Here is a 113,855-nt window from a genome sequence, read left to right as displayed (position 1 = left end):
CGTCCATCAAGGACACGTCTTGCAAGGTCACGCTCAAGGTGGCGGCGGGCGGCAGGGCGATGCGTTGCAGGTAGAACACTTCGCCATCGAGGCTGGCTTTGGGCGCGGGGCTCATAGTCTGGCAGGCTCCCAGCAGGGCGGTCAGGCCCAGGAGGATGATTTTTTTCATGGTGCAGCTCCTTGTCAACGGCGCCAGAAACACCCTGGCGCCTTGGTCACTCTAGTGTGTTTCTTCGGGTGCGACGGGCTTGTCTGCCGCCTCTTCACTGCGATGCAGGGCCACCTGGCGAATCGACAGGCGAATCTCCGCCGGCAACACGCGCTTGGCCGCGCCTTCCGCCAACTCACCCAGCAGGGGGTGATAGCTCAGCTTGCCGGCCTCGTCGCGGCGCAGCACATCTTGCTCCAGCAGGGTCTGGATAAAATGTCGGAAAAGGCTCTTGTCGAAGAACTCCGGGGCATTCAGGCCGTGCAGGATCGACAGGCGCTGGGCCATGACGGTGCACAGGTCTTCCAGTTCTTCGGCGCTGATGCTGTTCTGGCCGCTGTTGAGCAGCAGCGAGATCGCCATGTAGAAGCGTTGCAGGGTCTGGGCGATGCTCTTGGACAGCAGCGTCAACAGCACAAAGTGCCGTGAACTCGGGGCCGGGCGCAGGTACACCTCGTTTTCAAAACGCAGCAGGCCTTGTTCGACGAAGGCTTCCAGCCACTGGTCGACCACCACGTCCAGCTCGTCCAGGGGCCAGCGGATAAACAGCTCCGATTGCAGGTACGGGTAGAGCGCGCGGGTGTAGCGCAGGATCTGTTCGCGGCTCATCCGCGAGCTGCTCTGGAAGAAACTCGCCAGCAGCGCCGGCAGGGCGAAGATGTGCAGCACGTTGTTGCGGTAGTAGGTCATCAGGACGGCGTTCTGCTCGTCCAGATAAAGGATTTTGCCCAGCGCGTCACTCTGTTCCGACAGCAGGTCCATGTCCTTGACGTGCTTGATCAGCGCCAGGCCGTCACCTTCGGGCAGGGTGGTGTGGGGCGAGTAGGGCACCTTGCGCAGCAAGGCCAGGTACAGATCAAGCTGGCGTGCCATCGCTTGCTCGTCCAAAGCCAGGCGCGTGGTGGACAGCAGTGCCAGGGCCACCAGGTTCACCGGGTTGATCGCTGCGGCTTCGTTCAGGTGTTGCGCCACGCGCTCGCCGAGGCGGTTGGTGGTTTCGTTGAGCCAGGCCGGTTTGTAGTTCGGGCCCAGTTCCTGGGAGCGCCAGTCCGGCTGCTCGCTGTCGAGGAATTCAGCCAGCTTGATCGGTTCGCCGAAGTTCACGGCCACCTGGCCAAAGCGCTGCTTGAGGGCGCCGACCACTTTGAAAATATCGAAAATCGACTCTTTCTTCTTGCTCGCGCCGCGCAGTTCGCCGAGGTAAGTGCGGCCTTCCAGCACGCGTTCGTAGCCGATATACACCGGCACAAACACGATGGGCATGCGCGAGGAGCGCAGAAAGCTGCGCAGGGTAATCGCCAGCATCCCGGTCTTCGGTTGCAGCATGCGCCCGGTGCGTGAACGTCCGCCTTCGACGAAGTACTCCACCGGGAAACCCTTGGTGAACAGGGTGTGCAGGTATTCGTTGAACACCGAGGTGTACAGCGGGTTGCCCTTGAAGGTGCGGCGCATGAAAAACGCCCCGCCACGGCGCAGCAGGCTGCCGATCACCGGCATGTTCAGGTTGATCCCGGCGGCGATGTGCGGCGGGGTCAGGCCGTTCTTGAACAGCAGGTAGGACAGCAGCAGGTAGTCGATGTGGCTGCGATGGCACGGCACATAGATCACTTCGTAACCCTGGGCGACCTTTTGCACACCTTCGATGTTGTTGACCTTGATGCCGTCGTAAATCTTGTTCCAGAACCAGCTCAGCACCACTTCCAGGAAGCGGATGGCGGTGTAGGTGTAGTCCGAGGCGATCTCGTTGCCGTAGCGCAGGGCCTGGGCCTTGGCTTTTTCCGGAGAGATTTTCTCGCGTTCGGCTTCATCGAGAATCGCCTGGCGCACCAGCGGCATGTTGACCAGGCCTTTCACCAGGTTGCGCCGGTGGGACAGATCGGGGCCGATCACTGCGGTTTTCAGGTTGCGAAAGTGCACCCGCAGGATACGTTGGGCCATGCGCACGGTGCGTTCGTGGCCTTTATTGTGCTCGATCAATTCACGCAGGTTGATGGGCGCGGAGAATTGCACCCGGGTCTTGCGGCCCAGGATCAGGATGCTCAGCAGCCGGCGCAGGCGGCCGGTCACGGCCCAGCTGTCGGCGAACAACAGTTTCCACGGGCTGGATTCGCTGTCGGGCGACTGGCCCCAGAACACGCTGACTGGAATGATCTGTGCATTCTCTTCGGCGTGTTCGGTGAGTACGTCCACCAGGCGGGTCAGGGTGGGCGGTGCGCCACGCTTGTCCTGGCGGCCGAGCCAGTCTGGGTCGGGCGTCAGGTAGAAGAAGGCCGCAGGCTCCATCAACGGGCCAACCGATACTGGCAGCACCGGGCGCGGCAGGCCGGCCTTGGTACATTCGGTATCAACCACTGCCAATTCGGTGAGGGATGGGGATTGCAGGACGTAAAACACCGGACGACTGCGGTCGAGGTTCAGGGTAAGGGACGACTGGTTGATCGTCTCTGAGCGAACCCAGAGGTACAGCAGCCGGCGCAAGGTGCCAAATACCAGACGGCGAAACGGAGAGCGGGTCATACGGCTTCTGCTTTGAGTGGGAAAAACCGAGCAGATGCTCGGGCCGCTAGTGTGCCGTATTCACCGAAAATCGGCAAAAAAGCGGCGAAGTAATCTTGAGTTGAAGCTTTTTGAGCCTGTCTTATACTCGGCAGTTCAACTGCGACGACTCAACAATAAACGTACTTATAAAAAGCATGTGGGAGCAAAACAGATGGCAACGCGCGAAACCGGCAATGTGAAGTGGTTCAACGACGCCAAGGGCTACGGCTTTATCCAGCGGGAAGATGGCAAGGACGTGTTTGTGCACTACCGCGCCATTCGCGGTGAAGGGCATCGTTCATTGGCTGAAGGCCAGCAGGTGGAATACGCCGTGGTGACAGGCGAGAAGGGCTTGCAGGCTGAGGATGTGGTTGGGCTGTAACCCGGCAGGCACAACACACCTTTAAATCTGGGAACCCGGTCGAATGTGGGAGCCGGGCTTGCCCGCGATAGCATCGCCGCGGTTTGGCTGAATGACCGAGGTGGGCCCATCGCAGGCAAGCCAGCTCCCACATTTGATTGGGTTTGCACAGTGAGGCCTTGTCAGCCTGGCTTTATGCCGTTTTCCAGGTGATCTGCTCTTCACCGTCTTCGCTGATACGAATCCAGGTATCCGCGCTTTCTTCACCTTCTTCCTCAACCCAGCTGCCCGGGGCGCAACGCACTTCGACGTTCAGCGCGGCAAAGGCCGCCCGGGCGCAGGCGATGTCGTCTTCCCACGGAGTCTGGTCACTTTCCAGGTACAGGCTGTTCCATTTGCCTACGGCTTTCGGCAACCAGGTGACCGGCACGCTGCCGGCGGTGCACTTGTAGGTCTGGCCGCGCTGGACCCAGTCGGTGCACGGGCCCAGGGCGGCGCCCAACCAGGCGGCGATGGCCTTGTGGTCGACGTCGGCGTCCTTGAGGTAAATCTCGATATCAGGTTGGCGCATGGATGTTCCTCATTGCGGGATTTTGAAAATCCATTCGCGGATTCAGCGCAGGCCCCGAGAGGCCCACAAAATAATGGGTTATTGAAGCACGAAATAGTCGTAGCGCATCGACACAGTGACCAGCAGCGGTTCGGCGGCTTCGATCACCTGGGCCCGGCGCTCGGCACTGGCGCGCCAGCCGTGGGGCGTCATGGCCAGCAGGTTGGCGCGATCCTTGGGGTCGGCCAGGCTGAGCGTGAACTCCAGGGTTTCGCTGTGTTGCAGGCTCATGCCGTCCGGCACCAGTGCCAGGTGTTTGTCGTCGGTGTACTCGCGCACTTCGTCGTACAAACGCTCGCGCAGTTCCATCAGGTGGCCGCTGGTGGGGCCAACCTTCATCAAGCCGCCGCCCGGGCTGAGCAGGCGCTTGGCCTCCAGCCAGTCCAGCGGGCTGAAGACGCTGGCGAGGAACTGGCAGCTGGCATCGGCCAGTGGCACCCGGGCCATACTGGCGATCAGCCAGGTCACGGTGGGGTTGCGCTTGCAGGCGCGCTTGACCGCTTCCTTGGAAATATCCAGCGCATAGCCATCGGCGCGCAGCAGGGTATCGGCGATTTGCGCGGTGTAGTAACCCTCGCCACAACCGATGTCCAGCCAGCGCTGGGGTTTGCGCTCAGCGGCCAGTTCGGCCAGGCGCCTGGCCACCGGGGCGTAATGCCCGGCGTTGAGGAAGTCGCGGCGCGCTTCAACCATCGCCAGGTTGTCGCCCGGGTCGCGGCTGTTCTTGTGCTGCACCGGCAACAGGTTCAGGTAACCCTGGCGCGCGCGGTCGAAACGATGCCCGACCGGGCAGGCCACGCCGTTGTCCACGTCGTGGAGCGGTGCACTGCAAATGGGGCAAGCAAGCATCAGGCGAGCAACTTGATCAGGGTCTGGTAGTAGATTTCGGTCAACACATCGAGGTCGCTGGCGAGGATGCGCTCGTTGACCTGATGGATCGTCGCGTTGACCGGGCCCAGCTCCACAACCTGAGTGCCGAGGGTGGCAATGAAGCGCCCGTCGGAGGTGCCGCCGCTGGTGGACGCCTTGGTCTCGCGGCCGGTGACAGCCTTGATGCTGGCGGAAACGGCATCCAGCAACGCGCCCGGTTCGGTGAGGAACGGCAGGCCCGACAGCGCCCACTCCACATGCCAGTCCAGGCCATGCTTGTCGAGAATCGCCGCAACCCGCTGTTGCAGGCCTTCGACGGTGGACTCGGTGGAAAAGCGGAAGTTGAACACCGCCGTCAGGTCACCCGGAATCACGTTGGTGGCGCCGGTGCCGGAGTTGAGGTTGGAGATCTGGAAGCTGGTGGGCGGGAAGAAGGTGTTGCCATCGTCCCAGTGCTCGGCGGCCAGTTCGGCCAGGGCCGGTGCGGCCAGGTGGATCGGGTTCTTTGCCAGGTGCGGGTAGGCCACGTGGCCTTGCACGCCGCGCACGGTCAGGGTGGCGCCGAGGGAGCCGCGACGGCCATTCTTGACCACATCGCCCACCAGGGTGGTGCTCGACGGTTCGCCGACGATGCACCAGTCCAGGCGCTCCTTGCGGGCCGCCAGGCGTTCGATCACGGCTTTGGTGCCGTGGTGCGCCGGGCCTTCTTCATCGCTGGTGATCAGGAAAGCCACCGAACCCTTGTGGTCGGGGTAGTCGGTGACGAAGCGCTCGGAGGCGACCAGCATCGCCGCCAGGCTGCCTTTCATGTCTGCTGCGCCACGGCCGCAGAGCATGCCGTTTTCGTCGATCAACGCGTCGAACGGGTCGTTCTGCCAGGCCTTGACCGGGCCGGTCGGCACCACGTCGGTGTGGCCGGCGAAGCACAAGACCGGGCCTTCGTGTTTGCCATGGGTGGCCCAGAAGTTATCCACATCCTCGATGCGCATCGGCTCAAGCGCAAAACCGGCGTCGCCCAGGCGCTGCATCATCAGCTTCTGGCAATCGGCGTCGATTGGCGTCACCGACGGGCGACGGATCAGGTCGATAGCGAGTTGGAGGGTCGGCGAAAGGTCGGCGTGGGCCGTCATGTAAAAACTCCAGTGCAGGGCGCGCAAAATGGCCGTTATCTTATAGCAAAACGGCGGCCAGAGGCCGCCGTTTAGTGCATTGCGCAGGATTTTAAGCTGCGGTTACGGGCTCTTGCGCCGGCGCCGGTTTCGGCAGCGACGACAGGAACGCCATGATCAGCGCCGCCACATACGGCAGCGACTGCACCAGCAACATCACCACCCAGAAGCGCATGTCATTGCTCGGCAGGCCCTGCACAAGGTAAATCCCCAGTGCGGCGCCCCACAACAGCAGCATGATGAACATCTCTTCCCGGGCTTCGGAAATCGCGACCCAGAAGCCGTGGTTATCAGCGTTCTTCGGTGTACGAAAGAACGGAATGCTGGTGGTGAAGAAGCCGTACAGCACCGCCTTGGCGATGGTGTGGGACAACGCCAACCCGGCCAGCGCCGCGCAGAACGCATCTTTCAGGTTCACACCCACCGCACGACGGTAGAGGAAGATGATCTTGCCCACCTTGAACACGAACAACGCCAGGGGCGGGATCGCGAAAATCAGCAGCGGCGGGTCAACCCGCGTCGGCACGATAATCATCGCCGCGGACCACAACAGGGCGCCCACGGTGAAGAAGATGTTCATGCCGTCGGCCACCCACGGCAACCAGCCCGCGAGGAAGTGGTAGCGCTGGCCACGGGTCAGCTCGGTGTCCTTGCCGCGCAACAGGCTTGCGGTGTGACGCTTGATGATCTGAATCGCCCCATAGGCCCAGCGGAAACGCTGTTTCTTGAAGTCGATAAAGGTATCGGGCATCAGGCCCTTGCCGTAGCTGTCGTGGTAGTACGCCGCCGACAGGCCTTTTTCGAAGACCCGCAGGCCCAGTTCGGCGTCTTCGCAGATGCACCAGTCGGCCCAGCCCAGTTCTTCCAGGACCGAGCGACGGGTCATGGTCATGGTGCCGTGCTGGATGATCGCGTCACGGTCGTTGCGGGTGACCATGCCGATATGGAAGAAGCCTTTGTATTCTGCGTAGCAGAGCTTCTTGAAGGTGCTTTCGTTCTGGTCGCGATAATCCTGTGGCGACTGCACCACGGCAATTTTCGGGTCGGCGAAGTGCGGCACCATGTGCTTGAGCCAGTTCGGCGATACGCAGTAATCGGAGTCGATCACGGCGATGACTTCGGCATCCTTGGCGGTATGCGGGATCAGGTAGTTCAGCGCGCCGCCCTTGAAACCGGCCAGGGGCGAGACGTGGAAGAACTTGAAGCGCGGGCCCAGGGTTTCGCAGTAGTCGCGCACGGGCTCCCACACGGCCGGGTCCTTGGTGTTGTTGTCGATGATCAGGACTTCGTAGTCCGGATAGTCGAGGGCCGCCAAGGCGTCGAGGGTCTGTTTGACCATCTCCGGCGGCTCGTTGTAGCACGGCACATGGATCGAGACTTTCGGGCGGTAGTCCGAATCCCCTTCAACCGGCAGGAATTCACGCCGGCGTTTGTGGGTCCAGACCGCTTCCGCCAGTTCGTGGGCCTCGGTCAGCAACACGATAAACACGCCCAGGGCGCCTAGGGCCAGCAAAATGCCGACCGTCACGCTGAACCAGGTGCTGTATTGCTGGCTGTAGTCGTAACCAATCCACACCAGCACCGAACCGCACAGGAACGCGATGAAGGTCAGGAAGGTCCGGCCACGCTGGCGCAGGGCCGAGCCGTCGATCATCAGCAAGGTCAGGGACAGCAGTGCCAGCACGACCGAACCGATGGCCAGCACCCGCCATTGCGGAATCGCCACCACCGGCCCTTCAAAGTTGAATTTCTGCTGGCGTGCGGCGTTGAACACGCCCCAGTAGGCGCCGGCCGAGCCTTCATCGCTGACCTTCCACGGCTGATCGAAGGCCTCGATCACGAAGTAGTTGTAGCCCTGGCGATTGAGCTTGTTCACCAGTGTGCGCAGGTAAATCGCCTGGTCGGCCGGGGACGTTTCATTGCCACCGCGCATGCGACCGTTACTCGGCCAGCCAACCTCCGACAGCAGCAGCGGCTTTTTCGGGAACAGTTTCTTCAGGTCCCGGGCGCGGTCGAGTACGTACTGGCCGGCCTTGTCCATCGGAATAAATTCCCAGAACGGCAGGATGTGCGCGGCGATCAGGTCGACGTGCTTGGCCAGTTGCGGGTTCTTTTCCCAGATGTGCCATTGCTCCGAAGTCGTCACCGGCACTTTCACGGCCGCGCGCACCCGGTCCAGCAGCACGATCAGTGCTTCCGGGGTGATTTCCTCACGGAACAGCGCTTCGTTACCCACCACTACCCGCACGACGCTGCGGGAGCTGTTGGCGATTTCGATGGCACGCTGGATTTCACGCTCGTTGCGCTCCAGGTCCGGGCTGATCCAGATCCCCAGGGTCACCCGCAGGCCGAACTCTTCCGCCAGCTTGGGGATATCCCCCAGGGTGCCGTCGACCGAGTAGGTGCGGATGTTGTCCGTCAGCTTGCTCATGATCGCAAGGTCCTGACGCATTTGATCGTCAGTCGGATACTGGTCTTTCTGCGGGAACTGGCCTTGTTGGAACGGCGAGTAGGAAAAACCGGAGATCTGTTCAGGCCAGTTAGGGGCAGTGACCGGGCGGTTGATCAGCGCCCAGAAGCCGGTGAACAGCGCGGCAATTGCCAGCACCACCACCAGGTTGAGTCCAAATTTACGCGATGACATGGCTATTTCGGGTTCCAAAAGGTGTGGAACGAAAAGAGGTGTCGGCCTACGCCGAACGGCGCGCATCCTACACCGGCCTTTCACTGACCGTACAGCAAGCCGAGAAAAACCGGACATTGGGCAGCGAAAGTTGACCTAAGTTCTTTACTTGTAGCTGGATGCGTCGAACTTGTCGCGGCAACGCCCTATAATGCGCGCCGGTTTTTGGGGTAATGGTCATGAGTACAGAAGATCCACGGTTTGCCGGCGTCGCCCGCTTGTATGGCATTGAAGGCCTGGAGCGCCTGAAGGCGGCCCATGTGGCCATCGTCGGCGTGGGCGGTGTGGGCTCGTGGGCGGCGGAAGCCATCGCCCGCTGCGGCGTGGGCGAGATTTCGCTGTTTGACCTGGACGACGTTTGCGTCAGCAACAGCAATCGCCAGTTGCACGCGCTGGACAGCACCGTGGGCAAACCCAAGGTCGAGGTCATGGCCGAGCGCCTGAAGGGCATCAACCCCGACTGCACCGTGCATGCGGTGGCGGATTTCGTCACCCGCGAGACCATGGCCGAGTACATCACGCCCAACATCGATTGCGTGATCGACTGCATCGACAGCGTGAACGCCAAGGCGGCGCTGATTGCCTGGTGCAAGCGGCGCAAGATCCAGATCATCACCACCGGCGGCGCGGGCGGGCAGATCGACCCGACGCTGATTCAGGTGTGTGACTTGAACCGTACGTTCAATGACCCGCTGGCGTCGAAAGTGCGCTCCACGTTGCGCCGCGACTACGGCTTCTCCCGCACTGTGACCCGCCATTACAGCGTGCCCTGCGTGTTCTCCACCGAACAGCTGCGGTATCCGAAGCCGGACGGCAGCATCTGTTTGCAGAAGAGTTTTGTCGGGGATGGCGTGAAGCTGGACTGCGCCGGCGGGTTTGGCGCGGTGATGATGGTCACCGCGACCTTCGGTATGGTGGCGGCGACCAAGGCGGTGGACAAAATTGTGGCCGGCGTGCGCCGGCCTGCTGACAGAGTTCAGGCAACACCGATCTCTGCACCCTGAAAAGATCAAAATGTGGGAGCGAGCAAGTCCGCTCCCACATTTAGTTTTGTGTGAGGCTCAACTTCCGCATGCGCTGAAGCACTGCATTCAGACCATTGCTGCGTGACGGTGATAGCTGCCGCGACAGACCCAGTTGATTGAACCAGTCGGGCAAGTCGACCGCCTGCAACTCAGCGGCAGACAAACCGTTAACCCGTGCCAGCAACAACGCCACCAGCCCGCGAATCAGCCGTGCGTCGCTGCTCGCAGCAAACTGCCAGTGACCGTCCTGCAAGTGCCCCACCAGCCACACCAGGCTTTCACAGCCTTGCACCAGGTTGGCGTCGACCTTGTCTTCGCCCGGCAAGGCGGGCAGCCGCTCGCCCCATTGCATCAGCAGGCGGGCGCGTTGCTCCCAACTCCCGACCACCTGAAACGCCTGCAGCGCCACAACGGCCTCCGCCGGCAAGCTCATCGCAACATATCCAGGGCCTGATCCAGCGCTTCAAAAAAACGCTCCAGGTCATCGGAGTCGTTGTACAGCGCCAGCGACACCCGAATCGCCCCGGAGAGCCCCATCTGCTTGAGCAGCGGCATCGCGCAATGATGGCCGGCGCGTACGGCAATCCCTTGTTCAGTCAGCAAGTGGGCGAGGTCGGCGTTGTGCACGCCGTCCACCACAAAGCTGGCCAGGGCCACCTGTGGCAAACCCAGCAGCCGTATGCCCTTGCGTGCTTGCAAGCCACGCAACAGGTAGTCGTGCAAAGCGGCTTCGTGGGCCGTCACCGCGTGTTGATCCAGGGAACTCAGGTAATCCAGGGTCGCACCCAGGCCGATCACGCTGGCGATTGGCGGAGTCCCGGCTTCGAAGCCAAGGGGGGCGGGGCGGAAGCTGGCGCTTTGATAGTCAGCCAGTTGCACCATCTCGCCACCAAACTGCCAGTGGCGCAGGTGATGCAGGGCCTCAGTGCGGCCATACAGCACGCCAACGCCATCCGGCCCGTAGAGTTTATGGCTGGAAAACACGTAGAAGTCGCAGCCCAGTGCCTGCAGGTCATGGCGACCGTGGACGATGCCCTGGGCGCCATCCACCACCGTCAGTGCGCCGTGGGCCTTGGCCACCGCCAACAACTGCGGCAACGGCTGCCAGGCGCCGAGCACGTTGGACAGTTGGCTCACCGCCAGCAGCCGGGTACGCGGGCCGATCAATTCGGCGGCAGCTTGCAGGTCGATCAAGCCGTCATCGTTAAGTGGCAAAACCACCAGTTCCAGCCCGCGACGCTTGGCCAGTTGCTGCCACGGCAACAGGTTGGCGTGGTGCTCCAGGGCGCTGATGACAAGCTCGTCGCCCGGGTTGAATAAGTGCTCAAGGCCATAGGCCAGGAGGTTCAGCGCCGAAGTCGCGCCATGGGTGAAGATGATTTGCCCGTCGCCGCCGACATTCAGCCACTGTGCCACCTTGTTGCGGCTGTCCTCGAAGGCCTGGGTCGCGTGGGCGCCCGGCAAATGCTGGGCACGGTGCACATTGGCTGCGCCATTGGCGTAGTAATGGCTGATCGCGTCCAGCAGGGCTTGAGGTTTTTGCGTGGTGGCGGCGTTGTCCAGATAGGTCTGGTCTTGCCGTTGCAGGGTGGCGATGGCCGGAAAATCGGCGCGCCAGGGAGAGGGCACAAGCATGGTGATCAAGGCTCGTATAAACGACCCGCCCCCGTAAGGAGCGGGCCGTCAGTGGCATCGAGTCGCTGCTTAGTTGTGAGCGTGCAGCGCTGCGTTCAGTTCGATGGCCGATTTGTGGGTTTTGCATTCCACGGCACCGGTCTCGGAGTTGCGGCGGAACAGCAGGTCCGGTTGGCCGGCCAGCTCACGGGCCTTGACCACTTTAACCAGTTGGTTGGCCTCGTCCAGCAGCGCCACCTTGGTACCGGCAGTCACGTACAGGCCCGACTCAACGGTGTTGCGGTCGCCCAGCGGGATGCCGATACCGGCGTTGGCGCCGATCAGGCAGCCTTCGCCGACCTTGATCACGATGTTGCCGCCGCCCGACAGGGTGCCCATGGTGGAGCAACCGCCGCCCAAGTCCGAACCCTTGCCGACGAACACGCCAGCCGACACGCGGCCTTCGATCATGCCCGGGCCTTCGGTACCGGCGTTGAAGTTGACGAAACCTTCGTGCATCACGGTGGTGCCTTCGCCCACGTAGGCGCCCAGGCGGATACGTGCGGCATCAGCGATACGCACGCCACTCGGCACCACGTAGTCGGTCATTTTCGGGAACTTGTCCACCGAGAACACTTCCAGCAACTCGCCACGCAGGCGGGCTTCCAGTTGGCGCTCGGCCAGTTCGGCGATGTCGATCGCGCCCTGGCTGGTCCAGGCCACGTTCGGCAGCTGCGGGAACACACCGGCCAGGCTCAGGCCGTGCGGCTTGACCAGGCGATGGGACAGCAGGTGCAGCTTGAGGTACGCCTCAGGGGTGGAGGTCAGCGCGGCGTCTTCGGCCAGCAGCGTGGCGACCAGCGGGGTGTGGCTTTCGGCCAGGCGGCTCAACAGGGCGGCTTGGGCGGCGTCAACACCTTTGAGCGCGTCAGCCAGCTGCAGGGCCTGGGTGACGGTGAACGTAATGGCCTGGTTGCCTTCGGTGTAACCGAGGATCGGTGCGATGGCCGCGATGATTTCAGCCGAAGGGTTGAGCAGCGGTTGTGCGTAAAACACTTCCAGCCAAGCACCTTGGCGGTTCTGAGTGCCTACGCCGAAGCCCAGGCTGAACAGGGAATTGGACATGCTGTTACCTCTACAAAAATGGAGTGGGCTGGCCTACTTGAGGGCCGCCGAATAACTATCTGGCTTGAAGCCAATCAGGGTTTTGTCACCGAGATCAAGCACGGGGCGCTTGATCATCGAGGGTTGCGCGAGCATCAATTCAATGGCTTTCGCTTGGTCGAGATCGGCTTTGCGTTCGTCTTCGAGTTTGCGAAAGGTGGTGCCCGCACGGTTCAAAACCACCTGCCAACCGTGCTCGTTGCACCATTGGGTCAAGTGTTCGCGGTCGATACCGGCCGTCTTGTAGTCATGAAACTCATAGCTGACAGCGTGTTCATCGAGCCAGGTGCGCGCCTTTTTCATGGTGTCGCAGGCTTTGATGCCGAAAAGGTGCAACGTTTTGCTTGAAGCGGTCAAGGAATTGCCCCCCTTTGGGCTGACGGAGATGAAAGGCCACGGATTATGCCATGGCCAGCGGCTTTCGGCGCCGCTCGTCACAACTGCGTGTTGCTGCGTGCGACTTTTGTGCAAAGGCCATCGCGCAGCATAGGCGGCTAATATGGCACTTCAACGGCGAGTTGTTGCCTGATGTGTGTTGTTGCAAGTTGATTGTCTGGGAATCCCGCGTTATGCAAACCGCTTACACCGTACTTATCCTGCTGATGCTGGTCAGCGTTTCGCGTCTGGTCGGGCGTGTTATCCCACTGCCGTTACCCCTGGTGCAAATCGCCGCCGGGGCCTTGTTGGCCTGGCCGACCCTGGGGCTGCATGTGGCGCTCGACCCTGAGTTGTTTCTTTTCCTGTTCCTGCCACCACTGCTGTTCTCCGATGGCTGGCGCATGCCCAAGCGTGAACTGTGGCGCCTGCGCGGGCCGATTCTGACGCTGGCGGTGGGGCTGGTGCTGTTTACGGTGGTGGGCGCCGGCTACTTCATTCATTGGCTGTTGCCGAGTATTCCGTTGCCGGTGGCCTTCGCCCTGGCGGCCGTCTTGTCGCCGACAGATGCCGTGGCGGTGTCAGCCATATCCCAGAACCGCTTGCCCACGCCGTTGATGCACATGCTTCAGGGCGAGGCGTTGATGAATGACGCATCGGGCCTGGTGACGTTCAAATTCGCCCTGGCGGCGGCGCTGACCGGGGTGTTTTCCCTGGCTGATGCCAGCCTGACCTTTGTGCTCGTCGCCGTCGGTGGCCTGGCCATTGGTGTGGCCTTGAGCTGGCTGGTGGGCCGCCTCCGGTCCTGGATGATCGCCCGGGGCTGGGACGACCCGGCGACGCACGTGGTGTTCATGTTGCTGCTGCCGTTTGCCGCTTACGTGCTGGCGGAACGCCTTGGCGCATCGGGCATCTTGTCGGCGGTGGCTGCGGGCATGATGCAAAGCTGGCTCGACCTGCTGCCGCGCCAGACCAGCACCCGGCTGCTCAATCGCAGTGTGTGGTCGCTGCTGGAATTTGCGTTTAACGGGTTGATCTTCCTGCTGCTGGGCCTGCAACTGCCGGACATCATCAAGGCCGTGGTCAGCCACGAACCGACGCTGTGGCCGATGTTGCTGTACCGCTGCCTCGACGTGATCGCGATTTTCCTGGTGCTGGTGGTGTTGCGGTTTATCTGGGTGCAAAGCATCTGGCGCCTGTCGGGATTGCTCCGGCGCCTGCGTGGGAAAAGTGAACTTACGCTGGTACCGACGGCCCGTTCCTGCTGGCTGTTGACCGTGGGTGGCGTGCGAGGTGCGGTGACGTTGGCGGGTGTGATGTCGGTGCCGTTGCTGTTGGCGCCGGGCCAGGATTTTCCTCAGCGTGACCTGCTGATCTTCATCGCCGCCGGAGTGATCCTGCTGTCGCTGGTCGCCGCCTGTATCGCCTTGCCGTTGCTGCTGCGGGGCATTGAAAAGAGTCCGGACGACAAGCGCCGCAGCGAGGTGCGTGACGCCTGGAAGAAAACCGCTGAAGCGGCGATTCATGCCCTGGAGGCCGAAGAACCTGCGGAAGCGGCACCCCAGGATGCCGCTCAAGCGGCGTTGGCCACTGAGCTCAAGGCGCGGTTGATGTCGGAGTATCGTCATCAGCTGGAAGTGTTCAACGACTCTGCGGAAGCCCAGGCATTGGCGTTTCAGATGGATCAACTGGAGCGCAAGTTACGGCTCAAGGCCCTGCGGGCGCAGCGCCTGGAACTGTATAGCTTGAGTCGTCAGCACCAGATTGGTGATGACGTACTGCGGGAGGTATTGGCAGATCTGGACATGAGCGAGGCGAATCTGGGTCACGTCAAATGACACCGCGGTGCTTATTTGTGGCGAGGGAGCTTGCTCCCGCTGGGTGACGAAGTCGCCCCAACGCTGGCGACTCCATTCATCCAGGAAAACCGCATCAGCCGGTTTACGACTGCTGCGCAGCCGAGCGGGAGCAAGCTCCCTCGCCACCTATTTAGAGCAATTATTGATTGCGAGTGACGAAATCGCGAATCCGCTCGGCTGCTTCCACGCACTCAGCCAGCGGTGCAACCAGCGCCAGGCGCACACGCCCGGCGCCCGGATTGACGCCATCGACTTCCCGTGACAGGTACGAACCCGGCACTACGGTCACGTGTTCTTCCACGAACAAGTCGCGGCAAAAGGCGGCATCGTCGCCGTTCACGTTCGGCCACAGGTAGAAGCCACCGTCCGGCGCTTGCACATCCAGCACGGGCTTGAGAATGGCCAGCACGGCATCGAATTTCTCGCGGTACAGGTCACGGTTGGCCTGCACGTGGGCTTCGTCCTGCCAGGCGGCAATGCTCGCCAGCTGGGTTTGCACCGGCATCGCGCAGCCGTGGTAGGTGCGGTACAGCAGGAAGCCCTTGAGGATCTCGGCGTCACCGGCCACAAAACCCGAACGCAGGCCCGGCAGGTTGGAGCGCTTGGACAGGCTGTGGAACACCACGCAGCGCTTGAAGTCCTGGCGACCCAGTTCCACGCAGGCGCTGAGCAGGCCCGGCGGCGGGGTTTGTTCGTCGAAGTACAGCTCGCTGTAGCACTCGTCGGCGGCGATCACGAAGTCGTATTCGTCGGCCAGGGCGATCAGCTTTTTCAAAGTGTCGACGGGGATCAGTGCGCCGGTCGGGTTGCCGGGGGAGCACAGGAACAGGATCTGGCAGCGTTTCCAGATGTCCGGCGACACCGCGTCGAAATCCGGGTTGAAGCCGTTTTCATCCAGGCACGGCAGGTAGTGCGGTTTGGCCCCGGCGAGAAAGGCCGCGCCCTCGTAGATCTGGTAGAACGGGTTCGGGCTGACCACCAGCGCGTCGTCGCCACGGTTGACCACGGTCTGGGTGAAGGCGAACAGCGCTTCACGGGTGCCGTTCACCGGCAGGATGTTGCGCGCCGGGTCGAGCCAGCCCTTGGGCACGCTGAAACGGCGTTCGCACCAGGCACCAATCGCCTCACGCAGAGCGGGGATGCCCAGGGTAGTCGGGTACACCGCCATCTGGTCCAGGTTGTTGGCCAGCGCATCGGCAACGAACTGCGGGGATTTGTGCTTCGGCTCGCCGATGGACAGGGCGATCGGGCGTTTGTCCGGGTTCGGCGTGACGCTGCCCAGCAGGACGCGCAGTTTCTCGAACGGGTAGGGCTGCAGCTGGTTCAGGGCATTGTTCATCGGTGGATCTCGTTCAATTCATTGGAAGCTGAAAGTGGGCGGTCGGTCAGATGCTCAACCGTGACATCTCGACGCCCGTCTCCTGGTTGACGCTCAACTGCTGGACGATGGCTTCCTGCAAACGTCGGCACAGTTCAGGGTCGGAGAGCGGCTGGTTGTCGGCATCGGTAATAAAGAACACGTCTTCCACCCGTTCGCCCAGGGTCGCAATCTTGGCGTTCTGCAACGACAGGTCGAACTCCAGGAAGATCGTGCCGATCCGCGCCAACAGGCCCGGGCGGTCCGGCGCGCTGAGTTCCAGCACGGTCACCGGGCGCTGGGCGTCGTTGTGGATGGTCACCTCGGGGGCGAATGCAAAGTGCTTGAGCTGGCGCGGTACCCGGCGCTGGATGATGGTCGGGTAGTCGTCGGGATTGCGCAGGGCGTCGGTGAGGCCCTTGCGGATCTTTTTCACCCGCTCCGGGTTGTCACCGATGGACTCGCCTTCAGTGTCGAGCACGATGTAGGTGTCGAGTGTGAACTGGCTGCTGGAGGTGATCACCCGGGCGTCGTGAATGTTCAGGTTGAGCTGGTCCATCGCGGCCACGGTCACGGCGAAGAAGTCGTGCTGGTCCGGCGCGTAGATGAAAATCTGCGTGCCGCCCTCGAACTCGCGCTGGGTGGTTTCCTTGATCAGCACCAGTGGCCCGCCATCGGTCGGCTGCTGCAGGATCGCGTCGCTGTGCCAGGCCACGTCGCCGGCGGTGTGGCGCAGGAAATAGTCGTCCCCCAGTTGCGACCAGAGTTGCTCGACGTCATCCGGGTCGTTGCCGCCGCGCACCAGGATATCCAGGGCTGCGCTCTGGGTACGACGGATCTGCTCCTCTCGGTCCACCGGGTTCTCCAGGCCGCGACGCAGCGCGCGCTTGGTCTCGGTGTAGAGCTGGCGCAACAGGCTGGCACGCCAGGAGTTCCACAGCGTCGGGTTGGTGGCGTTGATGTCGGACACGGTGAGGACGTAGAGATAGTCGAGACGGGTTTCGTCGCCGACGATCTGTGCGAAATCGTGGATCACCTGCGGGTCGGACAAGTCCTTGCGCTGTGCGGTGGTGGACATCACCAGGTGGTTTTGCACCAGCCACACGATCAGGCGGCTGTCCCACAGCGGCAGTTGGTGGCGCTGGCAGAACGCCTCGGCGTCTACCGCACCAATTTCCGAGTGATCGCCGTGCCGGCCCTTGCCGATGTCGTGGTACAGGCCGGCCAGGTAAATCAGTTCGGGCTTGGGCAGGCGCGCCATGAGCTTACTGGCCAGCGGGAATTTCTCTGACACCTGGGTGTACTGCAACTTACGCAGGTGTTTGATCAGGTTCAGGGTGTGGGCGTCCACCGTATAGATGTGGAACAGGTCGTGCTGCATCTGCCCGACGATAAAGCCGAACTCCGGCAGGTAACGCCCCAGAATCCCGTAACGGTTCATGCGCCGCAGGTTGCGGTGGATGCCGATCTTGCACTTGAACAGCTCGATAAACAGGCTGGTGTTGCGAATGTCGTGGCGGAAATCGTCGTCGATCAGGTGACGGTTTTCCCGCAGCAAGCGAATGGTGTCGGCGCGCACGCCCTTGATTTCCGGCTGCTGGGCCATCAGCACGAAGATCTCCAGCATGGCGAACGGCGTGCGCTTGAACACGTTGTCGTTGCGTGCCTCGATGTAGCCATCGTGCAGCTGGAAGCGTGAGTTGATCGGCTGCGGTGGCGCTTCGTCTTCCGGGGCCAGGATCACTTCTTCGAAGTGCTGGATGATCAGGTCGCTGAGCTGGGCAATGCTCATCACCACGCGGTAGTACTGCTGCATGAAGCTTTCGATGCTGGTCTTCGCATCCTCGCCTTCAAACCCCAGCAAGGTGGCGATGGAGCGCTGGTGATCGAACAGCAGGCGGTCTTCGGAGCGCCCGGCCAGCATGTGCAACGCGTAGCGCACTTTCCACAGGAATTCCTGGGAGGAGGCCAGCAGGGCGTTTTCGCTCTCCACCAGAAAGCCTTCCCCGGCCAGGGCTCGCAGGTTCAGGGTGCCGTATTGGCGACGGGCAACCCACAGAATTGTCTGGATATCCCGCAGCCCGCCCGGGGAGCCTTTGACGTTGGGTTCCAGGTTGTATTCGGTGTCGTTGTACTTGTGGTGCCGGGCTTTCTGCTCGGCGCGCTTGGCCAGGAAGAAATCCTTGCTCGGCCACATGTGCGCGGTACTGGTGACCTCCAGCATGCGCTGGCGCAGGCGCTCGGGGCCGGCGATGGTGCGGCTTTCCATCAGGTTGGTGATCACCGTCAGGTCGGCGCGGGCTTCCTGGGCGCATTCGTCCACCGAGCGCACGCTTTGGCCGACTTCCAGGCCGATGTCCCACAGCAACGTCAGAAAACGCTCGATGGAATCGCGAAAGATCTCGTGGTCGGCGCTGTCGAGCAAAATCAGCAGGTCGATGTCGGAGTAGGGGTGCAGTTCGCCACGGCCGTAGCCGCCGACCGCCACCAGGGCGATATCGGCGTCTTCACTCCAGCTGAACTGTTCCCAGGCCTTTTGCAGGATATTGTCGACGAACCAGGCGCGGTCCTCGATCAGCCGGCGAATGTCCCGGCCGGTACGAAAGCGCGCGTCGAGCACTTCGCGGGCCTGACGGATGGCCTTCTTGAAGGCGGCAATGGGGCTGGCCTTCAGCGCCAGTTCCGCCTGGAACTGGCCACGGTCAAAGAGTTCGGGATCCACCTGGGGCATCGATCGGTTTTCCTTTCTATCTATGGGTCACAGCGTCGCAATCAGAAAACCGGTGCAAACATTACGCCGAAACGCGAGGAATCGTGTCATCGGCGCGCAGGGTGAAGATCTCGTAGCCGGTATCGGTCACCAGCAGGGTGTGTTCCCACTGTGCCGAGAGCTTGCGGTCCTTGGTGATGGCGGTCCAGCCGTCGCCCAGCACCTTGGTGTCGGCCTTGCCCTGGTTGATCATCGGCTCGATGGTGAAGGTCATGCCTGCCTTGAGCTCCATGCCGGTGCCGGCGCGGCCGTAGTGCAGGATTTGTGGCTCTTCGTGGAACACCTTGCCGATGCCGTGGCCGCAGAACTCACGGACCACCGAGAAGCCGTTCTTTTCGGCGTGCTTCTGGATGATTTCACCGATGTCGCCCAGGCGGCAGCCGGGTTTGACGATTTCGATGGCCTTGTACATGCATTCCTGGGTCACTTGCGACAGGCGCTCGGCCCATACCGGTACAGTGCCGACGTGGAACATACGGCTGGTGTCGCCGTGGTAGCCGTCCTTGATCACGGTGACGTCGATGTTCAGGGTGTCGCCGTCTTTCAGCGGCTTGTCGCCGGGTATCCCGTGGCACACCACGTGGTTGATCGAGGTGCAGATCGACTTGGGGAAGCCCTTGTAGTTCAGCGGCGCAGGGATGGCCTTTTGCACGTCGACAATATAGTCGTGGCAGATGCGGTCCAGCGCTTCGGTGGTGACGCCGGGCTTGACGTGTTCGGCAATCATTTCCAGCACGTCGGCAGCCAGTTTGCCGGCGACGCGCATGCCAGCGATGTCTTCGGCGGTTTTGAGGGTTACGGTCATACAGGCTCTCTCTAGCGCGACGCGCTGAAATCAATACGGTTTACGGGTGTGCGACAAAAGGTTGCAGAATTCGCACAAGCCCAAAAAACGCGATTCTAGCAGACGCAGGGGTGAAACCATGAGCGTCTGGCGATCGCTTCTGTCTATGAGGATGGGGGCATTCTGGCTCTATTCAAAGGCTTAGGCAAAAGCGACTGACGGCAAATGTGATTGCGGGTTTCGTTTTTGCAAGCTCTGTGGTATAAAATGCGCCGCTTTCCGGGGATACCCCGCAAAGCTTAAATCCACACACGTGTCGACACGATGACCTGGGTGCCGGAGGCGAATGCCGCTGGTTGGTCATTGGGATACGTGGAGGCCAAACCCGACTTATTAAGGAACTATCATGTCCCAAGTCAACATGCGCGATATGCTGAAGGCCGGTGTGCACTTCGGTCACCAGACCCGTTACTGGAACCCGAAAATGGGTAAATACATTTTCGGCGCGCGTAACAAGATCCACATCATCAACCTTGAAAAAACCCTGCCAATGTTCAACGAAGCTCTGACTTTCGTAGAGCGCCTGGCCCAGGGCAAAAACAAGATTCTGTTCGTCGGCACCAAGCGTTCCGCTGGCAAGATCGTTGCTGAAGAAGCAGCACGTTGCGGTTCGCCGTACGTCGATCACCGCTGGTTGGGCGGCATGCTGACCAACTTCAAAACCATCCGTGCTTCCATCAAGCGTCTGCGTGACCTTGAAGTGCAAGCCGAAGACGGTACTTTCGCCAAGCTGACCAAGAAAGAGGCGCTGATGCGCACTCGCGACCTGGAAAAGCTCGATCGTTCCCTGGGTGGTATCAAGGACATGGGCGGTCTGCCTGACGCACTGTTCGTTATCGACGTTGATCACGAGCGCATTGCGATCACCGAAGCCAACAAGCTGGGCATCCCGGTTATCGGCGTAGTCGATACCAACAGCAGCCCGGAAGGCGTTGACTACATCATCCCAGGCAACGATGACGCAATCCGCGCTATCCAGCTGTACATGGGTTCGATGGCTGACGCTGTAATCCGTGGCCGCAACCACGTTGCTGGCGGCACCGAGCAGTTCGTTGAAGAAGCTCCGGTAGCAGCAGCTGAGTAACTGACGCCTTGGCGTTGACTCAGTAAGCAAAAAGGGGGCTTGGCCCCCTTTTTGCCACCTCGAAAACCATTTGTCGGCAGCGCAGCTACAACATCTGTAACGTGCAGCGGCCTACAAGGTGGTTCGGGAAGAATTGATCGCCCGTTCAATCGGGTGGAATGGTTGAAAACCTATCCAAGAGGATTTTGAAAATGGCAGAGATTACTGCAGCGTTGGTTAAAGAACTGCGTGAGCGTACCGGCGAAGGCATGATGGATTGCAAAAAGGCCTTGACCAAGGCCGGCGGCGACATCGAAAAAGCCATTGATGACATGCGTGCTTCGGGCGCCATCAAGGCCGCCAAGAAAGCAGGCAACGTCGCTGCTGAAGGCGCTATCGCAATCAAGGAAGACGGCAAATCGGCCGTTATCCTGGAAGTTAACTCGCAGACCGACTTCCTGGCCCTGCAAGACGACTTCAAGAACTTCGTCGCTGCCAGCGTTGAAAAAGCATTCGCTGACAAGCTGACCGACGCCGCTCCGCTGATCGAAGCTCAAGAAGCTGATCGTCTGGTTCTGGTTGGTAAAGTAGGCGAGAACGTTAACATTCGTCGCCTGACCCGCGTTGAAGGTGATGTTGTGGGTGCTTACCTGCACGGCAACAAGATCGGTGTTGTGGTTGCCCTGAAAGGCGGCAACGTTGAACTGGCCAAAGACATCGCTATGCACGTAGCGGCCAGCAACCCTGAATTCCTGCTGCCATCGGAAGTTTCTGCTGAAGCCATCGAGCGCGAGAAAGCCGTGTTCCTGCAGCTGAACGAAGAAAAAATCAAAGGCAAGCCTGAAAACATCGTTGAAAACATGGTGAAAGGCCGTATCAGCAAGTTCCTGGCTGAGGCTTCCCTGGTTGAGCAGGCGTTCGTCAAGAACCCTGAAATCAAGGTTGGCGAGCTGGCCAAGAAAGCTGGCGCTGAAATCGTTTCCTTCACCTACTACAAAGTAGGCGACGGCATCGAGAAGCCGGTCGACAACTTCGCTGAAGAAGTTGCTGCCCAGCTGGCTGCCACCAAGAAGTAAGACGGTTTTTAACTGTCGCCCAAAAGAGGCTGCCCGCTTACGCGCGCAGCCTCTTTTCAAATGGGGTGATCAATTTTTATTGGTTTCCCTTTGGAACTGGCTTACAAAGCCGTGTTCCGATGGCGCTGTGACAGCGTCAAGCTAGAGTGAACGCAGGCCGTAAACGGCTTGCCAAGAATTTTCAAAAATACGCCGCAGGAGAGATTCGCAATGGCTCAGCAGGGCAGTGGTCATCAGGCTCGCTATAAACGCATTCTACTCAAGCTTAGCGGCGAGGCCCTGATGGGGTCGGAAGAGTTTGGGATCGATCCCAAAGTACTCGACCGCATGGCGCTGGAAGTCGGCCAACTGGTCGGTATCGGTGTTCAGGTCGGTCTGGTGATCGGCGGCGGCAACCTGTTCCGTGGCGCGGCACTCAGCGCTGCCGGCATGGATCGGGTGACAGGCGACCACATGGGCATGCTGGCCACTGTGATGAACGCCCTGGCGATGCGTGACGCCCTGGAGCGCGCCAACATCACCGCTATCGTCATGTCGGCTATTTCCATGGTCGGTGTAACGGATCACTATGATCGTCGCAAAGCCATGCGTCACCTGGATGCCAAAGAGGTAGTGATCTTTGCTGCCGGTACCGGCAACCCGTTCTTCACCACCGATTCGGCAGCGTGCCTGCGTGGTATCGAGATCAACGCGGACGTGGTACTGAAGGCCACCAAGGTTGACGGTGTTTACACTGCAGACCCATTCAAAGACCCGCATGCCGAGAAGTTCGATCATCTGACTTATGATGAAGTACTGGATCGCAAGCTGGGCGTGATGGACCTGACGGCTATTTGCTTGTGCCGCGACCACAAGATGCCGCTGCGCGTATTTAACATGAACAAGCCCGGCGCCCTGCTGAACATCGTACACGGCGGCGCGGAAGGGACTCTGATCGAGGAAATCGAACAATGATCAACGAAATCAAAAAAGACGCTCAAGAGCGCATGCAGAAATCCCTGGACTCTCTGAACCATGCATTTGGCCAGATTCGTACCGGCAAGGCTCACCCAAGCATTCTGGGCAGCGTGATGGTGCCGTACTACGGCGCTGATACCTCCATCACCCAAGTGGCCAACATCACTGTAAAAGACTCCCGTACCCTGCAAGTCGTGGCCTTTGAGCGCAACATGCTCGGTGCCGTCGACAAGGCCATCCAGAGCGCCGGCTTGAACCTCAACCCGACCAACCTGGGCGAGCTGCTGCTGATCTCCATGCCTGCCCTGACCGAAGAAACCCGTAAGGGCTTCACCAAGCAGGCGCGCAGCGCAGCTGAAGATGCGCGTGTTGCCGTGCGCAACATCCGTCGCGATGCCTTGGGTGACCTGAAGAAGCTGGTCAAGGACAAGGAAATCAGCGAAGACGAAGAGCGTCGTGCCGTCGCCGATATCGACAAGCTGACCAAAGATGCCGAGGCCCAGATCACCAAAGCCACGGAAGACAAAGAAAAGGACCTGATGGCCGTATAAAGGGTCAGGACGCCTTCATGGAAAAGACCAAGCAGACTGTGCCCTCCGTGGTGCCGCGCCATGTCGCGATCATCATGGACGGGAATAATCGCTGGGCGAAGAAGCGCTTTATGCCGGGTGTTGCCGGGCATAAAGCGGGTGTCGATGCTGTACGTGCCGTGATCGAGGTGTGTGCCGAGGCCAAGGTCGAAGTGTTGACCCTGTTCGCGTTCTCCAGTGAAAACTGGCAGCGCCCGGCCGAGGAAGTCAGTGCCTTGATGGACCTGTTCTTCAAGGCCCTGCGTCGTGAGGCCAAGCGCCTGAACGAGAACAACATCAGCCTGCGCATCATTGGTGACCGCTCGCGGTTCCATCCCGAGCTGCAGGCGGCGATGCGTGAGGCCGAGGCGATCACTGCCGGCAGCAACCGTTTTGTGCTGCAGATTGCAGCCAACTACGGTGGCCAGTGGGATATCGCCCAGGCTGCGCAGCGTCTGGCGCGGGAAGTACAGGCCGGTCATTTGCGTCCGGAAGACATCACGCCCGAGCTGTTGCAAACCTGTCTGGTGACCGGCGACCTGCCGTTGCCCGACCTGTGCATTCGTACCGGTGGCGACCACCGCATCAGCAACTTCCTGTTGTGGCAGTTGGCCTATACCGAATTGTACTTCTCCGACCTGTTCTGGCCGGACTTCAAACACGATGCCATGCGCAATGCGCTGGCCGATTTCGCTTCCCGTCAGCGTCGTTTCGGTAAAACGAGCGAGCAGATCGAAGCTGGAGCCCGGGTTTAATGCTTAAACAACGAATCATCACGGCGCTGATCCTGCTGCCCATTGCCCTGTGCGGGTTTTTCCTGCTTGAAGGGGCGAACTTCGCGCTGTTCATCGGCCTGGTCGTGACGCTGGGTGCCTGGGAATGGGCGCGACTGGCCGGTTTCGCCGCGCAGTTGCCGCGTGTGGTGTACGCCGCAGTTGTGGCGCTGTTGATGTTCCTGATGTACATCCTGCCGGACGTAGCGCCCTGGGTGTTGGGGGCGGCGGTGTTGTGGTGGGCGTTGGCGACCTATTTGGTGCTGACTTTTCCTGGCTCCAGCAGCCACTGGTCCAGTGTCGCCTGCAAGCTGGTGATCGGCCTTTTGATTCTGCTGCCCGCCTGGCAAGGGCTGGTCTACATCAAGCACATGCAGTTGGGTAACTGGCTGATCATGGCGGTGATGGTGCTGGTGTGGGGGGCCGATATCGGTGCCTACTTCTCCGGCCGTGCTTTCGGCAAGCGCAAGTTGGCGCCGGCTGTCAGTCCGGGCAAAAGCTGGGAGGGCGTGTATGGCGGCCTGGCATTGACCCTGGTGATTACCGTTGTGGTCGGCGTGGTGCGTGGCTGGACCGTCAAGGAAGTGCTCTTGTCCCTGGTGGGTGCGGCCGTGGTCGTGTTCATCTCGGTGATCGGTGACCTGACCGAAAGCATGTTCAAGCGCCAGGCCGGGATCAAGGACAGCAGTAACCTGCTGCCGGGTCACGGTGGCGTGCTCGACCGTATCGACAGCCTGACGGCTGCGATCCCGATCTTTGCCGTGCTGCTGTGGATGGCTGCCTCGTGAGCCGCCTGCAACAGGTCACCGTGCTGGGCGCTACCGGCTCGGTGGGGCTAAGCACCCTCGATGTCATTGGCCGTCATCCCGAGCGTTATCAAGTATTCGCATTGACCGGTTTCAGTCGCCTGAGCGAGCTGCTGGCATTGTGTGTGCGCCACGCTCCGCAATACGCAGTCGTGCCCGAAGCGGCAGCAGCACGTGGCTTGCAGGACGACCTGCGCGCTGCGGGCCTGGCGACCCGGGTGCTGGTGGGGGAGGAGGGGTTGTGCCAGGTGTCGGCTGACCCTGATGTCGACACCGTAGTCGCGGCAATTGTCGGCGCTGCCGGCTTGCGTCCGACCCTGGCCGCCGTTGATGCGGGCAAGAAGATTCTGCTGGCCAATAAAGAAGCCCTGGTAATGTCCGGTGCGCTCTTTATGCAGGCGGTGCGCAAGAGCGGCGCCGTGCTGTTGCCGCTGGACAGCGAACACAATGCGATTTTCCAGTGCATGCCCGGTGATTTTGCGCGTGGGTTGAGCCAGGTTGGGGTGCGTCGGATTCTGCTGACAGCCTCTGGCGGTCCGTTCCGGCAGACACCGCTGGCCGACCTGGAGCATGTTTCCCCTGATCAGGCGTGTGCGCATCCGAACTGGTCCATGGGTCGCAAGATCTCGGTGGACTCGGCGAGCATGATGAACAAGGGCCTGGAATTGATCGAGGCCTGCTGGCTGTTCGATGCCCGGCCGGATCAGGTCGAGGTGGTGATCCACCCGCAAAGTGTGATTCATTCCCTGGTGGATTACGTGGATGGCTCGGTGTTGGCCCAGTTGGGTAACCCGGACATGCGCACGCCGATCGCCAATGCCCTGGCCTGGCCGGAGCGAATTGACTCGGGTGTTGCGCCGCTGGATCTGTTTGCCATCGCCCGTCTGGATTTCGAAGCCCCCGACGAGCAGCGGTTTCCTTGCCTGCGCCTGGCGCGGCAGGCGGCAGAGGCGGGTAACAGCGCGCCGGCGATGCTGAATGCGGCGAACGAAGTGGCGGTGGCGGCGTTTCTTGAACGGCGCATCCGTTTTCCGCAGATCGCGAGTATCATCGAAGACGTTTTGAACCTTGAACCTGTGGTTGCCGTGAATGATCTGGGCGCGGTGTTCGAGGCGGATGCAAAGGCCCGGGCCTTGACCGGGCAATGGTTGAACCGCAATACGCGTTAGCCTTTGGGCGTGTTTTAGCCTTCAGGGACTGGATTGAGATGCGGAGAAATTAGATGAGTGCGCTCTACATGATTGTCGGCACCCTGGTTGCTCTGGGTGTGCTGGTTACCTTCCACGAGTTCGGCCATTTCTGGGTCGCGCGTCGTTGCGGCGTCAAGGTACTGCGCTTTTCCGTAGGCTTCGGAATGCCCTTGCTGCGCTGGCACGACCGTCGCGGCACCGAGTTTGTGATCGCGGCCATTCCGTTGGGTGGCTACGTCAAGATGCTCGATGAGCGCGAAGGCGAAGTGCCGGCTGATCAGTTGGATCAATCCTTTAATCGCAAGACCGTCCGTCAGCGCATTGCCATCGTCGCAGCGGGTCCGATCGCCAACTTTCTGTTGGCCATGGTGTTCTTCTGGGTCCTGGCCATGCTGGGCAGCCAGCAGGTGCGTCCGGTCATTGGTGCCGTCGAGCCGGACAGCATGGCGGCCAAGGCTGGCCTGACCGCCGGGCAGGAAATTGTTGCAGTTGATGGCGAGCCAACCACGGGGTGGGGCGCGGTCAATTTGCAGTTGGTGCGTCGTCTGGGTGAAAGCGGCATCGTGAAACTGGTGGTGCGTGAGCAGGACTCCACCGCTGAAACGCCGCGCGAGCTGACCCTGGACCACTGGCTGAAGGGCTCCGATGAGCCTGATCCGATCAAATCCCTGGGCATTCGTCCATGGCGCCCGGCCTTGCCGCCGGTACTGGCAGAGCTGGATCCGAAGGGGCCGGCCCAGGCCGCAKGTCTGAAAACCGGTGACCGCCTGCTGGCGCTTGATGGCCAGGCACTGAACGACTGGCAGCAAGTGGTCGACCTGGTGCGTGTACGCCCTGATACCAAAATTGTGCTGAAAGTCGAGCGCGATGGTGCTCAAATCGACGTCCCCGTAACCCTGGCCGTTCGCGGGGAAGCCAAGGCGGCCGGGGGTTACCTGGGCGCAGGGGTCAAAGGTGTCGAGTGGCCACCTTCGATGGTGCGAGAGGTCAGTTTCGGACCGGTGGCGGCAATTGGCGAGGGTGCGAGACGCACCTGGACCATGAGTGTGCTGACCCTCGATTCCCTCAAGAAAATGTTGTTCGGCGAGCTCTCGGTAAAAAACTTGAGTGGACCGATAACCATTGCTAAAGTGGCGGGCGCTTCTGCCCAGTCGGGCGTTGTAGATTTCCTGAATTTCCTGGCTTATCTGAGTATTAGTCTTGGGGTTCTGAATTTGTTGCCCATTCCAGTATTGGATGGGGGGCATCTGTTGTTTTATCTGGTCGAGTGGGCGCGTGGTCGCCCCTTGTCGGATCGGGTGCAGGGTTGGGGGATACAGATCGGTATCAGTTTGGTGGTCGGGGTGATGTTGTTAGCCCTGGTCAACGATCTGGGACGACTGTAACGCTTCGCTGAATTGCGAATCTGCCGCATTTTGCGGCAGTTTGTTTATTGCCAGTTGGAATAAGAAAGGACTTCATGAAACGTCTGCTGCTAACTGCGGTTCTCACCGTATTGATGATCGCCGAAGTTCACGCCGAGTCCTTCACCATCTCCGATATTCGCGTCAACGGCCTCCAGCGGGTTTCCGCGGGTAGCGTCTTTGGTGCCTTGCCGTTGAACGTCGGGGAACAGGCTGATGACCGTCGCCTGGTGGAATCCACTCGTGCGCTGTTCAAAACCGGGTTCTTTCAAGATATCCAACTGGGTCGTGAAGGCAACGTCCTCGTCATCACTGTCGTCGAGCGGCCTTCTGTCGCCAGTATCGAGATCGAAGGCAACAAGGCGATCTCTACTGAAGACTTGATGAAAGGTCTCAAGCAATCCGGCCTTGCCGAAGGCGAGATCTTCCAGCGTGCCACCCTTGAAGGCGTGCGTAACGAGCTGCAACGCCAGTACGTTGCCCAGGGTCGTTACTCGGCCACCGTCGAGACTGAAGTGGTCCCGCAGCCGCGTAACCGCGTTGGCCTGAAGGTCAATATCAATGAAGGTACCGTGGCGGCCATCCAGCACATCAACGTGGTGGGTAACACCAAGTTCGCTGATGACGACCTGATCGACCTGTTCGAACTCAAGACCACCAACTGGCTGTCGTTCTTCAAGAACGATGACAAGTACGCCCGCGAAAAACTGTCCGGTGACCTGGAGCGTCTGCGTTCCTACTACCTGGACCGTGGCTATATCAACATGGATATCGCTTCGACCCAGGTGTCCATCACCCCGGACAAGAAGCACGTCTATATCACTGTCAACGTCAACGAAGGCGAGAAGTACAAGGTTCGTGACGTCAAGCTCAGCGGTGACTTGAAAGTGCCTGAAGACCAGGTCAAGTCCCTGTTGCTGGTGCAGAAAGACCAGGTGTTCTCGCGCAAGCTGATGACCACCACGTCCGAGCTGATCACCCGTCGCCTGGGTAACGAAGGCTATACCTTCGCCAACGTCAACGGCGTACCGACCCCGCACGATGAAGACCACACCGTTGACATCACCTTCGTCGTCGATCCGGGCAAGCGTGCCTACGTGAACCGCATCAACTTCCGTGGCAACACCAAGTCTGCTGACGAAGTGCTGCGCCGTGAAATGCGTCAGATGGAAGGTGGCTGGGCGTCGACTTACCTGATCGACCAGTCCAAGGTTCGCCTTGAGCGTCTGGGCTTCTTCAAGGAAGTCAACGTCGAAACCCCGGCTGTACCGGGTGTGGATGACCAGGTTGACGTGAACTACGCCGTAGAAGAGCAGGCTTCCGGTTCGATTACCGCGAGTGTCGGTTTCGCCCAGAGTGCCGGTCTGATCCTCGGTGGCTCGATCACCCAGAACAACTTCCTCGGTACCGGTAACAAGGTTTCCATCGGCCTGACCCGAAGCGAATACCAGAGCCGCTATAACTTCGGTTATGTCGACCCCTACTGGACTGCTGACGGTGTGAGCCTGGGCTACAACGCCTTCTACCGCACAACCGACTACAAAGACCTCGACGTCGACGTTGCAAGCTATGCAATCGACAGCCTGGGTGTTGGCGCCAACATTGGTTACCCGATCAGTGAGACCTCGCGTCTGACCTTCGGCCTGACCGCGCAACAAGACAAGATCAAGACCGGTGTGTACACCGTGGATGAGATCTTCAACTTCGTGCGTAAAGAAGGTGACCAGTTCCTGAACTTCAAGGCTTCGGCCGGTTGGTCGGAATCGACCCTGAACAAAGGCGTACTGGCAACCCGTGGCCATTCCCAGAGCCTGACTCTGGAAGCAACCACGCCGGGCAGCGACCTGTCGTTCTTCAAGCTCGACTACCGTGGCCAGTTGTTCCAGCCATTGAGCGAAAACTACACCATGCGCCTGCACACCGAACTGGGTTACGGCGATGGTTATGGTTCGACCAGCGGCTTGCCGTTCTATGAGAACTACTATGCTGGTGGTTTCAACTCGGTACGTGGCTTCAAGGACAGCACCCTGGGTCCTCGTGGTACCCCAAGCCGTGGCGTGGGCGTGACCGGTAACCAAGGTACCGTGGCTGACTCGGACAACGACCCGCTGCCATTCGGTGGTAACGTTCTGATCCAGGGTGGTGCGGAGATCCTGTTCCCGCTGCCATTCGTGAAAGATCAGCGTTCCCTGCGTACTTCGGTCTTCTGGGATGTGGGTAACGTGTTCGACTCCAAGTGCGAACAGGTCACCAACCCCAATGGCTCGAAGTCCAACACGCAGTGCAACGACGTAAGTCTGAGCAACCTGGCAAGCTCTGTCGGTGTGGGTGTGACCTGGGTGACGGCGCTGGGCCCGTTGAGCTTTGCTCTGGCCATGCCGATCAAGAAACCGGATAACGCTGAAACCCAGATTTTCCAATTCTCCCTCGGCCAGACGTTCTAAGCGTCTGACCCAAGATAACGACAACGGATTCTGTAGGAGTACATCGTGCGTAAGTTGACTCAATTGGTTCTCCTGGCGACTGTCCTGGTAGCGACCCCGGCCTTTGCCGAAATGAAGATTGCTGTTCTGAACTATCAGATGGCCCTGCTGGAATCCGATGCGGCCAAGAAATATGCCGTGGATGCAGAGAAGAAGTTCGGTCCTCAACTGACCAAGCTCAAGACTCTGGAAAGCAGCGCCAAAGGTATCCAGGACCGTCTGGTAGCCGGTGGCGACAAGATGCAGCAAGGCGAGCGCGAGCGTCTGGAGCTTGAATTCAAGCAAAAGGCCCGTGACTACCAGTTCCAGTCCAAGGAGCTGAACGAAGCCAAGGCTGTTGCTGACCGTGAAATGCTCAAGCAGCTCAAGCCGAAACTCGACAGCGCCGTGGAAGAAGTCATCAAGAAAGGTGCCTTTGACCTGGTGTTCGAACGCGGCGCCGTCATCGACGTTAAACCTCAGTACGACATCACCCGTCAGGTGATCGAGCGCATGAATCAGCTGAAGTAAGCCATGACTGCGACTATCAAGCTCGGCCAATTGGCCGAGTTCCTGGGGGCCACCTTACGTGGCTCCCCGGAGAAGGAAATTACTGGGCTAGCCACCTTGCAGGAGGCTGGCCCAGCTCAGTTGAGCTTCCTGGCAAACCCCCAATACCGTAAATACCTGGGCGACAGCCGCGCCGCAGCTGTGTTGCTGAAGGCCGCTGATGCCGAAGGGTTTACCGGGGATGCGCTGGTTGTTGCCGACCCGTACCTGGCATACGCCAGGGCGTCGCACCTGTTCGATCCAAAACCCAAGGCTGCTGCCGGTATCCATCCGACTGCGGTGATCGCCGATGACGCGCAGGTCGACCCTGCCGCGAGCATCGGTGCTTTTGTGGTGATCGAAAGTGGCGCGCGCATCGGCGCGGGCGTGACGATCGGCACGCAGTGCTTTATCGGTGCCCGCAGTGAGGTGGGTGCCGGTGGTTGGCTGGCTCCGCGCGTGACCCTGTACCACGATGTGCGTATCGGCGAACGTGTCGTGATTCAGTCGGGCGCCGTGATCGGTGGCGAGGGCTTCGGCTTCGCCAACTCGAAGGGCGTGTGGCACAAGATTGCCCAGGTGGGCGGCGTGTTGATCGGCGACGACGTTGAAATTGGCGTCAATACGGCTGTTGACCGCGGTGCCCTGGCCGATACCGTCATTGGTAACGGCGTGAAACTGGATAACCAGATTCAGATCGCCCACAACGTGCAGATTGGCGATCACACCGCCATGGCCGCATGCGTGGGGATTTCCGGCAGCACCAAGATTGGCAAGCATTGCATGCTCGCCGGCGGTGTTGGCCTGGTGGGCCATATCGAAGTGTGCGACAACGTATTCATTACCGGCATGACCATGGTGACCCATTCGATTACCGAACCTGGGTCCTATTCATCCGGTACGGCCATGCAGCCTGCGGCCGAATGGCGCAAGAGCGCGGCGCGTCTGAGGCAGCTCGACGATATCGCTCGGCGCCTGAAACATCTGGAAAAGCGTGTTGGGGACGTGACCCCTGGCGGTAATGCTTCATCAGATGGCTGATACCATTTCCATATCAAGTGTGCACAGCCGCTAGACTGCCTCCTTGATTTGCTAGAGGGGCGTGCCTTAGTCCGCACGCTCCCAATCTTTATTACAGGCTTCCCCCCGAAATGATGGACATCAACGAGATTCGCGAATACCTGCCTCACCGTTACCCGTTCCTGCTGGTGGACCGGGTGACGGACCTCAATGTTGAGGAAAAGCGCATTCGTGCCTACAAGAATGTCAGCATCAACGAACCATTCTTCAACGGTCACTTCCCTGCGCATCCGATCATGCCGGGCGTGTTGATCATTGAAGCGATGGCCCAGGCTGCCGGTATCCTTGGTTTCAAAATGCTCGACCTGAAGCCTGCCGATGGCACGCTCTACTATTTCGTGGGCTCCGACAAACTGCGCTTCCGCAACCCGGTCACTCCGGGCGATCAGTTGATCCTGGAAGCCAAGTTCATCAGCTGCAAGCGCCAGATCTGGAAGTTCGAATGCCAGGCTTCGGTCGATGGCAAGCCGGTGTGCTCGGCTGAAATCATCTGTGCGGAACGCAAACTATGAGTTTGATTGACCCTCGCGCAATCATCGATCCGACGGCCGTACTGGCCGCCGACGTTGAGGTCGGCCCCTGGTCGATCGTCGGCGCAGGTGTGGAAATCGGCGAGGGGACAGTCATCGGGCCGCACGTGATCCTCAAAGGCCCGACGCGGATTGGCAAACATAACCGCATCTATCAGTTTTCATCGATAGGCGAAGACACCCCGGACATGAAGTACAAGGGTGAAGAAACGCGCCTGGTAATCGGTGATCACAACATCATCCGTGAAGGCGTGACCATTCACCGCGGTACCGTTCAGGACCGCGCCGAGACCACCCTGGGTGATCACAACCTGGTGATGGCCTATGCGCACATCGGTCATGACAGCGTGATCGGCAACCATTGCATCCTGGTCAACAACACCGCGTTGGCCGGGCATGTGCACGTTGACGATTGGGCGATCCTGTCCGGTTTCACCCTGGTCCATCAGTACTGCCATATCGGCGCCCACAGCTTTTCCGGCATGGGTACCGCGATCGGCAAGGACGTTCCGGCGTTTGTAACGGTATTCGGCAACCCGGCCGAAGCACGCAGCATGAACTTCGAGGGCATGCGCCGTCGGGGGTTCAGCGAAGACGCGATCCACGCTCTGCGCCGTGCCTACAAAGTGGTTTACCGCCAGGGGCTGACGGTTGACCAGGCCTTGACCGAACTGACGGAGCCAGCCGCACTGTTTCCGGAAGTTGCGATATTCCGTGACTCGATCCAGTCGTCGACTCGCGGCATCACCCGCTGATCATGGCCAAGCTGCGTATAGCGTTGGTGGCCGGAGAAGCTTCCGGCGATATTCTCGGTGCAGGCCTGATGCGAGCCCTCAAGGCTCAGCATCCGGCGGTTGAATTCATCGGTGTCGGCGGCCCGCTGATGCAGGCTGAAGGCTTGACGTCCTACTTTCCCATGGAGCGCTTGTCGGTCATGGGGCTGGTAGAAGTGCTGGGCCGTTTGCGCGAGCTGCTGGCCCGCCGCAAAAAGCTGATCCAGACCCTGATCGAAGAAAAGCCCGACGTCTTCATCGGAATCGACGCGCCGGACTTCACCCTCAATATCGAACTCAAGTTGCGTCAGGCCGGGATCAAGACCGTGCACTACGTCAGCCCCTCCGTGTGGGCGTGGCGGCAAAAGCGCGTGCTGAAGATCCGTGAAGGCTGCGACCTGATGCTTACCCTGCTGCCGTTCGAGGCCCGGTTCTACGAAGAGAAGGGCGTGCCGGTGCGGTTTGTCGGCCACACCCTGGCCGACACCATTCCGCTCCAGGCCGACCGTGCGGCGGCTCGTGCCGAACTGGGCTTGCCTGAGGGGCCGTTGGTGGCCTTGATGCCGGGCAGTCGGGGCGGTGAAGTGGGGCGTCTTGGTGCGCTGTTTTTTGATGCCGCAGAACGCCTGCAAGCCCTGAAGCCGGGCGTGCGCTTCGTATTGCCGTGCGCGAGCCCTCAGCGCCGTGCGCAAATTGAAGAATTGCTGGTAGGGCGCAACTTGCCGTTGACCCTGCTCGACGGCGGCTCGCACCTGGCGCTGGCCGCCTGCGATGCGGTGCTGATCGCTTCCGGTACCGCGACCCTGGAGGCCTTGCTCTACAAGCGCCCGATGGTCGTGGCCTATCGCCTGGCGCCGCTGACCTACTGGATTCTCAAGCGGATGGTCAAAAGTCCCTACATCTCCCTGCCCAATTTGCTGGCCCAGCGTCTGCTGGTGCCCGAGTTGTTGCAGGACGATGCGACGCCTGAAGCCCTGGCACGCACTCTTTTCCCGTTGATCGACGGTGGCGAAGAGCAGACTCGTGGGTTTGACGAGATTCACCGCACCTTGCGCCGTGATGCGTCGAATCAGGCAGCGGATGCTGTGCTGACCTTGATCGGCCAAAAACAGGAAGCCCTATGAAGACGCAAATGGGTCTGGATTTCAGCCTGGTGGCCGATGCCCTTGATCTGGTGGCCGGCGTCGACGAAGTGGGCCGTGGCCCGCTGTGTGGCGCGGTCGTCACCGCAGCCGTAATCCTCGACCCGAACCGCCCGATCCTCGGCCTCAACGATTCGAAGAAACTCACTGAAGCCCGTCGCGAAAAACTCTTTGACGAGATCTGTGAGAAGGCCCTGAGCTGGCACATCGCCCGGGCCGAAGTCGAGGAAATCGACAAACTGAACATCCTGCACGCCACCATGCTGGCCATGCAGCGTGCCATTGAAGGCCTGCACATCACCCCAAAAATGGCGATGATCGACGGCAACCGCTGCCCCAAGCTGACGATGCCTGCTGAAGCAGTGGTCAAGGGCGACAGCAAGGTGCCGGCCATTGCCGCTGCGTCGATCCTGGCCAAGGTCAGCCGTGACCGAGAAATGGCGGCTTTTGAATTGATCTACCCTGGCTACGGCATCGGTGGGCACAAAGGCTACCCTACGCCCGTTCATCTGGAAGCTTTGGTGCGCCTGGGGCCAACCCCAATCCACCGCCGCTCGTTCGCCCCGGTTCGCCAGGCTTACGAGGCTCGGGAAAGCCTGATCGAGGTTTAGCGGCAAGGCTGATGTTTTTGCCAAGGCCCGGTACAATCCGGCCTTTAAAGCGCAGTAGCTTTAAATGCCGGATTTCCGGGCCTTGTTGTTTTCACGTTTTGTACAGGATCACTATGCCGGCTTCATTCGTTCACCTGCGCCTGCACACTGAATACTCCCTGGTCGACGGCCTGGTACGGATCAAACCGCTGGTCAAAACCCTGGTGGGCATGAACATGCCTGCCGTGGCGGTGACCGACCAGAACAACATGTGCTCCCTGGTCAAGTTCTACAAGGCCGCCATGGGCGCCGGCATCAAGCCGATCTGCGGCGCCGACCTGTGGCTGTCGAACAAGGACCCGGATAACCCATTGAGCCGCATCAGCCTGTTGGCGATGAACGGCGTCGGTTATCGCAACCTCACCGAACTGATTTCCCGTGGCTTTATCGATGGCCAGCGCAACGGCTCGATCATCATCGAGCGCGAGTGGGTGGCCGAGGCCAGCGAAGGGCTGATCATGCTCTCGGCGGCCAAAGAGGGTGAAATCGGCATCGCGCTGTTGGGCGGCAATCCCCACGAGGCGGAAGTGCTCGCCCGTGAATGGATGGACGTGTTCCCCAACCGGTTCTACCTGGAAATCCAGCGCACCAACCGCCCCAATGATGAAGAGCAGTTGCACGCCGCCGTGGCCCTGGCTGAAAAGCTGGGCGCGCCGCTGGTAGCGACCAACGATGTGCGCTTTATCAGGAAGGAAGACTTCGAGGCTCACGAAACCCGCGTCTGCATTGGCGAAGGCCGAGCGCTGGATGATCCGCGCCGCTCGAAAAACTACAGCGAAGAGCAGTACCTCAAAAGCGCCGATGAAATGGCCGAGTTGTTCAGCGACCTGCCCGAGGCCCTGGAAAACTCCGTTGAAATCGCCAAGCGCTGCAATATTGAAGTGAAGCTGGGCAAGCACTTCCTGCCCAACTTCCCGATTCCCGATGGCATGACCATCGACGAGTATTTCCGCAAGGTCTCGTTCGACGGCCTGGAGGAGCGCCTGAGCGTCCTGCTGCCCAAGGACACCACCGAAGATTACGAAGCCAAGCGCCAGGTCTACGTCGACCGGCTGAATTTCGAGCTGGATATCATCATCCAGATGGGGTTCCCCGGTTACTTCCTGATCGTTATGGACTTTATCCAGTGGGCCAAAAGCAACGGCGTGCCGGTGGGCCCAGGCCGTGGATCGGGTGCCGGGTCGCTGGTGGCCTATGTGCAGAAGATCACCGACCTCGACCCGCTGGAATATGACCTGCTCTTCGAACGGTTCCTTAACCCGGAACGGGTATCGATGCCCGACTTCGACGTCGACTTCTGCATGGATGGTCGCGACCGGGTAATCGAATACGTGGCCGAGAAGTACGGCCGCAACGCCGTAAGCCAGATCATCACTTTCGGTTCGATGGCGGCCAAGGCGGTAATCCGCGACGTGGCCCGGGTGCAGGGCAAGTCCTACGGCCTGGCTGACCGCCTGTCGAAGATGATCCCGTTCGAAGTCGGCATGACCCTGGAAAAAGCCTACGAGCAGGAAGAAATCCTGCGGGACTTCATCAAGGTCGATGAAGAAGCGGCCGAAATCTGGGACATGGCGCGCAAACTCGAAGGCGTGGTGCGTAACGTCGGTAAACACGCCGGTGGTGTGGTTATCGCGCCCACCAAGCTGACGGATTTTTCGCCGATCTATTGCGACGAAGAAGGCGACGGCCTGGTAACCCAGTTCGACAAGGATGACGTGGAGGCGGCCGGCCTGGTGAAGTTCGACTTCCTCGGCCTGCGTACCTTGACGATCATCGACTGGGCGCTGAAGACCATCAACCGCGACCGCGCCAAGGTCAACGAGCCGCCGCTGGATATCGCGTTTATCCCGCTGGACGACAAACCGACCTACAGCCTGCTGCAAAAAGCCGAAACCACGGCCGTGTTCCAGCTTGAATCCCGCGGCATGAAAGAGCTGATCAAAAAGCTCAAGCCCGACTGCCTGGAAGACTTGATTGCACTGGTGGCCCTGTTCCGTCCGGGCCCGCTGCAATCGGGCATGGTGGATGACTTCATCAACCGTAAGCACGGGCGTGCCGAACTGGCTTACCCGCACTCCGATTACCAGTACGAAGGCCTCAAGCCAGTACTGGCACCGACCTACGGCATCATCCTGTATCAAGAACAGGTGATGCAGATTGCCCAGGTCATGGCCGGTTACACCCTCGGTGGCGCGGACATGCTGCGTCGGGCCATGGGTAAGAAAAAACCCGAGGAAATGGCCAAGCAGCGCGGCGGTTTCATTGAAGGTTGCGCCACCAATAACATCGACGCTGACCTGGCCGGTAACATCTTCGACCTGGTAGAGAAATTCGCCGGTTACGGCTTCAACAAATCCCACTCCGCCGCCTATGGCCTGGTGTCGTACCAGACCGCGTGGCTGAAGGCTCACTACCCGGCGCCGTTCATGGCGGCGGTACTGTCTGCGGATATGCACAACACCGACAAGGTCGTGACCTTGATCGAGGAAGTGCGCACCATGAAGCTGCGCCTCGACGCGCCGGACGTGAACACTTCCGAGTTCAAGTTCACGGTGAACGACGAAGGCCGCATCATCTATGGTCTTGGCGCGATCAAGGGCGTGGGCGAAGGCCCGGTGGAGGCGATTACCGAAGCGCGTCAGGACGGGCCGTTCAAGGACCTGTTCGATTTCTGCGCCCGTGTCGACCTCAAACGCATCAACAAACGGACCCTTGATGGCTTGATCCGCAGCGGCGCCCTGGATCGCCTGGGCCCGCACTTCCATGATGAGCCGAAGGCTTACCAGGCCAACATTGACCGCAACCGTGCGGTGCTGCTGACGGCCATGGAAGAAGCGATCAAGGCCGCCGAGCAGACCGCCCGCACCCACGACAGTGGCCACGCCGACCTGTTTGGCGGGCTGTTCGTCGAAGCAGACGCTGACGTCTACGCCAACCACCGCAAGGCCAAGGACCTGACCCTGAAGGAACGCCTCAAGGGCGAGAAAGACACCTTGGGCCTGTACCTCACCGGTCACCCGATTGACGAGTACGAAGGCGAAATCCGTCGCTTCGCCCGTCAGCGCATCATCGACCTGAAGCCGGCGCGGGATACCCAGACCGTCGCGGGCATGATCATCGCCCTGCGGGTGATGAAAAACAAAAAGGGCGACAAGATGGGTTTCATCACCCTCGACGACCGCTCGGGCCGGATCGAAGCGTCGCTGTTTGCCGATGCGTTCCACTCCGCCCAATCGCTGCTGCAGACGGACGCGATGGTGGTGGTGGAAGGGGAAGTCAGCAACGACGACTTCTCCGGCGGCCTGCGCCTGCGGATCAAGCGCGTGATGAGCATGGAAGATGCCCGCACCAATCTGGCCGAAAGCCTGCGCCTGAAAGTGCGCACTGATGCGCTCAAAGGCGATCAGCTACGCTGGTTGGGGGACTTGCTCAAGCGTCATCGTGGCGCGTGCCCGGTGACCATGGAATACACCGGCAATGATGCCAAGGCCATGCTGCAGTTCGGCGAGACCTGGAGAATCGACCCGGGCGATGGCTTGATTCAAGCATTGCGTGACCAGTTCGGGCGTGACAACGTCTTCCTCCAATACCGTTGACGGTCAGGCCGTACAAAGAACGCCTGATCTCGACCGAACATTTAATCTCGACCTAACCGCGCCTCTCCCTTAAGGTAGGGCGCGAATAGACAACCGGCTGGCCAGGCACTCCCTGGCCGTCGACCCAAGACGGACGCTTATGAACCCGAATTTTCTTGATTTCGAACAGCCGATCGCTGACCTGCAAGCCAAGATCGAAGAGCTGCGCCTGGTCGGCAATGACAATTCGCTGAATATCGGCGATGAAATCGCTCGCCTGCAAGACAAGAGCAGCACGCTCACCGAAGACATCTTCGGCAAGCTGACCAGCTGGCAGATCGCGCGCCTGGCCCGCCACCCGCGCCGTCCGTACACCCTGGACTACATCGAGCACATCTTCACCGAGTTCGACGAGCTGCACGGCGACCGTCATTTCTCCGACGACGCGGCCATCGTGGGCGGTATCGCCCGCCTGGACGACCAGCCTGTCATGGTGATCGGTCACCAGAAAGGCCGTGAAGTGCGCGAGAAGGTTCGCCGCAACTTCGGCATGCCGCGCCCCGAAGGCTATCGCAAGGCCTGCCGCCTGATGGAAATGGCCGAGCGCTTCAAGATGCCGATCCTGACCTTCATCGACACCCCGGGCGCCTACCCGGGTATCGACGCTGAAGAGCGCAACCAGAGCGAAGCGATTGCCTGGAACCTGCGGGTGATGGCCCGCCTGAAGACGCCAATCATCGCGACGGTGATCGGCGAAGGCGGTTCCGGCGGTGCATTGGCCATTGGCGTCTGCGACCAACTGAACATGCTGCAATATTCGACCTACGCGGTGATCTCGCCGGAAGGTTGCGCTTCGATCCTGTGGAAAACCGCCGAGAAAGCGCCGGACGCTGCCGAAGCCATGGGCATCACCGCTGATCGCCTGAAAGGCCTGGGCATCGTGGATAAAGTGATCGCCGAACCATTGGGCGGCGCCCACCGTGACCCGGCTGCCGCTGCAGCGACCATTCGTGCCGAACTCAGCTCGCAACTGTCGATGCTCAAGAAGTTCGACAACGAGGCGCTGCTGGCCCGCCGTTACGAGCGACTGATGAGCTACGGCCTCTAAGCTGACGCCTTACTAAATGTGGGAGCGGGCTTGTGTGGGAGCTGGCTTGCCTGCGATAGCATCAACTCGGTGCAATAGATAAACCGAGTTGTCTGCATCGCGGGCAAGCCCGGCTCCTGCACAAGCCCGCTCCCACATTTGCTTTGTGTATGCTGGGTTATCGCATTCCAGATTGACGGCGTCCTTTGCCATGAAGCCCATCTTGACCGCCAAGCTCCTGCAAGCCCTCGCACCCTGGCGCAACGCCCCGGCCTGGCATATCGCTTTCTCCGGCGGTCTCGACTCCACCGTCCTGCTGCACCTTCTGGCCAGTCTGGCCAAAACTGACCCACTCCCGCCACTCAGTGCGCTCCATGTGCATCATGGGCTGCAAGCGGCGGCTGACGCGTGGCCGGCTCATTGCCAGGCCGTGTGTGACGCCCTGGGCGTGCCCCTGCAAGTGATCCGTGTGCACGTGCAACCTGGCGCAAGCCTGGAGCGCGCCGCCCGTGACGCGCGGTATCAAGCGTTTGCCGAGGTCACCGGGGCAGGGGAGTTGCTGATCACCGGCCAGCACCGCGACGATCAGGCCGAAACCTTGTTGTTCCGCTTGTTGCGTGGGGCCGGGGTGCGTGGGCTGGCAGCAATGCCTGCGCAGCGCCCTTTGGGGGGTGGCTACCTGGCGCGGCCACTGCTGGAGGTATCTCGCGCCGTTCTGGAAGCCTACGCCCGTGAGCAGGCCTTGACCTGGATCGAAGACCCGTCCAACGCCGATCCGCGTTTCTCGCGCAATTACCTGCGCCATCATGTTTTTCCGCGGCTGACTGAACGCTGGCCTCAGGCCGTCAGCACCATGGCCCGCAGCGCCGAACACTTGAGCGAAGCCCAGGGTCTGCTCGACGAACTGGCGCAAATGGACCTGCTGGCCGCCAGCCAACCCTCGGTATTTCCCTGGCTGGCGTTGCCGTCGCTGGCCCTTGAGCCACTCGCCGCGCTCTCCGAGGCCCGCCAGCGCAACGCACTCATGCACTGGCTGACACCGCTGACACGCTTGCCCGACAGCGAGCACTGGGCCGGCTGGCAGGCCTTGCGCGATGCCAAGGAAGACGCACAGCCTCTGTGGCGCCTGGCCGACGGCCAATTGCATCGCGGCGGCGGGCGCATCTGGTGGTTACCGGCCAGTTGGCCGGAATTTTTGGATGCGCCGGTGAGCTGGTCACACCCGCAAAACCCACTACAGTTACCCGGTAACGGCCAACTGCATTTCAGTGGCAACGCACCTGAAGGCCCTTTGAGCATCCGATATCGCCAGGGCGGCGAAATCATGGAATTGCCAGGCCGGGGCCGGCGCGACCTGAAGCGGTTGCTTAACGAAAGTGCAGTGCCAGGCTTCATCCGTGGCAGATTGCCGCTGCTGTATCAGGGCCAACAATTGCTGGCCGTGGCCAACCTGCCGGGGCTTGTGGCAGGTGGCCATGCCGGTTGGCAATTACATTGGATGCCACCAACCTGCGATCAAGGTTTGAGCTGATAGAGCCTTTCCGGTAGACTACGCTCCCTTCTTGATACAACTTCTGTGGATTCGCCTGAATCGCAGCAGTTGCCGATTACCAAGCAGTCTTTGCTGGGCGATTCCAAAAAATGTGTAGCGATCAACGTACCGGTGTTTCATTGCTGGTCTGTCACAACGCGGCGGTTTTTTTGAAAGGTGCACTGTGATTAATGCAGGTGATCGGGGGCTTCGGCCTTCCTTCGCTTTCCCCGGCGGCTCGGACCGCTTTAACGCAGACTTCTAGGGTTTTTCATGACGCGCTACATATTCGTCACGGGCGGTGTTGTTTCTTCATTGGGGAAAGGCATTGCCTCCGCTTCATTGGCGGCCATCCTGGAGGCGCGGGGACTTAAGGTCACCATGCTCAAGCTGGACCCGTACATCAACGTTGACCCGGGCACCATGAGCCCGTTCCAGCACGGTGAAGTGTTCGTCACCCACGACGGCGCCGAGACCGACCTGGACCTGGGCCACTACGAGCGGTTCATCCGCACGACCATGACCCAGAACAACAACTTCACCACCGGCCGTGTCTACGAGCACGTGCTGCGCAAGGAGCGCCGTGGTGACTACCTGGGTGCAACCATCCAGGTGATCCCGCACATCACCGACGAAATCAAGCGCCGCATCATCAAGGGTGCAGGCGATGCCGACGTGGCGATGGTCGAGATCGGTGGCACCGTGGGTGACATCGAGTCCCAGCCGTTCCTTGAAGCCATCCGCCAGTTGCGTTTCGAAGTCGGCGCCAAGCGCGCGATGCTGATGCACCTGACACTGGTGCCGTACATCGCTACCGCCGGCGAAACCAAAACCAAGCCTACCCAGCACTCGGTCAAGGAACTGCGTTCCATCGGCCTGCAGCCGGACGTGCTGGTATGCCGCTCCGACCACGCGATCGACATCGCGTCGCGTCGCAAGATCGCCCAGTTCACCAACGTTGAAGAACGTGCGGTCATCGCTCTGGAAGACGCCGACACCATCTACAAGATCCCGGGCATCCTGCATTCCCAGGGCCTGGATGATTTTGTCGTCGAGCGCTTCGGCCTGCAGTGTGGCGGTGCCGATCTGTCCGAGTGGGAAGCCGTGGTCGACGCCAAGCTCAACCCTGAGCATGAAGTCACCATCGCCATGGTCGGCAAGTACATGGAGCTGCTGGACGCCTACAAGTCGCTGATCGAAGCGATGAGCCACGCGGGCATCAGCAACCGTACCAAGGTCAACCTGCGCTACATCGACTCCGAAGACATCGAGAACCAGGGCACTGCGCTGCTGGAAGGCGTTGACGCCATCCTGGTTCCGGGCGGCTTCGGCTTGCGTGGCGTGGAAGGCAAGATCACTGCCGTCCAGTACGCTCGTGAGAACAAGGTGCCGTACCTGGGTATCTGCCTGGGCATGCAAGTGGCGGTCATCGAGTTCGCCCGTAACGTGATGGGCTGGAAAGACGCCAACTCCACCGAGTTCGATCGCACTAGCGGTCACCCGGTCGTGGGCCTGATCACCGAGTGGGAAGATGCCACCGGCGCGGTCGAAACCCGTACCGAAGCCTCCGACCTGGGCGGCACCATGCGCCTCGGCGCGCAGGATTGCCTGCTGGAGCCGGGTTCCCTGGTTCACGATTGCTACGGCAAGGACGTGATCGTCGAGCGTCACCGTCACCGTTATGAAGTGAACAACAACCTGCTGCCGAAAATCATGGAAGCCGGCCTGAAAATCTCCGGTCGTTCCGGTGATGGCGCGCTGGTTGAAGTGGTTGAAGCACCGGATCATCCATGGTTCGTGGCGTGCCAGTTCCACCCGGAGTTCACCTCGACCCCGCGCGACGGTCACCCGTTGTTCAGCGGCTTCGTTAAAGCAGCACTGACGCAACATCAGAAGAAGGCGTAAACCTGATGGCCCAGAAGATCATTCGCGTAGGCGACATCGAGATTGCCAACGACAAGCCCATGGTGCTGTTCGGCGGCATGAACGTGCTGGAAAGCCGCGACATGGCGATGCAGGTCTGTGAAGAGTACGTGAAGGTGACCGAGAAACTCGGTATCCCTTACGTGTTCAAGGCCAGTTTCGACAAGGCCAACCGTTCGTCCGTGACCTCCTACCGCGGCCCGGGCCTTGAAGAAGGCATGCGGATCTTCCAGGACATCAAGCAAGCCTTCGGCGTGCCGATCATCACCGACGTCCACGAGCCGGAACAGGCTGCCGTGGTCGCCGAGGTGTGCGACATCATCCAGTTGCCGGCCTTCCTGTCGCGCCAGACCGACCTCGTGGTCGCCATGGCCAAGACCGGCGCTGTGATCAATATCAAGAAAGCCCAGTTCCTCGCCCCCCAGGAAATGAAACACATCCTGAACAAGTGCGTGGAAGCGGGTAACGACCAGTTGATCCTCTGCGAGCGGGGTTCGAGCTTCGGCTACAACAACCTCGTGGTGGATATGCTCGGTTTCGGCATCATGAAACAGTTCGAATACCCGGTGTTCTTCGACGTGACCCACGCGCTGCAAATGCCCGGTGGTCGCGCCGATTCCGCTGGCGGGCGACGTGCCCAGGTACTGGACCTGGCCAAGGCCGGCATCAGCCAGTCCCTGGCAGGTTTGTTCCTGGAAGCCCACCCGGACCCGGACAACGCCAAGTGCGACGGCCCATGCGCCCTGCGCCTGGACAAGCTGGAGCCCTTCCTGGCCCAGTTGAAGCAGTTGGACGACCTGGTCAAGAGTTTTCCGACGGTAGAGACCGCGTAAGCGCCATTTCTCCGGTAGACTTTCCCTCGCTTTACGCTCAGGCCCGCGGGCCTGAGCCTTGTCGCCTGCAAGCCTGCCCGTTGTTCCACCCTTGCGGTCGGTCAAAAGATTTCCTTCAGCTGCGTCGTTTTCGTCAACTTTGGAGTGTTTACAACAATGGCAAAAATCGTCGACATCAAAGGTCGTGAAGTTCTCGACTCCCGTGGCAACCCTACCGTCGAAGCCGACGTGCTTCTCGATAACGGCATCATCGGCAGCGCCTGCGCGCCGTCCGGTGCTTCCACAGGTTCCCGCGAAGCGCTGGAACTGCGTGATGGCGACAAGAGCCGTTACCTGGGCAAGGGTGTACTCAAGGCGGTCGCCAACATCAATGGCCCGATCCGTGACCTGCTGCTGGGCAAGGACCCGCTTGACCAGAAAGCCCTCGATCACGCGATGATCAAGCTCGACGGTACCGAAAACAAAGGCAGCCTGGGCGCCAACGCCATCCTCGCCGTGTCCCTGGCTGCTGCCAAGGCCGCTGCACAGGACCAGGACCTGCCGCTGTACGCCCACATCGCCAACCTGAACGGCACCCCGGGTGTCTACTCGATGCCGGTGCCGATGATGAACATCATCAACGGTGGCGAGCACGCTGATAACAACGTCGACATCCAGGAATTCATGGTGCAGCCGGTTGGCGCCAAGACCTTCTCCGAAGGCCTGCGCATGGGCACCGAGATTTTCCACCACCTCAAGGCTGTGCTGAAGGCCCGTGGCCTGAGCACTGCAGTGGGTGACGAAGGGGGCTTCGCGCCGAACCTGGCGTCCAACGAAGATGCACTGAAAGTGATCTCCGAAGCCGTGGCCAACGCTGGCTACAAGCTGGGCACCGACGTGACCCTGGCCCTGGACTGCGCGGCCAGCGAATTCTACGAAGACGGCAAGTACAACCTGTCCGGTGAAGGCCACGTGTTCACCTCCGAAGGTTTTGCCGACTACCTCAAGGGGCTGACCGAGCGCTACCCGATCATCTCGATCGAAGACGGCCTGGACGAGTCCGACTGGGCCGGCTGGAAGGTCCTCACCGATAAAATCGGCGAGAAAATCCAACTGGTGGGCGACGACCTGTTCGTCACCAACACCAAGATCCTGAAAGAAGGCATCGACAAAAAGATCGCCAACTCGATCCTGATCAAGTTCAACCAGATCGGCACCCTGACCGAAACCCTGGAAGCCATCCAGATGGCCAAGGCTGCGGGCTACACCGCCGTGATCTCCCACCGCTCCGGCGAAACCGAAGATTCGACCATTGCCGACCTGGCCGTGGGCACTTCGGCCGGGCAGATCAAGACCGGTTCCCTGTGCCGTTCCGATCGCGTTTCCAAGTACAACCAATTGCTGCGTATCGAAGAGCAACTGGGCGGCAAAGCCAAATACAACGGTCGCAGCGAGTTTCGCGGCTGATTGTTAAATGGTAAAAGGTCAGCGGATTACGTCGGAAAAATCACGACAGCGTGAATTTCGACGCTAATCTCATGACTAACAAGCACAAGCCTGGTTTTTCCAGGCTTCGTGCTATCAGTTGCTGCAAAAGTTTTGCATGGCTGTCTTTTTTCACTGGATACCCGATATTCGATGCGCAGTCCCAATTGGTTGTTCCTCGTCTTGCTCTTGCTGCTGGCTGGCCTGCAGTACCGCCTTTGGGTGGGGAATGGCAGCTTGGCGCAGGTCACCGAACTGACCCAGCAAATTGCTGCACAGCACGCCGAAAACGAGGTGCTGCTGGAGCGCAATCGCGTGCTCGATGCCGAAGTGCTTGAATTGAAAAAAGGCATGGAGACCGTTGAAGAACGGGCTCGTCATGAGTTGGGCATGGTCAAGGAGGGCGAAACCCTCTACCAGTTGGCCCAATGAGCAGCTCGTCACCGGCCTTCTGGGCCGTGATTCCTGCCGCGGGCGTAGGTGCCCGTATGGCCGCGGACCGTCCCAAGCAGTATCTGCAACTGGGCGGGCGCACTATTCTCGAACACAGCCTTGGCTGTTTCCTCGACCACCCGGACCTCAAGGGGCTGGTGGTCAGCGTTGCTGTTGATGACCCTTACTGGCCAACCCTGGCCTGCGCCACCGACCCGCGCATCGTGCGTGTGGACGGCGGCGAAGAGCGCTCGGGTTCAGTGCTTAACGCCTTGCTGTACTTGCATGGCCAGGGCGCCGGCGATGATGACTGGGTGCTGGTGCACGATGCGGCCCGGCCCAACCTCAACCGCGACGACCTCGACAAGCTGCTTTTTGAGCTGGCCAACGATACCGTCGGCGGGCTGCTGGCGGTGCCGGCGCGAGATACCCTCAAGCGCGCCGACAAGCATGGCCGGGTACTGGAAACCGTTGACCGCAGCGAGATCTGGCAAGCCTACACGCCGCAGATGTTTCGCCTGGGCGCGCTGCACCGGGCCCTCGCCGACAGCCTGGTTTCGGACGTGGTCATCACCGACGAAGCCTCCGCAATGGAATGGGCCGGGCACGCACCGCGCCTGATCGAAGGCCGTTCCGACAATATCAAGGTCACCCGCCCGGAAGACCTCGAATGGCTGCGCCAGCGTCGGGCCAGCCAGTCCGTTTGATTCAGTCGGGCACCTGCTCAACGCCGGGCCTGGTTTTCAGCGCATCCACCAAGGCCTGCAGGCTGTTGAAGGGTTTCTGGTCGATTGACCAACCCGGTGCGGTGATGGAAAACAGTGCGCCGGTTTGATTGACCTCAATGGTTTGGACATTGCCTCGCCGTGACCGGTAGAGAATCTGCGCCGTGGTGGTGGGCGTGGCCGCCGATAGCAGGAACTGGCCGGGTTTGTTCAGTTGTGTCTGCGGCGATTTGGCGGCCAGGCTGTGGGATGGGCCGGGAAGCACCGGTGCCGTTTTTTGCAATGAAGCGGGATCAACCCGTAATACAAAGTCGGCCTTGACCGTCGCATCTCCCTTGCCTATTCCCATGCTGGAGGTTCGTCCAGGATCTGCTTCGATCCCCAGTCGCTGCCCGACGCGTGCGTCCTCTATCCGCAGGCTGATACTGCCCGTCAGCTCGGCCAGGCCGGGGATGCCCCGGTAAGTGTTGGTGTGGCTGTCACCGACCAGCGCGACCCATTTCCCGGGATGGCTCTTGGTGGTCTGGACCCACTGAATCACCTCGGTCGCGTAGAAATTCATCATGCGTTGGCGAAGGGTGCCGTTGACGTCCGCCATGTCCCTGATCATGTAGCTGGCGGTGCAGTCGATGGGCTGGATCTTGATCCCGGCCTCCCGGGCTTTGATCAGGACATTCTGAAACGAGTAGTGGCTATCGCTCCGGGGTGGGTAGATACCTCTCAAGTAACTTCTCAATTCATCGGACATGCTTGCTGTCCTGGAGCGGTAGAACAGCTTGATCAGCGGGGTATGAACATCGGTCAACAGGTGCTCAAGATAGATCCGCTTCACCCCTTCTCGCGCCAGCGCCTGCATGTTGTCCATCAGAAAAGCCTTGCTCGACAGCGCCTCGTGGCTTTCGCCCAGCACCAGTCCGTCGCTGGCGCTGAAAAGTTTGTGGATGATGCCGGTTTGGGATTCGTCGAGGCTGAAGGTTGGTAGCACCGGTTGTACGTGGTGAAAGGTGCGGTGGTTAAAAAAGGTCGTCGAGTCAGCGGCCAATTTGTTTCTTTTTTCAAAGAACAGATTTCGGGTGTCCCTGAGCGATTGCTGCCGGCTTCCAAGGGGCTCGAAGTCTTCGGAAAACGAACTGTGGTCGCTCATCATTCCCGAGAGGGTTTCGCGCAGCGTAGTCGGCATTTCATAGGCATTGAATAAACTTGAATGGGCCGGGCCTCCAAAAAAGCGGTATATGCGCTGCCAGCCGTTGCGAAAGGCGCCGCCCCCGTTCAGCCCCGCTATCCGCCATTTCAGATCGGGGCTTTGTATGGCGTAGAGCCCGGTGGCGTAGATTTTCAAGGGGGTTGCCGGATCATTCACGAACAGTTCGAAAAAACCGCTCTCGTCGGGGGTCATGTACGTAATAAACGATTCGCCAAGTAACTTCACGGTTTGCAAACCCGCGGGGCGGGGCCGTGTACTCAGTATTCGGCCTTGGTCTTGGACCGACGTCGAACGGCTGGAAACGATGCTGACCTTGATGTTGCCGCTCGCCTGCCGGACCGCCTTGCCCAATTGGCTGCGCAAGCCGTTGAGGGTGACGGCGGCCTGGCTGCCGATGCCATGGATCGCCACGGGCATAGCATTCAGGGCGCCGAAGATAATCCGTTCCGTGCCCTTGGGTTTGCCTCTGAGTACGTCGTCGGTACCCATCGCCATCTCGGTGAGGCCTTGGGTCAGGAAGCAAAACTCCGCAAGCAGGGCCGACCTCATGGCAAGGGCCAGGGGGATCGCCAGCAGGCAGCCTTTTTCCAGGGTGTCGAGGGTATCTGTCTTGTGGGTATCGAGCGGCGAAACGATGGTGCTCGCCATCAGCCTGCTGATACGTGCTTTCACCTGTCGGGTTATATAGTCGAAAGGATTGCCGCTCAGCGCCGGGTACATGGCGTTGTTGAGGTATTGCTCCGGGTCCCAATAGGCGTTTGGCAGCAGGCTGTTGAACAGGCCGGATTTCGGGGCCGGGCCGGGAAAGGCCGACATTCCCACCAGGGCTTCCTCGACCCCGCTGTAGATCAAGCCGGAGTCGACCGTTTCGGGTTCGAAATGGTTGGTCAGGGCTTTGCGTTGAGTGGCCGTCTTGGCCATGTCCACCAGCCACGCGCGCATGGAGGTCGGGTTGATAAACCCGTGGAAGGGTGACGAGTTGCCCGGAATGTAGAGCAGGGTGATCTGGCTCTGGTTGTCTGTGATGGTGAGAATGTCGGTGGCTTCGCTGTTGTGGATGCGCAGCAAACGCAGAGAAAGATTTTTATCCAGGACGTAGGGCGCCTGCAGGTCTTCCAGGGACAAGTTGCTGAAGTCCTTGTTGATGCCGACGCCCGCTGCCCGCGCCGCCAGCTGGCGCTCTTCATCGGTCAGGGTGAATTCTTCGAATTGATTCAAATAGCCTTCGATGAAGGCCATGCGCATCAGGGTTTTGTAGTTCTCCTGGTGCTTGTCCCAGAACGCCGTGATGGCCTCGTTGTAAACCTGTTCGAAATTGCTTGATCGCACGGCGCTGCGAAAGGTTTGCGGCGAGATGTTCAATTGGGTGCTTGGCCCGTACGCCTGTGGATCGCTGCGCAGGTAAATCGCTTCATAGCGCCGTGGGGGAATCCAGCCGGCCGCGATGAACTCTTCGTTGAACATTGCCGGGATGCGGTTATCCATCAGGCGCGGCAACTCGGGGACGATGGTGAAATACGGCGCGGTCATGGAGAAGCCCGTGATGTTGACCAGGCCGCCGGGCGCCTCGGGGGCGTTGGCGATCATCGCTTCGGTCAAGGTCATCGACTGGACGATGGCGCCGGTGAAGGGCGCGTCGGGGTTGTCGGTGTTGTATTCGAGGGTGGTCAGCAGCGTGGTGTCAGGCTCCAGTTCTTCGTTGCAGAACGGTTGGGCGTGCTCGCGAATCAACCGGGCAGCGATCTCGCCGGGCACCGGGAAATCGGCCAGGACCTTGCGGATAAAGTGATTGGTGCGATGGATCTGTGGGGTGTGGGTGGTCATCTGCTTGCCTTCACGCAATGGAAATTGCGTGTATTTGCAGGCAAGCGAGGGATGGCCAGGCGTTATTTATATGGCGGTGTAGACCGCATTCTGGGCCAGCCCCTCTTTGAGGAAGTCCACCAGCTTGCGTACCTTTGGCGAGAGGTGGCGTTGTTGCGGGTAGAGCGCCCAAACCGCAGTATTCGGCGGCTGGTGAGCCTCAAGCAATGACACCAGGGCACCACTTTTGAGATGTTCCAGCACGTAGTAGTCGGGCAACTGACACAGCCCGACGCCCTGGAGTGCGGCGTCCAGCACTGCCTGCCCACTGTTGCAGCGCCAATTGCCCTGTACGCGTTGGGAAAATTCCCGCCCGTCCTGCTCCAGTTGCCAGATATCGGAACTGCCGATCAGGCAGTTGTGCCGGCTCAATTCCGACAAGCTGTGTGGGCGGCCATACCGTTCAAGGTAGGAAGGCGATGCACACAGGTACATGCGCCGTGGCGCCAGGCGACTGGCGACCATGCGAGAGTCGGAAAGGCGCCCCAGGCGAATGGCCAGGTCCAGGCCCTCATGCACCAGATCCAACGGGCGGTTACTCAGTTCCACGTCCACCCGCAACTGCGGATACAACCCCATGAAGCGGGTCACCAGCGGCACGATAAACCGTTCGCCATACGCCACCGCGCAGGTCATGCGCAGCATGCCCTTGGGCTCGCTGGCCAGGTCGCCCACCGCGCGCAGCGCCTCTTCGCGCCCATCCTGCAGGCGTTGGCAGTGTTGCAAAAAGGTCTGGCCGGCCTCCGTCAGTGTCACCCGCCGGGTGCTGCGGTACAGCAACCGCGTTTGCAGGCGCTCTTCCAGCCGCGCCACCTGACGGCTGATATGCGAGGACGAGACCCCGAGCCGCTCCGCCGCCGCCGTGAACTGGCAGCATTCAGCCACGGCGACAAATTCGTCGATGCCTTCCCAGCGGTTTTCCAGCATGGTAATTATCCCTGCACAGCAATAATGTTTTGCTTTCGCCTGGATTATTAATCAATCAGTCATGTTTTACACTGCCGGTCTTACGTTTTTAATCCCATGGAGAAACCGGATGATCAAGTCCCGCGCGGCCGTAGCCTTCGAAGCCAAGAAGCCCCTTGAGATCGTTGAAGTGGATGTCGCCATGCCCAAGGCTGGCGAAGTGCTGCTGCGGGTGGTGGCCTCCGGTGTGTGCCATACCGACGCCTACACCCTGTCGGGCGCAGACCCGGAAGGCATCTTCCCGTCGATCCTCGGCCACGAAGGCGGTGCGGTGGTGGAAGCCATCGGCGAAGGCGTGACCTCGGTGGCGGTGGGCGACCACGTGATCCCGCTGTACACCCCGGAATGCGGCAAGTGCAAATTCTGCCTGTCGGGCAAAACCAACCTCTGCCAGGCCATTCGCGCCACCCAGGGCAAAGGCCTGATGCCAGACGGCACTTCGCGCTTTTCCTACAAGGGCCAGCCGATTTTCCACTACATGGGCACCTCGACTTTCTCCGAATACACCGTGCTGCCGGAAATCTCCGTGGCCAAGATTCCTAAAGAAGCGCCCTTGGAAAAAGTCTGCCTGCTGGGTTGCGGCGTCACCACCGGCATTGGTGCGGTGATCAACACCGCCAAGGTCAAGCCGGGCGACACCGTGGCCATCTTCGGCCTGGGCGGTATCGGCCTGTCGGCGGTGATCGGCGCGGTAAAAGCCAAGGCCGGCCGCATCATTGCCATCGACATCAACCCGGCCAAGTTTGAAATCGCCAAGCAATTGGGCGCTACCGACTGCATCAACCCGAAAGACTACGATCGCCCGATCCAGGACGTGATCGTCGACCTGACCGACGGCGGCGTGGACTTTTCCTTCGAGTGCATCGGCAATGTCCAGCTGATGCGTGCGGCCCTGGAGTGCTGCCACAAGGGTTGGGGCGAGTCGGTGATCATCGGCGTGGCCGGTGCCGGCCAGGAAATCGCCACCCGTCCGTTTCAGTTGGTGACCGGTCGTGTCTGGCGCGGTTCGGCGTTTGGTGGCGTGCGCGGCCGCAGCGAACTGCCAAGCTACGTGGAAATGGCCCAGACAGGCGAAATCCCGCTGGATACCTTCATCACCCACACCATGGGCCTGGAAGATATCAACAAGGCGTTTGACCTGATGCATGAAGGCAAGAGCATTCGTACCGTCATTCACTTCTGAGGTCGGCCATGAGTCTGGAAAACCTGTCATGCCAGAAAAGCTTCGGCGGCTGGCATAAACGCTACAAGCATCATTCCGATGTGCTCGGTTGCGACATGACCTTCGCCGTGTACCTGCCGCCGCAAGCGGAGCAGGGCGGAAAACTGCCGGTGCTGTACTGGCTGTCGGGGCTGACCTGCACCGATGAGAACTTCATGCAGAAGGCCGGCGCCCAGCGCATGGCGGCCGAACTGGGGTTGATCATCGTGGCGCCGGACACCAGCCCGCGCGGGCCTGGTGTGCCGGGTGACCCGGACAACGCGTGGGACTTTGGCCTCGGCGCCGGCTTCTACCTGAACGCCACCCAGGAACCCTGGGCCCAGCACTATCGGATGCATGACTACGTGGTGCAGGAATTGCCGGCTTTGGTCGAGGCGCATTTCCCGGCCTCGGCCAAACGCGGGATCAGCGGCCACTCCATGGGCGGTCACGGCGCGCTGGTCTGTGCCTTGCGCAACCCGGGGCGTTATCAGTCGGTGTCGGCGTTCTCGCCGATCAACAACCCGATGGATTGCCCGTGGGGCCAGAAGGCTTTCTCTCGCTACCTCGGCGAAGAGCGCTCGAAGTGGCGCGAATGGGATGCCTGCGTGTTGATCAGCGAGGCCTCGGAAAAGCTGCCATTGCTGGTGGACCAGGGCGATCGCGACGATTTCCTCGCCGTGCAGCTCAAGCCGCAAGCCTTGCAGCAAGCGGCCAAGGCGGCCAACCATCCGCTGGAGCTGCGCCTGCAACCGGGTTATGACCACAGCTACTTCTTTATCGCCAGCTTTATCGAAGACCATTTACGCCATCACGCACGCGCTTTGCTCGGTTAATGTGAAGCAAAAGTAGGTAGAATCACGCCCTGAATTAAATCGGGGCGTTTTTTTATGCGTATTGGCCACGGCTATGATGTGCACCGTTTCGCCGAAGGCGATTTCATCACCCTGGGCGGCGTGCGGATCGCACACCACCATGGGTTGCTGGCTCATTCCGACGGCGACGTGGTGCTGCATGCCTTGAGCGATGCCTTGCTCGGCGCGGCTGCGTTGGGCGACATCGGCAAGCATTTTCCGGACACCGACCCGACGTTCAAGGGCGCGGACAGCCGCGTGCTGCTGCGTCATGTGGTCGGTTTGATCCACGCCAAGGGCTGGAAAGTCGGCAACGTCGACAACACCATCGTTGCCCAGGCGCCGAAAATGGCCCCGCATATCGAATCGATGCGCGCGCTGATTGCCGCGGATCTCCAAGTTGAGTTGGATCAAGTGAACGTAAAAGCCACCACCACCGAAAAGCTCGGGTTTACCGGTCGCGAAGAGGGCATTGCCGTGCACTCCGTTGCCTTGTTGCTGCGCGCATGAATGATCTGCAACTGCTGGGCCCGCGGGCCTATGGCGAGGCCTTGGGCAGCGCTGTTCTGAAGGCCACCGCCGAAGACTTCCAGGTGGATGAAGTGCTGGACATCCCGCTGAGCGGCGAAGGTGAACACCTGTGGTTGTGGGTGGAAAAGCGCGGCCTGAATACCGAGGAAGCGGCGCGGCGGATTGCCAAGGCGGCGGGCGTGCCATTGCGCACCGTCAGCTACGCCGGGCTGAAGGATCGCCAGGCGCTGACCCGCCAGTGGTTCAGCGTGCAGTTGCCGGGCAAGGCGGATCCGGACCTGAGCGGGGCGGAAAACGAGACCCTGAAGATCCTCAAGACCGGCCGCCACAAGCGCAAGCTGCAGCGCGGTGCCCATTCGGCCAACGGCTTCACCTTGCGCCTGACCCAGTTTGCCGGCGATGCCGCGGCCATCGACGCGCGCCTGCAACTGATCGCCAGGCAAGGCATCCCCAACTATTTTGGCGCCCAGCGTTTCGGTCATAACGGCGGCAACGTCGTTGATGCCCGCGACTGGGCCGCGCGCAAGGCCTTGCCGGAGCAGCGCAATGTGCGTTCGCGCCTGCTCTCGACGGCGCGCAGCTTTCTATTCAACAAAGTGTTGGCGGCCCGGGTGGCCGACGGTTCCTGGCAGCGCGCCCAGGTTGGCGACTTGCTGGCGTTTACCGACAGCCGCAGCTTTTTCCCGGCGGGGGAGGCGGAATGCAGCGACCCGCGCCTGGCCATTCTCGACCTGCATCCCACCGGCCCCCAATGGGGTGAAGGGGATTCGCCGGCGTCGGGGGCAACCTTTGCGTTGGAGCAGGCGATCGCCGATGGTGAAGCCGACCTGCGGGATTGGCTGGTGAATGCCGGCATGACCCAGGAACGTCGCATTCTTCGACTGCCCATTGGCGGGTTGACGTGGCATTATCCCGAGTCTGACATTCTGCAATTGGAATTCGTCCTGCCGGCTGGATGCTTCGCTACTGTATTGGTGCGCGAGCTTGTAGATCTGGTGCCGGTGGGGCAGACGGACAGCCCATGCGTATTCTGATATCTAACGACGACGGGGTCACCGCACCCGGCCTTGCCGCGCTTCATGCTGCGCTGGCGGATTACGCCGAGTGCGTGGTGGTTGCCCCGGACCAGGACAAAAGCGGCGCCAGCAGCTCGCTGACGCTCGACCGTCCTTTGCACGTACAGACGTTGCCCAACGGCTTTATCAGCGTGAACGGCACGCCGACGGATTGCGTGCACCTGGCAATCAACAGCCTGCTGGACCGCGAACCGGACCTGGTGGTTTCCGGGATCAACCTGGGGGCCAACCTGGGGGATGACGTGCTGTATTCCGGCACCGTGGCAGCTGCCCTTGAAGGGCGCTTCCTTGGGCGGACCTCGTTCGCCTTTTCGTTTGCCTCCCGTCAATTGGACAACCTGGCGACCGCGGCGTATTTCGCCCGCAAGCTGGTGGAAGCCCATGACTCCCTGGTGTTGCCGCCGCGTACGGTGCTCAACGTCAATATCCCCAATCTGCCCCTCGACCACATTCGCGGCATCCAGCTGACTCGCCTGGGCCACCGCTCCCGCGCGGCAGCGCCGATGAAGGTGGTCGACCCGCGTGGCAAGGAAGGTTATTGGATCGCCGCCGCCGGCGATGCCGAGGACGGTGGCGAGGGCACGGACTTTCATGCGGTGATGCAAGGTTATGTCTCGATTACCCCGTTGCAACTCGATCGCACCTTCAGTGATGCCTTCAGTAACCTCGATGGCTGGCTGGAGGGGCTGCGCTGATGGCTCGTGAACAAGACGACCTGCTGCGCCGGGGCATCGGGATGACTTCCCAGCGCACCCGTGAGCGTTTGATCCAGCGCCTCTACGAAGAGGGGCTGTCCAACGCCCAGGTGCTGGAAGTCATCCGGCGTACCCCGCGGCATCTGTTTGTCGATGAAGCCCTGGCTCACCGCGCCTATGAAGACACGGCGCTGCCGATCGGCCACAACCAGACCATCTCCCAGCCTTATATGGTGGCGCGGATGAGTGAGTTGCTGCTGGCGGCGGGCCCGCTGGACAAGGTGCTGGAAATCGGCACCGGCTCCGGCTACCAGACGGCTGTGTTGTCGCAACTGGTGGAGCGGGTGTTTTCCGTCGAACGCATCAAGGTGCTGCAGGACCGGGCCAAGGAACGCCTGGTGGAGTTGAACCTGCGCAACGTGGTGTTCCGCTGGGGCGATGGCTGGGAAGGCTGGCCGGCACTGGCGCCGTATAACGGCATCATCGTCACCGCCGTGGCGACCGACGTGCCCCAGGCCTTGCTCGATCAACTGGCCCCCGGCGGGCGCCTGGTGATCCCGGTGGGCTCCGGCGAAGTGCAACAATTAATGTTGATCATTCGCGAGGAAGAAGGCTTTTCCCGGCACGTGCTCGGTGCCGTGCGCTTCGTCCCGCTGCTTAACGGTCCGCTGGCCTGATCAATTATTCCTGCGTACTGAATTCTATTGCCGGGTATGTGTCTTACAGCGGGGTCTATAGAGTCAACCTGATTAGCCGTTGCAATTAAACACGATGAAAATTTCTTTAGAATCGTGTTTCCAGTAAAAACCCAACGGCCAGTTATACTTGCGTCATATTTCAAGCCTGATACAGGCGTTCATAGTCAGCCACCACAAAGGGAGCGGCGGGTGAGTCTCACGGTCATTGCACAGCGTATGAGTCAAACAAGCTTTCAGCGACTGGTGATTGGCCTTGTCTTGAGTTCCTTGCTGGCGGCTTGCTCAAGCACGCCATCCGGTGGTGCCCGAGTGGTCGACCGCAATAATGCGGCACCGCAAAAACCTACCGTGACCACCGGGCAATACGTCGTCCGCAAGGGCGATACGATGTTCTCGATTGCCTTCCGTTATGGGTGGGATTACAAGGCGCTCGCAGCTCGTAACAATATTCCTGTGCCGTATACGATACATCCGGGCCAGACCATCCGTTTCGACGGGCGAACCGGTTCAGCACCGACCGCCGTGGTCACAAATACGGCTTCGTCGCCGTCTTCTTCGAGCAAGACGACGATCATCACCCGGCCTGCAGGCACCGCTGCGCCTGGCGTTGCGAGCAAACCGGCACCTGCGCCACTGCCGCCTGCGGGGCCGGCACCGACCGGTTGGGGATGGCCTTCAAACGGCATCCTTATTGGAAAATTCTCTTCAAACGGTAGTTTGAATAAAGGCATTGATATCGCCGGAGATTTGGGACAGCCTGTTTTAGCTGCGTCTGATGGGACAGTGGTGTACGCCGGGAGTGGTTTACGGGGCTACGGCGAGCTGGTCATCATCAAACACAGCGATACCTACGTCAGTGCCTACGGTCATAACCGCAGGCTGTTGGTTCGGGAGGGGCAGCAGGTCAAAGTCGGACAGACAATTGCCGAAATGGGGTCAACTGGTACAGACCGGGTGAAACTGCACTTTGAGATTCGCCGCCAAGGGAAGCCTGTTGATCCGCTGCAATTCCTACCCCGTCGTTGATGTGTTGCCAGCCTGTTCCCTCACGTAGAAGGAACAGGCTCCAGCGTTGCCAAGGATAAAGGCGTCGCTTGAGCTTGAGGTCGAACTCACCAAAGGACTATAACAATGGCTCTCAGTAAAGAAGCGCCGGAGTTTGACATCGACGATGAGGTTCTCCTTATGGAGACTGTCATCGATACGGAATCGATGTCGAATGAGGGACCTGCTGTACCTTCAGTTCGCACCAAGTCCAAAAACTCCTCCGCGTTAAAGCAACACAAATACATTGATTACACACGGGCGCTCGATGCGACTCAGCTGTACCTCAATGAAATCGGCTTTTCCCCTCTGCTCACTCCCGAAGAAGAAGTCCATTTTGCGCGCTTGTCGCAAAAGGGCGATCCGGCTGGGCGCAAGCGCATGATTGAAAGCAACCTGCGGCTGGTGGTGAAAATCGCCCGACGCTACGTCAATCGTGGGCTGTCCCTGTTGGACTTGATCGAGGAAGGCAATCTCGGCCTGATCCGGGCGGTGGAGAAGTTCGATCCTGAGCGGGGTTTCCGCTTTTCAACCTATGCCACCTGGTGGATTCGTCAAACCATCGAACGGGCGATCATGAATCAGACCCGAACGATCCGGCTGCCGATCCATGTGGTCAAGGAGCTCAACGTCTACCTGCGGGCGGCGCGTGAGCTGACACAAAAACTCGATCATGAACCCTCGCCTGAAGAAATCGCCAACCTGCTGGAAAAACCGGTGGGAGAGGTCAAGCGTATGCTCGGTCTCAATGAGCGGGTGTCTTCAGTCGATGTCTCGCTGGGTCCGGATTCGGATAAAACCCTGCTGGACACCCTGACCGATGATCGTCCTACGGACCCTTGTGAGTTGCTGCAGGACGACGATCTGTCGCAAAGCATCGACCAGTGGCTTTCGGAGCTGACGGACAAACAGCGTGAGGTGGTGATTCGCCGCTTCGGGCTGCGCGGCCACGAAAGCAGCACCCTTGAAGATGTTGGCCTGGAGATTGGCCTGACCCGCGAGCGGGTGCGGCAGATCCAGGTAGAGGGCCTCAAGCGCTTGCGCGAGATCCTGGAGAAGAATGGCCTGTCGAGTGAGTCGTTGTTCCAGTAAACGACGCAAGACGGAATGTGGGAGCGGGCTTGCTCGCGAATGCGCAGTGTCAGTCGACAGATGTACTGACTGATCCGGCGCATTCGCGAGCAAGCCCGCTCCCACATTTTTTTGTGCGTAGCGATCATTCCCATGCGGTGCGTGGAAACGAGCAGGCACAAAAAAGCCCCGCTTTTAAGGGCGGGGCTTTTCGACTAAATCAGTACAAGTTAGATAACTTGAACTTCTTCAGCTTGCATGCCTTTCTGACCGCGGGTAGCGATGAAAGAAACCTGTTGGCCTTCTTTCAGGCTTTTGAAGCCGTCGGATTGGATAGCTTTGAAGTGAACGAACAGGTCGTCACCGGATTGTGGAGTGATGAAGCCGAAGCCTTTTTCATCGTTGAACCACTTAACGGTACCAGTTTGGCGATTAGACATGGTGTATCTCCTTGGACAAAGTTAACTGCGACTCAGGAAAAGCCCTGGCCGAGACTGAGTGCAAAGAGCAGGAAAAATTCTTGGAGATGGTTGGATCGAAATTCAACATATCGTGTAGAGATTCTCAGTGACACAAGCAGCACAGTGGCGCCACCTTAACCCTTTTTCCGGAACGTGCCAATGGTATTTCCGAAGGTTTCTCTATTTTCGTGACTGGCGGCAGCCTTATACCGCACCAACGCCCCGCAATTGAAGGTGCGCCCCGCCCAGCAGGGGCTGCGCGGCACCAAGAAAAACAGTCGCCCCTTTGAACCACGGGGCCAGCCCCGGTAAGATGCCCAACAGAATTTTTTCACCTCGCTATTCAGGACACCCGCCATGAGCATCAAATCGGACAAGTGGATTCGCCGCATGGCGCAAGAGCACGGCATGATCGAGCCCTTCGTGGAGCGCCAGATGCGCGGTGAAGGCGCTGAGCGGCTGATCTCGTTCGGGGTTTCCAGCTACGGCTACGATGTGCGCTGCGCCGATGAGTTCAAGGTGTTCACCAACATCAACTCGGCGACCGTCGATCCGAAAAACTTCGACGAAAAAAGCTTTGTCGACGTTAAAAGCGACGTTTGCATCATTCCGCCAAACTCCTTTGCCCTGGCGCGCACCGTCGAGTTCTTCCGCATCCCGCGCAACGTCCTGACCATCTGCCTGGGCAAAAGCACCTACGCGCGCTGCGGCATCATCGTCAACGTGACGCCGCTGGAGCCGGAATGGGAAGGGCACGTGACCCTGGAATTCTCCAACACCACCACCTTGCCGGCAAAAATCTACGCCAACGAAGGCGTGGCACAGATGCTGTTCTTCGAATCCGACGAAGAGTGCGAAGTGTCCTATAAAGACCGTGGCGGCAAGTATCAGGGCCAGCGCGGCGTCACTCTCCCACGCACCTGATCGAATCGTCTTACAGGCTAAGGGAATTTGTCAGCGGGCAGGCACTCTATTGGGTGTACTGCCCCGACGCGTGCACAACGCGCCGGGCCACGCTTGAGGAGTCCCTTATGAAGCTCGATCCGCGAATCAGCGCCGAACTCGCCCGGCTTGAACCCAATCAGATTGGTGTCATGGCCTGGTCCCTGATGGCCGATCCCGCCGCTGGCGGCATTCCCGGCCAGCCCGGCCCCGATGATCCCTGGCCCAACCAGCCTGAAGAACCCGGTGAGCCCACCCTCCCTGACGAACCGCCTCCCGCCCCAGTGGCCTGATTTCCTGCAGCCGTGCCCGATGGTCAGTGGCTCAACGCACTGGCCATACTTCATGGTCGCCGACCACAAAGACCTGGCTGCCTTCTTCCAGGGTGACTGAATAACCCCCGGTAAATGCGCCGAACGCCGGCAAAAGGCTGACCCGGGTTCCGAGCCGGAAGCACGGCAGGCGCAAGCTTTGCCGACCCTTGCCCCGCAGGCGATACACCGGGTGTACGTGCCCGGCCAGTACGTGGTGGCTGGCATGAGCGTCCGGTTCGTGCTGCAACGCAAACGGCCCCATCAGCAGGGGTTCGGTTACCACCTCAATGTTCAGATCGCCAGGCGGGTCGCCAGCACGCTTGTCGTGGTTACCCCGAATCAGCGTCAGCGCCAGAGCTGAATGACGCTCCCGCCAGGCTCTCAGGGCGTTCAGGGTGCCGCTGGCGTGAGAGCCGGGCCCGTGGAGAAAGTCGCCGAGAAAGACTACCTGCTCGCACGGATAGGCTGCCAACAGCCGGTCCAGGCGTTGCAGATTGTCCGTCGTCGTGCCCTGCGGCACCGGCTGGCCCAGGCTGCGATAGGCCGACGCCTTGCCAAAGTGCGCATCGGCGATCAGCAGGCACTTTCTCGCGGGCCAATAGACTGCCTTGTCCGCCAGCAACCACAGCGCTTCGCCTGCCAGATGTAGCGGGTAATGAGCGGGCATCAGTGCTTCCCGTTATCGGCGACTTTTTCCAGGTCCTTGACCATCCGTGCAATACGCTCCGAGAGTTTTTCCGAGCTGAGGCTTTCCCGAAAACGCTCCACCAGCAGTGGAAAGGCCAGTGGCGTAGGCCGTTTGATTGGATGCAGGTCCAGTTTCAACCCCGACAAGTGGCGCAACGTCTCTTCCAGCCGACGAATATCCAGCTCTTCGCGCAGGACTTCTTCCCCGGCTTGGGTCAGCAACAGGTTCTGCGGATCGTATTGCTTGAACACTTCAAAGAACAAACCGCTGGACGCCTGGACCTGGCGGGTACTTTTCGGTGCCCCGGGATAGCCGGCAAATACCAGCCCGGCGATGCGCGCGATCTCGCGAAAGCGTCGCAGCGCCAGTTCACCGGCATTCAGGCTGGCTGCCACGTCATCCAGCAGATGATCCGCACTCAGCAATTCCCCGCTCAATAACGCAGGCCAATCCACCTCGGTCGCGCTCAGCAACTCCAGCCCATAGTCATTGACCGCAATCGAAAACGTCACCGCCTGCTGCCTGCTAACTCGCCAGGCCAGCAGGCTCGCCAACCCCAGATGCACCTGGCGACCGGCGAACGGATACAGAAACAGGTGCCAGCCTTCCCGGGACTTGAGCGCCTCGGCCAGCAAATGTTCACGGGTCGGCAGGCCCGACCAGCGCAGCTGGGTTTCCAGCAACGGTTGCACCGCCTGCATCTCCGGGCCGAGGAAATGCCCGTGGGCGGCCGCATCAAAGCGCTCGACCACTGCCTGGGCCAGCTCGTTGGAAAGTGGCATGCGCCCGCCGTTCCAGCGCGGTACGGCAGCTTTTTTCGCGGTACTGCGCTTCACATAAGCGGTCATGTTTTCCACCCGCACCAATTCCAGCAAGCGCCCGGCGAACAGGAAGCCATCCCCCGGCTTCAACCGCGCAATAAAACCTTCCTCGACACTGCCCAGGGTCTTGCCACCGCCGCCCTTGCTCCAGAATTTCAACTGGATGCTGGCATCGCTGACGATCGTCCCCACACTCATGCGATGGCGCCGCGCCAGCCGCGCATCGGGGACGCGCCAGATGCCGTGCTCGTCCGGCTCGACCCGACGGTAATCCGGGTAGGCCGTCAGCGACAGCCCGCCATGGCGCACGAAACCCAGGGCCCAGGCCCAATCCTCGTCGCTCAGGTCGCGATAGGCCCAAGCGGTACGCACCTCCGCCAGCAGCTCAGCCGGCACAAAGCCGCCGCCCAGAGCCATGCTCACCAGGTGCTGCACCAGCACATCCAAAGGCTTGTGCGGCGACTGGCGGGCCTCGATACGTCGTTCAGCGATGGCGTCCTGCGCGGCAGCGGCCTCCACCAGCTCCAGGCTGTGGGTTGGCACCAGCGTGACCCGTGACGGCCGGCCTGGCGCATGGCCGGAGCGCCCGGCGCGCTGCATCAGGCGCGCCACGCCCTTGGCCGAGCCAATCTGCAGCACCCGTTCCACCGGCAGAAAATCCACCCCCAGGTCCAGGCTCGACGTACACACCACCGCCTTCAGTTGACCGTCCTTCAAGGCGCGCTCCACCCAGTCCCGGGTTTCACGGGACAGCGAACCATGGTGCAGGGCAATCAACCCGGCCCAGTCGGGACGAGCGTCGAGCAACGCCTGGTACCAGATTTCCGATTGCGCGCGGGTGTTGGTAAACACCAGGCAACTGCTGCTGGCGTCGACCTCGGCCACCACTTGCGGCAGCATCTTCAGGCCGATATGGCCGGCCCAGGGAAATCGCTCGATCACCGGTGGCAACAGCGTATCGACCTGCAACCGCTTGGTGGTTTGCCCCTGCACGTTGATCCCGCCGCCCTGTGGGATCAACACCTCCAGCGCGTGGGCCTGGTTACCCAGGGTTGCGGAAATGCCCCACACAATCAGTTCGGGATGCCATTGCCGCAGGCGGGCGAGGGCGAGTTGTAGTTGCACGCCGCGTTTGTTGCCGATCAGTTCGTGCCATTCGTCCACTACCACCATGCGCAGATGGGACAGGCTGACCTCGCTGTCGGCGCGGGCGAGCATCAGCGTGAGGCTTTCCGGGGTGGTGATCAGGGTGCTGGGCAGGCGGCGGCTTTGTCGGGCGCGTTCGCTGCTGCTGGTGTCGCCGGTGCGCAGGCCGACGGTCCAGGGGATGTTCAGGGGTTGGAGCGGTGCTTCCAGGGCACGGGCGGTGTCGGCGGCCAGGGCGCGCATGGGGGTTATCCACAGGACCGTCAGCGGTTCGGCGGGGGCTTTGCGTTTGCGTGGAGTGGTTTCGGTGATGGCGAGGCGGTTGAGGGCGGCGAACCACAGTGCGTAGGTTTTCCCGGCGCCGGTGCTGGCGTGGAGCAGTCCCGACTGGCCTTCCTTGACTGCGTGCCATACGTCTTTCTGGAAGGCGAACGGTTTCCAGTTTTTGGCGGTGAACCAGTCTTTGGCGAAGTTGCTGGATTTGGCCATGCTTGGGGCTCTGGGGGGGTATTTCAGAGACCTTTGTTGGGGGGGAAAGGTTTAACGAATGTTGGGGGCATATCCGTTGCTGCGGTAACGGCCGCTTATGGTTTCGCTCTTACAGCGAGTCACTTTGCAAAAGCGGCAAAGTAACCAAAACGCTCTGCCCCGCCTGTCGGCGCCTCGCTAGGGCTCGGCGTTCCCTCACTCCGGCGATGCTCCGCGGGCCGCCGCGATGGGCCATCCCTGGCCCAGCGCGGCTAAACCGGCGTCCTGCCGGTTTACCCGCTCCGCACCACCTGCGTTCGGCCTCGGGCTGAATGGGGCAGTCAGAGCAAGATCAAGATCAAAAGCAAGAGCACAGCGGCCTACCGGCCGGCTTGAGTGGTAGAAGCCAGATCAAAAGCCAGAGCGAAAGCCAAATCTGAAACGGATGCAGCTCTGCTTTTCTGTGGGAGCTGGCTTGCCTGCGATGCAGACAACTCGGTCTTTCAGGTACATCCAGTTGATGCGATCGCAGGCAAGCCAGCTCCCACATTTGACCGTGCCCGCTGTGGATTTTGATCTTGATGTTGCCTTTGCTTCACACCACTCAAGCCGGCCTGTAGGCCGCTGTGCTGTTGATCTGCTTTTGATCTTGATCTTAGGCGCCCCGTTAAACCACGCTGGCCGAACGCAGGTAGTACGGAGCGGGTAAACCGGCAGGACGCCGGTTTAGCCGCGACGGGGCAGGGACGCCCCGTCGCGGCGGCCCGCGTAGTAATGCCGGAGTGCGGGCACACCGAGCCTTAGCGAGGTGCCGAGTGGTGGGGCAAGAGCGTTTTGCTTACTTTTGCGCTGTTCAAAAGTGAGCCGCTGTAAGAGCGGAACCCTAAGCGGCCGTTACCGAAATAACGGATATGCCCCCAACCCTACTTCAAATTCCCACTCAAAAACTGCTGCAACCGCTCGCTCTTCGGATTACCCAGCACATCCTCCGGCGCACCCTGTTCCTCCACCAACCCCTTGTGCAAAAACAGCACCTGGCTCGACACCTTTCGGGCAAAGCTCATCTCATGGGTCACCATGATCATCGTCCGGCCTTCCTCAGCCAAACCCTGGATCACCTTCAACACCTCACCCACCAATTCCGGGTCCAGCGCCGAAGTCGGCTCGTCAAACAGCATCACCTCCGGCTCCATCGCCAGCGCCCGGGCAATCGCTACCCGCTGTTGCTGGCCACCCGACAGAAACGCCGGGTATTGACCCGCCACCCGCGCCGGCAGCCCAACCTTGTCCAGGTAACGACGAGCCCGGTCCTCGGCGTCCTTCTTGCTGCAACCCAGTACCCGGCGCGGAGCCATGGTGATGTTCTCCAGCACACTCATGTGGCTCCACAAGTTGAAATGCTGAAACACCATCGCCAACCGCGTACGCAGGCGCTGCAACTCAGCGTCATCCGCCACGCGCATCCCATGGCGGTCGCTCACCATACGAATCTGCTGGCCATCCAGCGTCATGGCCCCATCGTTCGGCTGTTCCAGAAAGTTGATGCAGCGCAAAAAGGTGCTTTTGCCCGAGCCGCTGGCGCCGATCAAGCTGATCACATCACCGGTCTTGGCCTTGAGCGAGACACCTTTGAGCACCTCATTGTCGCCATAGCTTTTATGCAGGCCTTCAACGGTCAATTTGTACATGGGGCATGCATCCTCAAGGCGAAAGTAGGTAGCCGCTGCGATAGGCTTCAAGGCCTGCGACATGGGCGATGACCATCCCGGCAGTGGCCATGCGCCGCAGCGAACGGGCGTAGAGCAGGCCGGCATTGCGGCAATGCACCGGCGTTACGCGGTCAGAAATGGGGTCGATGATTTCGGCGATCAGTTGCCCGGCCTCCACGTATTCCCCAGGCAGGGCGCTGAACACCAGCAAGCCGCCCATGGGCGTGGTCACCGGCTCGACGCCCGCCAGCGGTGTGGCGGGGTAGGGCAGTTCCGGCAGCGGTGCAGGCTCGCCGCTGATCGCGCCGAAGTGAATCAGGTAATCGATGATCGCCTGGCAGTCGAGGCTGGCCAGGCCGTGGTTGACGTCGCCCTGGCCGCGCAACTCGACGGTCACCGAAAAACTGCCCATCGGGATCGGGAAGCGCTCGCCAAACCGCTGCTGCAATTGCCACCACACCAGGGTGAAACACTCATCGAACGACTGCCCGCCGGAGTCGGTGGCCAACAGGCTGGCTTCCGACCCGATATAGCGCGCCAACGGCTCCACCCGGGGCCAGGCCTCGGGGGTGGTGTACAGGTGCGCCACGGCTTCGAAGTCGCAGTGCAGGTCCAGCACCATGTCGGCATCACACGCCAGGCGTTGCAGTGCCAGGCGCTGGGATTCCAGTTGCGTGGCCGGCGTTTGCGCCGCAAGGGCCAGGGTCAGGGCATCGCGGATCAGCTCGACATTGTGCTGTGGATCATCCCCCAGCAGCTCTTCGACCTGATTACCCACGTCCTCGCTCAGGTCGACAAACAGGCGATTGAAGTTCTGCCCGCTTTCCAGCTCATAGCGGCCCAGGGGGATGTCCATCAACACCTGTTCCAGGCCGGTCGGGTTGGCGATGGGTACCAGCACGATCTCGCTGCGCAGGCGGCCGGCGGCGGCCAGTTGTGTCAGGCGCGCCTTGAGATGCCAGGCCACCAGCATGCCCGGCAATTCGTCGGCATGCAGCGACGACTGGATGTAGATCTTGCCTTCAGCCTGTTCCGGCCCGAAGTGAAAACTGTGGATCTGTCGCGCCGTGCCCGGCACCGGCGCCACAAGTGGATGAATCTGATGACGCATGAAGGCTCCTTAGTGGCTGGGCCCGAGAAAGGCCAGCCAGCGGCGCTCCGCCAGACGAAACAGACCGACCAGGGCAAAGGTCACGGTCAGGTAGATCAGCGCAGCGATACCGAATGATTGAAACGTCATGTAGGTGGCCGAGTTGGCGTCCCGGGCGACTTTCAGGATATCCGGGATCGTCGCGGTGAAGGCCACCGTCGTCGAGTGCAGCATCAGGATGACTTCATTACTGTAGTACGGCAGCGAGCGACGCAGGGCCGACGGCATGATCACGTAGGCGTACAACTTCCAGCCGCTCAGGCCGTAGGCTTTCGCCGCTTCGACTTCACCATGGGCCATGCTGCGGATCGCCCCGGCGAAAATCTCCGTGGTGTAGGCGCAGGTGTTGAGGGCGAAGGCGAGAATCGTGCAGTTCATCGCATCACGAAAGAACGCGTCCAGCACCGGCTGCGCGCGAACCGCCGCGATGCTGTAGATCCCGGTGTAGCAAATCAGCAACTGGATATACAGCGGCGTGCCGCGAAACAGGTAGGTGTAGAACTGCACCGGCCAGCGTACCCAGCGATTGCGCGACACCCGGGCAATGGACAGCGGGATCGATACCAAGAAGCCGATGAAGATCGAGGCGCTGAGCAGCCACATCGTCATGGCCAGCCCGGTAATGTGCTGGCCGTCGCTATAAAGGAAGGGGCGCCAGTATTGTTGAATCAGTTCGATCATCGCACTGCCTCCCGGGAGCCTGCGGAGTAGCGCCGTTCGAGGCGGCGCAGGACGAAGTTGGACGCGCTGGTGATCAACAGGTAGATAAACGCGGCGATCACCAGGAAATAGAACAGTTGATAAGTACTCTTGCCGGCATCCTGCGCGGCTTTGACCAGGTCGGCCAGGCCGATGATCGACACCAGTGCCGTGGCCTTGAGCATCACCATCCAGTTATTGCCGATGCCCGGCAGGGCGAAACGCATCATCTGCGGGAAGGTCACGAAGCGAAACCGCTGGCCGCGCGTGAGCCCGTAGGCCGTGGCAGCCTCCAATTGGCCACGGGGCACGGCGAGGATCGCGCCGCGAAAGGTCTCGGTGAAATACGCACCGTAGATAAAGCCCAGGGTGATGACCCCGGCGCTGAATGGGTCGATCTCGATGTAGTCCCATTCCATAAAGTCGGTAAAGCCGGTCAGCCAGATTTGCAGGCTGTAGAAAATCAGTAGCATCAGCACCAGGTCGGGCACGCCGCGAATCAAGGTGGTGTAGATCTGCGCGGGAATCCGCAGGAACGGCAGGCTGGACAGTTTGGCGGTAGCCCCGAGCAAGCCCAGCAACACGCTGACGGCCAGGGAAAACACCGACAACTTGATGGTCATCCAGGTGCCTTGCAGCAACAGCGGGCCGAAACCCTTCAAGCTGAAGGCACTGAGCCCCAGGGTTTGCAAAAGATCTTCGAACATAAATCAGGACCTATGGCGATAAAAAAGCGCCCCTCCAGAGGAAGGGCGCCCCAGGCATTATTTGCCGCTGTACAGGTTCAGATCGCCAAAGTGTTTCTTCTGGATGGTGGCGTAGGTGCCATCATCGTGTAACGCTTTGATACCTTTATCCAACAAGGCCTTGAGGTCTTTGTTACCTTTTTTGATACCGACCGCAGTTTTGGAGGGCAGCAGTGGGTCGTCGATGGCCTTGCTGACTTCGTAGTCAGCACCGGCTGGCGACTTCAAAAAGCCCAGTTCGGCTTGCAGCATGTCCTGTACGGAAGCGTCCAGACGGCCGGACGTCAGGTCGGCATACACCTGGTCCTGGTTGGCGTAGGCCTTGGTGGTCACACCGGCCTTGTCCAGTACGGCCTTGGCGTAGGCTTCCTGGATGGTGCCTTGCTCGTAGCCCACGCTTTTGCCCTTCAGGGACTCAGGCGTGGAGTAGTTCGCGCCTTTTTTGAACACCAGGGATGTAGGGCCGGAGAACAGCTCGTTGGAGAAGTCGATCGCCTTTTCACGGGCTGTGGTGACCGTCATGGACGAAATCACGCCATCAAACTTGTTGGCATTGAGGCCTGGAATCATGCCGTCGAAATCACTTTCGACCCATTTGCACTTGACCTTCAGCTCGGCACAGATGGCATTGCCCAGGTCGATATCGAAGCCCACCAGGCTGCCGTCAGCGGCTTTTGACTCAAACGGGGCGTAGGACGGATCGACACCAAAACGCAATTCCTTGTATTCCTTGGCCAACGCGGAACCGGCGGCCATGCACAGAGCCAGTGCAGAAAGGGTCAGCAATGCTTTTTTCATTATGTAATCCCTGGAAACCAAGATAAGCGCTTGTGGCGCGGTTAGGACTGTTACTGAACGGTGTCAGACCTGACTCAAGTAGCAATTTCTGCACCATAGTTCCGAATGGTCGTTTTAAAAGGTGAGATTAAGAAGTTGCGTCGGTAGGAAATGCCCGAAAGCGGGCATGAAAAATTGAATGCACCAATGTGGGGCGGCGCAGTTACCTGTAGGAGCCGGCTTGCCGGCGATTGTTTCCTGAATGAGGCAGTGATCTTGCGGACGCCATCGCTGGCAAGCCAGCTCCTACAAGGGCTTGGGTCAGGCCAGCAGATTTTGCAGCGTGGCCAGGTTGTCTGCCTCATCCACGGATTTATCCTGCCGCCACCGCAACATCCTCGGAAAACGCACCGCAATCCCGCTCTTGTGCCGCTTGGAAAGCGCAATCCCCTCGAAGCCCAGCTCGAACACCAGACTGGGCGTCACACTGCTCACCGGGCCGAACTTCTCCACCGTGGTCTTGCGGATAATTGCATCGACCTTGCGCATTTCTTCGTCAGTCAGCCCGGAATAGGCCTTGGCGAACGGCACCAGCGTACGTTCGCTGCCGGGCGGGCCGTCCCACACGGCGAAGGTGTAGTCGCTGTGCAGGCTGGCGCGCCGGCCATGGCCACGCTGGGCATAGATCAATACCGCGTCGACGCTGAACGGGTCGACTTTCCACTTCCACCACACGCCCATGTCCTTGGTGCGGCCCACGCCATAGAGTCCCTCCCGCGCCTTGAGCATCATACCTTCCACCCCCAGGCTGCGGGACGCCTCACGCTGCTGCGCCAATGCCTGCCAGCTGTCGCCGGTCAGCAATGGCGAAGCCTGCAACATCGGCTGATCGCAATCGCTGATTACCCGCTCCAGTTGCGCCCGGCGTTCGGCCTGGGTGTGGTTGCGCCAGTCTTCGCCGTGGTGTTCCAGCAGGTCATAGGCCAGCACTGCGACCGGTGCGTCTTCGAGGATTTTCTTGCTCAGGGTTTTGCGGCCGATGCGCTGTTGCAGCAGGGCAAAGGGTTGTACCGAGTCTTTCCACACCACGATTTCACCGTCGATCACCGTGCCGTCGGGCAGGCTGTGCACCAGGTCATGCAGCTCCGGGAAGCGGTCGGTGACCAGTTCTTCGCCCCGGGACCAGACCCACAAGCGGCCTTCGCGCTTGACCAGTTGTGCGCGGATGCCGTCCCACTTCCATTCCACTTGCCAGTCTGCGGGGGCGCCGAGCAAGGCATCGAACTGCTCCGCAGGTTGGGCCAAAGCATGGGCGAGAAAAAACGGATAAGGCTGTCCGCCACGTTGTGCGTGTTCGTCGGACGATTCAGCGGCAATCAGCTTCAGATAGCCTTCGGCGGTCGGGCGATTGGACAGGTCGGTGTAGCCCACCAGGCGCTGGGCCACGCGCTTGCTGTCCAGCCCGGCCATGGCGGCGAGGGCGCGGGTGACCAGCAACTTCGACACGCCGACCCGAAAACTGCCGGTGATCAGCTTGATGCACAGCATCAGGCTCGGTTGATCCAGTTGTGCCCACAACGCGGGCAGGCGTTCGGCCAACTCTTCGGGCGGCAGGCCACGCAGGGGCAGGAGTTTTTCTTCCAGCCACACCGCCAGGCCGTCATCCGAGGTGTGGGGCGATTCCGGTAACAGCAGGGAAATGGTTTCCGCCAGATCGCCTACCGACTGATAACTCTCTTCGAACAACCATGGCTCAATGCCGGCGGCGTCGGTGGCCATGTCTCGCAGCAAACGGGTGGGCACCAGTTGCCGTGGCCGCCCGCCGGATAAAAAGTACACCGCCCACGCGGCATCTTCCGCTGGCGCCTGCAGGAAATAGGCCTGTAAGGCGGCGAGCTTGGCATTGCTGGAGGTGGTGGCGTCGAGGTTGGCGTACAGCTCGGCGAAGGCTTTCATGACGCGGCTTCCTCTTCGTCATCGCCGTATTCGGTGGTGAAGCCCTGGGCATCCAGGCCTTTTTCCCGCAGGTGCCGGACCAACACACCTACAGATCCGTGGGTGACCATCACCCGTTCTGCGCCGGTTTGCTCAATGGCCCACAACAGCCCGGGCCAATCGGCATGGTCCGAGAGCACAAAGCCGCGATCCACCCCGCGTCGCCGCCGGGTGCCGCGCAGGCGCATCCAGCCGCTGGCGAAGGCGTCGCTGTAGTCGCCGAAACGGCGCATCCAGGTACTGCCGCCGGCCGAGGGCGGGGCGATGATCAGGGCTTGGCGCAGCAGGGGATCAGTCTTTTTGAAATCACCGGCGTAGAGGGTTTCGGGGATGTAGATGCCGGCTTCACGGTACACCCGGTTCAGCGGCTCGACCGCGCCATGGCTGAGGATCGGGCCGATGCTGGCGTCGATGCCGTGGAGGATTCGCTGAGCCTTGCCGAAGGAATAACAGAACAACACGCTGGCTTTGCCGGCGGCGATATTCGCCTGCCACCAGTCGTTGATCCCGGCAAAAATCTGCGCCTGGGGCTGCCAGCGATAGATCGGCAGGCCAAAGGTCGACTCGGTGATAAACGTATGGCAGCGCACCGGTTCGAACGGTGCGCAGGTGCCGTCGGGCTCGACTTTATAGTCACCGGAGGCGACCCAGACTTCGCCCTGGTATTCCAGGCGCACCTGGGCTGAACCGAGCACGTGGCCGGCGGGGTGAAAACTCAAGGTGACGCCGTGATGGCGCAGGGTTTCGCCGTAGGCCAGGGTTTGCAGGTTGATGTCCTGGCCCAGGCGCGAACGCAGGATCCCTTCGCCGGGGGCGGCGGCCAGGTAATGTTGGTTGCCGGTGCGGGCGTGATCGCCGTGGGCGTGGGTGATCACCGAGCGCTCCACCGGGCGCCAGGGGTCGATGTAGAAATCCCCGGCGGGGCAGTAGAGGCCTTCGGGCCGGGCGATAACAAGGTCCATGGGCGTGCCGTGGAGATGGGCTTGTTAATTATGAGGCGGGGATGAGCGGAGAAGTTCTATCGGAATGCATGCAATCAAATGTGGGAGCGGGCTTGCTGTGGTGAGGGGGCTTGTCCCCCGTCGGGTTCACTACAGATTGATGGGGCTGCTTCGCAGCCCAGCGCGGGGCAAGCCCGCTCACCACAACAAGCCTCCTTACCACAGCAAGCCCGCTCCCACATTTTGATTCGGTTGAGTCAGGGGGGACCGGGTTATTTGCCGGGTACCAACGTCAACCGCGTCTTCCCATACACCCCGTCAAAGTTCTGCGGCTGCATCGGGAAGCTCAGGTATTGCGCCTTCAGCCACGGGTCGATGCCATTGGCGTAGTTCGGGCTGGCCGGGTTGCCGGATTGGCCGATGCCGCTCTGGCCCATCATCGGTTCCGCCAGGCCGAAGTCCACAATCATCCGCAGCGCCGGCACCTGGGTCGTGTCGAAGCTCTGGCCCCAGCTGTACGGCGCGCTGTTCAGCGTGTTGTGATCGCCGCCCGCTGCCAGTGGCCCGCGAATGGTCTGGCCGCTGGTGTTCTTCCAGGTGTAGCTGTGCAGTTTGCCCCACTGCCAGGCCTTGTGATCGGCGCCCAAAGCGCTGTCGCCCGCGGTGATCGAGGCGGTCAGGCTGCGGGCCAGGATTGCCGGCTTGTCGGTTTTCTGTCCGGTGCGTGCGTCATTCCAGAACGGGCTGTCTTCGCGCCCCAGCAGGTGGTCGGCCACGGCCGAGTACGACAGGTTGGCGTTGCCGATAAAGGCTTTCCAGGTGGCGCTGTTTTCCGGGCCGAGTTCGTCGAGGAAAATCTGCTTGGCGCTTTCCTGCAGGAACAGTTCATAAATCGCCGCGTCGGCGGAGGTAGCTGCCAGGCGGCCATCAAAGGCCATCAGGCGGCCCAGTGCTTCCCGCGCCTTGGCCTGGTCTGTTGCCGGCAATCCATCGATCGCCTGTTTCAGCGGCTGGGCCATGCCCGGCGCCTGGAACATGCCCTTGAGCTTGGCGGCAAAGGTGGTGGTCTGGTCGTACTGCATGGCGATCATGCTGCGGTTGTCGTGCTTGCCGCTGCTGGCCAGTTGCGCGATACGTTCGGCGCGTTCCGGCGCCGCCCACGAGTTGGACAATTGCATGCCGTAGCCGCGGGGAATCGTGCGCTGGTTGGCGGTGCCGATCCAGCCCTGGGTCGGGTCCTGATCGTAAGGGTGCAGCATCGCGTCGGCGTAGCCGTCCCAATCGAAACGCCCGTCCCAGCCCGGCGACGGCACCAGGCCTTCGCCTTCACGGCGGTTCGGGAAGCGCCCGGTGACTTGCCAGCCGATGCTGCTGGCGTCGGCGAAGACCATGTTCAAGGCAATCGCGCGGATTTCCCGGGTGGCGTCAGACGCTTTACCGGCGGTTTGTGCACGGGACAGGTCGAAGAACGCGTCCAGGCTCTTGTCGTCTTTAAAGTCGGCGGTCTGCAAGGCCAGGCCGTAGCCGCTGTTCAGCGACTGGGCACTGTTGAGCAGCGGCCCGTGGCGGGTTTCGTACACCGCTTCGCGAATCGGCCGCTGGCCCTTGGCGAAGTAGGTTTCGTTACGCACGATGGCCGGCAACCATTTGCCGTTGTTCTCGTAGTACAGCGCGTTGCCCTGGCGTTTGACCTTCTCCAGGAACACATCCTGGGTGTCGCCCGAGACCTGGCTCATGCTCCAGGCCACCTTGCCGTTGAAGCCGGAAAGCAGGGTTGGCAAACCGGCGATCGACACACCGGCGGCCTGGTATTTCGGCGAGCGGATTTGCACGTAGTTCCACAGCGACGGCGCCTGCATCGAGGTCGACAGGTCATTGGCCAGCAGGCTCTTGTTGCTGCGGCTGCGCTGCGGGCCGATCGCCCAGTTGCTGGAACTGGACGTGCCCAGGGTGTTCAAGGTGCCGAGGTGTTCGCTGAGGCTGGTCAGCGCGGCGAGGCCCGGGATCTGGCCCAGGTTGATGCCCTTGAGCTTGTCGGACTCGGCCACCGGCAACGGTTCATCCGGGTAGCTTGGGGTCAGCCAGGCGAGTTTGTCGGCGCCGACTTTTTGCGCCAGCACCAACGACGACAACTCTTCCTGCAAGTTGGTCGACTCGCTGAAGTTCAGCAGGCAGAACAGCAGCGCGGAGTCTTCCGGCTTCCAGTATTCGGGCTTGTAGCCGCTCTGGGCCAGGTCTGGCGGCAGCTTGTCGCGGTAGCGGAACAGGTAGGCATTGACCCCGCGCGCATACACTTCAAAGAAGCGCTTGAGGCGTGGCGACGAAGCGTTATACAGCTCGCCGGCGCTCTTGCGCAGGTTGACCGCCCGCATGAAACGGTCGACATCCAGCACGTCCGGCCCCGACATTTCTGCCAGACGGCCCTGGGCCAGCAGGCGCAGGGTGACCATTTGCGTGATGCGGTCGCTGGCGTGCACATAGCCCAGGGTGAACAGCGCGTCATGGAACGTGCTGCTTTCAATCAGCGGGATGCCCTGGCTGTTGCGGCGCACGGAAACGTTCTGCGCGAGGCCCTTGATGGGCTGCACGCCGGAAACCGGAGGCAGGGTGTCTTGGGTGCTTTGTAACTGGCAACCGGCCAGGCCCAAGGCACTGGCAATGGCCGCGGCAACGCCGAACCGGGGAAGAAAATGTGAGAGGGCTGGCGAGGCCATGGCAAAGCTCCTGCGGGGGGTAGCGTCAGTAAAGGCGCTACGTTAGTGAGCGCGGCGAAACGACGCAAGCGGGAGGCGATGCTTATTTCAGGATTTGCGTAAGGTTTCTAGTCGGGCACAAATCAGTGTGGGAGCGGGCTTGCTCGCGAATGCGGTGTATCAGCTAAAAGAGTTGTGGCTGATCCACCGCATTCGCGAGCAAGCCCGCTCCCACATTTTTGATCCCGTCGACCTTCAGGATTTCGGCGGATTGACCTTCTGCACCAGCTCATAAGCACGCACCGTCGCGGGGCGTTGCTTGATGTGGTTGAACCAGCGTTCTACATGTGGGAAGTCTTCCAGCTTCTGGCTCTGCCACTTGTGGGAAACGATCCACGGGTAGATCGCCATGTCGGCAATGCTGTATTCCTCGCCGGCCACAAACTGACGGTCGGCCAGGCGCCGGTCGAGCACGCCATACAGGCGGGCGGTCTCATCCACATAACGTTTGATCGCGTAGGGGATTTTTTCCGGGGCGAACTGGCTGAAGTGATGATTCTGCCCGGCCATCGGGCCCAGTCCACCCATTTGCCAGAACAGCCATTGCAGCGCTTCCTGACGACCGCGCAGGTCCTGGGGAATGAACTGGCCGGTTTTTTCCGCGAGGTACAGCAGGATCGCACCGGATTCGAACAGGGAAATCGGCGCGCCACCGTCGGTCGGGTTCTGATCGACGATCGCCGGAATGCGGTTGTTGGGGGCGATTTTCAGGAAGTCGGGCTTGAACTGCTCGCCCTGGCCGATGTTGATCGGGTGCACCTCGTAAGGCAGACCGGCTTCTTCCAGGAACAACGACACTTTGTGACCGTTGGGGGTGGTCCAGTAATACAGGTCGATCATGAAGCTCTCCAAGGGTGGTGACGCTTGAGCGAATGCCTGTAGGTATAGGTAATGTTAGGGTGACGAAAATTCAATGAAACATTTAGGTCTATCGATATGGAAATTCGTTCCGGTGGTGAGCGGGCTTGCCCCACGCTGGGCTGCGAAGCAGACCCAAGACCTGCCTCAGCGTTTTAACTGAAAGAGCGCGCTGGCTGTACTGGGGCCGCTGCGCGGCCCAACGGGGGACAAGCCCCCTCACCACAACAACCGCCTCACTACAGAGGTTTTTGTCGGCAGTTAAGCCACCGCACCATCCACCAACACCTGCAACGTCTGCTGCGAACAGCGCTCGATGCGCACCTGCACGCCATAGACTTCGGCAAACAGTGCCGCATCCAGCACGTCATCCGCTGCACCACTGGCATATAGCCGGCCCTGGCGCAGCACTGCGATATGGTCGGCATAACGCGCCGCGAGGTTGATGTCGTGCAGTACCACCACCGCAATCAGGTTGTGCTCGCGCACCAAACCCCGAACGCAATCCATGACCTTCAACTGATAGTTCAAATCCAGCGCACTGGTCGGCTCATCCAGCAGCATCACCTGCGGGCGGCGCGCAATCAGTTGCGCCAGGCTGACCAGTTGCCGTTGGCCGCCGGATAACGTGCTTAACAGCTGATCCGCCAGATGAGCGATGCCAATCCGATGCAACGCATCAAACGCCTCGCGCATGCACGCGTCGCTTGAAAGCGGAATGCCCTCGACGTTCGCCACCCGCAGCGCCGCGATCACGCTTTCCATCACGCTCAGGCTCAAGCCCGGCGGCAGGTTCTGCGGCATGTAGGTCACGCGTCGGGCGCGCTCGCCAACGGACATTTTCGTCAGGTCCAGGTCACCCAATCTGACAACGCCCTGCATCTTTTCCAACCCGGCCACCGCCCGCAGCAACGTTGACTTGCCCGCACCGTTCGGCCCGATCAGCGCGGTCAGGCTGCCATGGGCCAGGGTCGGCAGGCTCAGGTCATGCACAATCTGGCGCCGTCCATAACTGACGTGGGCGTTCTGAATCGACAATCCCGTACTCATAACTGCCTCCCGCGCTTGAACACCAGCAACACGAAAATCGGCACACCCACCAGTGCGGTGACGATGCCCACCGGCACAATCACGCCGGGCATGATCAGCTTGCTGGCGATGGACGACAGCGACAGCAGTAATGCGCCGACAAGCGCGCTGGCCGGCAACAGGAAACGCTGGTCTTCACCCACCAGAATCCGCGCGATATGCGGACCTACCAGGCCGATAAAACCGATGGTTCCCACAAACGCCACGGCGGTGGCCGACAGCAGGCTGATGCGCAACAACGAGAAAAACCGCAGGCGTTTCACGTCGACGCCGAAGCTTTGCGCGCGGTCTTCGCCCATGCGCAGCAAGGTCAGGCGCGGGGCGGCGGCGAAGGAAAAGGGCATGACCACGGCGACCACAAACGCGAGGATGCCGAGCTTGTCCCAGTTGGCCCGGGTCACGCTGCCCAGGGTCCAGAACACCAGTTGTTGCAGCACATCCTCGGTGGCGACCAGTTGCAACAGGGCGACCACTGCATTGCAACTGAACACCAGCGCAATCCCGAACAGCACCAGGCTTTCCACCCCGGCACCGCGCAGGCGTGACATGGCTTGCAGCAAAAAGACCGAGGCGGCAGCGAACACAAACGCCGAAATGGAAATCGCCGTATTGGCCGACACCCACAGCGTCGTCACCGGAAACACAATCACCAGGGATGCGCCCAGCGCCGCCGCCGATGAAACCCCCAGCGTGAACGGACTGGCCAGCGGGTTATTAAGGATGGCCTGCATCTCGGCGCCTGCCAGCGACAGTGCGCAACCGACCAACACCGCCATCAAGGCGTAGGGCAGGCGCACGTTCCAGATAATCACCTGGTCGGTGGCGCTCAAGTGGGCCGGGTGCAGCAAACCGTCGAGCAGGGCGCCAAGGCCCATGCCCGACGGGCCGCTGGCCAGGTCCACGAGGATCGCGCAAACCAGCGCGCCCCCCAGCAGGGCCAGCAGCCAGCAGCGGCGCGCGAGCAGGCGGCGATAGCCCTGGCTGGCGGTGGCGAGGTCGAGGGTTTGAGTGGTCATTGGATTCGCAGCCTTGAAAACGACGAAAATCCCTGCCGGTACTCGGTCAGTGTGGGAGCTGGCTTGCCTGCGATGGCGATGGTGAATCCAACACCGCTATCGCAGGCAAGCCAGCTCCCACAGGAACCTTGTCCAGGCAGGGAATGGGGTGTGAGCCTTATTAGTTACTTGGCCTTGCCATCAATCCAGTAAGCACCCTGCAGCGGCATGCCGAGGAACTGCTGGTTCATCGCTTCCATGGTCGCCTGCGGGTCCAGCTTGGCGAACAGCGCCGGATGGATCCACTTGGCCAGCGCTTCAATCGCCAGCAGGTTGTATGGCGAGTTGTAGAAGTCATGCCACAGGCCGTGGGCATTGCCCTCACGAATCGCCCGAAGGTTCACGAACTCCGGACGTGCCAGCACGCTGTCAAACGCGGCGCGCGCGTCTTCATTGCTCACGCCAGCCCCCAGAATCAACCCCGGCTTGTGATTGCCGGTGGCCACGTACACATCCGGGTCGGCCTTCAGCGCGTACTCGACACTGATGTCCCCCAGCGCTCCCGGCACCACGTCGGCGGCGATGTTGCGCCCGCCCACCAGTTTGATCACTTCACCCATGCCGCTCTTGCCGGTGGTGTGCCCCGGTGCCTGCCAGGCGCCGGCGAGCAATTCCAGGAACACACTCGGACGCGGCCCGGCCGGCAAGGTGGCGACGGCGTCGGTGATCACCTTGACGTGCTGGTCGTAAAAGTCGAGGAACGCCTTGGCCTGGGTTTCCCGGCCAAGGGCCTGCCCCAGGGCGGTCATGCTGGTGTGGGTGCCTTGCACCGGGTTGATGCGGAAGTCGACGAACAACACCGCGATCCCCGCCTTGGCCAACACATCCGCCACCGGGCTGTGTTCAGTCGGGCCGTGGCCGGAAATGCTGAACACCGCCAGGTCCGGTTTCAGCGAGAGAATTTCCTCGGCGCTGACGCTTTGCTCCGAGGCCTGACCAATCAGCGGGATGTCTTTTACCGTCGGAAATTTCGCCACGTAGGCGTTGTAGGTGTGGGCATCCAGCAGCTTCAAATCATTCTGCCAGCCGACAATCCGCTGGAACGGCGCGTCCTTGTCCAGCAAGGCAAAGGCCGAAATCAGCCGGCCTTCGCCGAGCACCACACGCTGCACGTGGTCCGGCACGTCGACCTTGCGGCCCAGCACGTCGGTGACTTCATGGGCGGCGGCCGTTTCGGCGTGGCCAAGGATCAGCACGGCAAACAGCGCGCCCAGCTTAAGGAAGTTGCGGGGTTTCAGCATGGCGAGAACTCCAGGTGAAGGCGGCGCATCAGACATCGCTCCAGCGCCGCAAAAGGTTGTGATAGGCGCCGCTCAGTTGCAGCAGAGCGTGGTCGTCGGCGTGTTGCGCGGTGAGGCGTTGAATGGCCACGTCCATGTCCAGCAGCAGTTGGCGCTGGCTGTCTTCGCGCACCAGGCTTTCGATCCAGAAGAAACTGGCGATGCGCTCGCCCCGGGTGACCGGGTTGATCTTGTGCAGGCTGCTGCCGGGATACATCAGCAAGTGCCCGGCGGGCAGCTTCACCGCGTGTTCGCCGAAGGTGTCGCGAATCACCAGTTCACCACCGTCATAGCTGGCCGGGTCGGCCAGGAACAAGGTGGCGGAAATGTCGGTGCGTACGCGCTCGCGCACGCCCTTGAGGCCGCGAATGGCATTGTCGATATGCCAGTCGAAGGCCTCGCCGCCGCTGTAGCGGTTGAACAACGGCGGGTAGATTTTCTTCGGCAGGGCGGCGGACATGAACAGCGCGTTGTCCGACAGCCGCGACAGAATCTGCTCACCCAGGCGAATCGCCACCGGAGCGTCTTCCGGCAACTGCCGGTTATTTTTCGCCATGGCCGAGCGCTGCCCGGCGGTGACTTTGCCGTCGACCCACGGCTGATGGAGCAAGGTGGCGACGGCCACCTCGACTTCATCGGCGCTCAACAGCGCCGGGATTTCGATCAGCACGGCTTAAAACTCATAGTCGACGCTGGCCGTGAGTGTGCGCCCGGCGCCCGGAATGCCGTAGAGCTGGAAGCCGTCCAGGGACGCGCCGATCTGGCTGTAGTAGAACGTGTTAAACACGTTGTTGAGGTTGAGGTTGACCGTGGTTTGCTTGGTTACTTTGTATTGCGCGGCCACGTTGTTGAGCCAGTAGCCGGGGGCCTTTTCGTGGTCGCGGGTGTAGATCGCGTAGACGCCGGACGGGCCGTTGGCGTAGCTGCTGTTGTTGTTCAGGCCGCCGACGTATTTGTTGTCGCTGTAGCGGCGGCGTCCTACGTATTGCGCGCCGTAGCTCAGGCTCAGGTCGTCGGTGACGGCGTAGGTGGTCCACAGGTTGGCGGTCAGGTCGGGAACGTTCTTGGCTTCCTCGCCTTTGTTGGCGCCCTTGGTCTGGGTGCTTTTGAGCGCCGAGAACCCGCTGTACACCGTCCAGCGCGGGGTGATATTGCCTTGCAGGCCCAGTTCCACGCCGTCTACGCGTTTGGCCGGGAGGGCGCGGACCGGGGCGGTTTCGCCGTCCTGGTATTCCCAGGAGTTGTCCAGTTCGGTGCGGAAGATCGCGGCGGTGACGTTCAGCAGGTCGTGGGCAATGTCCCACTTGGTGCCGATTTCGTAGGTTTTCGACTTGGCCGGGGTGTAGTTGCTGGTGCTGGCGGCGCCGTAGATCTGGTTGTTGGTCGATGCGCCCAGGGCCGACGGTTGTGCCGCTTCGCTGTAGGACACGTAGATGCTGCCGTTAGGCAGAGGCTTGTACACCGCGCCGACCCGTCCGCTCACGGCACCGTCGGTGCTGTCGACGGATGCCTGGCCACGCTGGGTGGTCTTGGCCTGCCAGTTGTCGTAGCGCAGGGAGCCAAGCACCTGCCACTGTTCGTTCAGGGTGATGGTGTCACCCAGGTAGATGCCGGCGTTGTCGATCACCGAACGCGGCTGGCCTTCGCCCTTGGTCACGGTGGTGCTGGCGAAGCTGTGGTTCGGGTCGTTCATGTCGAAGAACAGATCGCCGGCCGGGACTTCGGCGTTGCGTTTCAGGCCGCCGTAGGTCTCGTGATAGAACTCAAGCCCGCTGACCACCGCGTGTTCCAGGCCGCCGGTGTTGAGCTTGAAGGCGAAGTCGGTCTGGTTGTCGAGGATGGTGTAGCGCGTCGACTGGCCGAAGTCGCTGCCCCGCAGAATGCCGTAGGCGGTGTTACCGCTGTTGGTGTATCCCGGGTAGGCATTTACCGTGCTGCCGGGCACTTGGCTGATCGGTCCTACGCCGGTGTAGCCCAAGGTCGCACAGCGCGTGCCGGTGCAGGTTTTCTGGCCATTGGCGTTGGCGGCAAAGAAGCGTGCCGGTGAAAGTACCGCGAAATTGTCGGTGCGCTCCCACTTGGTCTGGTTTTTCAGGGTCGCTTCGTTCCAGTCGAAATCATGTTCGAAGCGGGTGGTCAGCGAAGTGGTTTTGGTTTGCTGGGTGTACAGGTGTGAGTCGCCATACCAGTTGGAGCGCTTCACGCCGGGCATGCGGTCGCCATCGGTGCCGCGCTGGATCGGCACGCCGCCGTCCGGGGTGTTGTCGTCCTTCTGGTAGAAGGTGTCGATAAACAGGCGCGTGTCGGTGCCCAGGCCCAAGCCGAGGGACGTCGCGATGCCCCAGCGGTCGTAGTCCACGTCGTCGCGTTCGGCCACTTGGTTGTAGTGTTTCATCAGGTTGATGCGCAGGGCGGTGGTGTCGTTCAACTGCTTGTTGAAATCGCCCGTGAGGCGGCGGTAGCTGTCGGTGCCGATGCCGGCGGAGAGTTTGTTGGCATCCCCCAGGTGGGCTTCTTTACTCACCAGGTTGACGCTGCCGCCTACGGCGGAAACGCCGGATTCGATCGAGCCAGTACCCTTGAACACTTCCGCCTGTTGCAGGTTGAAGGTGTCGGTGCGGGTCGATTGGCCGGCATCGCGCACGCCGTCGACGGTCAGGCTCTGCTCCGAAGAAAACCCGCGAATCGAAAACAGGTCACCCCAGCCCAGGTTGCCTTCGCCGGACATGAAGGTAATGCCCGGCACGTTGCGCAACACTTCCTGCAAGGTTTGCGCGTTCTGCTCCTTGAGCACCTGCTGCGGGACGATGGTCACGCTTTGCGGAGCGTCCAGCAGCGGCTGGCTGATTTTTGCCGAGGTCACCCGGTCGACCTTGAAGGTGGAGGTGGCTTCACCGTCGACCTTGATTTCCGGCAGGCTCAGCACCGAATCGTTGGACGCTGCCACCGGCGCATCGGCCCAGGCGGTGGGAGAAAGGCTGCCGGCGGCAAGCAGGCCGAACATCGGCGCAAGGGTCGAGGGCAGCGACAAGGCGCGAGGGGAAGGCAATGGCATTCGGAGTGACCTAGGCTAAATTACAATTAATCTCATTTAGATTCGGTAGTCTAAAGACCGATACCGGCCGCCACGCCGTGGCTTTGTAATGTGGATGCGCGATTACCGCTTCCCACAACATTCCATTACATTTGCGCGTACGCCTGGCTGACGTTTCGGCTATCTCCTGCCTTTTGAGTTTCGGACGAGTTGCCCCATGGCCAAGCAAGACCACCTGTTGATCGTTGATGACGACCCGCAAATCCGCCAGCTGTTGTGTGACTACCTGAGTGACGCCGGCTTCCAGGTGTCCACCGCTGGCGACGGCAAGGAAATGCGCCGCCGCCTGGCGCTGAATGTCATTGACCTGATCGTGCTCGACCTGATGCTGCCCGGCGAAGACGGCCTGAGTTTGTGCCGCGAATTGCGGGTGAGCTCCAACACGCCGGTGATCATGCTCACCGCCAAGGGCACGCTGATCGACCGGATTGTCGGCCTGGAAATCGGCGCCGACGATTACTTGCCCAAGCCGTTCGACCCGCGGGAGTTGCTGGTGCGGATCAAGGTGGTGCTGCGCCGGGTGCAGAGTTTTCCGGACCGGGCGCGGCTGGATGAAGCACCGAGCATCAGCTTCGCCGGCTGGCAACTGGACACCCGGGCACGCCAACTGCTCTCGCCGGAAGGTGTGGTGGTGAGCCTTGGCAACTCCGATTACCGGGTATTGCGCCTGCTGTTGCAGCACCCCAACCGGCCGCTGAGCCGCGACTTTTTGCTCAACCACGTGTTCGACAAGGACAGCACGCCGTTCGACCGCTCGATTGATGTGTGCGTCAGCCGCCTGCGCTCGCAATTGCCGGCTGGGCTGATCAAGACCGTGCGCAACGAGGGTTACATGCTCACCGCCGACGACGTGGTGCTGCAATCGTGAAACTGCTGCCGCGTTCGCTGTTTGGCCGGCTGGTGCTGATCCTGGTCAGCGGCATGCTCGCGGCCCAGGCGCTCACCAGCAGCATCTGGTACGACATGCGCCACGGCCAGGTGCTGGAAATCCCCAGCCGGCTGATCGCCACACGCCTGGCGGACGTGGTGCGGCTGGTGCACAGCGATCCGGCGCAGGCTGATCTACTGATCAAGATGCTCGATACACCGCGTTTTCGCCTGACGCTCAGTGATCAGGCCAGTGATGTGCCGAGCCGCATCAGCGACAGCGACCAGTCCACCGAGCGTCTGCTGAATAAAGTGCTCTCGGAGAAGACCGGCTACACGCAGAACCTGCATTTGTTGAGCCTCAAGTTGCTGGACGCCAAAGGCCGGCACGCGGGGCTTTCGACCTTGCTCGGTTCCAAACCGGTGGTGGGACAGTTCCTGATTGACCTGCGTTTGCCGGACGGGCGCTGGTTGCAGGTGGAGGCCACCGAAGAGCAGGGCTGGACCAGTACTTCGCCGATGGACCTGTTATTCGACTACGTGATGCGTATTTATCTGCTGCGGGTCGTGGTGCTGGTGATCATCGCCCTGGTGGCCGTTCGTCTGGCCATTCGCCCGCTGAATGCGTTGGCCAAGGCGGCTGAAGCGCTAGGCCGGGACATTCAACGGCCACCGCTGGCCGTCGACGGCCCCACCGAAGTGCGCCGCGCCGCCCAGGCGTTCAATGCCATGCAGCAGCGGCTGATCGCCAACATCGCCGAGCGCACGCGCTTCCTGGCGGCGATTTCCCACGACCTGCGCTCTCCCATCACACGCCTGCGCTTACGCACGGAAATGCTCGACGACAACCGCACCAAGGAGCGTTTTCGCAGCGACCTGGAAGAAATGGAACACATGGTGTCCAGCACCCTGGATTTTGTCAGCAGCGGCGAAATCAACGAGAAACGCCAGAACATCGACATCAACGCCTTGCTGCAAAGCTTGCAGGCAGACCTTCAGGATGTGGGTGAGACGGTGACGATAGAAGGGCGGGCCAAACAGCCGCTGCCGGGGTACGCCCGCAGCCTCAAGCGTTGCGTGCAGAACCTGCTGGAGAACGCAGTACGTTATGGCAGCGAAGTGGTGGTGCGGGTTGAGGACAAGGCGGACAGCTTAAGGATTGTGATCAGCGACCGTGGGCCCGGGATTCCCCAGGAACAGCTGGAGCAGGTGATGGAGCCGTTTTACCGGGTGGAAGGCTCGCGCAATGTGGAAACCGGCGGCTACGGGCTGGGGTTGAGCATCGCGCATACGATTGCCAGTGCCCATGACGGGCGGTTGAGCTTGAGCAATCGGGAAGGCGGGGGATTGGAGGTGGTGTTGCAGTTTCAGCGCAAAACTCTAGGTTGAAATACGGTCAAAATGTGGGAGCTGGCTTGCCTGCGATAGCGGTGTTTCAGTCACACCAATGTTGTCTGAAAGATTGCTATCGCAGGCAAGCCAGCTCCCACACTGACCAGTGTTCAGGGTATCAAGCCCCGTGGCACTTCTTGAATTTCTTCTCGCTGCCGCACGGGCAAGGATCGTTGCGACCCACGTCCTTCAACGTGTTGCGCACCGGCTCCTGGTGAGCGTGGCCGCAGTTCGGGCCGTGGACATGGCCGTGGTCGTGATCATGGTGATCGTGATCGTGGTTGCAGTCAGGACCATGGACATGGGGTTGCTGAGTCATTGATGTCGCTCCGGAATAAAATCGCCGGGCATTATCTCGCCATTGCGCAGCACCTGCACGTCGTTCCCGATAAATAAACCGGTTTTCAACTCGCCTTCAAGACGATAGGGAACGGGCTCCCGTGGGTTTTTCAACATATCGACCACATCGCGGATTTGTGGCCACAGGTTGGTACGCACCGAAACCCGGAAAAACGCGTGGCTGTGGGGCGGTACGGTCAGCCATTCATTGGACTCGCCCTCGGTCAGCACCATCGTGCCCAGGCTGACCTTGTACACCAGGCCGCGCACGGTCAAATCGTTGTCGTCGCGGTTATCCACGCGAAAGTACAGCTTGAACTTCTGCTCCAGCAACTTGACCCGCACCGGGTCGACCTTGACCAGCCGGACCTCCGGGGCAGGCGCGTCGTCGGCAAACCAGGACGCGCAGCCGGAAAGCCCTAGCATCAACGCCAGCAGAAGGCTGTAAGTCCTGAATACCCGCGCCTGAGAAACCATGCCGTTACTCCGTATGAAGAGTCAGCATAGCAAGCGCGAGCCTACCGGGTATCAATGAATGTCAGAGGTAGCTGGAACAGCACTTCTTGAATTTCTGCCCGCTGCCGCACAGGCAGGCGTCATTGCGTCCGGCCTTCACGTCCACTGTCGGGTCGATGAAGTACCAGTGTTCATTGTTCTGTACGAACGATGAGCGCTCGCGGTGGCTGTGTTCGCCAGTGCTGTCATGCCAGCGTGCGGTAAAGGTCACAAAGGCGTGTTCCGGCTGGCCGCCGAACACTTCGGAGCTTTCCACCGTCAGGCCCAGCCAGGTGCTTTGGGCGCTCCAGGCACCGATGGCGGCCGTGTCCAGCCCGGCTTGTTGCGCAGGTAACGTGGTGGCCACCAGGTAGTCCACCAGGCCCAGCACATAGGCGCTGTAGCGCGAACGCATCAATGCTTCGGCGCAAGGAGCCGGGTGGCCGGCGTGATAATGGCCGCAGCAGGCATCCAGCAGGTTGCCACTGCCGCAGGGGCAAATGGATGTACTCATCGGGTTACCACCAATACTTGCCAAAGTTTTGCGGGTTGGCCCAGAAGCGGGCGTTCAGCCAATCCGGCACCTGTTTATAGTCAAGCAGATCATAGGTAAACAGTGTCAAAACCTGCTCTTCGCGCTGGAAACGCTCGCTGGCTTGCAGGGCCAGGGAAAAGAAGTCGGTGTCCTTCCAGTTGCAGGCGGCCAGGTCCACCAGCGCTGCAATGCGGCTGGCATTGAGGTTGCGAATGCCCCCCAGCAGGGTCAGGCCCGCAGGTTTTGACAGGTGTTCCAGGCAATCGACCACCAGCGCCAGGTCAAAACGCTGGGCGGCGAGGTCGGCGGGCAAGGGACCGGGCTCGGCGAAGGACACCACGGTATCCGGGTGGGCCTCCTTGAACGCATCCAACGCCGGGAACTGGCTGGCACCCAATAAAAGCAGGCGTTTTGGCGCGTGTAGATCAAGCAGCGCGGCGAGCGCTTGCTGGGGTGTACGGGCAGAAATACCGGCGGTCATCGAAGATCCTCACATCAGGACCGTAGAGACTAGCCTGCCTGAGCGTGCGGGCCTAGAGCGGGCGGCGAGAATAAACAGCCGGGCCCAATGAATACAGGGGTGTGACACGCTGGCGCAGATGAAAAGAGCCGTCTTTACTCCACTCGTCGGCCCCCGCCGATCCCCTCAGGAGAAAGTCAGATGAGCATCATGCGGACAGCTCTACCCTTGGTTCTGCTAACCGGAGTATTGACAGGTTGCGCAGGCTTGCAAAAAACCGACTGGCCCACCTGCGCCGCGGTTGGCGGTGTGACCGGTGCTGCCATCGGCGCGACTGAAAGCTCTGCCTATGCGGGCTATGGCGCGTTGCTGATCGGCGGCATGGCCGGCGCCTATTGCTGGGTGCACGGCGACGGTGACGAAGACGGCGACGGCGTGCCGGACAGCCGCGACAAGTGCCCGGGTACGCCAAAAGGCGTGCAGGTGGATGCCAATGGCTGCCCACCGGTTCCGGTAGCCGTGGTTCAAGAAGAAGTGGTGGTGGTCAAGGAAGAGACCATCGTGATTCGTGACGTGCACTTCGAGTTCGACTCCGCCAAGCTGACGGCCGCCGATAAAACCAAGCTCGACACCATCGCCACCCGCCTGAAAAAAGAGGCCCCGAGTGCGCAACTGCGAGTCAGCGGGCATACCGACAGCGTCGGGAAAGACGCCTACAACCAGAAACTCTCTGAACGACGCGCTCACTCGGTAACCGACTATCTGGTCAGTTCCGGCATCCCGCGCAGCAGTTTTGTCTCGGTGACCGGCGCCGGTGAAAGCCATCCGGTGGCGGACAACAAAACCGCTGACGGCCGCGCGCTGAACCGTCGCGTGGAAATTCAGATCAACCGCTGACAGAGCCTCAAGGCCCCCGTGGGATCCACGGGGGCCCCTTCATCAATTTTTTAATCCTTCACTGGCACAACGCCTGTAGAAGTCGTTACTGTGCGCCCAAAGAATAATGTGCAAGGGGAGCGTGCGGGATGAAGGTGTTTTGGGGGCTGGGGAAGTTTTTGACGTTGCTGTTCTGGGTCGTGGTGGTGGTCAATCTGTTCTCGCCGCTGATCAACCCGTTCCACCTGTTGGTCAATCTGGCCGGCAGCCTGTTGCTGTTGACCCACCTTCTTGAATTGCTGCTGTTCAACGGCAGCGTGAAAAATCGTGCCCATCCCTGGCGTGACCGCTTGCAGATCCTGCTGGTGGGTATGTTCCATGTGCAGAGCCTTTCGGCGCCGGCACCGGTTAATGATGTAAACAAGGAGGCCAATCATGCGTAAGGTTTTTCTGTTGGCCCTGTTGGTCAGCCCCATTGCCCTGGCCCAGAGCGTCAGCGTTGACACCAATTCGTTGATGCGCCTGCCGAACAGCAGCAGCGTGTTGCAATTGGAGCGGCTGGAGGTGGCGGATTACGGCACCCTGCTGATCCCTTCAAATATCACCCAGGTGACGGTGGATGAGCTGCACCTGGGCCGCGAAGCTCGTATCGCCATCGTGCCCGGCAGCACCGCCCTGCAACTGCAGGTGCGCCAGGCGCAGCTGGAGCATGGCAGTCAGATCACCTCGCGTGGTGCGCCCGGTACCCATGAACGTCCGGCCAAGGCTGGGCGTGACTTGGTGTTGCGCATCAATTCGCTGACGGCCGATGAGCTGTCGGTGGATGCCCGCGGCGGCGCGGGCGCCCAGGGTTATGCCGGACTGGACGGTGCCAACGGCGAAGACCCGGGTTGCACCTGGGGTTCGGCCGGGCGCGGTGCCAATGGCGACAACGGTGGCGACGGGCTACCGGGCGCAGCGGGTGCGCAGGTTCGAGTGGAATTGCCGCAGGACTTCCCGGGGGAAAAGATCAAGGTCTGGGTGGACGGCGGTGCCGGTGGTTTGGCGGGCACGGCGGGCAAGCCGGGTAAAGGCGGGCAGTCCAAGGGTTGCCTGGTGTACCGCGCCGATGGCGGCGAGAAAGGCCGGGCCGGGTTGGAAGGTCAGCCGGGGCCGGCGGGGCCTGCGGGTGCTGTGACTGTTCAACGGCTTTAATGCTTTACCTGTGGCGAGGGAGCCCCTCGCCACAGGGTATGGGGTGCCCTAGAACATCGGCCGCGCCGAAGCAATCGCCACCAGCACCAACCCCACCATCAAGTTAATCCCCACCAACCGGCGAATCTGCCCCAGCGCCGCCGCTCCGGCCGGCCAATCCTCAGCCGCCACCGCCGTGCGCAACTCAGGCAACTTCAACGCCTGGATCCGGATAAACAGCGCCGTCATCACCACATACAACCCCATCATGACCTGCACATAACGCGGCGCGGTCTCAAACCCGCTGAAGCGCAGTTGCAGCAGGCCGACACCGCTGATCGGCAATACCAGCACCGCGACCCAGACCCACACAAAAAAACGTTGAAACACATTCACCCAGAGTTTCAGCCGGGCAGGCCCGTCCAGCGCGGCCATGGCGGCGGGGCGCAGGATCATCCAGGCGAAAAACATACCGCCGACCCAGATCAGGGCGGCCAGTACATGCAGGGTATAAGCGAGGCTAAACACGGTCATTGGGGTACTCCGTTCTGCGCGGGATTAATTAGCGGGGTATGATAGCGGCCGATCCGAACCACTGAAAATTTATCCAGCGTTTTTTGCGCCCGACTATCCATGATCAGCACTGAACTCAAAACCACGATCCAGGGCGCCTACTCGCGTTTTCTCGAAGCCAAGAGCTTGAAACCGCGATACGGCCAGCGCCTGATGATCGCCGAAGTGGCCAAGGTCCTCGGGGATATCGACACCGACGACGAAGGCCGGCGCAGTGGCGACCCAGCGGTGGTGGCCGTCGAGGCCGGCACCGGTACCGGGAAAACCGTGGCCTACAGCCTGGCGGCGATTCCTACTGCCAAGGCCGCCGGCAAGCGCCTGGTGATTGCCACCGCCACCGTCGCCCTGCAAGAGCAGATCGTCTACAAAGACCTGCCCGACCTGATGCGCAACAGTGGCCTGAATTTCACCTTCGCCCTGGCCAAGGGCCGTGGGCGCTACATGTGCCTGTCCAAGCTCGACGTGCTGTTGCAGGAAGGCCACGCGCAAACCGCCACGGCGTCGCTGTTCGAAGAAGAAGGCTTCAAGATCGAAGTCGATGAGGTCAGTCAGAAGCTGTTTACCAGCATGATCGAGAAACTGGCGGGTAATAAATGGGACGGCGACCGCGACAGCTGGCCCAACGCCCTGGAAGACGCCGACTGGGCGCGCCTGACCACCGATCACAGCCAGTGCACCAACCGTCATTGCCCCAACTTCGGCCAGTGCGCCTTCTACAAGGCTCGGGAAGGCATGGGTAAGGTCGATGTTATTGTCACCAACCATGACATGGTCCTCGCCGACCTGGCCCTGGGCGGCGGTGCTGTCTTGCCCGACCCCCGCGACACCCTTTACGTATTCGACGAAGGCCATCACCTGCCTGACAAGGCCATCGGCCACTTCGCCCACTACACGCGGCTGCGTTCCACCGCCGACTGGCTGGAAACCACCGCCAAGAACCTCACCAAGTTGCTTGCCCAGCACCCGCTGCCGGGCGACCTGGGCAAGTTGATCGAGCAGGTGCCGGAGCTGGCGCGGGAGATCAAGACCCAGCAGCAATTCATGTTCAGCGCCTGCGAGCAGGTGGCAGACTTCAAGCCCGGCGAAGACGTGGAAGGCCGCGAGCGGCCGCGTCATCGTTTCGTCGGCGGGCTGATTCCCGAGCACATGCGCGAGATGGGCATTGAGCTGAAGAAGGGCTTTTCGCGCCTGACCGACCTGTTCACCCGTCTCACCGATTTGCTCAAGGAAGGCATGGACGGCGAGGTCAACATCGGCATCGCCAGCAACCAGGCCGAAGAATGGTACCCGCTGTTTGGCAGCCTGTTGTCCCGGTCCCAGGGCAACTGGGAGCTGTGGACGGCCTTTACCGTCGAAGACCCGGAAGACAACCCGCCCATGGCTCGCTGGCTGACCTTGTCGGAAAGCGGTGCATTGTTTGATATCGAGGTCAACGCCAGCCCGATCCTGGCGGCGGAAATGCTCCGACGCAACCTGTGGAACGTGGCCTACGGCGCCCTGGTCACCTCGGCTACGCTGACCGCCCTGGGCACCTTCGACCGCTTCCGCATGCGCGCCGGGCTGCCGAAAAAGGCCGTCACCGCCGTGGTGCCGAGCCCGTTCCATCACGCCGACGCCGGTGTGCTGCGGGTGCCGGACCTCAAGGCCGACCCGCGTGATGCGCCGGCCCACACGGCGGCGATCATTCGCGACCTGCCGTCGCTGGTGGAAGGTTCCCGGGGCACGCTGGTGCTGTTCTCGTCCCGCAAACAGATGCAGGACGTGTTCGACGGCCTCGACCGTGACTGGCGCAAGCAGGTGTTTATCCAGGGCAACCTGTCGAAACAGGAAACCCTGAACAAGCACAAGGCGCGGGTGGATGGCGGCGACTCCAGCGTGCTGTTCGGCCTGGCCAGTTTCGCCGAGGGTGTGGACTTACCGGGCGCCTACTGTGAGCACGTGGTGATCGCCAAGATCCCGTTCTCGGTGCCGGATGATCCGGTGGAGGCCGCGCTGGCCGAGTGGATCGAGGCCCGGGGCGGCAATCCGTTCATGGAAATCTCGGTGCCGGACGCTTCCCTGAAGCTGGTCCAGGCCTGCGGGCGCCTGCTGCGTACCGAAGAAGATCGCGGCACCATCACCTTGCTTGACCGGCGGCTGGTCACCCAGCGCTACGGCAAAGCTATCCTGAATGCTTTGCCGCCGTTCCGGCGGGAAATTTCATAAGCCACCGTGGGCGAAATCGCCCACTTCGTGGTCTATCTCACCATTGCTTCACGTCATCAGGCCAGTCATCGGCCGTTTGGGAGAACCTTGTTCACATGATTCGCACGCTGCCCGCTGTTTTTGCCTTGTTGTTTGCCGCGCCCTTGCTGGCTGCGCCTGCGGGGCAACAAACGTTGTTCAACTTTGTACGGCCCGCTGATGTGGTGAAGGTAGCGACCCAGGACGCCAGCCTGCCGCAGTACAACGCCGAACAAACCCCTGAAGGCGAAGTGCTGCGCCGTATTACCTTCAACCCGGCGGCCGAGCCGAGCCTGGTGCTCAGCCCGCAGACCGGTGCCTGGGACTGGTCGCAATCCGGCGCCATGAGCTTGCGCATTCAGAGTGCGATGGACTGGGCGTTGACCCTGTACGTCAAGGTGCAGAGCAATGACGGCCGGACGCTGTTCAGCCGTATCGACCTGCCCGCAGGCCCGGCGCAGACACTGCTGATTCCGCTGCAAGCCAACTCGCCCCTGAGCCAGGGCATGAAGGCCGGCCCGCCCATGCCGGTCACCGTCGATGGCCAGCGCGTATTGCTGGCCAGCAGTGAAGGGGAGATCGACCGCAGCCAGGTCGTGTCGGTAACCCTGTCGATGATCAAGCCCAATGTCGCCCAAAGCATTTTGTTGGAGCGCTTCGGCGTGCAGGACATCGAGCCGGTGCTCAAGGCCACCTACAGTGATCTGGTGGATGCCTACGGGCAGTCCACCCGCGCCAGATGGCCGGAGAAAGTCAGCAGTGACGACCAGTTGAGGGCCGCAGCGGTCAAGGAACAGCAACAGCTCAAGGGCTGGCTGGCCGAGCGTGACAAAGCCTCCCTGGACAAATTCGGCGGCTGGAACAAAGGCCCGGCCTTCGATGCCAGCGGCTTCTTCCGCACCGAGAAGCGCGACGGGCGCTGGTACCTGGTGACGCCGGAAGGCCATCCGTTCTACTCCCTGGGCGTCAACACCGTGGCCCCGGACAACAGCCAGACTTACGTGGCAGGTCGCGAATGGATGTTTGCCGCGTTGCCCAAGGCCGGTGAACCCTTTGATAAGTACTACGGCAGCGGTGATAACCGTGGCGGCAATGGTGCCGATCAGGGCCGCAGCTTTAATGTCGGCCGCTGGTACGATTTTTACGGCGCCAACCTGCAGCGCACGTTTGCCCAGCCCTGTGTGCCCCCGGCGCCTTGCGCCCCGGAAGGCTTCGACCAGAAACGTTGGGTGACCCATGCCCTGGATCGCCTGCAAGCCTGGGGTTTCAACACCGTGGGCAACTGGAGTGCGCCGCAGTTGGCGACCGCTGATCGCGTGCCTTACACCTTGCCGCTGTCGATCGTTGGCGACTACGCGAGCATCAGCACCGGCACCGATTGGTGGGGCGGCATGCCCGACCCGTTCGACCCGCGTTTCGCCATGGCCACCGAGCGTGCGGTGGCGATTGCCGCCCGTGACCATCGCGATGACCCGTGGCTGATCGGTTTCTTCGCCGACAACGAGCTGGCCTGGGCCGGTCCCGGTGATGATCCGAAGTCCCGCTACGCCTTGGCCTATGGCACGTTGCGCATGACCACCGACGTTCCGGCCAAGCGCGCGTTTCTCAAGCAGTTGCGCGACAAGTACCGCAACCAGGCCGGCCTGTCGAAGGCCTGGGGCATTGACCTGCCTGCCTGGGAGCTGATGGAAGACCCGGGCTTTGTGCCGCCCATGCCGAACCCCGAACATCCGGAAATCGAAGCAGACTTCAAATACTTCCAGAAGACCTTCGCCGATGCCTACTTCAAGACCATCTCCGACTCGCTGAAATGGCATGCGCCCAACCAGCTGTTGCTGGGTGGCCGTTACGCTGTCAGCACACCGGAGGCGGTGGCGTCCTGCGCGCAATATTGCGACGTGCTGAGTTTCAACATGTATACCCTCAAGCCCCAGGATGGCTACGACTTCGCGGCGCTGCGGGCGTTGGACAAGCCGGTGCTGATCACCGAGTTCAACTTCGGCTCGGCGGACCGTGGTCCGTTCTGGGGCGGCGTGACGCAGTTGGCCAGGGAGGAGGATCGCGGGGCTGCGTACGCCAACTTTCTCAAGCAGGCCATGGCCGAGCCATCGATTGTTGGCGTGCATTGGTTCCAGTACCTCGACCAGCCGGTAACCGGCCGTCTGCTGGACGGCGAAAACGGCCACTTCGGCCTGGTGGGCATCACCGATGTGCCGTTTCAGGGCTTCGTTGACAGTGTTCGTAAAAGTAACCTGGCGGCCGTCGACCAGTTGGGCAAGGAGGCCGAAAAGGCCAAGGCGGCCAGCGTGGTCCATACCGGAGAAGGCGGTAAACCGGGGCATGACGGCGATGCGGCAGGGCCGGGTGCAGGGCGCTCCGGCGGGCATTCGGGCAAGGGCCATTGATCGGTCCTGATCGACGAGTGCGGGTTCACAAATCACTCAATGGCTGGAACAATGTTGGCCACTTTTTGCGGTACTTTTCCGAGGGGGCTTAGGTGCAGATTCAGGGTCATTACGAGCTTCAATTCGAAGCGGTGCGTGAAGCCTTCGCCGCGCTGTTCGACGACCCTCAGGAGCGCGGCGCCGCGCTGTGCATTCAGATCGGCGGCGAAACCGTCGTCGACCTGTGGGCCGGTACCGCCGACAAGGACGGTGCCGAGGCCTGGCACAGCGACACCATCGCCAACCTGTTCTCCTGCACCAAGACGTTTACAGCCGTCACGGCGCTGCAACTGGTGGCCGAAGGCAAGTTGCAGCTGGATGCACCGGTCGCCAGATACTGGCCGGAATTCGCGGCAGCCGGCAAAGAGGCCATCACCCTGCGCCATCTGCTCTGCCACCAGGCCGGGCTGCCTGCCCTGCGTGAGACACTGCCCGCCGAGGCGCTGTACGACTGGCAAATGATGGTCGACGCCCTTGCGGCCGAAGCGCCGTGGTGGAAGCTCGGGGAAGGCCATGGCTATGCGGCGATTACCTACGGCTGGCTGGTGGGCGAATTGCTTCGTCGCGCCGACGGTCGTGGCCCGGGCGAGTCCATCGTGGCTCGGGTGGCGCGGCCATTGGGCCTGGACTTTCACGTGGGTCTGGCCGATGAAGAGTTTTATCGAGTTGCCCATATAGCCCGGGGCAAGGGCAATGTAGGCGATGAGGCGGCACAACGTTTACTTCAAGTAACGATGCGTGAGCCGACGGCGATGACTACCCGTGCATTTACCAATCCACCGTCTATTCTGACCAGCACTAATAAACCCGAATGGCGGCGTATGCAGCAGCCAGCGGCAAATGGTCACGGTAATGCGCGAAGTCTGGCGGGTTTTTATAGTGGGCTGCTCGACGGTAGTTTGCTGGAAGCCGATATGCTTGAAGAGTTGACCCGCGAACACAGTATTGGCCCGGATAAAACCTTATTGACACAAACCCGCTTTGGCCTGGGCTGCATGTTGGATCAACCGCACGTGCCAAACGCCACGTTCGGCCTTGGGCCCCGGGCCTTTGGGCATCCCGGGGCCGGTGGTTCGGTGGGGTTTGCCGACCCGGAACATGATGTAGCCTTTGGTTTTGTGACCAATACATTGGGGCCTTATGTACTTATGGACCCGCGGGCGCAAAAGTTGGTAAGAATATTGGCCGGTTGTCTGTAAATAGCTTGCTGTCTTGCGTTTTTTTGTTACAAAGACACCTACAAAAAGACGCTAGGCGAAATGTTGTAACTTTAATGTTCCAGAAGCGTCTGTTTAACGGGTCATTCAGGCCCCTGATTTTTTCTCATTTTGTGGATATCTCATGTTATCGAACAAGTCCTTGGCACTGGCGCTATGCCTCACTATTACTGGCTGTGCACAAACCCCACAAAATGATGCCGAAGGTGGGCATTGGTGGTCATTTGGCTCCGATAAGGCTGCTACCAAGGACGCAGTGAGCCAAGCCGACACCAAACCGGATGCCAAACCTGCCGTTGCTGCCAAGGCGCCTGCGCCGGTAGCACCTGCCGCTGCAGCACCTGCTCAGGCCCCGGCCCCGGTTGCCAAGGCGGATACCGGCTCCAGCTGGTGGCCGTTCTCGTCGAAAGCCGACGATGCCAAGGCTGACCTGAAAGCCGACCTCAAGGCCGCAACGCCTGCGTCCGGCGCACCGGCTGCCGCACCGGCTGCTGCACCTGCGGTTGCCAAGACAGATACCGATACCAAGTGGTGGTGGCCGTTTGAAAGCAAGCCAAAGCCATTGGCCAAGGTCGACGTCGCCAACATCCCGATGCCTGATCCAAAAATCACCCAGGCCTGGCTGGACGATTACGAGCCGCGCCTGCGCCTCGCGATCAAGGACAGCAACCTGCAACTGGAACGTCGCGACAACGTATTGGTGGTGATTGCCCCGGTCGACGGTTCCTACAACCCGAAACGCCCGGCGATGTTGCTGCCGGTAACCCTGGGTCCATTCACCCGCGTTGCCAAGGCGGTTGAAGGCGATCCGAAGACCGCCGTACTGGTGCTGGGCCACGTCGATACCTCGGGTGCCGAGCCAGTGAGCCAGGCCCTGACCAAGGAGCGTGCGCAGTCCATCGCCTCGATCTTCAGCCTCAGCGGCCTGAAGCAGGACCGCCTGATGCTGCGTGGCATGGGCGACCTGATGCCACGTGCCGCCAACGACAGCACCCAGGGCCGGGCCCTGAACCGTCGCATGGAAATCATGTTCACCCAGCGCACCACCATGCTGGCCCTGCTGAGCAAGTACAACTCGGCCAACCCGCCGAAGGCTGAAATGGTGGCTGTGCAGGACGTTCCTGCTCCAGCAGTTGCTCCGGTCAAAAAAGCCGCGCCGGCGAAAAAACCGGTCGCCAAGAAAGCCGCTGCCAAGCCAGCGGCCAAAAAGGCCCCGGCCAAGCCAGCTGCTAAAAAGCCAGCACCGGCCAAGGCCGCTGCTCCAGCCGCTTCGAACGACCAGGCAAAAAACTGATTATTTGAGCAAGAAGGATAAAGCCGCATGACCCAGGCACTGGCCGATATGCGCCGTGACTACACACGGGACGGTTTGAGCGAGGCCCAGGCCCCGGACGAACCGTTTGCCTTGTTCCACCAGTGGTTCAGCGACGCGGTGAAAACCGAACAGCCACCGGTGGAGGCCAATGCCATGACCCTGGCAACGGTCGACCAGGACGGTCGCCCCCATTGCCGGATCCTGCTGCTCAAGGGTCTGGATGCACAGGGCTTTACCTTCTTCACCAACTATCAGAGTGCCAAGGGCGAACAGCTCGCGGCGCGCCCGTTTGCCGCCATGACCTTCTTCTGGCCGACCCTGGAGCGCCAGGTGCGTATCGAGGGCCGGGTGGTCAAGGTCACGCCTGAGGAATCGGACGCTTACTTCCAGGTCCGCCCCCTGGGCAGCCGCCTGGGCGCCTGGGCTTCACCGCAGAGCCGGGTGATCCGGGACCGCGAAGAGTTACAGGACCTGCTCAAGGCCACTGAGCAACGTTTCAGTGATACCCAGCCCGACTGCCCCGAGCATTGGGGCGGATATCGCCTGCTGCCGGAGCGCATCGAGTTCTGGCAAGGCCGCGCGAGTCGTTTGCACGACCGCTTGAACTACCGCTTGCAGGGTGCCGACTGGTCCCGTGAGCGGCTGGCGCCCTGAGCCCACCTTTCGTCACCTCGCCTGAATGCAGCGCTGCACGCCGGAGTCTCTAGTCAGAGGCTTTGGAGGTGTAACGCTGCGCCGCGTTTTCAGCCATTCGCTACAATGATGAAACAGTCCATGAAGATCCCGATGGCGGTGAGGTTTATACCGTTCGTCGAGTTTTTCGGTACAGGCAGACTGTACTAAGGCTGAATGAAAACAATTTTCTGCCCGGCATGGCGTGACAGGCAGCAAGCCGCAGCGGTTTAATGATTACCTGTCCTTTGGAGTTGATGCTATGCGTAAGTCTGTTTTACTGGTTGCCTGCTTTACCACCTTGTCGTTGCTGCTGGGTGGCTGCGCCTCGAGTCTGACCGGCGACTCGTACTCCCGTGACGAAGCACGTCGCGTGCAAACTGTTCGCATGGGCACCATCGAATCCCTGCGTCCGGTGAAAATCGAAGGCACCAAGACCCCAATCGGCGGCGTGGCTGGCGCAGTGGTTGGTGGTGTTGGCGGCAGCGCTATCGGTGGTGGCCGTGGCAGCATCGTCACCGGCGTGATCGGTGCCGTTGCCGGTGGCTTGCTGGGTTCCGCTGCAGAAGAGGGCCTGACCCGCACCCAAGGCGTTGAAGTCACCGTTCGTGAAGACGACGGCAGCATGCGCGCCTACGTCCAGGCCGTTGACCCGAACGAAGTCTTCCGCATCGGCGACCGCGTTCGCATCATGACCGTGAACGGGACCAGCCGCGTTACTCGTTAAGAGTAAGGTCGCAGGAACAGAAAAACCCCAACCGGGTGACCGGTTGGGGTTTTTTGTTGGGCGTATGTCTTGCCAGATCAGGTGAACATCTGGATATCGTCAAGCGTGTCTTGGACGGCACCACTCAGAAACGGTGATTTTGTTTTTGCTTGTTGCAGTGCTGGCGAAATTTTCGCCATGTCCAGCTCACCGAAGCGCCGCGCGATGTGGCCTATCGCAATGATGGCAGCTGACGCGATGTTCTCGTCATCATTGCTCACATACCGGAGGCAGGTTTTTTGTGCCCACGTAGCGTCTGTCTCGTTAAGGCCAATGGATATAAGGGCTTCTGTGATCTTGTTATGGTCGTTGGTGGCTAGAAGGCTTATAGCTTCATCGTGGCTCAAAGACGGGTCGTGATAAATCAAGGCATACCTTTGGTTGTACCGTTATGCGCGTACCCCGATGAAGTATTCCAAGTCATCGGGGAGGTTGATGTTAAGCAACACCGCCAATTGCGTTATCTGACTTTTTGTCAGCTCCAGCTCACCTGGAGCCAGGTTTTCCAGAGGCTTTGACTCTGTGAGTTGGGCAGCAGCCTGATTGAGTTCGGCTCCTTCTATATCGAATTCGTATTGCAACGAATCATCCTGTTTTTCGTCAGGGTAGAAGCCGGTAATTGTTAAATGGGTCATGAATCGTATTCTCGCTATTGTCGAGTAGTCGTTCTGCCTGGCTTTGCTGGGCCAGTCTGCTCGCCCGTTATATGGTTGAACTCTCCTAGGTGTATCGCAAATCTGTCAAATTTTTCCACGGCGTTGCTTTTATAGTCCCATTCGTAGATTTTCCCTTTCCTATCGACCCACCTTGCTCTCTTTTTTCCTCCACCTTGAACGGATGATTTAGGTTTAACCCTTGCTGCGTCGGGAAAGGCTGGAAGTGTGTTAGGGGCCTCATAGTAGCCATGGTCCCCTGGTCTAACGCTGACCACCACGTAGAGCGGCCGAACCCCCGAGTCCGCCGGAAACACCAGAATGAAATCCCTGTATTCCGGCGGGTAGATCGGGTCAACGATGATGCTGGCGGCCTTCTCCGTCGGCGGATACACCCAGATTTGCGGTGCCTGCGGCGCAGCTTCCAAAGCAGGGATACCAAGTGTGTCGGCCGGATCGATGGCAGGCGTCCAGATCAGCTCAATCCCGTCGCCCAAGTCTGCGACCTGATGTGTGCCTCGCAGCCCAAACTGCACGACATCGATCATTTCCCAGTCGCGATTTTCCCCTGTGTAGAAGGCGTATCCCTTGAGGGTGCCGTTAGCTAATTGCTCGACGTGCAGGCGAACCCGTGTACGCGCTCGTGGCATTGAGCGCAGTTGACGGTCGCTGTAGAGCGCGCTGTCGCCCAAGCTGGAGGGCCAGATAAGTGCTGCAACCCCAAGCATCAGGCCAGCGGCGACTGTCCCAGCACCGGCTGCGACGCTTGATGCCCCGCCTATCGCGGAACCGCCCAATGCCAATGTGCCGAGCCCTGCCGGGAGTGCGCTGCCGCTGATCTTCTTGAGCGGCAGCAGCCCCTCACTGTCCGTTTCACGGCCACCGAGCAGCACGTGCTCGCCATAGTCCCCTATGCGATCAAGCGGTATGTAGCCGGACGGATTGTTGTAGTCGATGAGGGCGTCGGGCAGGTCGCAGGACTTGGCGAACACGCATCCAACCCTGGGCAGTGGCGTTGGCGGCGACTCCACTTTGCGTCTGGCCTCGTAGGCCTCCTGTCGGGCAAGCATGGCTTCGTAGGCTCGCTGCCTGGCCTCTCGATCAGCCAACTCGCGCTCGTTCATGTTATCGAGCTTTCGGTAGCCCCCCGTGCCGGTCCCGTAGCATCGCCAGACCTGGGGTATGTCCTTGTTGTTTGCCATCGTGCCCTCCTGGCGTGTTGCATAACTACGTCCGACGGTGGAGCCGGGAGCACGACGTTATGGCAAGCAGCGGAGGGTGGATGTAGGACGGTTCTGTGAGATGGCGCCGAATGGGCCTAGAGGAGGTTGGAGCCGGCAAGCCGGCTCCAAAAGCGGTTACGCCTGAACGAGTACCTGCTTGCGACTGGCCATCGCCGTCACTGCATACCCGATCAACGCCGCCAAGATCGAGCCGGTCAGGATGCCCATCCGGTCCATGCCGGCGTATTCACTGCTGCCCGGTACAAACGCCAGGGAGCCGACAAACAGGCTCATGGTGAAGCCGATGCCGCACAGGATCGCGACGCCCAACACCTGGCCCCAGTTGGCACCGGCGGGCAGCGCTGCAACGCCGGTCTTGACCATGACCCAGGCGAAACCCATCACGCCAACGGTCTTGCCCAGCAGCAGGCCGGCGGCGATGCCCAGGGGCACGTGGTGGGTGAAGCTTTCCAGGTTGACGCCGGTCAGTGAGACGCCGGCATTGGCAAAGGCAAACAGCGGCAGGATCGCATAGGCCACCCAAGGGTGCAGCGCGTGCTCCAGGGTCAACAGCGGCGAAGGTTCGGCGTTTTTCGTGCGCAACGGGATGCAGAACGCCAGGGTCACGCCGGCCAGGGTGGCGTGCACACCACTCTTGAGCACACAGACCCACAGGATCAGCCCGATAATCATGTAGGGCCCCAGCTTGACTACGCCGAGCCGGTTCATCGCAATCAACGCGATCAGGCACGCCGCGGCACCGGCCAATGAGGCCCCGGACAGGTCGGCGGAGTAGAAGAGGGCGATCACGATGATTGCACCCAGGTCATCGATGATGGCCAGGGTCATCAGGAACAGCTTCAGTGACACCGGCACGCGCTTGCCCAGCAAGGCCAATACGCCCAGGGCGAAGGCAATGTCAGTGGCCATGGGAATCGCCCAGCCACCGAGGGCGGCGGGGTTGTCCTTGTTCAGCGCCCAGTAGATCAGGGCCGGCACCACCATGCCGCCGATGGCTGCCGCGCCCGGCAGTACCACTTGCGAGGGTTTGGACAGTTGGCCGTCGAGCACCTCGCGTTTGACCTCAAGGCCGATCAACAGGAAGAACAGGGCCATCAGCCCGTCGTTGATCCACAGCAGCGCCGGCTTGGCGATTTTCAACGCGCCAATTTGCGCGACCACGGGAACGTCGAGAAAGCTCGCGTACCAGTGCGACAGCGGTGAGTTGTTGATGATCAGCGCCAAAGCGGCGGCAGCGATCAGGAGCAGACCGCTGGCGGCTTCCAGCTGGAAGAATCGGGTGAAAGTGCTACGCAGAGGCAAGGGATGCTCTCCAATCAAAGTTCAATAGGTGGGTACCCTAACCCGTACCGTTAGTTGTTAAAACAAAAGTTATATTCTTATTTGTTATAAGGGGTCGGCCTGATCAGTTGCTCGCCAAAGCCCGAAAATTGTGTGTCCAATTGAGTCATGACTGTATCTGTGTGGAGTGTAGGAAACATCCTAAGATCAAGTCTGAAATCCTTAGAGAAACCGATCATGAGCGACAACCGCCAATGGGCCCGCGAAGCCATTCGTATTATTGAAGCGGACTTCCAGCGCAGCGCCGACACCCACTTGATTCCCTTGCCGCTGCCGGGTTTGCCGGGCATCGAGCTGTATTTCAAGGATGAGTCCAGCCATCCCACCGGCAGCCTGAAGCACCGGTTGGCGCGCTCGTTGTTCCTCTATGCGTTGTGCAATGGCTGGCTCAAGCCCGGTGCACCGGTGATCGAGGCGTCCAGCGGCTCCACGGCGATTTCCGAGGCGTACTTCGCCCGGTTGCTGGGCTTGCCGTTTATTGCGGTGATGCCGGCCACCACCTCCCAGGAAAAGATCGCGCAGATCGCGTTCTACGGTGGCAAGAGCCACCTGGTACAGGATCCGACGCAGATCTACGCCGAATCCGAGCGCCTGGCGCAGGAGAGCGGTGGCCACTTCATGGACCAGTTCACCTACGCCGAGCGCGCCACCGACTGGCGGGCCAACAACAACATCGCCGAATCGATCTTCCAGCAGTTGCGCTTTGAGCGTTATCCGGAGCCGAGCTGGCTGATTTCCAGCCCCGGCACAGGCGGCACCACGGCGACGTTGGGGCGTTATGTACGTTATCGCCAGCACTGCACCCGGGTGTTGTGCGCGGACGCGGAGCGTTCGGTGTTTTTCGACTATTACCTGAGCGGCGACGCCAGCCTGCGCCTGGAGTGTGGATCGCGCATCGAAGGCATTGGCCGTCCACGGGTCGAGGCGTCGTTCTTGCCGAAAGTGATTGATGCGATGGTCAAGGTGCCGGATGCGCTGTCGCTGGCGGCCATGCATTACCTGGCCCAGCGGCTGGGGCGGCGAGTGGGCGGTTCCAGCGGCACCAACCTGATCGGCGCGTTGATTGCGGCGCAGCAGATGAAAGCGGCGGGGGAGTCGGGCTCGATCGTGGCGATCTTGTGCGACGGCGGTGAGCGCTATGCCACGACCTATTACGATCAGGCGTGGCTGGCAGGGCAGGGGTATGAGTTGGAGGGTTTGATCGCGGCCGTTGCGGCCAGTGTCGAGCGGGGAGAAGCGCTGCCTGACAGCGTGTTGCGCGCCAATATCTGAAACACCCACTGTAGGAGCCGGCTTGCCGGCGATGGCGATCTTGAGGACGCCATCGCCGGCAAGCCGGCTCCTACAAGGTTTACGTCAGGCCTCGATACCCAACATATCCCGCGCCAGCGCCTCGGCGATCCGGATCCCGTCGACACCCGCCGACAAGATCCCGCCTGCATAACCGGCACCTTCACCCGCCGGGAACAAGCCCTTTACGTTCAAGCTCTGCATCGACTCGTTACGGGTAATCCGCAGCGGCGACGAGGTGCGGGTTTCGATCCCGGTCAGGACCGCATCGTGCAGTGAGTAACCCTTGATCTGCTTCTCGAACGCCGGCAGCGCTTCGCGGATGGCTTCGATGGCAAAGTCCGGCAACGCCAGGGCCAGGTCACCCAGGGCCACGCCAGGTTTGTAGGACGGTTCCACTGTGCCGATGGCGGTGGACGGCTTGCCAGCGATGAAATCACCGACCAGTTGCGCCGGTGCTTCGTAGTTGCTGCCGCCGAGGATGAACGCGTGGGATTCCAGGCGCTCCTGCAACTCGATCCCGGCCAGCGGGCCGCCCGGGTAATCCACTTCCGGGGTGATGCCCACCACGATTCCTGAGTTGGCGTTGCGCTCGTTACGCGAGTATTGGCTCATGCCGTTGGTCACCACGCGGTTCGGCTCGGACGTCGCCGCTACCACGGTGCCACCCGGGCACATGCAGAAGCTGTAAACCGAACGGCCGTTCTTGGCATGGTGCACCAGCTTGTAATCCGCCGCGCCGAGTTTCGGGTGCCCGGCGTACTTGCCCAGGCGCGCGGCGTCGATCAGCGATTGCGGGTGTTCGATGCGGAAACCCACCGAGAACGGCTTGGCTTCCATGTACACGCCACGGCCATGGAGCATGCGGAAGGTGTCGCGGGCGCTGTGGCCGAGGGCCAGGATCACGTGTCTGGACAGGATCTGCTCGCCGCCATCCACCACCACGCCATTCAACTGGCCATCTTCGATCAGCACGTCGGTGACCCGCTGCTCAAAGCGCACTTCACCGCCCAGGGCGATGATCTGCTGGCGCATGTTTTCCACGACGCCGGTCAGGCGAAACGTACCGATGTGCGGCTTGCTGACGTAGAGAATTTCGTCCGGCGCGCCGGCCTTGACGAACTCGTGCAGCACCTTGCGACCATGGAATTTCGGGTCCTTGATCTGGCTGTAGAGCTTGCCGTCGGAGAAGGTCCCGGCGCCGCCTTCACCGAACTGCACGTTGGATTCCGGGTTCAGCACATTCTTGCGCCACAGGCCCCAGGTGTCCTTGGTGCGCTGGCGCACTTCGCGGCCGCGCTCGAGGATGATCGGCTTGAAGCCCATCTGTGCCAGCAGCAGCCCGGCGAAGATCCCGCACGGGCCAAAACCCACGACGATCGGCCGCTCGGTCAGGCCTTCCGGCGCATGGCCAACAACTTTGTAGCTGATGTCCGGTGCCGGGTTGACGTTGCGGTCGTCGGCGAACTTGAGCAGCAGGGCCGCCTCGCCTTTGACGTTCAGGTCGATGGTGTAGATGAAGCACAGCTCCGACGATTTCTTGCGGGCGTCGTAGCTGCGTTTGAACAGGGTGAAATCGAGCAGGTCATCACTGGCGATGCCCAGGCGCTGCACAATGGCTGGCCGCAGGTCTTCTTCGGGATGGTCGATGGGCAGCTTGAGTTCGGTGATTCGTAACATGACAGGAATCCGGTAGGCGGCGGGCAAAGAGGCCGGCTGTTTTGCAAACCGGCGATTATAAGCCCCAACTGCACTTTCCCGTCATGTTAAAACAGCGCAGGGATCAATCAGTCGTCCCGGGAACCGCCGAATGACGCGCAGCCGCGCTGCACCTGGCCGTTCACCCGCAACTCGGCAGACATGTGTTGCAGGCTGCCGCTGGCGCTGTCGACACAACGTTGCGGGGCCACCCACAGTTCGATGTGCTGGTTATTGGCTTCGGTCATCAGGTTGAACCGTCCGTCGCCCGATTGCTCTTCCACATAAGGCACGGCCAATGGCGGCTGGCCTTCGCGTTCCAGCACCATGCCCTTGGCAGTGACGTTCATCGCCCAGGCCGGCTTGTGGCCGTTGGCCCGCAGGATCATGCGCTTGAAGTCCGGGTCATCGCAGGCCGAAGTCGAGCGTTCGACGCGATACACCTGTTGCAGGTCCACGGTGCCCTGGGTGCCGCTGGCAACGCCGGAGAACTTGCCACGCACATCGGCAAACAACGCCCCCTGCTGGCCGGCCAGGGAGGCGGCTTCCTGCAGGATGCTGGTGCCGCCGGTGTCGTTGACCACGTAGTTGCGCTTGTCGTTGCAGGGCTGGAACAGCAGTTTGTCACCCTGGGCCGTCAGCTCACCCTGCATGCGGGTCAGCCCGGCGAGAGAGGGCTTGGCCGGCTCGTTGTCGAACATCTGGCAGGCGGCGAACAGGGGCAACAGGGCAAACAAAGCTAGGGTACGGGCGGCACGCATTATCGGGTCTCCTGATAAGTGCCGCCACGTTACGCAGGCTGACGGTGCATCACAAGCCCGGGACACAGGTTGAATAAGGTATGCCGGGGGCGATCATCCCTGCTGGGACTTTTCTTATGGCGGAATCTGAACCGTCATGGGAACGTCTTTCTCTTTAATTCGGAAAGCCGCGATGGATATTAGATGGAATCTGTGGGGACTGTTACTGGTGACAGGTTCTGCACTGGGCAGTGAGCCCGCCAGGCTGGAGTACTCGTCTGCGACTGACTTTACCGAGATCTCGATCACCGTGAAAAGGACGCCTAACGACAACCCCCACTCTATTCCGGTCAATGTCACGTTGAGCCCGGAGGCCATGGCCCGCACGGCTGCTATTACTCTACTGGCGTACAACAAGCAGGTTTCTACATACGTAGACGGTTACCGAGTGAGTGATGGCGCCACCGTCATGGGGGTGCTGGACACGCGTCAAATACAGTTTTCCGTTCCCCAGGACATGCTGCACAAATGGATGCCCTGGGTTCAGCGATAGCGGTTTTTCTGACCTGTCAGCCTACGATAAACGTCTGCCCGGTCTGCAAGCCTTCCACGCTTTTCGCGTAGGCCAACGCCACCTCAGCTCCAGGAGCCGGTTTGTAGCCGCGGAAGTACGGTGCGTAGCTGCCCATGGCTTCCAGCAGCACGGTAGGGCTGACCGAGTTGATGCGCAGGCCGCGCGGCAGTTCGATCGCTGCGGCTTTTACGAATGCATCCAGCGCGCCGTTGACCAGGGCTGCCGAAGCACCGGTGCGAATCGGATCACGGTTGAGGATGCCGCTGGTGAAGGTGAACGACGCGCCGTCATTGGCGAACTCACGGCCGATCAGCAGCAGGTTGACCTGACCCATCAGCTTGTCTTGCAGGCCCAGGTCGAAGTCGGTCGCGCTCATTTCGCCCAAGGGCACGAAGTTGACGCTGCCGGCGGCGCAGATCAATGCGTCGAACTTGCCGGTTTGTTCAAACAGTTTGCGGATCGAGGCGCTGTCGCTGATGTCGACCTGAAAGTCGCCGCTCTTGCGACCGATGCTGATCACTTCATGACGTTGGGACAGTTCTGCCTTGACCGCCGAGCCCACGGTGCCGCTTGCGCCAATCAACAGGATTTTCATCGTGCCTTCCTCCAGATGTGTAGGTGAGATTTCAGTCTAGAGTGATTTTTTGCGCGGATAAGTGCACTAATAGGCAACCTTTGGTTTTCAATTGGAAACAATCCATGAGCGAAATGGATGACCTCGCGGCATTTGCCGTGTTGATCGAAGCCGGCAGCTTTACCTTGGCGGCCCAGCAATTGGGCTGCAGCAAAGGGCAATTGTCCAAGCGTATCAGCCAGTTGGAGGCGCAGTTTTCGGTGGTGTTGCTGCATCGGACCACGCGCCGCCTGAGCCTGACGGCGGCGGGTGCGGCGCTGTTGCCGCAAGCCCAGGCGTTGGTGGTCCAGGTGGAGCGGGCACGTCAGGCATTGGCCCGGCTCAAGGATGATCTCGTCGGCCCGGTGCGTATGACGGTTCCGGTGTCCTTGGGCGAAACCTTCTTCGACGGGCTGTTGCTGGAGTTTTCCCGGGAGTACCCACAGGTGCAGATCGAGTTGGAACTCAACAACCAGTACCGGGACCTGGCGCGGGATGGCTTCGACCTGGCGGTGCGTTCGGAGGTCGCCAACGACGAGCGTCTGGTCGCCAAGCCGTTGCTCGCCTGGCACGAGATGACCTGCGCCAGCCCGGCGTATCTGGAGCAGCATGGCGAGCCGCTGGCACCGGCAGAACTGGTGGGCCACAACTGCCTGCTGAACAGCCACTACAGCGGTCGTGAAGAGTGGCTGTATCACCAGCAACATGAGCTGCTGCGGGTTCGCGTATCCGGCACCTTTGCCTCCAACCATTACAACTTGTTGAAGAAGGCTGCGCTGGTAGGGGCGGGCATCGCACGTTTGCCGTCCTATGTGCTACACGCGGAATTGGCTGACGGTCGCTTGCGCTGGCTCCTGCGGGATTATCAGACCCGCAGCATGCCGATGTACCTGGTCCATCCCTACCAAGGTGGCCTGCCGCGGCGCACCCAGGTCCTGGCGGATTATCTGGTGGGCTGGTTCAAGCGCAGCGGCGAAGCCCTGGACCGCCTTTAGCGGTAGCGGCGGGCGATCAGGTGATCAACGGAGAAACTGCCCGGCCCCTTGGCCATCAACAGCAACAGCAGGGCGATCCAGGTGCCGTGGGTCGGGTAGGCTTCCGGGTAGACGAACAGCTGGATGGTCAACGTCATGCCCAGCAACGCCAGCGCCGAGAAGCGAGTGGCAAACCCTACCAGGATCAGCACCGGGAAAAAGTGCTCGGCGAACGCGGCCATGTGCGCCGCCACTTCGGGCGACAGCAGCGGCACGTGGTATTCGCTGCGAAACAGCGGCAGCGTGGACGGCGCCAGGTGCGGCCAGCCCAGTTGAAAGGTGCCGCCGATGAGGTCCACGGCAAAGCCCTCAACCTTGGTTTGGCCGGATTTCCAGAACACCGCCGCAATGGAGAAGCGTGCGACGAAAGCGATCAGGCTGTAGGGGATTCTCTCGAAGAGTTGAATGATCTTTTGGATCGGGCCGGGGGCGGTGGTGTTCATGGCAATACCTTTTGTTCTGTGTGCAAGTGGGTGATGGCGCCGTGGCCGATCAGCAGGGCCAGGCATTGGTGCAGATCAAATTCGTCGGCCGCATCGAGGGCGTAAGCCACGGCCATCTCCAGCGGCCAGCCGTTGTTCAGGCTGTTGATAAACGCTGCTGAGCCGCTGTCGATGTGAAATACCTGCACCTGCAAGCCATTGCGCAGTACCAGCGCGCTTTGGGCGTGGAAGGGGTCGAGCGTGGCAAGGGATTCGTCCGTCTGGTGCGCGGCCCATAAAGCCACCACGGCGTAGGCCGAGTTCAGGGTGGCCAGTGACGGATGCAGTTGCAGGCGCAGTTCGCCCAGGTCCGACTGTTGTTGCAGGGTGGCGATGAGCGCCTGCTGATCCAGTGGTATGGCGTCTGCCGCGTGATACGCCTTGACCCGCAGCCGCTCCAGGCGCGCCACGTCAGCCAGGTACGGCACGCTGGCAGCGGGGGCGAAACCCTGGATAAAGTCGGGCAGGTCGGCGCCGTACTCATTGATCAGCGGACTTGCCGGTGGGAACGCCTGGACATACACACCGGCCATCGCCCGAAAAAACGCATCACCCACCAACTGCAGGGTGACCGGGTAGCCAACGGCCAGGGCGTTGATCAGCGAGTTGTGAACGTTGTTGCGATACACCGCAAAACGGCTGGCCGGGTCAGCGCCGTTGCGGCTGAACACACCTTGCGGGCACGTTTCGTCTGGCGACAACAGGGCGCTGGCAAATTCCTCCTGGCGGCTCATGTGCGCACCTCCAGCAGAAACCGTTCGGCCTGGCGCGCTTCGGCGTGCAGCACGCTGAACGCCGGCACCTGGTTGTCACGTTCGATCAGCGTGGCGACCGGCCCGGTGCGTGTGAGCACGTGCTGGTAGAGCTGCCATACCGCGTTGTCGATCGGGGCGCCATGATCATCAATCAGCAGACGATCACCCAGGCTGTCGGTGTCTTCGGCAAACCCTGCCAGATGAATCTCGCCCACGGCGTGCAGCGGCAGGGCATCGATGTACTTCAGCGGGTCTTGCTGATGGTTGATGCACGACACATACACATTGTTCACATCCAGCAACAGCCCGCAGCCGGTGCGGCGGATCACTTCGCTGATGAAGTCGGTCTCCTCCAGCGTGGAGCACTGGAACTGCAGGTACGTCGAGGGGTTCTCCAGCAGCATGGGGCGCTGCAGGCGGGTTTGCACCTGGTCAATGTGTTCGCACACCCGCTTCAGGGTTTCATCGTCATACGCCAGCGGCAGCAAATCATTGAGAAACACCGGGCCGTGGCTGGACCAGGCCAGGTGTTCGGAAAAAGAGTGGGGTTGATAGCGTTCGATCAGCGTCGCGAGGCGCGCAAGGTGCTCGCTGTTCAGCGGACCTTCGCCGCCGATGGACAGGCCCACGCCGTGCAGTGACAGCGGGTACTGTTCGCGGATCAATCCCAGGTAGTGATGGAAAGGCCCGCCGGCCACCATGTAGTTTTCGGCGTGGACTTCAAAAAAACCGATGTCGGGGGAAGTCTCGAGCACTTCACTGAAGTGCTCGTTCTTGAGCCCCAGCCCGGCCCGACGTGGGAGGCCGGGCGCCTGAGCCTGGGGGATGGAGTGGGTGCAGGGGAGCGTCATCGTCAGTACTCAGGCTGCGCAGGGTTTCAGGACTTGGCGGTGAAGGCCGCTTCCTGGCCGAAACCGGTTGGCGAGGTGGCGCTTGGGGTTTTCAGGCAGGTGCCGGCCGGGACCAGTTTCCAGGCGTTGGCTTGATCCTTGACTTTCGAGGTGCCGGCGCAAGTGGTGCCAGCGCCTGCAGCGCAATCGTTCTTGCCGGCTTCAGCTACGCCGAAGCACTTCTGCATGTCATCGGCAGCGTGGGCGGTGGTGGTCAGGGCGGACAGGCTCAGGGCCGAACCCAGGGCCAGGACGAGGGTGGCGGCGGACAGCGAACGGGTTTTGGTAGTCATGGTGTATCTCCAGCAGTGGGTTGAGTTGGCAAGCGTAGTTGCCTGCTTACACCACTAGAGACAGGGGGAAGGGATTCGTTACAAACACGGCGAAATTAATTTCAGGTTTCGCAAAACAAGTGTGGGAGCTGGCTTGCCTGCGATGCTGACGCCTCGGTGTTTCAGAACCACCGAAGCGATGCTATCGCAGGCAAGCCAGCTCCCACAGAGGCCGGCGTTAACCGCCTAAATAAGCCTCACGCACTTTCGGATCGGTCAGCAGTTGTTCGCCGCTGCCCTGCATCACCACCCGACCGTTTTCCAGCACATAGGCGCGGTCGGCGATCTTCAGTGCCTGGTTGGCGTTCTGCTCCACCAGGAACACTGTTACACCGTCCTTGCGCAGCTGTTCGATGATGTCGAAGATCTGCTGGATGATGATCGGCGCCAGGCCCAGGGACGGTTCGTCCAGCAGCAGCAGCTTGGGCTTGCTCATCAGCGCGCGTCCGATGGCGAGCATTTGCTGTTCGCCGCCGGACATGGTGCCGCCGCGCTGGCTGAAGCGTTCCTTGAGCCGAGGGAACAGGTGCAACACCTTGTCCATTTGCTCCTGGTAATCGCCCTTGTCGGTAAAGAACCCGCCCATGGCGAGGTTCTCTTCCACAGTCAGTCGGGCAAATACCCGACGGCCTTCCGGAACCACGGCAATGCTCTTGCGCATGATCTCGGAGGAGGCCTGCCCCACCAGTTCCTCACCCATGTAGCGGATGCTGCCGCTGTGAGCCTGGGGCGAACCGCACAGGGTCATCAGCAGCGTGGACTTGCCGGCACCGTTGGCGCCGATCAGGGTGACGATTTCGCCCTGGCGCACTTCGACGTTGACGCTGTGCAGCGCCTGGATCTTGCCGTAGAAAGTGGAAACGTTTTCGAATTGCAGCATTTTACGCTTCCCCCAAATAGGCTTTGATCACGGCCGGGTTGTCACGGATCTGCTCCGGCGTACCGTCAGCCAGTGGTGTGCCCTGGTTGATCACGACGATATGGTCGGAAATGCTCATGACCAGTTTCATGTCGTGTTCGATCAGCAGCACCGTGGCGTTGTTTTCTTCACGCAGCACACTGATCAGCGCCTTGAGGTCTTCGGTTTCCCGTGGGTTCAGGCCGGCGGCCGGCTCGTCGAGCATGAGGATCCGCGGGCGGGTCATCATGCAGCGGGCGATTTCCAGACGACGTTGCTGACCGTAGGCCAGGGTACCGGCAGGGCGGTTGGCAAACTCGGTGAGGTTGACCTTGTCCAGCCAGTATTCGGCGTATTCCATGGCCTCGCGCTCGCTCTTGCGGAACGACGGGGTCTTGAACAGGCCGGCAAAGAAGTTGGTGTTCAGGTGGCGATGCTGGGCGATCAAGAGGTTCTCGACCGCCGTCATGTCCTTGAACAACCGCACGTTCTGGAAGGTCCGCACCACGCCCTTGCGGGCAATCTCGTGGCCGGCCAGGCCCTGGATCGGCTGGCCGTCCAGCAGGATGCTGCCACCGCTTGGCTTGTAGAAGCCGGTCAGGCAGTTGAACACCGTGGTCTTGCCGGCACCGTTGGGACCGATCAGCGCTACAACCTGTTTCTCTTTTACGGTCAGGGCCACGCCGTTGACCGCCAGCAAACCGCCGAAGCGCATGCTCAAGTTTTCGACTTTCAGGATCTCGCGGCTCATTTGCGCAGCTCCATGTGTGGACGTTGCATGGGCAGCAGGCCTTGAGGACGCCAGATCATCATCAGCACCATCATGGCGCCGAACATCAACATGCGGTATTCGCTGAACTCACGCATCATTTCCGGCAGCAGGATCATCACGATCGCCGCGAGGATCACGCCCAGCTGCGAGCCCATGCCACCCAGTACCACGATGGCGAGGATGATCGCCGACTCGATGAAGGTGAACGACTCCGGTGTCACCAGCCCCTGGCGCGCGGCAAAGAAGCTGCCGGCAAAACCGGCGAATGCGGCGCCGAGGGTGAAGGCCGAGAGCTTGATGATGGTCGGGTTCAGGCCCAGTGCACGGCAGGCGATCTCATCTTCGCGCAACGCTTCCCACGCACGGCCGATCGGCATGCGCAGCAGGCGGTTGATGACGAACAGTGCGGCCAATGCCAGCAACAGCGCCACCAGGTACAGGAACACCACCTTGCTGATCGGGTTGTAATCCAGCCCGAAGTACTCGTGGAAGGTTTGCATGCCTTCTGCGGCGGAACGGTCGAACGACAGCCCGAAGAATGTCGGCTTGGGAATGTTGCTGATGCCGTTGGGGCCGCCGGTGATGTCCGTCAGGTTACGCAGGAACAGACGGATGATTTCACCGAAGCCCAGGGTCACGATCGCCAGGTAGTCGCCCCGCAGGCGCAACACCGGGAAGCCCAGCAGGAAGCCGAAGGTGGCCGCCGCCATACCCGCCAGTGGCAGGCATATCCAGAAGCTCCAGCCCAGGTAGTGCGACAGCAACGCATAGGTGTAGGCACCCACCGCGTAGAAGCCCACATAACCCAGGTCGAGCAGGCCCGCCAGGCCCACCACGATGTTCAGGCCCAGGCCCAGCAACACGTAGATCAGGATCAGCGTTGCGATATCCACCGCGCCACGGGACCCGAAGAACGGCCAGATCAACGCGGCCACGATCAGGCCGATGATGATGTAGCGCTGGGTGCGCGGCAGGGTCAGGAACTGGCTGACCTTGGGCGAAACCAGCGGGCCACGGTTGGACTTGAGGAGCGCACCGACCTGCTGGGTGAACAGCACGCGCAGGAACATCAGCACCGAGCACAGGGCAATGATGGTCAATGTCACCGGGCCGGTGCCATGCACTTCAAGGTTGATCCCGACAATGCTCAGCTTGAGCCCGAGTACCGGAAAGGCCACGGCCCAGACCAGCAAGGCGCTGAAAAACGCCGATTTAAGATATCTGCTCATACTTTCTCAACCTCCGGACGGCCCAGAATGCCGGTCGGCCGGAACAACAGCACCAGAACCAATAGACCGAATGCCACCACGTCCTTGTACTGGTCGCCGAACACATCGGCGCCAAAGGCTTCAGCCACCCCCAGCACCAGCCCGCCGAGCATCGCGCCCGGAATGCTGCCGATGCCGCCCAATACCGCAGCGGTGAAGGCCTTGAGGCCCACCAGGAAGCCGGCGTTGGGGTTGATCACGCCATACTGCATGCTCAGCAACACGGCAGCGATGGCGGCCAGTGCGGCACCGATGACGAAGGTCAGGGCGATGATGTTGTTGGTGTTGATGCCCAACAGGTTGGCCATCTTGATGTCTTCGGCGCAGGCCCGGCAGGCGCGCCCCAGACGGGAGCGGGAGATGAACAGGGTCAGGCCGAGCATCGCCACCAGGGTGACGACGAAGACCAGGATCTGCATGTAGGAAATCAGCACTTCTTGTGCGCCGCCTGGGCCGAAGGAGATGCTCCCCGGGATCAGGTTGGGAATGGATTTGTCCTTGGAATCCTGGGACAGCAATACAGTGTTCTGCAGGAAAATCGACATGCCGATCGCGGAGATCAGCGGGATCAAGCGGTTGCTGCCACGCAAGGGGCGGTACGCAACGCGTTCGATACTGTAGCCATAGGCACTGGTTACGACGATGGACGCCAGGAACGCAGCGGTCATCAACAGCGGCAGGGAATGGATACCCAGCATGGCCAGCCCGGCAAGGGCGATGAAGGCCACGTAGGAACCAATCATGTACACCTCGCCATGGGCGAAGTTAATCATTCCAATGATGCCGTAAACCATTGTGTAGCCAATGGCTATCAAGGCATAGGTGCTGCCAACGGTCATCCCGTTAACCAGCGTTTGGAAAAAATGATAGATCTCAGGCATTACAGCGCTCCTAAAAACCCGATACGCATTTCACTGGTGGAGTCAATTTCCGGCCTGGTGCCCTGTTCTGTGATCAGGTTGCACGAAGCGTTTGCCAGCGAACCGCTGGTGACGGTTTTAAGATTTTCAGGTGAGCCAGCTCCCGGATCGCGGGTGACAGGCCCATAAACCTCGTAAAACAAAGCCCACTGCTTGCACAGTGGGCTTGTTGACCAGTAACGCCTGGCTTACTGAGGGGAAACTTCGGTTTTTGGTTTGCCGAAGTGCCATTCGTAGACCACGAACTTGAAGTCCTTCAGGTCGCCCTTGGCGTCGAAGCTCAGGTCGCCGGTTGGGGTCTTGAAGGTACCGGCGTGGATGGCAGCAGCCACCTTGGCGGTGTCTTCGCTCTTCGCGGCAGCGATACCGCCGGCGATCACTTCAACGGCCGAGTAGGCCGGGAACACGAACGGACCGGTTGGGTCCTGCTTGTTCTTGGCGAACTCTTCAACGATGGCCTTGTTGGCAGGATCGGTGTCGAACGACTTCGGCAGGGTAACCAGCAGGCCTTCGGAAGCGCCCTGGGCGATCTGCGAGATGGAGTCGTTGCCGACACCTTCAGGGCCCATGAACTTGGCGTTCACGCCTTTTTCCTTGGCCTGGCGCAGGATCAGGCCCAGCTCTGGGTGGTAGCCGCCGTAGTAGACGAAGTCGACGTTGGCTTGCTTGAGCTTCTGGATCAGCGAACCGAAGTCCTTGTCGCCAGCGTTGATGCCTTCGAAGAGGGCAACTTTCACGCCTTTCTTCTCGAGGGTCTGTTTAACGGCGGTGGCGATGCCTTCACCGTATTGCTGTTTGTCGTGGATAACGGCAACGACTTTCGGCTTCACGTGGTCGGCGATGTAGTTGCCGGCGGCTGGGCCCTGGGCGCTGTCCAGGCCGATGGTACGGAAGACCAGCTTGTAGCCACGGGAAGTGATTTCCGGGCTGGTAGCCGCCGGGGTGATCATGATCACGCCTTCGTCTTCGTAGATGTCGGAGGCTGGCTGAGTGGAGCTGGAGCAGAGGTGACCGACCACGAACTTGACGCCGTCGTTGACCACTTTGTTGGCTACGGCCACGGCTTGTTTTGGATCGCAAGCGTCGTCGTATTCTTTGGCTTCAAGCATTTTGCCATCGACGCCGCCCTTGGCGTTGATGTCGGCGATGGCCTGCTTGGCGCCCATGAACTGCATGTCGCCGTACTGGGTCACAGGGCCGGTTTTAGGGCCGGCAATACCGATCTTGATGGTGTCAGCTGCGAACGAATGGCTGGCAACCCCGGCCAGGACCATAGCGGCAAACAGTTTGGAAATCTGCTTAGTAGCCTTATTCATAGTGCTCCACTCTTACTGTTGTATTTTTTATAGTTCTAGCGGCCTTGTGAGCTGCAGAACCGGATCAGATATCTCGGATATCCCCCGGCAGCGGCCTGGCAACTGTACCGGTACAGTGTAGAGCGCCGGTTGATCGCTTGAAAAGCTGGCTGCTGGGGGCAAAACCCGGGTATGTCGCTTAAATGAAAGAAAAAGACAGAATTGCGGCGGGGTGATGCCAGAGTTTCGGGCAATCCTTGGCTTTCCTGACACTTTCGTTCGGTGCCTCATTTGCAACTGGGTTTTTCTGCCTGCCGCTCGACGTTATGATTGCGCCGATTTTTCTTCAGGTGAACTCCCATGACGCAAGAACCTAGCACCCTCTATGCCAAGCTGCTTGGTGAAACCGCCGAAATTTCCTGGAAGGAGCTTGAGCCGTTCTTTGCCAAGGGTGCCCTATTGTGGGTCGACGCCGGGCTGGATTTGATCGAGGCCGCCGAGGGCATGGCTGAGGACAACCGTGAGAAAGTCGCTGCCTGGCTGGCTGCGGGGAGTCTGGGCGAGGTGTCTGCGACGCGGGCGTTGGACCTGGTTGAGCGGGATCCGAGCTTGTGGGCGGTGGTGGTTTCGCCGTGGATTCTGATCCAGGAAAGGGCGGCGTAAGAAATGTCTGCGCGAAAATGGTGCGTGATTTTTCTGAGTTTAAGTGTGTAGCGGGGTAACCGCATTTGCGGTGATGGCACGTTGCCGTAGAGAAAGGTCACAGGCGGGGGTTACGTGCGCGTCATGGGAACAGTTTTGTTTGCGCCGGAATGCGGTGGGAATTGTTTCTTCGTGTGTGTACATATCCGTTATTCAGGTAACGGCTACTTATGGTTTCGCTCTTACAGCGAGTCACTTTGGAAAAGCCCCAAAGTAACCAAAGGGCTCTGCCCCGCCTGTCGGCACCTCGCCTAGGCTCGGTGTTCCCTCACTCCGGAATTGCTCCGCGGGCCGCCGCGACGGGGCGTCCCTGCCCCGTCGCGGCTAAACCGGCGTCCTGCCGGTTTACCCGCTCCTCAATCCCTGCGTTCGGCCTCGGGCTTATTGGGGCAGTCAGAGCCAGATCAAAAGCAAATGCACAGCGGCCTACAGGCCGGCTTGAGTGGTAGAAGCCAGATCAAAAGCCAAAGCGAAAACCAAATCTGAAACTGCTGCAGCTCTGCTTTTCTGTGGGAGCTGGCTTGCCTGCGATGCAGACAACTCGGTTTTTCAGATGCACTGAGGCGATGCCATCGCAGGCAAGCCAGCTCCCACATTTGACCGTGCCCGCTGTAGCTTTTGATCTTGATGTTGCCTTTGCTTCACACCACTCAAGCCGGCCTGTAGGCCGCTGTGCTGTTGATCTGCTTTTGATCTTGATCTTAGGCGCCCCGTTAAACCACGCTGGCCGRACGCAGGTAGTACGGAGCGGGTAAACCGGCAGGACGCCGGTTTAGCC

Annotated in this window: 104 protein-coding genes (1 of these 104 running past the window's edge); 51 read left to right on the top strand and 53 right to left on the bottom strand. The window is 60.8% G+C overall.

The window, feature by feature from the left end:
- Both P3C29_RS20880 and plsB read right to left on the bottom strand, forming a co-directional pair.
- On the bottom strand, positions 1–169 hold the start of the coding sequence (locus tag P3C29_RS20880) for a YbaY family lipoprotein (protein WP_169387216.1). 233 nt of this gene lie to the left of the window's left edge; the window shows 169 of its 402 coding nt (coding positions 1–169); the start codon lies at positions 167–169; the stop codon falls past the left edge of the window.
- Positions 170–220: 51 nt separating this feature from the next.
- Positions 221–2,725: a glycerol-3-phosphate 1-O-acyltransferase PlsB gene (gene plsB / locus P3C29_RS20875; protein WP_201121584.1), complete on the bottom strand. Its 2,505-nt coding sequence runs from the start codon at positions 2,723–2,725 to the stop codon at positions 221–223.
- 193 nt (positions 2,726–2,918) lie between these two features.
- On the opposite strand from plsB, the gene P3C29_RS20870 reads away from it, so the two are divergent.
- Positions 2,919–3,128: a cold-shock protein gene (locus tag P3C29_RS20870; protein WP_003219353.1), complete on the top strand. Its 210-nt coding sequence runs from the start codon at positions 2,919–2,921 to the stop codon at positions 3,126–3,128.
- Between the two features lie 172 nt (positions 3,129–3,300).
- Here the strand turns inward: P3C29_RS20870 and P3C29_RS20865 are convergent, their stop codons facing one another.
- From P3C29_RS20865 to P3C29_RS20850, 4 genes are all read right to left on the bottom strand, one after another.
- A complete protein-coding gene (locus P3C29_RS20865; protein WP_010176770.1) occupies positions 3,301–3,678 on the bottom strand; it encodes a hypothetical protein in 378 nt (125 codons plus the stop codon).
- Between the two features lie 78 nt (positions 3,679–3,756).
- Positions 3,757–4,566: a putative RNA methyltransferase gene (locus P3C29_RS20860; RefSeq protein ID WP_010176769.1), complete on the bottom strand. Its 810-nt coding sequence runs from the start codon at positions 4,564–4,566 to the stop codon at positions 3,757–3,759.
- The gene (gene dapE, locus P3C29_RS20855; RefSeq protein ID WP_063032923.1) at positions 4,566–5,717 is read right to left on the bottom strand and encodes a succinyl-diaminopimelate desuccinylase; all 1,152 of its coding nucleotides are present in this window, start codon (positions 5,715–5,717) and stop codon (positions 4,566–4,568) included. The genes P3C29_RS20860 and dapE overlap by 1 nt, the downstream gene beginning before the upstream one ends.
- A gap of 91 nt (positions 5,718–5,808) precedes the next feature.
- Positions 5,809–8,400: a glycosyltransferase gene (locus tag P3C29_RS20850; RefSeq protein ID WP_201121582.1), complete on the bottom strand. Its 2,592-nt coding sequence runs from the start codon at positions 8,398–8,400 to the stop codon at positions 5,809–5,811.
- A 212-nt stretch (positions 8,401–8,612) separates the two neighbouring features.
- Here P3C29_RS20850 and tcdA point away from each other — a divergent pair, with 212 nt between their 5' ends.
- A complete protein-coding gene (gene tcdA, locus P3C29_RS20845; RefSeq protein WP_032882400.1) occupies positions 8,613–9,443 on the top strand; it encodes a tRNA cyclic N6-threonylcarbamoyladenosine(37) synthase TcdA in 831 nt (276 codons plus the stop codon).
- A gap of 40 nt (positions 9,444–9,483) precedes the next feature.
- Here tcdA and P3C29_RS20840 read toward each other — a convergent pair whose 3' ends face one another.
- The 4 genes from P3C29_RS20840 to P3C29_RS20825 form a co-directional block, all read right to left on the bottom strand.
- Entirely contained in the window at positions 9,484–9,897 is a 414-nt protein-coding gene (locus P3C29_RS20840) for a SufE family protein (protein ID WP_275965326.1), read from the bottom strand.
- Complete coding sequence (locus P3C29_RS20835; RefSeq protein WP_201121580.1) at positions 9,894–11,099, bottom strand: cysteine desulfurase; 1,206 nt, start codon at positions 11,097–11,099, stop codon at positions 9,894–9,896. The genes P3C29_RS20840 and P3C29_RS20835 overlap by 4 nt, the downstream gene beginning before the upstream one ends.
- Positions 11,100–11,168: 69 nt before the next feature.
- On the bottom strand, positions 11,169–12,203 hold the full coding sequence (gene dapD, locus P3C29_RS20830; RefSeq protein WP_010176763.1) for a 2,3,4,5-tetrahydropyridine-2,6-dicarboxylate N-succinyltransferase: 1,035 nt from the start codon (positions 12,201–12,203) through the stop codon (positions 11,169–11,171).
- 33 nt (positions 12,204–12,236) lie between these two features.
- Positions 12,237–12,599 carry an ArsC family reductase gene (locus P3C29_RS20825; protein WP_010176762.1) on the bottom strand — a complete coding sequence of 121 codons (363 nt, stop codon included), beginning with the start codon at positions 12,597–12,599 and terminating at the stop codon, positions 12,237–12,239.
- Between the two features lie 212 nt (positions 12,600–12,811).
- On the opposite strand from P3C29_RS20825, the gene P3C29_RS20820 reads away from it, so the two are divergent.
- Positions 12,812–14,455, top strand: a complete 1,644-nt coding sequence (locus tag P3C29_RS20820) for a Na+/H+ antiporter (RefSeq protein ID WP_275965325.1) — start codon at positions 12,812–12,814, stop codon at positions 14,453–14,455.
- Between the two features lie 160 nt (positions 14,456–14,615).
- Here P3C29_RS20820 and dapC read toward each other — a convergent pair whose 3' ends face one another.
- From dapC to map, 3 genes are all read right to left on the bottom strand, one after another.
- Complete coding sequence (gene dapC / locus P3C29_RS20815; protein ID WP_275965324.1) at positions 14,616–15,815, bottom strand: succinyldiaminopimelate transaminase; 1,200 nt, start codon at positions 15,813–15,815, stop codon at positions 14,616–14,618.
- 46 nt (positions 15,816–15,861) lie between these two features.
- Positions 15,862–18,564 (bottom strand): [protein-PII] uridylyltransferase, encoded by a 2,703-nt coding sequence (locus P3C29_RS20810; protein WP_201121577.1) that lies wholly within the window; start codon positions 18,562–18,564, stop codon positions 15,862–15,864.
- A gap of 61 nt (positions 18,565–18,625) precedes the next feature.
- Positions 18,626–19,408, bottom strand: coding sequence for a type I methionyl aminopeptidase (gene map, locus P3C29_RS20805; protein ID WP_003219332.1), 783 nt, complete (start codon positions 19,406–19,408; stop codon positions 18,626–18,628).
- A gap of 385 nt (positions 19,409–19,793) precedes the next feature.
- Here map and rpsB point away from each other — a divergent pair, with 385 nt between their 5' ends.
- From rpsB to ispD, 23 genes are all read left to right on the top strand, one after another.
- Positions 19,794–20,531, top strand: coding sequence for a 30S ribosomal protein S2 (gene rpsB, locus P3C29_RS20800; protein WP_003219330.1), 738 nt, complete (start codon positions 19,794–19,796; stop codon positions 20,529–20,531).
- A 191-nt stretch (positions 20,532–20,722) separates the two neighbouring features.
- Positions 20,723–21,586, top strand: a complete 864-nt coding sequence (tsf, locus tag P3C29_RS20795; RefSeq protein ID WP_008432237.1) for a translation elongation factor Ts — start codon at positions 20,723–20,725, stop codon at positions 21,584–21,586.
- Between the two features lie 210 nt (positions 21,587–21,796).
- The gene (gene pyrH, locus P3C29_RS20790; RefSeq protein ID WP_003219327.1) at positions 21,797–22,540 is read left to right on the top strand and encodes a UMP kinase; all 744 of its coding nucleotides are present in this window, start codon (positions 21,797–21,799) and stop codon (positions 22,538–22,540) included.
- Positions 22,537–23,094, top strand: coding sequence for a ribosome recycling factor (frr, locus tag P3C29_RS20785; protein ID WP_010176756.1), 558 nt, complete (start codon positions 22,537–22,539; stop codon positions 23,092–23,094). The genes pyrH and frr overlap by 4 nt, the downstream gene beginning before the upstream one ends.
- Before the next feature lie 17 nt (positions 23,095–23,111).
- The gene (gene uppS, locus P3C29_RS20780; RefSeq protein ID WP_003219323.1) at positions 23,112–23,867 is read left to right on the top strand and encodes a polyprenyl diphosphate synthase; all 756 of its coding nucleotides are present in this window, start codon (positions 23,112–23,114) and stop codon (positions 23,865–23,867) included.
- Positions 23,867–24,673, top strand: coding sequence for a phosphatidate cytidylyltransferase (locus P3C29_RS20775; RefSeq protein ID WP_275965323.1), 807 nt, complete (start codon positions 23,867–23,869; stop codon positions 24,671–24,673). Before uppS ends, P3C29_RS20775 begins: the two co-directional genes overlap by 1 nt.
- Positions 24,670–25,860: a 1-deoxy-D-xylulose-5-phosphate reductoisomerase gene (gene ispC / locus P3C29_RS20770; protein ID WP_010176754.1), complete on the top strand. Its 1,191-nt coding sequence runs from the start codon at positions 24,670–24,672 to the stop codon at positions 25,858–25,860. Before P3C29_RS20775 ends, ispC begins: the two co-directional genes overlap by 4 nt.
- Before the next feature lie 53 nt (positions 25,861–25,913).
- Positions 25,914–27,266 carry a sigma E protease regulator RseP gene (gene rseP, locus P3C29_RS20765; RefSeq protein WP_275965322.1) on the top strand — a complete coding sequence of 451 codons (1,353 nt, stop codon included), beginning with the start codon at positions 25,914–25,916 and terminating at the stop codon, positions 27,264–27,266.
- Between the two features lie 74 nt (positions 27,267–27,340).
- On the top strand, positions 27,341–29,728 hold the full coding sequence (bamA, locus tag P3C29_RS20760) for an outer membrane protein assembly factor BamA (protein WP_010176752.1): 2,388 nt from the start codon (positions 27,341–27,343) through the stop codon (positions 29,726–29,728).
- 45 nt (positions 29,729–29,773) lie between these two features.
- Entirely contained in the window at positions 29,774–30,277 is a 504-nt protein-coding gene (locus tag P3C29_RS20755) for an OmpH family outer membrane protein (RefSeq protein ID WP_003219314.1), read from the top strand.
- A gap of 3 nt (positions 30,278–30,280) precedes the next feature.
- Entirely contained in the window at positions 30,281–31,336 is a 1,056-nt protein-coding gene (lpxD, locus tag P3C29_RS20750) for a UDP-3-O-(3-hydroxymyristoyl)glucosamine N-acyltransferase (RefSeq protein WP_275965321.1), read from the top strand.
- Positions 31,337–31,446: 110 nt separating this feature from the next.
- Entirely contained in the window at positions 31,447–31,887 is a 441-nt protein-coding gene (fabZ, locus tag P3C29_RS20745; RefSeq protein ID WP_003219309.1) for a 3-hydroxyacyl-ACP dehydratase FabZ, read from the top strand.
- The gene (gene lpxA / locus P3C29_RS20740; protein ID WP_088423007.1) at positions 31,884–32,660 is read left to right on the top strand and encodes an acyl-ACP--UDP-N-acetylglucosamine O-acyltransferase; all 777 of its coding nucleotides are present in this window, start codon (positions 31,884–31,886) and stop codon (positions 32,658–32,660) included. Before fabZ ends, lpxA begins: the two co-directional genes overlap by 4 nt.
- A 2-nt stretch (positions 32,661–32,662) precedes the next feature.
- Positions 32,663–33,802, top strand: coding sequence for a lipid-A-disaccharide synthase (lpxB, locus tag P3C29_RS20735; protein ID WP_275965320.1), 1,140 nt, complete (start codon positions 32,663–32,665; stop codon positions 33,800–33,802).
- Entirely contained in the window at positions 33,799–34,431 is a 633-nt protein-coding gene (gene rnhB / locus P3C29_RS20730) for a ribonuclease HII (protein WP_201121573.1), read from the top strand. The genes lpxB and rnhB overlap by 4 nt, the downstream gene beginning before the upstream one ends.
- Before the next feature lie 113 nt (positions 34,432–34,544).
- Positions 34,545–38,066: a DNA polymerase III subunit alpha gene (gene dnaE / locus P3C29_RS20725; protein ID WP_201121572.1), complete on the top strand. Its 3,522-nt coding sequence runs from the start codon at positions 34,545–34,547 to the stop codon at positions 38,064–38,066.
- Between the two features lie 139 nt (positions 38,067–38,205).
- Positions 38,206–39,153 (top strand): acetyl-CoA carboxylase carboxyltransferase subunit alpha, encoded by a 948-nt coding sequence (locus tag P3C29_RS20720; protein ID WP_201121571.1) that lies wholly within the window; start codon positions 38,206–38,208, stop codon positions 39,151–39,153.
- A 190-nt stretch (positions 39,154–39,343) separates the two neighbouring features.
- The gene (gene tilS, locus P3C29_RS20715; protein ID WP_275965319.1) at positions 39,344–40,663 is read left to right on the top strand and encodes a tRNA lysidine(34) synthetase TilS; all 1,320 of its coding nucleotides are present in this window, start codon (positions 39,344–39,346) and stop codon (positions 40,661–40,663) included.
- Between the two features lie 273 nt (positions 40,664–40,936).
- Positions 40,937–42,568 (top strand): CTP synthase, encoded by a 1,632-nt coding sequence (locus P3C29_RS20710; protein WP_003219298.1) that lies wholly within the window; start codon positions 40,937–40,939, stop codon positions 42,566–42,568.
- A 5-nt stretch (positions 42,569–42,573) separates the two neighbouring features.
- Complete coding sequence (kdsA, locus tag P3C29_RS20705) at positions 42,574–43,419, top strand: 3-deoxy-8-phosphooctulonate synthase (RefSeq protein ID WP_003219295.1); 846 nt, start codon at positions 42,574–42,576, stop codon at positions 43,417–43,419.
- 156 nt (positions 43,420–43,575) lie between these two features.
- Entirely contained in the window at positions 43,576–44,865 is a 1,290-nt protein-coding gene (eno, locus tag P3C29_RS20700) for a phosphopyruvate hydratase (RefSeq protein ID WP_003219294.1), read from the top strand.
- Between the two features lie 171 nt (positions 44,866–45,036).
- On the top strand, positions 45,037–45,315 hold the full coding sequence (gene ftsB, locus P3C29_RS20695) for a cell division protein FtsB (protein WP_003219292.1): 279 nt from the start codon (positions 45,037–45,039) through the stop codon (positions 45,313–45,315).
- Positions 45,312–46,022 carry a 2-C-methyl-D-erythritol 4-phosphate cytidylyltransferase gene (gene ispD / locus P3C29_RS20690; RefSeq protein WP_275965318.1) on the top strand — a complete coding sequence of 237 codons (711 nt, stop codon included), beginning with the start codon at positions 45,312–45,314 and terminating at the stop codon, positions 46,020–46,022. Before ftsB ends, ispD begins: the two co-directional genes overlap by 4 nt.
- Position 46,023: 1 nt before the next feature.
- Here ispD and P3C29_RS20685 read toward each other — a convergent pair whose 3' ends face one another.
- Both P3C29_RS20685 and P3C29_RS20680 read right to left on the bottom strand, forming a co-directional pair.
- The gene (locus P3C29_RS20685) at positions 46,024–49,068 is read right to left on the bottom strand and encodes a membrane-targeted effector domain-containing toxin (RefSeq protein WP_345952310.1); all 3,045 of its coding nucleotides are present in this window, start codon (positions 49,066–49,068) and stop codon (positions 46,024–46,026) included.
- 66 nt (positions 49,069–49,134) lie between these two features.
- A complete protein-coding gene (locus tag P3C29_RS20680; protein WP_275965316.1) occupies positions 49,135–50,034 on the bottom strand; it encodes a LysR substrate-binding domain-containing protein in 900 nt (299 codons plus the stop codon).
- A gap of 109 nt (positions 50,035–50,143) precedes the next feature.
- On the opposite strand from P3C29_RS20680, the gene P3C29_RS20675 reads away from it, so the two are divergent.
- From P3C29_RS20675 to rpoS, 8 genes are all read left to right on the top strand, one after another.
- The gene (locus P3C29_RS20675) at positions 50,144–51,256 is read left to right on the top strand and encodes an S-(hydroxymethyl)glutathione dehydrogenase/class III alcohol dehydrogenase (protein WP_010176741.1); all 1,113 of its coding nucleotides are present in this window, start codon (positions 50,144–50,146) and stop codon (positions 51,254–51,256) included.
- Positions 51,257–51,264: 8 nt separating this feature from the next.
- On the top strand, positions 51,265–52,110 hold the full coding sequence (gene fghA / locus P3C29_RS20670) for an S-formylglutathione hydrolase (RefSeq protein WP_177042047.1): 846 nt from the start codon (positions 51,265–51,267) through the stop codon (positions 52,108–52,110).
- A 54-nt stretch (positions 52,111–52,164) separates the two neighbouring features.
- On the top strand, positions 52,165–52,638 hold the full coding sequence (gene ispF / locus P3C29_RS20665; protein WP_010176739.1) for a 2-C-methyl-D-erythritol 2,4-cyclodiphosphate synthase: 474 nt from the start codon (positions 52,165–52,167) through the stop codon (positions 52,636–52,638).
- Positions 52,635–53,693: a tRNA pseudouridine(13) synthase TruD gene (gene truD / locus P3C29_RS20660; RefSeq protein ID WP_275965315.1), complete on the top strand. Its 1,059-nt coding sequence runs from the start codon at positions 52,635–52,637 to the stop codon at positions 53,691–53,693. The genes ispF and truD overlap by 4 nt, the downstream gene beginning before the upstream one ends.
- Entirely contained in the window at positions 53,681–54,430 is a 750-nt protein-coding gene (gene surE, locus P3C29_RS20655; protein ID WP_201121567.1) for a 5'/3'-nucleotidase SurE, read from the top strand. Before truD ends, surE begins: the two co-directional genes overlap by 13 nt.
- Positions 54,431–54,471: 41 nt before the next feature.
- On the top strand, positions 54,472–55,107 hold the full coding sequence (locus P3C29_RS20650; RefSeq protein WP_010176736.1) for a protein-L-isoaspartate(D-aspartate) O-methyltransferase: 636 nt from the start codon (positions 54,472–54,474) through the stop codon (positions 55,105–55,107).
- A gap of 210 nt (positions 55,108–55,317) precedes the next feature.
- Positions 55,318–56,154, top strand: a complete 837-nt coding sequence (locus tag P3C29_RS20645; protein ID WP_201121566.1) for a peptidoglycan DD-metalloendopeptidase family protein — start codon at positions 55,318–55,320, stop codon at positions 56,152–56,154.
- 105 nt (positions 56,155–56,259) lie between these two features.
- A complete protein-coding gene (rpoS, locus tag P3C29_RS20640) occupies positions 56,260–57,264 on the top strand; it encodes an RNA polymerase sigma factor RpoS (RefSeq protein ID WP_010176734.1) in 1,005 nt (334 codons plus the stop codon).
- A 209-nt stretch (positions 57,265–57,473) separates the two neighbouring features.
- On the opposite strand, the gene P3C29_RS20635 is transcribed toward rpoS, so the two are convergent.
- Entirely contained in the window at positions 57,474–57,683 is a 210-nt protein-coding gene (locus P3C29_RS20635; protein WP_002554837.1) for a cold-shock protein, read from the bottom strand.
- A gap of 378 nt (positions 57,684–58,061) precedes the next feature.
- On the opposite strand from P3C29_RS20635, the gene dcd reads away from it, so the two are divergent.
- Positions 58,062–58,628 carry a dCTP deaminase gene (dcd, locus tag P3C29_RS20630; protein ID WP_003219273.1) on the top strand — a complete coding sequence of 189 codons (567 nt, stop codon included), beginning with the start codon at positions 58,062–58,064 and terminating at the stop codon, positions 58,626–58,628.
- Positions 58,629–58,735: 107 nt separating this feature from the next.
- Positions 58,736–58,939: a hypothetical protein gene (locus tag P3C29_RS20625; RefSeq protein ID WP_003219272.1), complete on the top strand. Its 204-nt coding sequence runs from the start codon at positions 58,736–58,738 to the stop codon at positions 58,937–58,939.
- A 31-nt stretch (positions 58,940–58,970) separates the two neighbouring features.
- Here the strand turns inward: P3C29_RS20625 and pdeM are convergent, their stop codons facing one another.
- The 16 genes from pdeM to P3C29_RS20545 form a co-directional block, all read right to left on the bottom strand.
- The gene (pdeM, locus tag P3C29_RS20620; RefSeq protein ID WP_275965314.1) at positions 58,971–59,627 is read right to left on the bottom strand and encodes a ligase-associated DNA damage response endonuclease PdeM; all 657 of its coding nucleotides are present in this window, start codon (positions 59,625–59,627) and stop codon (positions 58,971–58,973) included.
- Positions 59,627–62,104, bottom strand: a complete 2,478-nt coding sequence (locus P3C29_RS20615) for a ligase-associated DNA damage response DEXH box helicase (RefSeq protein WP_275965313.1) — start codon at positions 62,102–62,104, stop codon at positions 59,627–59,629. Before P3C29_RS20615 ends, pdeM begins: the two co-directional genes overlap by 1 nt.
- A gap of 902 nt (positions 62,105–63,006) precedes the next feature.
- On the bottom strand, positions 63,007–63,771 hold the full coding sequence (locus P3C29_RS20610; RefSeq protein WP_003209529.1) for an ATP-binding cassette domain-containing protein: 765 nt from the start codon (positions 63,769–63,771) through the stop codon (positions 63,007–63,009).
- 13 nt (positions 63,772–63,784) lie between these two features.
- Positions 63,785–64,903, bottom strand: coding sequence for a succinylglutamate desuccinylase/aspartoacylase family protein (locus tag P3C29_RS20605; protein WP_275965312.1), 1,119 nt, complete (start codon positions 64,901–64,903; stop codon positions 63,785–63,787).
- Positions 64,904–64,912: 9 nt separating this feature from the next.
- Positions 64,913–65,623 carry an ABC transporter permease gene (locus P3C29_RS20600; protein WP_003209532.1) on the bottom strand — a complete coding sequence of 237 codons (711 nt, stop codon included), beginning with the start codon at positions 65,621–65,623 and terminating at the stop codon, positions 64,913–64,915.
- Complete coding sequence (locus P3C29_RS20595; protein ID WP_010176728.1) at positions 65,620–66,348, bottom strand: ABC transporter permease; 729 nt, start codon at positions 66,346–66,348, stop codon at positions 65,620–65,622. Before P3C29_RS20595 ends, P3C29_RS20600 begins: the two co-directional genes overlap by 4 nt.
- Positions 66,349–66,405: 57 nt before the next feature.
- Positions 66,406–67,185 (bottom strand): transporter substrate-binding domain-containing protein, encoded by a 780-nt coding sequence (locus P3C29_RS20590; protein WP_010176727.1) that lies wholly within the window; start codon positions 67,183–67,185, stop codon positions 66,406–66,408.
- A 300-nt stretch (positions 67,186–67,485) separates the two neighbouring features.
- Positions 67,486–69,120, bottom strand: a complete 1,635-nt coding sequence (locus P3C29_RS20585; protein WP_275965311.1) for an ATP-dependent DNA ligase — start codon at positions 69,118–69,120, stop codon at positions 67,486–67,488.
- On the bottom strand, positions 69,117–70,121 hold the full coding sequence (locus P3C29_RS20580) for a ligase-associated DNA damage response exonuclease (protein WP_201121561.1): 1,005 nt from the start codon (positions 70,119–70,121) through the stop codon (positions 69,117–69,119). The genes P3C29_RS20585 and P3C29_RS20580 overlap by 4 nt, the downstream gene beginning before the upstream one ends.
- A gap of 251 nt (positions 70,122–70,372) precedes the next feature.
- Positions 70,373–72,814, bottom strand: coding sequence for a penicillin acylase family protein (locus tag P3C29_RS20575; protein WP_275965310.1), 2,442 nt, complete (start codon positions 72,812–72,814; stop codon positions 70,373–70,375).
- Between the two features lie 234 nt (positions 72,815–73,048).
- Positions 73,049–73,693, bottom strand: a complete 645-nt coding sequence (locus tag P3C29_RS20570) for a glutathione binding-like protein (protein ID WP_010176723.1) — start codon at positions 73,691–73,693, stop codon at positions 73,049–73,051.
- A 279-nt stretch (positions 73,694–73,972) separates the two neighbouring features.
- Entirely contained in the window at positions 73,973–74,761 is a 789-nt protein-coding gene (locus P3C29_RS20565; RefSeq protein ID WP_275965309.1) for an ABC transporter ATP-binding protein, read from the bottom strand.
- Positions 74,758–75,816: an iron ABC transporter permease gene (locus P3C29_RS20560; protein ID WP_177082240.1), complete on the bottom strand. Its 1,059-nt coding sequence runs from the start codon at positions 75,814–75,816 to the stop codon at positions 74,758–74,760. The genes P3C29_RS20565 and P3C29_RS20560 overlap by 4 nt, the downstream gene beginning before the upstream one ends.
- A gap of 164 nt (positions 75,817–75,980) precedes the next feature.
- On the bottom strand, positions 75,981–77,096 hold the full coding sequence (locus P3C29_RS20555; protein ID WP_275965308.1) for an ABC transporter substrate-binding protein: 1,116 nt from the start codon (positions 77,094–77,096) through the stop codon (positions 75,981–75,983).
- Between the two features lie 28 nt (positions 77,097–77,124).
- The gene (locus P3C29_RS20550; RefSeq protein ID WP_169387242.1) at positions 77,125–77,805 is read right to left on the bottom strand and encodes a Fe2+-dependent dioxygenase; all 681 of its coding nucleotides are present in this window, start codon (positions 77,803–77,805) and stop codon (positions 77,125–77,127) included.
- Positions 77,806–77,808: 3 nt separating this feature from the next.
- Complete coding sequence (locus P3C29_RS20545; RefSeq protein ID WP_275965307.1) at positions 77,809–80,190, bottom strand: TonB-dependent siderophore receptor; 2,382 nt, start codon at positions 80,188–80,190, stop codon at positions 77,809–77,811.
- Between the two features lie 196 nt (positions 80,191–80,386).
- Here P3C29_RS20545 and P3C29_RS20540 point away from each other — a divergent pair, with 196 nt between their 5' ends.
- Together P3C29_RS20540 and P3C29_RS20535 are read left to right on the top strand one after the other, a co-directional pair.
- A complete protein-coding gene (locus tag P3C29_RS20540; protein WP_201121555.1) occupies positions 80,387–81,097 on the top strand; it encodes a response regulator in 711 nt (236 codons plus the stop codon).
- Positions 81,094–82,485 carry an ATP-binding protein gene (locus tag P3C29_RS20535; RefSeq protein ID WP_275965306.1) on the top strand — a complete coding sequence of 464 codons (1,392 nt, stop codon included), beginning with the start codon at positions 81,094–81,096 and terminating at the stop codon, positions 82,483–82,485. The genes P3C29_RS20540 and P3C29_RS20535 overlap by 4 nt, the downstream gene beginning before the upstream one ends.
- A 121-nt stretch (positions 82,486–82,606) precedes the next feature.
- Here the strand turns inward: P3C29_RS20535 and P3C29_RS20530 are convergent, their stop codons facing one another.
- The 4 genes from P3C29_RS20530 to P3C29_RS20515 all read right to left on the bottom strand — a co-directional run bounded on the left by P3C29_RS20530 (position 82,607) and on the right by P3C29_RS20515 (position 84,338).
- The gene (locus P3C29_RS20530; RefSeq protein WP_003213695.1) at positions 82,607–82,807 is read right to left on the bottom strand and encodes an SEC-C metal-binding domain-containing protein; all 201 of its coding nucleotides are present in this window, start codon (positions 82,805–82,807) and stop codon (positions 82,607–82,609) included.
- Complete coding sequence (locus tag P3C29_RS20525; RefSeq protein WP_275965305.1) at positions 82,804–83,304, bottom strand: LEA type 2 family protein; 501 nt, start codon at positions 83,302–83,304, stop codon at positions 82,804–82,806. Before P3C29_RS20525 ends, P3C29_RS20530 begins: the two co-directional genes overlap by 4 nt.
- Positions 83,305–83,365: 61 nt before the next feature.
- Complete coding sequence (locus P3C29_RS20520) at positions 83,366–83,836, bottom strand: YchJ family protein (protein ID WP_010176715.1); 471 nt, start codon at positions 83,834–83,836, stop codon at positions 83,366–83,368.
- Between the two features lie 4 nt (positions 83,837–83,840).
- Entirely contained in the window at positions 83,841–84,338 is a 498-nt protein-coding gene (locus P3C29_RS20515; RefSeq protein ID WP_275965304.1) for a DUF6231 family protein, read from the bottom strand.
- Positions 84,339–84,518: 180 nt separating this feature from the next.
- On the opposite strand from P3C29_RS20515, the gene P3C29_RS20510 reads away from it, so the two are divergent.
- From P3C29_RS20510 to P3C29_RS20500, 3 genes are all read left to right on the top strand, one after another.
- Positions 84,519–85,214 (top strand): OmpA family protein, encoded by a 696-nt coding sequence (locus tag P3C29_RS20510; RefSeq protein WP_010176713.1) that lies wholly within the window; start codon positions 84,519–84,521, stop codon positions 85,212–85,214.
- Positions 85,215–85,342: 128 nt separating this feature from the next.
- Positions 85,343–85,636 (top strand): DUF1145 domain-containing protein, encoded by a 294-nt coding sequence (locus P3C29_RS20505; protein ID WP_010176712.1) that lies wholly within the window; start codon positions 85,343–85,345, stop codon positions 85,634–85,636.
- Positions 85,629–86,387, top strand: coding sequence for a hypothetical protein (locus P3C29_RS20500; protein ID WP_010176711.1), 759 nt, complete (start codon positions 85,629–85,631; stop codon positions 86,385–86,387). Before P3C29_RS20505 ends, P3C29_RS20500 begins: the two co-directional genes overlap by 8 nt.
- 48 nt (positions 86,388–86,435) lie before the next feature.
- On the opposite strand, the gene P3C29_RS20495 is transcribed toward P3C29_RS20500, so the two are convergent.
- Positions 86,436–86,900: a CopD family protein gene (locus P3C29_RS20495; RefSeq protein ID WP_010176710.1), complete on the bottom strand. Its 465-nt coding sequence runs from the start codon at positions 86,898–86,900 to the stop codon at positions 86,436–86,438.
- A 99-nt stretch (positions 86,901–86,999) separates the two neighbouring features.
- Between P3C29_RS20495 and dinG the strand changes: the two genes are divergently transcribed.
- The 6 genes from dinG (at position 87,000) to P3C29_RS20465 (ending at position 95,537) form a co-directional block, all read left to right on the top strand.
- Entirely contained in the window at positions 87,000–89,144 is a 2,145-nt protein-coding gene (dinG, locus tag P3C29_RS20490) for an ATP-dependent DNA helicase DinG (protein ID WP_010176709.1), read from the top strand.
- A 95-nt stretch (positions 89,145–89,239) separates the two neighbouring features.
- On the top strand, positions 89,240–91,567 hold the full coding sequence (locus P3C29_RS20485) for a beta-galactosidase (RefSeq protein ID WP_275965303.1): 2,328 nt from the start codon (positions 89,240–89,242) through the stop codon (positions 91,565–91,567).
- A 92-nt stretch (positions 91,568–91,659) separates the two neighbouring features.
- The gene (locus P3C29_RS20480) at positions 91,660–92,805 is read left to right on the top strand and encodes a serine hydrolase domain-containing protein (protein WP_169387257.1); all 1,146 of its coding nucleotides are present in this window, start codon (positions 91,660–91,662) and stop codon (positions 92,803–92,805) included.
- A 142-nt stretch (positions 92,806–92,947) separates the two neighbouring features.
- Positions 92,948–94,117 (top strand): OmpA family protein, encoded by a 1,170-nt coding sequence (locus P3C29_RS20475; RefSeq protein ID WP_029616159.1) that lies wholly within the window; start codon positions 92,948–92,950, stop codon positions 94,115–94,117.
- 27 nt (positions 94,118–94,144) lie between these two features.
- Positions 94,145–94,792 carry a pyridoxamine 5'-phosphate oxidase gene (pdxH, locus tag P3C29_RS20470; protein WP_201121549.1) on the top strand — a complete coding sequence of 216 codons (648 nt, stop codon included), beginning with the start codon at positions 94,145–94,147 and terminating at the stop codon, positions 94,790–94,792.
- 280 nt (positions 94,793–95,072) lie between these two features.
- Positions 95,073–95,537 carry a glycine zipper 2TM domain-containing protein gene (locus P3C29_RS20465; protein ID WP_010176704.1) on the top strand — a complete coding sequence of 155 codons (465 nt, stop codon included), beginning with the start codon at positions 95,073–95,075 and terminating at the stop codon, positions 95,535–95,537.
- Between the two features lie 77 nt (positions 95,538–95,614).
- On the opposite strand, the gene P3C29_RS20460 is transcribed toward P3C29_RS20465, so the two are convergent.
- The 4 genes from P3C29_RS20460 to nhaA form a co-directional block, all read right to left on the bottom strand.
- Positions 95,615–95,944 (bottom strand): hypothetical protein, encoded by a 330-nt coding sequence (locus P3C29_RS20460; RefSeq protein WP_275965302.1) that lies wholly within the window; start codon positions 95,942–95,944, stop codon positions 95,615–95,617.
- A gap of 21 nt (positions 95,945–95,965) precedes the next feature.
- A complete protein-coding gene (locus P3C29_RS20455) occupies positions 95,966–96,211 on the bottom strand; it encodes a pyocin S6 family toxin immunity protein (RefSeq protein ID WP_201121547.1) in 246 nt (81 codons plus the stop codon).
- A 14-nt stretch (positions 96,212–96,225) separates the two neighbouring features.
- Entirely contained in the window at positions 96,226–97,431 is a 1,206-nt protein-coding gene (locus tag P3C29_RS20450) for an S-type pyocin domain-containing protein (RefSeq protein WP_275965301.1), read from the bottom strand.
- A gap of 156 nt (positions 97,432–97,587) precedes the next feature.
- Positions 97,588–98,775, bottom strand: coding sequence for a Na+/H+ antiporter NhaA (gene nhaA / locus P3C29_RS20445; RefSeq protein WP_010176701.1), 1,188 nt, complete (start codon positions 98,773–98,775; stop codon positions 97,588–97,590).
- A 213-nt stretch (positions 98,776–98,988) separates the two neighbouring features.
- Here nhaA and P3C29_RS20440 point away from each other — a divergent pair, with 213 nt between their 5' ends.
- Positions 98,989–100,086 carry a PLP-dependent cysteine synthase family protein gene (locus tag P3C29_RS20440; RefSeq protein ID WP_173860404.1) on the top strand — a complete coding sequence of 366 codons (1,098 nt, stop codon included), beginning with the start codon at positions 98,989–98,991 and terminating at the stop codon, positions 100,084–100,086.
- A gap of 84 nt (positions 100,087–100,170) precedes the next feature.
- Here the strand turns inward: P3C29_RS20440 and P3C29_RS20435 are convergent, their stop codons facing one another.
- Positions 100,171–101,784 carry an NAD(P)/FAD-dependent oxidoreductase gene (locus tag P3C29_RS20435; RefSeq protein WP_201121545.1) on the bottom strand — a complete coding sequence of 538 codons (1,614 nt, stop codon included), beginning with the start codon at positions 101,782–101,784 and terminating at the stop codon, positions 100,171–100,173.
- Between the two features lie 107 nt (positions 101,785–101,891).
- Positions 101,892–102,563 (bottom strand): hypothetical protein, encoded by a 672-nt coding sequence (locus P3C29_RS20430; RefSeq protein ID WP_169387262.1) that lies wholly within the window; start codon positions 102,561–102,563, stop codon positions 101,892–101,894.
- A 136-nt stretch (positions 102,564–102,699) separates the two neighbouring features.
- Between P3C29_RS20430 and P3C29_RS20425 the strand changes: the two genes are divergently transcribed.
- Positions 102,700–103,095, top strand: a complete 396-nt coding sequence (locus P3C29_RS20425) for a hypothetical protein (protein WP_275965300.1) — start codon at positions 102,700–102,702, stop codon at positions 103,093–103,095.
- A gap of 16 nt (positions 103,096–103,111) precedes the next feature.
- Here P3C29_RS20425 and P3C29_RS20420 read toward each other — a convergent pair whose 3' ends face one another.
- Positions 103,112–103,711 carry a short chain dehydrogenase gene (locus P3C29_RS20420; RefSeq protein WP_010176697.1) on the bottom strand — a complete coding sequence of 200 codons (600 nt, stop codon included), beginning with the start codon at positions 103,709–103,711 and terminating at the stop codon, positions 103,112–103,114.
- Positions 103,712–103,815: 104 nt separating this feature from the next.
- On the opposite strand from P3C29_RS20420, the gene P3C29_RS20415 reads away from it, so the two are divergent.
- The gene (locus P3C29_RS20415) at positions 103,816–104,724 is read left to right on the top strand and encodes a LysR family transcriptional regulator (RefSeq protein ID WP_169387264.1); all 909 of its coding nucleotides are present in this window, start codon (positions 103,816–103,818) and stop codon (positions 104,722–104,724) included.
- Here P3C29_RS20415 and P3C29_RS20410 read toward each other — a convergent pair.
- The 9 genes from P3C29_RS20410 to P3C29_RS20370 all read right to left on the bottom strand — a co-directional run bounded on the left by P3C29_RS20410 (position 104,721) and on the right by P3C29_RS20370 (position 112,396).
- A complete protein-coding gene (locus tag P3C29_RS20410) occupies positions 104,721–105,206 on the bottom strand; it encodes a DoxX family protein (protein ID WP_275965299.1) in 486 nt (161 codons plus the stop codon). The genes P3C29_RS20415 and P3C29_RS20410 overlap by 4 nt on opposite strands.
- Complete coding sequence (locus tag P3C29_RS20405) at positions 105,203–105,979, bottom strand: DNA-binding domain-containing protein (protein ID WP_275965298.1); 777 nt, start codon at positions 105,977–105,979, stop codon at positions 105,203–105,205. The genes P3C29_RS20410 and P3C29_RS20405 overlap by 4 nt, the downstream gene beginning before the upstream one ends.
- Positions 105,976–106,851 (bottom strand): DUF692 domain-containing protein, encoded by an 876-nt coding sequence (locus P3C29_RS20400; RefSeq protein ID WP_275965297.1) that lies wholly within the window; start codon positions 106,849–106,851, stop codon positions 105,976–105,978. The genes P3C29_RS20405 and P3C29_RS20400 overlap by 4 nt, the downstream gene beginning before the upstream one ends.
- A 26-nt stretch (positions 106,852–106,877) precedes the next feature.
- Positions 106,878–107,183 (bottom strand): DUF2282 domain-containing protein, encoded by a 306-nt coding sequence (locus tag P3C29_RS20395; RefSeq protein WP_010176692.1) that lies wholly within the window; start codon positions 107,181–107,183, stop codon positions 106,878–106,880.
- Positions 107,184–107,400: 217 nt separating this feature from the next.
- Entirely contained in the window at positions 107,401–108,102 is a 702-nt protein-coding gene (locus P3C29_RS20390) for an ABC transporter ATP-binding protein (RefSeq protein ID WP_003211664.1), read from the bottom strand.
- A gap of 1 nt (position 108,103) precedes the next feature.
- Positions 108,104–108,871, bottom strand: coding sequence for a high-affinity branched-chain amino acid ABC transporter ATP-binding protein LivG (livG, locus tag P3C29_RS20385; protein ID WP_201121539.1), 768 nt, complete (start codon positions 108,869–108,871; stop codon positions 108,104–108,106).
- A complete protein-coding gene (locus P3C29_RS20380) occupies positions 108,868–110,121 on the bottom strand; it encodes a high-affinity branched-chain amino acid ABC transporter permease LivM (protein ID WP_010176690.1) in 1,254 nt (417 codons plus the stop codon). The genes livG and P3C29_RS20380 overlap by 4 nt, the downstream gene beginning before the upstream one ends.
- Positions 110,118–111,041 carry a high-affinity branched-chain amino acid ABC transporter permease LivH gene (gene livH, locus P3C29_RS20375; RefSeq protein ID WP_003211659.1) on the bottom strand — a complete coding sequence of 308 codons (924 nt, stop codon included), beginning with the start codon at positions 111,039–111,041 and terminating at the stop codon, positions 110,118–110,120. The genes P3C29_RS20380 and livH overlap by 4 nt, the downstream gene beginning before the upstream one ends.
- Before the next feature lie 227 nt (positions 111,042–111,268).
- Entirely contained in the window at positions 111,269–112,396 is a 1,128-nt protein-coding gene (locus P3C29_RS20370; protein WP_010176689.1) for a branched-chain amino acid ABC transporter substrate-binding protein, read from the bottom strand.
- A 339-nt stretch (positions 112,397–112,735) separates the two neighbouring features.
- Here P3C29_RS20370 and P3C29_RS20365 point away from each other — a divergent pair, with 339 nt between their 5' ends.
- On the top strand, positions 112,736–113,038 hold the full coding sequence (locus P3C29_RS20365; protein WP_017479356.1) for a DUF2288 domain-containing protein: 303 nt from the start codon (positions 112,736–112,738) through the stop codon (positions 113,036–113,038).
- The last annotated feature ends 817 nt before the right edge of the window (positions 113,039–113,855 follow it).

Origin of the sequence: Pseudomonas sp. 1912-s (genome assembly GCF_029269205.1) — a bacterium.
Lineage (GTDB): Bacteria > Pseudomonadota > Gammaproteobacteria > Pseudomonadales > Pseudomonadaceae > Aquipseudomonas.
The sequence above is the reverse complement of the archived record's forward strand: the minus strand, read 5'-3'. Positions and strand labels throughout refer to the sequence as shown.

Bases quoted from the DNA above. Each gene is read 5' to 3' on its own strand.
- plsB (WP_201121584.1), bottom strand. From the start codon at position 2,725: ATGACCCGCTCTCCGTTTCGCCGTCTGGTATTTGGCACCTTGCGCCGG.
- P3C29_RS20870 (WP_003219353.1), top strand. From the start codon at position 2,919: ATGGCAACGCGCGAAACCGGCAATGTGAAGTGGTTCAACGACGCCAAG.
- P3C29_RS20865 (WP_010176770.1), bottom strand. From the start codon at position 3,678: ATGCGCCAACCTGATATCGAGATTTACCTCAAGGACGCCGACGTCGAC.
- P3C29_RS20860 (WP_010176769.1), bottom strand. From the start codon at position 4,566: ATGCTTGCTTGCCCCATTTGCAGTGCACCGCTCCACGACGTGGACAAC.
- dapE (WP_063032923.1), bottom strand. From the start codon at position 5,717: ATGACGGCCCACGCCGACCTTTCGCCGACCCTCCAACTCGCTATCGAC.
- P3C29_RS20850 (WP_201121582.1), bottom strand. From the start codon at position 8,400: ATGTCATCGCGTAAATTTGGACTCAACCTGGTGGTGGTGCTGGCAATT.
- tcdA (WP_032882400.1), top strand. From the start codon at position 8,613: ATGGTCATGAGTACAGAAGATCCACGGTTTGCCGGCGTCGCCCGCTTG.
- P3C29_RS20840 (WP_275965326.1), bottom strand. From the start codon at position 9,897: ATGAGCTTGCCGGCGGAGGCCGTTGTGGCGCTGCAGGCGTTTCAGGTG.
- P3C29_RS20835 (WP_201121580.1), bottom strand. From the start codon at position 11,099: ATGCTTGTGCCCTCTCCCTGGCGCGCCGATTTTCCGGCCATCGCCACC.
- dapD (WP_010176763.1), bottom strand. From the start codon at position 12,203: ATGTCCAATTCCCTGTTCAGCCTGGGCTTCGGCGTAGGCACTCAGAAC.
- P3C29_RS20820 (WP_275965325.1), top strand. From the start codon at position 12,812: ATGCAAACCGCTTACACCGTACTTATCCTGCTGATGCTGGTCAGCGTT.
- dapC (WP_275965324.1), bottom strand. From the start codon at position 15,815: ATGAACAATGCCCTGAACCAGCTGCAGCCCTACCCGTTCGAGAAACTG.
- P3C29_RS20810 (WP_201121577.1), bottom strand. From the start codon at position 18,564: ATGCCCCAGGTGGATCCCGAACTCTTTGACCGTGGCCAGTTCCAGGCG.
- map (WP_003219332.1), bottom strand. From the start codon at position 19,408: ATGACCGTAACCCTCAAAACCGCCGAAGACATCGCTGGCATGCGCGTC.
- rpsB (WP_003219330.1), top strand. From the start codon at position 19,794: ATGTCCCAAGTCAACATGCGCGATATGCTGAAGGCCGGTGTGCACTTC.
- tsf (WP_008432237.1), top strand. From the start codon at position 20,723: ATGGCAGAGATTACTGCAGCGTTGGTTAAAGAACTGCGTGAGCGTACC.
- pyrH (WP_003219327.1), top strand. From the start codon at position 21,797: ATGGCTCAGCAGGGCAGTGGTCATCAGGCTCGCTATAAACGCATTCTA.
- frr (WP_010176756.1), top strand. From the start codon at position 22,537: ATGATCAACGAAATCAAAAAAGACGCTCAAGAGCGCATGCAGAAATCC.
- uppS (WP_003219323.1), top strand. From the start codon at position 23,112: ATGGAAAAGACCAAGCAGACTGTGCCCTCCGTGGTGCCGCGCCATGTC.
- P3C29_RS20775 (WP_275965323.1), top strand. From the start codon at position 23,867: ATGCTTAAACAACGAATCATCACGGCGCTGATCCTGCTGCCCATTGCC.
- bamA (WP_010176752.1), top strand. From the start codon at position 27,341: ATGAAACGTCTGCTGCTAACTGCGGTTCTCACCGTATTGATGATCGCC.
- lpxD (WP_275965321.1), top strand. From the start codon at position 30,281: ATGACTGCGACTATCAAGCTCGGCCAATTGGCCGAGTTCCTGGGGGCC.
- fabZ (WP_003219309.1), top strand. From the start codon at position 31,447: ATGATGGACATCAACGAGATTCGCGAATACCTGCCTCACCGTTACCCG.
- lpxA (WP_088423007.1), top strand. From the start codon at position 31,884: ATGAGTTTGATTGACCCTCGCGCAATCATCGATCCGACGGCCGTACTG.
- lpxB (WP_275965320.1), top strand. From the start codon at position 32,663: ATGGCCAAGCTGCGTATAGCGTTGGTGGCCGGAGAAGCTTCCGGCGAT.
- rnhB (WP_201121573.1), top strand. From the start codon at position 33,799: ATGAAGACGCAAATGGGTCTGGATTTCAGCCTGGTGGCCGATGCCCTT.
- dnaE (WP_201121572.1), top strand. From the start codon at position 34,545: ATGCCGGCTTCATTCGTTCACCTGCGCCTGCACACTGAATACTCCCTG.
- P3C29_RS20720 (WP_201121571.1), top strand. From the start codon at position 38,206: ATGAACCCGAATTTTCTTGATTTCGAACAGCCGATCGCTGACCTGCAA.
- tilS (WP_275965319.1), top strand. From the start codon at position 39,344: ATGAAGCCCATCTTGACCGCCAAGCTCCTGCAAGCCCTCGCACCCTGG.
- P3C29_RS20710 (WP_003219298.1), top strand. From the start codon at position 40,937: ATGACGCGCTACATATTCGTCACGGGCGGTGTTGTTTCTTCATTGGGG.
- kdsA (WP_003219295.1), top strand. From the start codon at position 42,574: ATGGCCCAGAAGATCATTCGCGTAGGCGACATCGAGATTGCCAACGAC.
- eno (WP_003219294.1), top strand. From the start codon at position 43,576: ATGGCAAAAATCGTCGACATCAAAGGTCGTGAAGTTCTCGACTCCCGT.
- ftsB (WP_003219292.1), top strand. From the start codon at position 45,037: ATGCGCAGTCCCAATTGGTTGTTCCTCGTCTTGCTCTTGCTGCTGGCT.
- ispD (WP_275965318.1), top strand. From the start codon at position 45,312: ATGAGCAGCTCGTCACCGGCCTTCTGGGCCGTGATTCCTGCCGCGGGC.
- P3C29_RS20685 (WP_345952310.1), bottom strand. From the start codon at position 49,068: ATGACCACCCACACCCCACAGATCCATCGCACCAATCACTTTATCCGC.
- P3C29_RS20680 (WP_275965316.1), bottom strand. From the start codon at position 50,034: ATGCTGGAAAACCGCTGGGAAGGCATCGACGAATTTGTCGCCGTGGCT.
- P3C29_RS20675 (WP_010176741.1), top strand. From the start codon at position 50,144: ATGATCAAGTCCCGCGCGGCCGTAGCCTTCGAAGCCAAGAAGCCCCTT.
- fghA (WP_177042047.1), top strand. From the start codon at position 51,265: ATGAGTCTGGAAAACCTGTCATGCCAGAAAAGCTTCGGCGGCTGGCAT.
- ispF (WP_010176739.1), top strand. From the start codon at position 52,165: ATGCGTATTGGCCACGGCTATGATGTGCACCGTTTCGCCGAAGGCGAT.
- truD (WP_275965315.1), top strand. From the start codon at position 52,635: ATGAATGATCTGCAACTGCTGGGCCCGCGGGCCTATGGCGAGGCCTTG.
- surE (WP_201121567.1), top strand. From the start codon at position 53,681: ATGCGTATTCTGATATCTAACGACGACGGGGTCACCGCACCCGGCCTT.
- P3C29_RS20650 (WP_010176736.1), top strand. From the start codon at position 54,472: ATGACTTCCCAGCGCACCCGTGAGCGTTTGATCCAGCGCCTCTACGAA.
- rpoS (WP_010176734.1), top strand. From the start codon at position 56,260: ATGGCTCTCAGTAAAGAAGCGCCGGAGTTTGACATCGACGATGAGGTT.
- P3C29_RS20635 (WP_002554837.1), bottom strand. From the start codon at position 57,683: ATGTCTAATCGCCAAACTGGTACCGTTAAGTGGTTCAACGATGAAAAA.
- dcd (WP_003219273.1), top strand. From the start codon at position 58,062: ATGAGCATCAAATCGGACAAGTGGATTCGCCGCATGGCGCAAGAGCAC.
- P3C29_RS20625 (WP_003219272.1), top strand. From the start codon at position 58,736: ATGAAGCTCGATCCGCGAATCAGCGCCGAACTCGCCCGGCTTGAACCC.
- pdeM (WP_275965314.1), bottom strand. From the start codon at position 59,627: ATGCCCGCTCATTACCCGCTACATCTGGCAGGCGAAGCGCTGTGGTTG.
- P3C29_RS20615 (WP_275965313.1), bottom strand. From the start codon at position 62,104: ATGGCCAAATCCAGCAACTTCGCCAAAGACTGGTTCACCGCCAAAAAC.
- P3C29_RS20610 (WP_003209529.1), bottom strand. From the start codon at position 63,771: ATGTACAAATTGACCGTTGAAGGCCTGCATAAAAGCTATGGCGACAAT.
- P3C29_RS20605 (WP_275965312.1), bottom strand. From the start codon at position 64,903: ATGCGTCATCAGATTCATCCACTTGTGGCGCCGGTGCCGGGCACGGCG.
- P3C29_RS20600 (WP_003209532.1), bottom strand. From the start codon at position 65,623: ATGATCGAACTGATTCAACAATACTGGCGCCCCTTCCTTTATAGCGAC.
- P3C29_RS20595 (WP_010176728.1), bottom strand. From the start codon at position 66,348: ATGTTCGAAGATCTTTTGCAAACCCTGGGGCTCAGTGCCTTCAGCTTG.
- P3C29_RS20590 (WP_010176727.1), bottom strand. From the start codon at position 67,185: ATGAAAAAAGCATTGCTGACCCTTTCTGCACTGGCTCTGTGCATGGCC.
- P3C29_RS20585 (WP_275965311.1), bottom strand. From the start codon at position 69,120: ATGAAAGCCTTCGCCGAGCTGTACGCCAACCTCGACGCCACCACCTCC.
- P3C29_RS20580 (WP_201121561.1), bottom strand. From the start codon at position 70,121: ATGGACCTTGTTATCGCCCGGCCCGAAGGCCTCTACTGCCCCGCCGGG.
- P3C29_RS20575 (WP_275965310.1), bottom strand. From the start codon at position 72,814: ATGGCCTCGCCAGCCCTCTCACATTTTCTTCCCCGGTTCGGCGTTGCC.
- P3C29_RS20570 (WP_010176723.1), bottom strand. From the start codon at position 73,693: ATGATCGACCTGTATTACTGGACCACCCCCAACGGTCACAAAGTGTCG.
- P3C29_RS20565 (WP_275965309.1), bottom strand. From the start codon at position 74,761: ATGAGTACGGGATTGTCGATTCAGAACGCCCACGTCAGTTATGGACGG.
- P3C29_RS20560 (WP_177082240.1), bottom strand. From the start codon at position 75,816: ATGACCACTCAAACCCTCGACCTCGCCACCGCCAGCCAGGGCTATCGC.
- P3C29_RS20555 (WP_275965308.1), bottom strand. From the start codon at position 77,096: ATGCTGAAACCCCGCAACTTCCTTAAGCTGGGCGCGCTGTTTGCCGTG.
- P3C29_RS20545 (WP_275965307.1), bottom strand. From the start codon at position 80,190: ATGCCATTGCCTTCCCCTCGCGCCTTGTCGCTGCCCTCGACCCTTGCG.
- P3C29_RS20540 (WP_201121555.1), top strand. From the start codon at position 80,387: ATGGCCAAGCAAGACCACCTGTTGATCGTTGATGACGACCCGCAAATC.
- P3C29_RS20530 (WP_003213695.1), bottom strand. From the start codon at position 82,807: ATGACTCAGCAACCCCATGTCCATGGTCCTGACTGCAACCACGATCAC.
- P3C29_RS20525 (WP_275965305.1), bottom strand. From the start codon at position 83,304: ATGGTTTCTCAGGCGCGGGTATTCAGGACTTACAGCCTTCTGCTGGCG.
- P3C29_RS20520 (WP_010176715.1), bottom strand. From the start codon at position 83,836: ATGAGTACATCCATTTGCCCCTGCGGCAGTGGCAACCTGCTGGATGCC.
- P3C29_RS20515 (WP_275965304.1), bottom strand. From the start codon at position 84,338: ATGACCGCCGGTATTTCTGCCCGTACACCCCAGCAAGCGCTCGCCGCG.
- P3C29_RS20510 (WP_010176713.1), top strand. From the start codon at position 84,519: ATGAGCATCATGCGGACAGCTCTACCCTTGGTTCTGCTAACCGGAGTA.
- P3C29_RS20505 (WP_010176712.1), top strand. From the start codon at position 85,343: ATGAAGGTGTTTTGGGGGCTGGGGAAGTTTTTGACGTTGCTGTTCTGG.
- P3C29_RS20500 (WP_010176711.1), top strand. From the start codon at position 85,629: ATGCGTAAGGTTTTTCTGTTGGCCCTGTTGGTCAGCCCCATTGCCCTG.
- P3C29_RS20495 (WP_010176710.1), bottom strand. From the start codon at position 86,900: ATGACCGTGTTTAGCCTCGCTTATACCCTGCATGTACTGGCCGCCCTG.
- dinG (WP_010176709.1), top strand. From the start codon at position 87,000: ATGATCAGCACTGAACTCAAAACCACGATCCAGGGCGCCTACTCGCGT.
- P3C29_RS20485 (WP_275965303.1), top strand. From the start codon at position 89,240: ATGATTCGCACGCTGCCCGCTGTTTTTGCCTTGTTGTTTGCCGCGCCC.
- P3C29_RS20475 (WP_029616159.1), top strand. From the start codon at position 92,948: ATGTTATCGAACAAGTCCTTGGCACTGGCGCTATGCCTCACTATTACT.
- pdxH (WP_201121549.1), top strand. From the start codon at position 94,145: ATGACCCAGGCACTGGCCGATATGCGCCGTGACTACACACGGGACGGT.
- P3C29_RS20465 (WP_010176704.1), top strand. From the start codon at position 95,073: ATGCGTAAGTCTGTTTTACTGGTTGCCTGCTTTACCACCTTGTCGTTG.
- P3C29_RS20455 (WP_201121547.1), bottom strand. From the start codon at position 96,211: ATGACCCATTTAACAATTACCGGCTTCTACCCTGACGAAAAACAGGAT.
- P3C29_RS20450 (WP_275965301.1), bottom strand. From the start codon at position 97,431: ATGGCAAACAACAAGGACATACCCCAGGTCTGGCGATGCTACGGGACC.
- P3C29_RS20435 (WP_201121545.1), bottom strand. From the start codon at position 101,784: ATGTTACGAATCACCGAACTCAAGCTGCCCATCGACCATCCCGAAGAA.
- P3C29_RS20430 (WP_169387262.1), bottom strand. From the start codon at position 102,563: ATGCGTGCCGCCCGTACCCTAGCTTTGTTTGCCCTGTTGCCCCTGTTC.
- P3C29_RS20425 (WP_275965300.1), top strand. From the start codon at position 102,700: ATGGGAACGTCTTTCTCTTTAATTCGGAAAGCCGCGATGGATATTAGA.
- P3C29_RS20420 (WP_010176697.1), bottom strand. From the start codon at position 103,711: ATGAAAATCCTGTTGATTGGCGCAAGCGGCACCGTGGGCTCGGCGGTC.
- P3C29_RS20415 (WP_169387264.1), top strand. From the start codon at position 103,816: ATGAGCGAAATGGATGACCTCGCGGCATTTGCCGTGTTGATCGAAGCC.
- P3C29_RS20410 (WP_275965299.1), bottom strand. From the start codon at position 105,206: ATGAACACCACCGCCCCCGGCCCGATCCAAAAGATCATTCAACTCTTC.
- P3C29_RS20405 (WP_275965298.1), bottom strand. From the start codon at position 105,979: ATGAGCCGCCAGGAGGAATTTGCCAGCGCCCTGTTGTCGCCAGACGAA.
- P3C29_RS20400 (WP_275965297.1), bottom strand. From the start codon at position 106,851: ATGACGCTCCCCTGCACCCACTCCATCCCCCAGGCTCAGGCGCCCGGC.
- P3C29_RS20395 (WP_010176692.1), bottom strand. From the start codon at position 107,183: ATGACTACCAAAACCCGTTCGCTGTCCGCCGCCACCCTCGTCCTGGCC.
- P3C29_RS20390 (WP_003211664.1), bottom strand. From the start codon at position 108,102: ATGCTGCAATTCGAAAACGTTTCCACTTTCTACGGCAAGATCCAGGCG.
- livG (WP_201121539.1), bottom strand. From the start codon at position 108,871: ATGAGCCGCGAGATCCTGAAAGTCGAAAACTTGAGCATGCGCTTCGGC.
- P3C29_RS20380 (WP_010176690.1), bottom strand. From the start codon at position 110,121: ATGAGCAGATATCTTAAATCGGCGTTTTTCAGCGCCTTGCTGGTCTGG.
- livH (WP_003211659.1), bottom strand. From the start codon at position 111,041: ATGCCTGAGATCTATCATTTTTTCCAAACGCTGGTTAACGGGATGACC.
- P3C29_RS20370 (WP_010176689.1), bottom strand. From the start codon at position 112,396: ATGAATAAGGCTACTAAGCAGATTTCCAAACTGTTTGCCGCTATGGTC.
- P3C29_RS20365 (WP_017479356.1), top strand. From the start codon at position 112,736: ATGACGCAAGAACCTAGCACCCTCTATGCCAAGCTGCTTGGTGAAACC.